This is a genomic window from Leclercia sp. CFBP8987 (assembly GCF_034044995.2).
In the GTDB taxonomy this organism is placed as follows: domain Bacteria; phylum Pseudomonadota; class Gammaproteobacteria; order Enterobacterales; family Enterobacteriaceae; genus Enterobacter; species Enterobacter tamurae.
Map to the genome: position 1 here is coordinate 3783232 of NZ_CM188255.1, position 112819 is coordinate 3896050.

At 57.0% G+C, this 112819-nt stretch carries 109 protein-coding genes, 5 tRNA genes and 1 pseudogene (2 of these 115 running past the window's edge); 53 read left to right on the forward strand and 62 right to left on the reverse strand.

Annotated features, from left to right (window positions below):
* A pseudogene (locus SOM40_RS18165) lies at positions 1-150 on the reverse strand (IS3 family transposase); its annotated part reaches 135 nt to the left of the window's first position; the annotation flags it as partial.
* A gap of 220 nt (positions 151-370) precedes the next feature.
* On the opposite strand from SOM40_RS18165, the gene SOM40_RS18170 reads away from it, so the two are divergent.
* Positions 371-706, forward strand: a complete 336-nt coding sequence (locus tag SOM40_RS18170; RefSeq protein ID WP_320530496.1) for a hypothetical protein — start codon at positions 371-373, stop codon at positions 704-706.
* Between the two features lie 189 nt (positions 707-895).
* Positions 896-1456 (forward strand): Ail/Lom family outer membrane beta-barrel protein, encoded by a 561-nt coding sequence (locus tag SOM40_RS18175; RefSeq protein ID WP_320530497.1) that lies wholly within the window; start codon positions 896-898, stop codon positions 1454-1456.
* An 87-nt stretch (positions 1457-1543) separates the two neighbouring features.
* Here the strand turns inward: SOM40_RS18175 and SOM40_RS18180 are convergent, their stop codons facing one another.
* Positions 1544-2425: a LysR substrate-binding domain-containing protein gene (locus SOM40_RS18180; protein ID WP_166183584.1), complete on the reverse strand. Its 882-nt coding sequence runs from the start codon at positions 2423-2425 to the stop codon at positions 1544-1546.
* Positions 2426-2522: 97 nt separating this feature from the next.
* On the opposite strand from SOM40_RS18180, the gene SOM40_RS18185 reads away from it, so the two are divergent.
* On the forward strand, positions 2523-3125 hold the full coding sequence (locus SOM40_RS18185) for a short chain dehydrogenase (RefSeq protein WP_320530498.1): 603 nt from the start codon (positions 2523-2525) through the stop codon (positions 3123-3125).
* A 37-nt stretch (positions 3126-3162) separates the two neighbouring features.
* Here the strand turns inward: SOM40_RS18185 and SOM40_RS18190 are convergent, their stop codons facing one another.
* From SOM40_RS18190 to SOM40_RS18205, 4 genes are read right to left on the reverse strand one after another with little or no spacing between them, the layout of a single operon-like run.
* Positions 3163-4161, reverse strand: a complete 999-nt coding sequence (locus SOM40_RS18190) for a transketolase family protein (protein ID WP_106994931.1) — start codon at positions 4159-4161, stop codon at positions 3163-3165.
* Positions 4161-5006 carry a transketolase gene (locus tag SOM40_RS18195; protein ID WP_166183590.1) on the reverse strand — a complete coding sequence of 282 codons (846 nt, stop codon included), beginning with the start codon at positions 5004-5006 and terminating at the stop codon, positions 4161-4163. Before SOM40_RS18195 ends, SOM40_RS18190 begins: the two co-directional genes overlap by 1 nt.
* A 12-nt stretch (positions 5007-5018) precedes the next feature.
* The gene (locus SOM40_RS18200; protein ID WP_106994929.1) at positions 5019-5768 is read right to left on the reverse strand and encodes an SDR family NAD(P)-dependent oxidoreductase; all 750 of its coding nucleotides are present in this window, start codon (positions 5766-5768) and stop codon (positions 5019-5021) included.
* A gap of 36 nt (positions 5769-5804) precedes the next feature.
* Positions 5805-7136 (reverse strand): MFS transporter, encoded by a 1332-nt coding sequence (locus SOM40_RS18205; RefSeq protein ID WP_262672586.1) that lies wholly within the window; start codon positions 7134-7136, stop codon positions 5805-5807.
* A gap of 215 nt (positions 7137-7351) precedes the next feature.
* Here SOM40_RS18205 and SOM40_RS18210 point away from each other — a divergent pair, with 215 nt between their 5' ends.
* On the forward strand, positions 7352-8272 hold the full coding sequence (locus SOM40_RS18210) for a LysR substrate-binding domain-containing protein (RefSeq protein WP_106994927.1): 921 nt from the start codon (positions 7352-7354) through the stop codon (positions 8270-8272).
* 100 nt (positions 8273-8372) lie between these two features.
* On the opposite strand, the gene SOM40_RS18215 is transcribed toward SOM40_RS18210, so the two are convergent.
* The 6 genes from SOM40_RS18215 to SOM40_RS18240 form a co-directional block, all read right to left on the reverse strand.
* Positions 8373-9761, reverse strand: a complete 1389-nt coding sequence (locus SOM40_RS18215; protein WP_320530499.1) for an amidohydrolase family protein — start codon at positions 9759-9761, stop codon at positions 8373-8375.
* Between the two features lie 47 nt (positions 9762-9808).
* Positions 9809-10756: a carbamate kinase family protein gene (locus tag SOM40_RS18220; RefSeq protein WP_320530500.1), complete on the reverse strand. Its 948-nt coding sequence runs from the start codon at positions 10754-10756 to the stop codon at positions 9809-9811.
* Positions 10753-12306, reverse strand: a complete 1554-nt coding sequence (locus tag SOM40_RS18225) for a xanthine permease (RefSeq protein WP_106994924.1) — start codon at positions 12304-12306, stop codon at positions 10753-10755. The genes SOM40_RS18220 and SOM40_RS18225 overlap by 4 nt, the downstream gene beginning before the upstream one ends.
* 11 nt (positions 12307-12317) lie before the next feature.
* A complete protein-coding gene (locus SOM40_RS18230) occupies positions 12318-13733 on the reverse strand; it encodes a YlbE family protein (RefSeq protein WP_262672589.1) in 1416 nt (471 codons plus the stop codon).
* Complete coding sequence (gene fdrA, locus SOM40_RS18235; protein ID WP_320530501.1) at positions 13733-15274, reverse strand: acyl-CoA synthetase FdrA; 1542 nt, start codon at positions 15272-15274, stop codon at positions 13733-13735. Before fdrA ends, SOM40_RS18230 begins: the two co-directional genes overlap by 1 nt.
* 104 nt (positions 15275-15378) lie before the next feature.
* Positions 15379-15984 (reverse strand): ankyrin repeat domain-containing protein, encoded by a 606-nt coding sequence (locus SOM40_RS18240; RefSeq protein WP_320530502.1) that lies wholly within the window; start codon positions 15982-15984, stop codon positions 15379-15381.
* 319 nt (positions 15985-16303) lie between these two features.
* Between SOM40_RS18240 and SOM40_RS18245 the strand changes: the two genes are divergently transcribed.
* A complete protein-coding gene (locus tag SOM40_RS18245; RefSeq protein ID WP_320530503.1) occupies positions 16304-17236 on the forward strand; it encodes a LysR substrate-binding domain-containing protein in 933 nt (310 codons plus the stop codon).
* Here SOM40_RS18245 and SOM40_RS18250 read toward each other — a convergent pair.
* On the reverse strand, positions 17233-17391 hold the full coding sequence (locus SOM40_RS18250) for a YqaE/Pmp3 family membrane protein (RefSeq protein WP_032613478.1): 159 nt from the start codon (positions 17389-17391) through the stop codon (positions 17233-17235). The genes SOM40_RS18245 and SOM40_RS18250 overlap by 4 nt on opposite strands.
* 222 nt (positions 17392-17613) lie before the next feature.
* On the opposite strand from SOM40_RS18250, the gene SOM40_RS18255 reads away from it, so the two are divergent.
* The gene (locus SOM40_RS18255; protein ID WP_106994919.1) at positions 17614-17793 is read left to right on the forward strand and encodes a GDFGVC terminal motif YodC-like protein; all 180 of its coding nucleotides are present in this window, start codon (positions 17614-17616) and stop codon (positions 17791-17793) included.
* 42 nt (positions 17794-17835) lie between these two features.
* Here the strand turns inward: SOM40_RS18255 and stpA are convergent, their stop codons facing one another.
* Positions 17836-18240: a DNA-binding protein StpA gene (gene stpA / locus SOM40_RS18260; RefSeq protein WP_106995043.1), complete on the reverse strand. Its 405-nt coding sequence runs from the start codon at positions 18238-18240 to the stop codon at positions 17836-17838.
* A gap of 504 nt (positions 18241-18744) precedes the next feature.
* Here stpA and alaE point away from each other — a divergent pair.
* Positions 18745-19194 (forward strand): L-alanine exporter AlaE, encoded by a 450-nt coding sequence (alaE, locus tag SOM40_RS18265; protein ID WP_320530504.1) that lies wholly within the window; start codon positions 18745-18747, stop codon positions 19192-19194.
* Between the two features lie 32 nt (positions 19195-19226).
* Here the strand turns inward: alaE and SOM40_RS18270 are convergent, their stop codons facing one another.
* The gene (locus tag SOM40_RS18270; protein WP_106994917.1) at positions 19227-19571 is read right to left on the reverse strand and encodes a DUF2002 family protein; all 345 of its coding nucleotides are present in this window, start codon (positions 19569-19571) and stop codon (positions 19227-19229) included.
* Between the two features lie 161 nt (positions 19572-19732).
* Here SOM40_RS18270 and SOM40_RS18275 point away from each other — a divergent pair, with 161 nt between their 5' ends.
* The 5 genes from SOM40_RS18275 (at position 19733) to nrdF (ending at position 24040) form a co-directional block, all read left to right on the forward strand.
* Positions 19733-20059 carry a DUF883 family protein gene (locus SOM40_RS18275; protein ID WP_106994916.1) on the forward strand — a complete coding sequence of 109 codons (327 nt, stop codon included), beginning with the start codon at positions 19733-19735 and terminating at the stop codon, positions 20057-20059.
* A gap of 242 nt (positions 20060-20301) precedes the next feature.
* Positions 20302-20547, forward strand: a complete 246-nt coding sequence (gene nrdH / locus SOM40_RS18280; protein WP_320530505.1) for a glutaredoxin-like protein NrdH — start codon at positions 20302-20304, stop codon at positions 20545-20547.
* Positions 20544-20954, forward strand: a complete 411-nt coding sequence (nrdI, locus tag SOM40_RS18285) for a class Ib ribonucleoside-diphosphate reductase assembly flavoprotein NrdI (protein WP_077226180.1) — start codon at positions 20544-20546, stop codon at positions 20952-20954. The genes nrdH and nrdI overlap by 4 nt, the downstream gene beginning before the upstream one ends.
* Positions 20927-23071 carry a class 1b ribonucleoside-diphosphate reductase subunit alpha gene (nrdE, locus tag SOM40_RS18290; RefSeq protein ID WP_320530506.1) on the forward strand — a complete coding sequence of 715 codons (2145 nt, stop codon included), beginning with the start codon at positions 20927-20929 and terminating at the stop codon, positions 23069-23071. The genes nrdI and nrdE overlap by 28 nt, the downstream gene beginning before the upstream one ends.
* A 9-nt stretch (positions 23072-23080) precedes the next feature.
* Positions 23081-24040, forward strand: coding sequence for a class 1b ribonucleoside-diphosphate reductase subunit beta (gene nrdF, locus SOM40_RS18295; RefSeq protein ID WP_262672595.1), 960 nt, complete (start codon positions 23081-23083; stop codon positions 24038-24040).
* A gap of 41 nt (positions 24041-24081) precedes the next feature.
* On the opposite strand, the gene SOM40_RS18300 is transcribed toward nrdF, so the two are convergent.
* Positions 24082-24951, reverse strand: a complete 870-nt coding sequence (locus SOM40_RS18300; RefSeq protein ID WP_320530507.1) for an aldo/keto reductase — start codon at positions 24949-24951, stop codon at positions 24082-24084.
* A gap of 162 nt (positions 24952-25113) precedes the next feature.
* On the opposite strand from SOM40_RS18300, the gene SOM40_RS18305 reads away from it, so the two are divergent.
* Complete coding sequence (locus SOM40_RS18305; RefSeq protein WP_106994910.1) at positions 25114-26013, forward strand: LysR family transcriptional regulator; 900 nt, start codon at positions 25114-25116, stop codon at positions 26011-26013.
* A gap of 48 nt (positions 26014-26061) precedes the next feature.
* On the opposite strand, the gene SOM40_RS18310 is transcribed toward SOM40_RS18305, so the two are convergent.
* Positions 26062-26853 (reverse strand): carboxymuconolactone decarboxylase family protein, encoded by a 792-nt coding sequence (locus tag SOM40_RS18310; RefSeq protein WP_414672283.1) that lies wholly within the window; start codon positions 26851-26853, stop codon positions 26062-26064.
* On the reverse strand, positions 26850-27344 hold the full coding sequence (locus SOM40_RS18315; protein ID WP_370635155.1) for a (R)-mandelonitrile lyase: 495 nt from the start codon (positions 27342-27344) through the stop codon (positions 26850-26852). Before SOM40_RS18315 ends, SOM40_RS18310 begins: the two co-directional genes overlap by 4 nt.
* 383 nt (positions 27345-27727) lie before the next feature.
* On the opposite strand from SOM40_RS18315, the gene SOM40_RS18320 reads away from it, so the two are divergent.
* The gene (locus tag SOM40_RS18320) at positions 27728-29977 is read left to right on the forward strand and encodes a sensor domain-containing phosphodiesterase (protein WP_320530509.1); all 2250 of its coding nucleotides are present in this window, start codon (positions 27728-27730) and stop codon (positions 29975-29977) included.
* Positions 29978-29983: 6 nt separating this feature from the next.
* Positions 29984-31435 carry a GGDEF domain-containing protein gene (locus SOM40_RS18325; RefSeq protein ID WP_320530510.1) on the forward strand — a complete coding sequence of 484 codons (1452 nt, stop codon included), beginning with the start codon at positions 29984-29986 and terminating at the stop codon, positions 31433-31435.
* A 121-nt stretch (positions 31436-31556) separates the two neighbouring features.
* Here the strand turns inward: SOM40_RS18325 and cspE are convergent, their stop codons facing one another.
* From cspE to SOM40_RS18365, 8 genes are all read right to left on the reverse strand, one after another.
* Complete coding sequence (cspE, locus tag SOM40_RS18330; protein ID WP_106994905.1) at positions 31557-31769, reverse strand: transcription antiterminator/RNA stability regulator CspE; 213 nt, start codon at positions 31767-31769, stop codon at positions 31557-31559.
* Positions 31770-32169: 400 nt separating this feature from the next.
* Positions 32170-34317 carry a formate dehydrogenase subunit alpha gene (gene fdhF / locus SOM40_RS18335; protein WP_320530511.1) on the reverse strand — a complete coding sequence of 716 codons (2148 nt, stop codon included), beginning with the start codon at positions 34315-34317 and terminating at the stop codon, positions 32170-32172.
* A 161-nt stretch (positions 34318-34478) separates the two neighbouring features.
* Positions 34479-35498 (reverse strand): HoxN/HupN/NixA family nickel/cobalt transporter, encoded by a 1020-nt coding sequence (locus SOM40_RS18340; protein WP_320530512.1) that lies wholly within the window; start codon positions 35496-35498, stop codon positions 34479-34481.
* Positions 35499-35512: 14 nt separating this feature from the next.
* A complete protein-coding gene (gene hypF / locus SOM40_RS18345; protein WP_320530513.1) occupies positions 35513-37738 on the reverse strand; it encodes a carbamoyltransferase HypF in 2226 nt (741 codons plus the stop codon).
* A 3-nt stretch (positions 37739-37741) separates the two neighbouring features.
* A complete protein-coding gene (gene fdhF / locus SOM40_RS18350; protein ID WP_320530514.1) occupies positions 37742-39892 on the reverse strand; it encodes a formate dehydrogenase subunit alpha in 2151 nt (716 codons plus the stop codon).
* A 40-nt stretch (positions 39893-39932) separates the two neighbouring features.
* Positions 39933-40478: an electron transport protein HydN gene (gene hydN, locus SOM40_RS18355; RefSeq protein WP_106994900.1), complete on the reverse strand. Its 546-nt coding sequence runs from the start codon at positions 40476-40478 to the stop codon at positions 39933-39935.
* Positions 40479-40748: 270 nt separating this feature from the next.
* Positions 40749-41228: an Hcp family type VI secretion system effector gene (locus tag SOM40_RS18360; protein ID WP_320530515.1), complete on the reverse strand. Its 480-nt coding sequence runs from the start codon at positions 41226-41228 to the stop codon at positions 40749-40751.
* Positions 41229-41446: 218 nt separating this feature from the next.
* A complete protein-coding gene (locus SOM40_RS18365) occupies positions 41447-42136 on the reverse strand; it encodes a hypothetical protein (RefSeq protein WP_320530516.1) in 690 nt (229 codons plus the stop codon).
* A 433-nt stretch (positions 42137-42569) separates the two neighbouring features.
* Between SOM40_RS18365 and SOM40_RS18370 the strand changes: the two genes are divergently transcribed.
* The 3 genes from SOM40_RS18370 (at position 42570) to SOM40_RS18380 (ending at position 44032) form a co-directional block, all read left to right on the forward strand.
* Positions 42570-42701 (forward strand): ash family protein, encoded by a 132-nt coding sequence (locus SOM40_RS18370; protein WP_414672284.1) that lies wholly within the window; start codon positions 42570-42572, stop codon positions 42699-42701.
* Between the two features lie 36 nt (positions 42702-42737).
* A complete protein-coding gene (locus SOM40_RS18375) occupies positions 42738-43193 on the forward strand; it encodes a hypothetical protein (protein WP_320530582.1) in 456 nt (151 codons plus the stop codon).
* Positions 43194-43459: 266 nt separating this feature from the next.
* Positions 43460-44032: a HEPN domain-containing protein gene (locus SOM40_RS18380; RefSeq protein ID WP_320530517.1), complete on the forward strand. Its 573-nt coding sequence runs from the start codon at positions 43460-43462 to the stop codon at positions 44030-44032.
* A gap of 238 nt (positions 44033-44270) precedes the next feature.
* Here the strand turns inward: SOM40_RS18380 and SOM40_RS18385 are convergent, their stop codons facing one another.
* From SOM40_RS18385 to SOM40_RS18435, 11 genes are all read right to left on the reverse strand, one after another.
* A complete protein-coding gene (locus tag SOM40_RS18385) occupies positions 44271-45050 on the reverse strand; it encodes a GIY-YIG nuclease family protein (RefSeq protein WP_320530518.1) in 780 nt (259 codons plus the stop codon).
* Between the two features lie 83 nt (positions 45051-45133).
* The gene (locus tag SOM40_RS18390) at positions 45134-45514 is read right to left on the reverse strand and encodes a cell envelope integrity TolA C-terminal domain-containing protein (RefSeq protein WP_320530519.1); all 381 of its coding nucleotides are present in this window, start codon (positions 45512-45514) and stop codon (positions 45134-45136) included.
* A 333-nt stretch (positions 45515-45847) separates the two neighbouring features.
* Entirely contained in the window at positions 45848-46303 is a 456-nt protein-coding gene (hycI, locus tag SOM40_RS18395; protein WP_320530520.1) for a hydrogenase maturation peptidase HycI, read from the reverse strand.
* Positions 46296-46706, reverse strand: a complete 411-nt coding sequence (locus SOM40_RS18400) for a formate hydrogenlyase maturation HycH family protein (RefSeq protein ID WP_285128438.1) — start codon at positions 46704-46706, stop codon at positions 46296-46298. The genes hycI and SOM40_RS18400 overlap by 8 nt, the downstream gene beginning before the upstream one ends.
* A complete protein-coding gene (locus SOM40_RS18405) occupies positions 46706-47470 on the reverse strand; it encodes an NADH-quinone oxidoreductase subunit B family protein (RefSeq protein ID WP_320530521.1) in 765 nt (254 codons plus the stop codon). Before SOM40_RS18405 ends, SOM40_RS18400 begins: the two co-directional genes overlap by 1 nt.
* A complete protein-coding gene (locus SOM40_RS18410; RefSeq protein WP_320530522.1) occupies positions 47467-48012 on the reverse strand; it encodes a formate hydrogenlyase complex iron-sulfur subunit in 546 nt (181 codons plus the stop codon). Before SOM40_RS18410 ends, SOM40_RS18405 begins: the two co-directional genes overlap by 4 nt.
* 12 nt (positions 48013-48024) lie before the next feature.
* Positions 48025-49734 (reverse strand): formate hydrogenlyase subunit HycE, encoded by a 1710-nt coding sequence (gene hycE, locus SOM40_RS18415; RefSeq protein WP_312190854.1) that lies wholly within the window; start codon positions 49732-49734, stop codon positions 48025-48027.
* Positions 49735-49749: 15 nt separating this feature from the next.
* Positions 49750-50673 (reverse strand): respiratory chain complex I subunit 1 family protein, encoded by a 924-nt coding sequence (locus SOM40_RS18420; protein WP_166183646.1) that lies wholly within the window; start codon positions 50671-50673, stop codon positions 49750-49752.
* 2 nt (positions 50674-50675) lie between these two features.
* The gene (gene hycC / locus SOM40_RS18425) at positions 50676-52499 is read right to left on the reverse strand and encodes a formate hydrogenlyase subunit 3 (RefSeq protein WP_320530523.1); all 1824 of its coding nucleotides are present in this window, start codon (positions 52497-52499) and stop codon (positions 50676-50678) included.
* Positions 52499-53104, reverse strand: coding sequence for a 4Fe-4S dicluster domain-containing protein (locus SOM40_RS18430; protein WP_166183651.1), 606 nt, complete (start codon positions 53102-53104; stop codon positions 52499-52501). The genes hycC and SOM40_RS18430 overlap by 1 nt, the downstream gene beginning before the upstream one ends.
* A 76-nt stretch (positions 53105-53180) precedes the next feature.
* A complete protein-coding gene (locus tag SOM40_RS18435) occupies positions 53181-53639 on the reverse strand; it encodes a transcriptional regulator (protein ID WP_262672613.1) in 459 nt (152 codons plus the stop codon).
* A 231-nt stretch (positions 53640-53870) separates the two neighbouring features.
* Between SOM40_RS18435 and hypA the strand changes: the two genes are divergently transcribed.
* From hypA to emrB, 13 genes are all read left to right on the forward strand, one after another.
* The gene (gene hypA / locus SOM40_RS18440) at positions 53871-54221 is read left to right on the forward strand and encodes a hydrogenase maturation nickel metallochaperone HypA (RefSeq protein WP_106994531.1); all 351 of its coding nucleotides are present in this window, start codon (positions 53871-53873) and stop codon (positions 54219-54221) included.
* 3 nt (positions 54222-54224) lie between these two features.
* Positions 54225-55097, forward strand: coding sequence for a hydrogenase nickel incorporation protein HypB (gene hypB, locus SOM40_RS18445; RefSeq protein ID WP_320530524.1), 873 nt, complete (start codon positions 54225-54227; stop codon positions 55095-55097).
* On the forward strand, positions 55088-55366 hold the full coding sequence (locus SOM40_RS18450; protein ID WP_261645212.1) for a HypC/HybG/HupF family hydrogenase formation chaperone: 279 nt from the start codon (positions 55088-55090) through the stop codon (positions 55364-55366). Before hypB ends, SOM40_RS18450 begins: the two co-directional genes overlap by 10 nt.
* Complete coding sequence (hypD, locus tag SOM40_RS18455; RefSeq protein ID WP_320530525.1) at positions 55366-56487, forward strand: hydrogenase formation protein HypD; 1122 nt, start codon at positions 55366-55368, stop codon at positions 56485-56487. Before SOM40_RS18450 ends, hypD begins: the two co-directional genes overlap by 1 nt.
* On the forward strand, positions 56484-57494 hold the full coding sequence (gene hypE, locus SOM40_RS18460) for a hydrogenase expression/formation protein HypE (protein ID WP_320530526.1): 1011 nt from the start codon (positions 56484-56486) through the stop codon (positions 57492-57494). The genes hypD and hypE overlap by 4 nt, the downstream gene beginning before the upstream one ends.
* A 43-nt stretch (positions 57495-57537) precedes the next feature.
* Entirely contained in the window at positions 57538-59625 is a 2088-nt protein-coding gene (gene flhA / locus SOM40_RS18465) for a formate hydrogenlyase transcriptional activator FlhA (RefSeq protein WP_320530527.1), read from the forward strand.
* A gap of 317 nt (positions 59626-59942) precedes the next feature.
* Positions 59943-61145: a glycine betaine/L-proline ABC transporter ATP-binding protein ProV gene (proV, locus tag SOM40_RS18470; RefSeq protein WP_320530528.1), complete on the forward strand. Its 1203-nt coding sequence runs from the start codon at positions 59943-59945 to the stop codon at positions 61143-61145.
* The gene (gene proW / locus SOM40_RS18475; protein WP_166183668.1) at positions 61138-62208 is read left to right on the forward strand and encodes a glycine betaine/L-proline ABC transporter permease ProW; all 1071 of its coding nucleotides are present in this window, start codon (positions 61138-61140) and stop codon (positions 62206-62208) included. The genes proV and proW overlap by 8 nt, the downstream gene beginning before the upstream one ends.
* Before the next feature lie 9 nt (positions 62209-62217).
* On the forward strand, positions 62218-63213 hold the full coding sequence (gene proX / locus SOM40_RS18480) for a glycine betaine/L-proline ABC transporter substrate-binding protein ProX (protein ID WP_262672617.1): 996 nt from the start codon (positions 62218-62220) through the stop codon (positions 63211-63213).
* Between the two features lie 141 nt (positions 63214-63354).
* The gene (locus SOM40_RS18485) at positions 63355-64539 is read left to right on the forward strand and encodes an MFS transporter (protein WP_320530529.1); all 1185 of its coding nucleotides are present in this window, start codon (positions 63355-63357) and stop codon (positions 64537-64539) included.
* A gap of 311 nt (positions 64540-64850) precedes the next feature.
* Positions 64851-65381: a transcriptional repressor MprA gene (gene mprA, locus SOM40_RS18490; RefSeq protein WP_106994521.1), complete on the forward strand. Its 531-nt coding sequence runs from the start codon at positions 64851-64853 to the stop codon at positions 65379-65381.
* Between the two features lie 125 nt (positions 65382-65506).
* A complete protein-coding gene (gene emrA / locus SOM40_RS18495; RefSeq protein WP_320530530.1) occupies positions 65507-66682 on the forward strand; it encodes a multidrug efflux MFS transporter periplasmic adaptor subunit EmrA in 1176 nt (391 codons plus the stop codon).
* A gap of 16 nt (positions 66683-66698) precedes the next feature.
* Positions 66699-68246 (forward strand): multidrug efflux MFS transporter permease subunit EmrB, encoded by a 1548-nt coding sequence (gene emrB / locus SOM40_RS18500; protein WP_106994519.1) that lies wholly within the window; start codon positions 66699-66701, stop codon positions 68244-68246.
* Between the two features lie 60 nt (positions 68247-68306).
* Here emrB and SOM40_RS18505 read toward each other — a convergent pair whose 3' ends face one another.
* From SOM40_RS18505 to mltB, 17 genes are all read right to left on the reverse strand, one after another.
* Positions 68307-70655 carry an FKBP-type peptidyl-prolyl cis-trans isomerase N-terminal domain-containing protein gene (locus SOM40_RS18505; RefSeq protein ID WP_320530531.1) on the reverse strand — a complete coding sequence of 783 codons (2349 nt, stop codon included), beginning with the start codon at positions 70653-70655 and terminating at the stop codon, positions 68307-68309.
* Positions 70656-70729: 74 nt separating this feature from the next.
* Positions 70730-71098, reverse strand: coding sequence for a YuaE family lipoprotein (locus tag SOM40_RS18510; RefSeq protein ID WP_106994517.1), 369 nt, complete (start codon positions 71096-71098; stop codon positions 70730-70732).
* 227 nt (positions 71099-71325) lie between these two features.
* On the reverse strand, positions 71326-71841 hold the full coding sequence (gene luxS, locus SOM40_RS18515; RefSeq protein WP_106994516.1) for an S-ribosylhomocysteine lyase: 516 nt from the start codon (positions 71839-71841) through the stop codon (positions 71326-71328).
* Positions 71842-71993: 152 nt separating this feature from the next.
* The gene (gene gshA, locus SOM40_RS18520) at positions 71994-73538 is read right to left on the reverse strand and encodes a glutamate--cysteine ligase (RefSeq protein ID WP_225758182.1); all 1545 of its coding nucleotides are present in this window, start codon (positions 73536-73538) and stop codon (positions 71994-71996) included.
* A 71-nt stretch (positions 73539-73609) separates the two neighbouring features.
* Positions 73610-74038, reverse strand: a complete 429-nt coding sequence (locus tag SOM40_RS18525; protein WP_106994514.1) for a YqaA family protein — start codon at positions 74036-74038, stop codon at positions 73610-73612.
* On the reverse strand, positions 74035-74601 hold the full coding sequence (yqaB, locus tag SOM40_RS18530; protein ID WP_106994513.1) for a fructose-1-phosphate/6-phosphogluconate phosphatase: 567 nt from the start codon (positions 74599-74601) through the stop codon (positions 74035-74037). Before yqaB ends, SOM40_RS18525 begins: the two co-directional genes overlap by 4 nt.
* A gap of 116 nt (positions 74602-74717) precedes the next feature.
* Positions 74718-74794: transfer RNA gene (locus SOM40_RS18535), tRNA-Arg, on the reverse strand.
* Between the two features lie 161 nt (positions 74795-74955).
* Positions 74956-75032 (reverse strand) — tRNA-Arg (locus tag SOM40_RS18540).
* A 65-nt stretch (positions 75033-75097) separates the two neighbouring features.
* Positions 75098-75174, reverse strand: a tRNA-Arg gene (locus SOM40_RS18545).
* A gap of 65 nt (positions 75175-75239) precedes the next feature.
* Positions 75240-75316 (reverse strand) — tRNA-Arg (locus tag SOM40_RS18550).
* A gap of 4 nt (positions 75317-75320) precedes the next feature.
* Positions 75321-75413, reverse strand: a tRNA-Ser gene (locus tag SOM40_RS18555).
* Between the two features lie 342 nt (positions 75414-75755).
* A complete protein-coding gene (gene csrA / locus SOM40_RS18560) occupies positions 75756-75941 on the reverse strand; it encodes a carbon storage regulator CsrA (protein WP_000906486.1) in 186 nt (61 codons plus the stop codon).
* 241 nt (positions 75942-76182) lie between these two features.
* A complete protein-coding gene (gene alaS, locus SOM40_RS18565) occupies positions 76183-78810 on the reverse strand; it encodes an alanine--tRNA ligase (protein WP_225758181.1) in 2628 nt (875 codons plus the stop codon).
* A gap of 131 nt (positions 78811-78941) precedes the next feature.
* Positions 78942-79442: a recombination regulator RecX gene (gene recX / locus SOM40_RS18570; RefSeq protein WP_320530532.1), complete on the reverse strand. Its 501-nt coding sequence runs from the start codon at positions 79440-79442 to the stop codon at positions 78942-78944.
* 94 nt (positions 79443-79536) lie between these two features.
* Entirely contained in the window at positions 79537-80595 is a 1059-nt protein-coding gene (gene recA / locus SOM40_RS18575) for a recombinase RecA (RefSeq protein WP_106994510.1), read from the reverse strand.
* A gap of 86 nt (positions 80596-80681) precedes the next feature.
* Entirely contained in the window at positions 80682-81179 is a 498-nt protein-coding gene (pncC, locus tag SOM40_RS18580) for a nicotinamide-nucleotide amidase (RefSeq protein WP_320530533.1), read from the reverse strand.
* A 173-nt stretch (positions 81180-81352) separates the two neighbouring features.
* On the reverse strand, positions 81353-82447 hold the full coding sequence (gene mltB, locus SOM40_RS18585; RefSeq protein WP_181247295.1) for a lytic murein transglycosylase B: 1095 nt from the start codon (positions 82445-82447) through the stop codon (positions 81353-81355).
* A 268-nt stretch (positions 82448-82715) separates the two neighbouring features.
* Between mltB and srlA the strand changes: the two genes are divergently transcribed.
* From srlA to gutQ, 7 genes are all read left to right on the forward strand, one after another.
* Complete coding sequence (gene srlA, locus SOM40_RS18590; protein ID WP_320530534.1) at positions 82716-83279, forward strand: PTS glucitol/sorbitol transporter subunit IIC; 564 nt, start codon at positions 82716-82718, stop codon at positions 83277-83279.
* Positions 83276-84235 (forward strand): PTS glucitol/sorbitol transporter subunit IIB, encoded by a 960-nt coding sequence (gene srlE / locus SOM40_RS18595; RefSeq protein WP_312190261.1) that lies wholly within the window; start codon positions 83276-83278, stop codon positions 84233-84235. Before srlA ends, srlE begins: the two co-directional genes overlap by 4 nt.
* Before the next feature lie 12 nt (positions 84236-84247).
* Positions 84248-84610 (forward strand): PTS glucitol/sorbitol transporter subunit IIA, encoded by a 363-nt coding sequence (gene srlB / locus SOM40_RS18600; protein WP_320530535.1) that lies wholly within the window; start codon positions 84248-84250, stop codon positions 84608-84610.
* Between the two features lie 15 nt (positions 84611-84625).
* Complete coding sequence (gene srlD / locus SOM40_RS18605; protein ID WP_262663190.1) at positions 84626-85405, forward strand: sorbitol-6-phosphate dehydrogenase; 780 nt, start codon at positions 84626-84628, stop codon at positions 85403-85405.
* 108 nt (positions 85406-85513) lie between these two features.
* Positions 85514-85873 carry a transcriptional regulator GutM gene (gene gutM, locus SOM40_RS18610; RefSeq protein WP_312079633.1) on the forward strand — a complete coding sequence of 120 codons (360 nt, stop codon included), beginning with the start codon at positions 85514-85516 and terminating at the stop codon, positions 85871-85873.
* A 63-nt stretch (positions 85874-85936) separates the two neighbouring features.
* Entirely contained in the window at positions 85937-86710 is a 774-nt protein-coding gene (gene srlR, locus SOM40_RS18615; RefSeq protein ID WP_262672627.1) for a glucitol operon DNA-binding transcriptional repressor SrlR, read from the forward strand.
* On the forward strand, positions 86703-87668 hold the full coding sequence (gene gutQ, locus SOM40_RS18620) for an arabinose-5-phosphate isomerase GutQ (RefSeq protein WP_106994500.1): 966 nt from the start codon (positions 86703-86705) through the stop codon (positions 87666-87668). The genes srlR and gutQ overlap by 8 nt, the downstream gene beginning before the upstream one ends.
* On the opposite strand, the gene norR is transcribed toward gutQ, so the two are convergent.
* Entirely contained in the window at positions 87665-89179 is a 1515-nt protein-coding gene (gene norR / locus SOM40_RS18625) for a nitric oxide reductase transcriptional regulator NorR (RefSeq protein WP_320530536.1), read from the reverse strand. The genes gutQ and norR overlap by 4 nt on opposite strands.
* Positions 89180-89368: 189 nt before the next feature.
* On the opposite strand from norR, the gene norV reads away from it, so the two are divergent.
* From norV to SOM40_RS18650, 5 genes are all read left to right on the forward strand, one after another.
* The gene (norV, locus tag SOM40_RS18630) at positions 89369-90817 is read left to right on the forward strand and encodes an anaerobic nitric oxide reductase flavorubredoxin (protein ID WP_106994498.1); all 1449 of its coding nucleotides are present in this window, start codon (positions 89369-89371) and stop codon (positions 90815-90817) included.
* Positions 90814-91947: an NADH:flavorubredoxin reductase NorW gene (norW, locus tag SOM40_RS18635; RefSeq protein WP_166183707.1), complete on the forward strand. Its 1134-nt coding sequence runs from the start codon at positions 90814-90816 to the stop codon at positions 91945-91947. Before norV ends, norW begins: the two co-directional genes overlap by 4 nt.
* Positions 91948-92139: 192 nt before the next feature.
* The gene (locus SOM40_RS18640) at positions 92140-92298 is read left to right on the forward strand and encodes a hypothetical protein (protein ID WP_181247294.1); all 159 of its coding nucleotides are present in this window, start codon (positions 92140-92142) and stop codon (positions 92296-92298) included.
* Between the two features lie 212 nt (positions 92299-92510).
* Positions 92511-94001: an N-acetylglucosamine-specific PTS transporter subunit IIBC gene (gene nagE / locus SOM40_RS18645; RefSeq protein WP_320530537.1), complete on the forward strand. Its 1491-nt coding sequence runs from the start codon at positions 92511-92513 to the stop codon at positions 93999-94001.
* Positions 94002-94133: 132 nt separating this feature from the next.
* Positions 94134-95786, forward strand: coding sequence for an SgrR family transcriptional regulator (locus SOM40_RS18650; RefSeq protein WP_320530538.1), 1653 nt, complete (start codon positions 94134-94136; stop codon positions 95784-95786).
* Here SOM40_RS18650 and SOM40_RS18655 read toward each other — a convergent pair whose 3' ends face one another.
* Positions 95787-96800 carry a LacI family DNA-binding transcriptional regulator gene (locus SOM40_RS18655; protein WP_106994494.1) on the reverse strand — a complete coding sequence of 338 codons (1014 nt, stop codon included), beginning with the start codon at positions 96798-96800 and terminating at the stop codon, positions 95787-95789. It abuts the gene before it with no gap.
* Positions 96801-97044: 244 nt separating this feature from the next.
* On the opposite strand from SOM40_RS18655, the gene ascF reads away from it, so the two are divergent.
* The 6 genes from ascF (at position 97045) to SOM40_RS18685 (ending at position 104175) form a co-directional block, all read left to right on the forward strand.
* Positions 97045-98496, forward strand: a complete 1452-nt coding sequence (gene ascF, locus SOM40_RS18660; RefSeq protein ID WP_262663200.1) for a PTS cellobiose/arbutin/salicin transporter subunit IIBC — start codon at positions 97045-97047, stop codon at positions 98494-98496.
* A gap of 18 nt (positions 98497-98514) precedes the next feature.
* Positions 98515-99939: a 6-phospho-beta-glucosidase gene (locus SOM40_RS18665; protein WP_225758171.1), complete on the forward strand. Its 1425-nt coding sequence runs from the start codon at positions 98515-98517 to the stop codon at positions 99937-99939.
* Between the two features lie 194 nt (positions 99940-100133).
* Entirely contained in the window at positions 100134-101132 is a 999-nt protein-coding gene (gene eitA / locus SOM40_RS18670; RefSeq protein ID WP_106994491.1) for a siderophore ABC transporter substrate-binding protein EitA, read from the forward strand.
* A complete protein-coding gene (locus SOM40_RS18675) occupies positions 101132-102169 on the forward strand; it encodes a FecCD family ABC transporter permease (RefSeq protein ID WP_106994490.1) in 1038 nt (345 codons plus the stop codon). The genes eitA and SOM40_RS18675 overlap by 1 nt, the downstream gene beginning before the upstream one ends.
* A complete protein-coding gene (eitC, locus tag SOM40_RS18680) occupies positions 102169-102930 on the forward strand; it encodes a siderophore ABC transporter ATP-binding protein EitC (RefSeq protein ID WP_106994489.1) in 762 nt (253 codons plus the stop codon). The genes SOM40_RS18675 and eitC overlap by 1 nt, the downstream gene beginning before the upstream one ends.
* Before the next feature lie 12 nt (positions 102931-102942).
* Positions 102943-104175, forward strand: a complete 1233-nt coding sequence (locus SOM40_RS18685) for an MFS transporter (protein ID WP_320530539.1) — start codon at positions 102943-102945, stop codon at positions 104173-104175.
* Between the two features lie 4 nt (positions 104176-104179).
* Here SOM40_RS18685 and SOM40_RS18690 read toward each other — a convergent pair whose 3' ends face one another.
* Positions 104180-104524 (reverse strand): nitrous oxide-stimulated promoter family protein, encoded by a 345-nt coding sequence (locus SOM40_RS18690; protein WP_207630127.1) that lies wholly within the window; start codon positions 104522-104524, stop codon positions 104180-104182.
* A gap of 189 nt (positions 104525-104713) precedes the next feature.
* Between SOM40_RS18690 and SOM40_RS18695 the strand changes: the two genes are divergently transcribed.
* Both SOM40_RS18695 and mutS read left to right on the forward strand, forming a co-directional pair.
* Positions 104714-104944, forward strand: coding sequence for a SymE family type I addiction module toxin (locus tag SOM40_RS18695; protein ID WP_106994486.1), 231 nt, complete (start codon positions 104714-104716; stop codon positions 104942-104944).
* Positions 104945-105057: 113 nt separating this feature from the next.
* Positions 105058-107619 (forward strand): DNA mismatch repair protein MutS, encoded by a 2562-nt coding sequence (mutS, locus tag SOM40_RS18700; protein WP_166183733.1) that lies wholly within the window; start codon positions 105058-105060, stop codon positions 107617-107619.
* A gap of 143 nt (positions 107620-107762) precedes the next feature.
* Here mutS and SOM40_RS18705 read toward each other — a convergent pair whose 3' ends face one another.
* The 3 genes from SOM40_RS18705 to SOM40_RS18715 are packed head-to-tail and all read right to left on the reverse strand — an operon-like array spanning position 107763 to position 110014.
* Positions 107763-107984, reverse strand: a complete 222-nt coding sequence (locus SOM40_RS18705; protein ID WP_014071539.1) for a non-oxidative hydroxyarylic acid decarboxylases subunit D — start codon at positions 107982-107984, stop codon at positions 107763-107765.
* 10 nt (positions 107985-107994) lie between these two features.
* On the reverse strand, positions 107995-109422 hold the full coding sequence (locus SOM40_RS18710; RefSeq protein WP_106994483.1) for a non-oxidative hydroxyarylic acid decarboxylases subunit C: 1428 nt from the start codon (positions 109420-109422) through the stop codon (positions 107995-107997).
* A complete protein-coding gene (locus tag SOM40_RS18715; protein ID WP_106994482.1) occupies positions 109412-110014 on the reverse strand; it encodes a non-oxidative hydroxyarylic acid decarboxylases subunit B in 603 nt (200 codons plus the stop codon). Before SOM40_RS18715 ends, SOM40_RS18710 begins: the two co-directional genes overlap by 11 nt.
* A gap of 172 nt (positions 110015-110186) precedes the next feature.
* On the opposite strand from SOM40_RS18715, the gene SOM40_RS18720 reads away from it, so the two are divergent.
* Both SOM40_RS18720 and SOM40_RS18725 read left to right on the forward strand, forming a co-directional pair.
* Complete coding sequence (locus tag SOM40_RS18720; RefSeq protein ID WP_320530540.1) at positions 110187-110603, forward strand: MarR family winged helix-turn-helix transcriptional regulator; 417 nt, start codon at positions 110187-110189, stop codon at positions 110601-110603.
* Positions 110600-110977 (forward strand): DUF4440 domain-containing protein, encoded by a 378-nt coding sequence (locus SOM40_RS18725; RefSeq protein WP_320530541.1) that lies wholly within the window; start codon positions 110600-110602, stop codon positions 110975-110977. The genes SOM40_RS18720 and SOM40_RS18725 overlap by 4 nt, the downstream gene beginning before the upstream one ends.
* A gap of 53 nt (positions 110978-111030) precedes the next feature.
* Here the strand turns inward: SOM40_RS18725 and rpoS are convergent, their stop codons facing one another.
* Together rpoS and nlpD are read right to left on the reverse strand one after the other, a co-directional pair.
* On the reverse strand, positions 111031-112023 hold the full coding sequence (rpoS, locus tag SOM40_RS18730; RefSeq protein ID WP_032613624.1) for an RNA polymerase sigma factor RpoS: 993 nt from the start codon (positions 112021-112023) through the stop codon (positions 111031-111033).
* A 60-nt stretch (positions 112024-112083) separates the two neighbouring features.
* Positions 112084-112819, reverse strand: partial view of a murein hydrolase activator NlpD gene (gene nlpD / locus SOM40_RS18735; protein WP_261645058.1) — the 3' portion only. 344 nt of this gene lie beyond the right edge of the window; the window shows 736 of its 1080 coding nt (coding positions 345-1080); its start codon lies off the right edge, out of view — the gene reads right to left on this strand; its stop codon occupies positions 112084-112086.

Sequence of the window (112819 nt, forward strand, 5' to 3'; positions counted from 1 at the left end):
TCCGTGGATACATTCCATCTTCAGTAAGTGGAAGAAGCTTTCCGCACAGCAACCACACCGCTTTTCCGTACTTCTGGACGCTCCTGAAGCCCGCAACAATAGGACATACCGATCGCATACAACGTAAAGCCGATCTCTACGCCTGCGGCGTCGATAAAAATATCGATGTGGGAAGTCCAGCTTGGGGCAGAGGTAATAGCTATCCGGGGGAGATCACAAAGCAATTTTTTGCCCGGGTAGAAAAAGTAGTAGCCTACATGCAAGATAAAGGATACGTGGTGCTGGGCTTCGACCAGTGCGGGCCACTCAAAGCGCCCACGGGAAAATGTAATTAAGTGCCCAACAATCACGGAATAAAGGATAGAAAAATATGCGCGATTCCCAAGCTATTTATAATGATATTGGCTCGGTCCTGGTGGGCGCAACGCCCGATAACGCCGCAACCATCATCGTGCGTGCTGAGCTGTCGCCCGAAGATGATCACTGCAAATGTGAGTTTGATTATGTGGACAGCACCTCAGGTGAGACAAACTGGTTTACTGCAGGCGCACAGGCCAGTGCTGATTTGCTGGACCTTCTGGTTGAGCTAAGGAGATTTTTTGTTGATAACATCTCATCACAACAGCCCTCTTTCTGGCACGCCTGTGAAATAACGGTCGATGTTGAAACGCTCAGGATCGTTATTAACTTTAAATATGCCGCTTAAGCGCAACCCCCTACCAATATAGGGGAGGCAAATTCCAGGACTATTCCGGCCTTTAAGATTATTCCCTATTTCATCCCCTGCCAAAAAAACCAACAATTTTATCGCTTTATTTGCGGTGGCATATCTCCGGCATGATGTGGGGATATATCCGGCTTCATCTATAAAAAATGACAACAAGGATTACGGAAAATGAACAAAATAGCTCTGGCGGTATGCGTTGCGGCGAGTCTGGCAAGTGGCGCTGCTCTGGCGTATAATCACACCGTTTCTGTGGGTTATGCGCAGAGTAATGTTGAAGACTTTAAAAATATCCGCGGCGTGAACGTTCAGTATCGCTATGAGTGGGATTCCCCGGTCAGCCTGATGGGCTCCTTCACCTATATGAGCGGTGATGAAGACGAGCATTATTATCTCTTCTCTGACTCCGTTAAAAACCACATCGAAGTGAAATATTACTCCCTGATGGCAGGCCCGGCATATCGCCTGAATGATTTCGTTTCCCTGTATGCGCTGGGCGGTGTTGCTCGCGTGAAAGCTGACGGCCACACCACCTGGGTAAACGGCGGCGACAATTATACTCAGCGCGACGGTATCTCTGATAAATCCACCTCTTTCGCTTACGGCGCGGGCGTGCAGTTTAACCCAACCCCTGAGCTGGCGATCCACGTCGGTTACGAAGGTACCACTGCTGACCTGGGTGACGATTACGGGATCGACGGCTGGAATGTGGGCGTAGGTTATCGCTTCTGACCCTCACCCTAACCCTCTCCCTGAAAGGGAGAGGGGACAGTTTTGTAGGCCCGGCAAGCGCAGCGCCGCCGGGCGTTACAGGCAGCACTATTCCCCGGCCTGCATAATATGGGCGATAAACTGGGTTAACTTCGGTAATGGACGTAAGTCCTGCCGCCATAAAAGATGCACCGGTCGGGGTTGTGGTGTGTAACCTTCCAAAACACGTATCAGCCGACCACTCGCAAGCTCGTCCGCCACCAGCACCTCCGGTTGTAACAGCAGTCCCGCGCCGGCAATCGCCGCCATCCGCAGCCCGTACCCGTCGTTACAGCGCAAAATCGCATCGCGCTTCCAGCGCACCTCCCCTTCCACGCCCGGCAGCCGCCACTCGTTGCGCGCGGTCCAGACGGTGTGGGACAGACAGAGGTGATCCACCAGGTCGTCCGGCGTTTGCGGTATGCCGTGGCGGGCTAAATAGTCCGGGGCGGCGCAGATCACCATCCGGTACGGGCAGAGATATTTCGCCACCAGATCCTCGGCGTGGATGTCGCCAATGCGGATTGCCAGGTCCACCCCCTCCTCCACCAGATCGACCATCCGGTTGGTGAGATCCAGCTCAACGCGTACCTCCGGGAAACGCTGCAGAAAGGTGGCGGTCAGCGGGGCGATCACGCAGCCGCCGAACGAGGTGGGCGCGGTTACCCGTAGCGTGCCCGCGGGGGCGGTACGTAATCGCTCCACCGAACGTTCGGCGATAGCCACCTGCTCGATGACCCGCTTTGCCTCTTCAAACCAGACCCGCCCGGCGTCGGTCAGGCTCTGGCGGCGGGTATTGCGCTCCAGCAGCCGGGTCCCCAGCTGCGTTTCCAGCTGCGCGATGTACTTCCCGACCATCACTGCCGACATCTCCAGTCGCGCGGCGGCTCCGGTGAAGCTGCCGCACTCCACCACCGCGATAAAGGTCTCCATGCCGCGAAACTTATCCATATTGCAAACCTCTGGTTAGTAATCTTCTAACTCTAGCCCAGTTTATCCCGCCTCCGGTTTATTAAACAATCAGGGCTCACAACAGAAGGAGTCGGCTATGAAAATCGTCATTATTGGTGCCAGCGGTACGGTCGGTCAGGCCGTCACAGAAGAACTGAGTCGTCGTCATGAGGTGATCCGCGTGGGTCGCACTCAGGGCGATCATCAGGTGGATATCACCTCGCAGGCCAGCGTCCAGACGCTGTTCGAGAAGATCGGCCCGGTGGATGCGATTGTCTCCGCCAGCGGCGGGCTGCACTTTGGCCCGCTCGCCACCATGACCGACAGCGAGTTCAATCAGGGGCTGCAGGACAAACTGCTGGGCCAGGTGCGGCTGGCGCTGACCGGGCAGCACTATTTGAACGAAGGCGGGTCGATTACCTTGATCAGCGGGATTGTCGCCCACGAGCCCATTGCCCAGGGGGTGAATGCCACCACGGTGAACGTCGCGCTGGAGGGCTTTGTCCGCGCGGCGGCGTGCGAGCTGCCGCGTGGGATCCGCATCAACCTGATTAGCCCAACGGTGCTCACCGAATCCGCCGAAGCCTATGACGGTTTCTTCCCGGGCTTTGAAAGCGTGCCCGCCGCGACCGTTGCCCTGGCCTATCGCCGCAGCGTGGAAGGAGTGCAAAGCGGGCGGGTGTATAAGGTGGGTTACTGATGATGTTCGGGGCGAGACAGCCTCGCCCCGGTTAAGGTCAGAGTCGGCGGCGGATTTTTTCCACCATCGCCGCGGTCGAAATCCCGTAACGGTCATGCAGGGTCGGCAGCGCTCCCGCGTCAAGGAAGGCGTCCGGCAGCGCGACGGTGTCAAAATCGACATGCACCCGATTGCGCATCAGCAGCGAGGCCACCGCCTCACACAGGCCGCCGACGCTGCTGTGGTTTTCCGCCACCACCACCAGCCTGCCCGGCTTCGCCGCCTGCGCCAGAATGGTCTCCTCATCCAGCGGCTTGATGGTCGGCGAGTGCAGCACCGCCACGCTGACGTTGTCCTTACGCAGCTGTTTTGCCGCCTCCAGCGCCCGCATGGTCATGATCCCCGAGGCGATAATCAGCACGTCGCTCCCCTCTTCCAGCAGTGCGGCTTTGCCGATCGTAAACTGGTAGTTGTACTGGTCCAGCACCACCGGCACCTTGCCGCGCAGCAGGCGCATATAGACCGGGCCGTTGTGCGCCGCAATAGCGGGCACCGCCTGCTCGGTATCAATGGCATCACAGGGGTCGATGATGGTCATGCCCGGAATGCCGCGCATAATGGCGATATCCTCCGTCGCCTGATGGCTCGGGCCGTAACCGGTGGTCAGCCCCGGCAGCGCCGCGCAGATCTTCACGTTGAGATGCTCTTCAGCAATCACCTGATGCATAAAGTCATAGGCACGGCGGGTGGCAAACACCGCATAAGTGGTGGCGAAGGGAATAAAGCCCTCTTTTGCCATCCCCCCTGCGGCCCCCATTAACAGCTGTTCCGCCATTCCCATCTGGTAGAAGCGCTCCGGGTAAGCCTGGGCAAAGATATGCAGATCGGTGTATTTCGACAGATCCGCCGACATGCCGACGATCTCCGGGCGCTGCTCCGCCAGCTTCACCAGCGCGTGGCCGAACGGCGCGGCGCGGGTCTCCTGCCCTTCGTCGGCAATAGAGGCGATCATGGCCGAAGTGGTTAAACGCGGTTTTTTCTCGCTGGTCTGGCTCATCACTGCACTCCTTCCGGTTTGTTCGCGTCCAGTACCGCGAGCGCTTTTTGCCACTCGTCAGCGTCCACGCGGATAAAATGGTTCTTGTCGCGCTGCTCAAGGAAGGGCACGCCCTTGCCCATCAGGGTGTCGCAGAGGATGACCCGCGGCTGGTTCTCCGGGTAGCGCTTCGCGTTATCAAACGCCGCCACCAGGGCCGGGACGTCATTACCGTTGACCCGCTGCACGTACCAGCCGAACGAGGTCCACTTATCTTCCAGCGGCTCAAAGCCGAGGATTTTGTGCGAGTTGCCGTCGGCCTGCTGGCGGTTGATATCCACCAGCACGATAAGGTTCGACAGGCCGTAATGGGCGGCAGACATCGCCGCCTCCCAGGTGGAGCCCTCGTCCAGCTCGCCGTCGGACATGGAGTTAATCACCCAGGCTGCGCTCTTCTTGTGCTTCAGCCCCAGGGCCATGCCCACGCCGATGCTTAAGCCCTGCCCCAGCGAGCCGCCGGAGATTTCCATGCCCGGGGTGTAGGTGGCCATGCCGGACATTGGCAGGCGGCTGTCGTCCGAGCCGTAGGTTTCCAGCTCCTCTTCAGGAATAATGCCCGCCTCGATCAGCGCCGCGTAACAGGCGATAGCGTAATGCCCATGAGAGAGCAGAAAGCGGTCGCGCCCTTCCCACTCCGGCTCGTCAGGTTTGATAGCCATGCCGTGGGCGAAGGCGGTGGCCAGCACATCCGCATAGCCCAGCGCCTGGCCGATATAGCCCTGGCCCTGCACTTCTCCCATCCGCAACGCATAGCGGCGAATGCGCCAGGCGGCAGCGGCGACCTGTTGTACTGTCGTATCAGTCATGATGATGTCTCCTCAGTGGATCAACATGCCGCCGTTCACGTCGAGCGTGATGCCGGTGGAGTAAGAAGCGAGATCGCTGCCCAGGAACAGCGCGGCACGGGCAATATCCTGCGCATCCCCAAGACGGTTAAGGGGAATACCCGCCAGAATGGACGTTTTCATCTCATCGGAGAGTTTGCCCGCGGTGATATCGGTCTGAATCAGACCCGGGGTGATGCAGTTCACGCGCACGTTATCCGGCCCCAGCTCGCGGGCCATGGCTTTGGCCAGCCCCAGCACGCCCGCTTTTGCCGCGCTGTAGTGCGGCCCGCCGAAGATGCCGCCGCCGCGCTGGGCCGACACCGAGGAGATGCAGACGATGCTGCCGGACTGCTGGGCGCGCATGGTAGGGATCACCGCCTGGGACATCAACAACGTGCCGCGCAGGCTCACGTCCAGCACCGCGTCATAGTTTTCGCGCTTAATATCCATCAGCCTGATGGGCTGGGTGATCCCGGCATTATTCACCAGAATATCAATACGCCCGTATTGCCCCAGCACCTGCTCGATGGCGGCGTTAACCTGCTGTTCATTGCTGACGTTTGCCGCCAGGCCCAGATGGGCTTCGCCGAGGCTCGCCGCCGCGGCCTTGCTGGCGTCAGCATCTAAATCAATAATGACAACCTTCGCACCCTGTTCGGCATATAACCTGGCGGTGGCGAAACCCAAGCCGCGTACAGAGGCCGCGCCGGTAATAACGGCGACTTTATCTTTCAGTAGCATATATTTACTCCATGATCGTGAGGGGTGTTTATTTTATTATTTCGGCTCTTCCAGCAAGAAAATCACCAATAATCCAATTGCCGCGCAAATACCGAAATAAATAAAGACAGAATTAAAACTTCCTGTTTTATCCAGCAGATAACCCGCCAGCATCGGTGAGACAAATCCGCCGAGATTGCCGCCGCTATTAATAATCGATGCGGCAATGGGATAGGTTTTATTATCCGCAACAGCCATGCCATAAGCCGTAAAGGCGGGCCAGCCAATATTCAGACAGAGGCCAACAAAAAAGAGACCGATGCAGACCGCAACGGTGCTTTGCGGAATATTGAGCATAATGATCATCATCACCACGGTGCTGATAGCGGTAAACATCATGGTCGGCTTACGTCGGCGTCCCAGTAGCTTGTCCGAGACGTAGCCGCCGAAGATAGCCCCAATGAACCCACCGATGCACGGCATGCTGGCAACCAGGCCCATGCTCATGAAGGTAAAGCCTTTCTCTTTCACCAGATAGAGCGGGATCCAGGTGAGCAGGCCGTACAGGACGCTCACCATCATGAAGTATGCCAGGCAGTCGCCGAGAATGTTCTTCGAGGTAAACAGCCCTTTTACCGTGCTGACCGGGGTGAGGTCGCGAACGCGGATCAGGCGGTCGAGCACGTTAAACCGCGGTTCGATAACAATGTTTTCCCGTCGGGACACGGTCGTATCTTGCCCTTCAGAGATAATGTCCAGCTCGGCTTTGGAGACGAATGCGCTTTCTCCGGGTTTGGTGCGCACCAGCAGATACCAGACCACAGCGATGACCAGCCCCGGGATGGCGAAGGAGAAAAAGACCCAGCGCCAGCCCCAGGTCATGGCGATCCACACCGCCAGGGGGGGAACAAAGATCGGCGCAAACATGGTGGCGGCGATATAGACCCCGGTCGCGGTGGCTTTCTCCTTCGGCGGGAACCAGTTGTTGATGGTCGAAGCGAGCCCAACCGGGCACGGCCCTTCCGTCAGCCCGAGGCCGAGGCGAATAAACTTGAGCCCCAGCACCGATGTTGCGGTACCCATCAGCCAGGTGAAGGCGGAGAAGCCAAAAATGGAGAGGGCCACCATACCGCGGATGCCTTTTTTGGCGATAAAAAAGCCCGCCGGGATCTGGCTCAGCGCATAGCCCAGAAAAAACATACTGGCGATGGCACCGGCCTCGAAATTATTAATATGGAACTCGTCGATGATAAAGGGAAGCACGGCCCCGATATTTGTTCTGTCAGCATAATTAATGGCATACACAATAAATATCAACGCCAGTACCACGAAGCGATAATTGGTTTTTTTAGTCGCTATGTAGGGGGTAACTTGTTCTATACGAGACATGTTTTACCTCATTATTCGAACAACGTGAGTCGTTTTAATTTCGCGTTCAACGTCAATATATCGGCTTAGGTTTGAAACACCATTCAATAAAACTCATTTATTGCTGAGATAAATTTGATTCGCGATACAGCTCAAAAAAATAAGATCATCATGAAATTGCCCGCTCCGCGGCTCAATGTTATGTTTTTTATCATTAAACACGAAAGGAGCAGATGATGACCGCCCAGGATCGCCAGACGTTAGCACTGCCTTCGCTCAGAAATCTTCAGGCTTTTGTCGCGGTGGCCAACGCGCTGAGCATCCATCAGGCGGCCGAGCAGCTCAATGTCACCCCCTCTGCGGTGAGCCATCAAATCGCGTCGCTGGAATCGTGGATGGGTAAGAAGTTGTTCATTCGCAGCGGCAAGGGCGTTCAGCTCACCCCTACGGGCGAAAAATATCTGCGGGAAGTGTCAGCAGCACTGAGCGCCATCGGGCGTGCCACCGATCAGATTATTAAAGAGAAAGATAACGCCGTGCTGCGGGTCCACTCCTCTCCGACCTTCGGTTTATCCTGGCTATTGCGCCGCCTGGGTAAGTTCCGCACCGAATATCCTGATATCACCGTGAACCTGACCTGCTCGTATGAAAATTTGCAGTTCGCCCGGGATAATATTGACATCGATATTCGTCACGGCATTCCGGACTGGGACGCCTATCGGGTGATGACCATTAAAAACGATGCCCTGGTGGTGCTGGCCTCGCCGGACTATCTGCGGGAGCACCCCCTACAGGCACCGCAGGATCTGCTGTCGCAGGCGCTGATTTCGTCCACCAGCACGCTGGTGAACTGGGAGAAGTGGTTCGCGTGGCACAACATTGACAGGCCGTGGCTCAACTTCAGTCTGAGCTTCGACCGTTCCTATATGAGCTTTGAAGCTGCCCGCATGGGGCTGGGTTTTATTCTGGAAAGTAAAATGATGGCCACCGACCACCTGAACGACGGCTCGCTGGTGGAGGTTTTTCCCGACGAGCCGGGTATCGCCATTAACGCCCATCATCTGGTGATGCCGCACATGAACGAGCGCAGCTGGAAGATCCAGCGGTTTGTCGAGTGGATAGACCGGGAGCTGCGGTTGTCGGGGTATCACCTTTAACGGACTACAATGCGGTCTGTTGCCCTCACCCCTCCCTCTCCCACAGGGAGAGGGCGCAAACACTAAAAACGGTAACTGGCGTTACCGTTTTGCTTTTACCTTAGCCCACCGTCCCCCACACGAGGTTCCCGTTATGGAAGGTGGCGGTGCGCGGGGAAATGCGCGCCACCGCTTCGGCGGAACAGGAGGCGTCCACCAGCACAAAGCTGGCGGCATCCTGGGCTTTGGGCCATACCCGCTCGCCTTTGTCGTTCAGCGGCAGCACGTCGCCGGTGGCAATACCCAATGCGCGGGAAAGCGTCTGCTCGTTCGGGCGGATATAGAGCTGGGCATACAGATTGGCTTTTTCCAGCATGTCCCCCAGACCATACGGCGACCAGTGGTCGATCACACTGTCGGTGCCGCTGATGACAAACACCCCCTTATCGCGCAGCTGCTTGAGCGGCATATGCAGCGTGCCAATCGGCACCGTCGAGGCGATGGTGATCTGCTGCGCCGCCATGCGCGGGGCCAGGGCGTCCACCTCCTGCTCGTTAAGCATCGCCAGAGCAAAGGCGTGGCTGATGGTCAGCTTGCCCTTCAGCTCGGGGGTTTTCTCCACGGTTTGCACCATGTAGTTCACCGCCGCCACCCCCGCCGGGCTGGTTTCATGCAGGTGGATATCCACCCCTTTATCGTAATCCAGCGCAATCTGGAACATCAGGTCGAGGGACTTCTCCATCGCGCCATCGACGCTGGTGGGGTCCAGGCCGCCAACGTAGTGCGCCCCGGCCTGCATCGCCTCGCGCATCAGCTTTTCCGCGTTCGACAGTAGCAGGCCGTGCTGCGGGAAAGCGACAATCTCGCAGTCGAATCCAGATTTGCGCCGCGCCAGCACCGCCTGTAAATTCTCCAGGTTTTTCAGCCCGGAGGTGGGCTCGATGTTGCAGTGGCTGCGGGCGATGGTGGAGCCCTTCGACTGGATCAGGTCGATCAGCTTTTCCGCCCGCTCCTGAGTGTAAGGTTGCAGCTCCGGAAGCAGCTTTTGCTCGAGGCGGATCATGTCCTGAATGGTGGTGCCTGCCGGGCGATTCAGCGAGCGCCACGGACCGCCGTAGAAGGTCTTATCCAGATGGATGTGCATGTCGCGCATCGCCGGGAGCAGCAGCTTGCCGCCGCCATCGTAGTGCGGCAGCGTGGCGTCGGCGTGGCTGTTGTTATCCAGCAGGGCGGCGATTTTGCCGTCCTTGATCTCCAGGGTTTTCAGCTCGGTGCGGGTGCTGACGGCCACGTCGCCGTCAAAGTTAAACCCGGCCTCCAGCAGCACGTTGTCCAGATAGTAGTGGGTCGCGGTGATGTTCATCGGTTTGCCCGTCTCGCAGGTCGGTTTTGCTGTGTCGGCAGCATACGCGACGGAGCCGGTAGCGCCAAACAGCGCACAGGCAGTTGCAGCGGTGGCGATTTTGCCGCTCTGGCTAAGAAACTCCCGGCGGCTTTTATTCTCACTCATTGTCTTATCCTTGTATTGTCTCGCGGCGGGCTGGAAGCCCGCCGGGGTTAAGCCACAATATGGGTACCCGTCTCGCCACGCAGCGCCGCAGGCAGACAGTCCGGCGAGGTGATGATCACCCGCGTGCCGCCATGGTGCAGGAATTCCAGGCTGGCAACGATTTTCGGCAGCATGCTGCCCGCCGGGAAGTGGCCCTCTCCCATGTAGCGCGTCATCTGCGCCACGTTCACCGTCTCCAGCGCCTGCTGGTTGGGCTTGCCGAAGTTGATGCACACTTGCTCGACGCCGGTGGTGATCACCAGCACGTTGGCGTGGATCTCCCGGGCCAGCAGCGCGGTGGAGAGATCTTTGTCGATCACCGCATCCACGCTCTGGTAGTCACCCTCTGCACTGCGGATCACCGGAATGCCGCCGCCGCCCGCGCCAATCACCACAAAGCCTTTTTGCGTCAGGGCCTTGATAGCGTCGGCTTCGACGATGCGCACCGGCTGCGGCGAAGCCACCACGCGGCGGTATCCCCGGCCGGAATCCTCGACGAAATGCCAGTCGGGATGGGCGCGCTGCAGCTCGTCACGCTGGGCTTCGCTGAAGAAGGCACCAATCGGTTTAGTCGGATGCGTAAAACCGGGGTCGTTTTTGTCGACCTCGACCTGGGTGACCACCGTCACCGCCTTTTGCTCGCCGCGGGCGGCAAGGCGGTTGTTCAGCGCCTGCTGGATCAGATAGCCGATCCCGCCCTGGGTATCGGCCACGCAGTTCGCCAGCGGGGTCAGCGGCAGCCCTTCGCGCTCGTGGGCGATTTCCGCCCGGCGCAGATCCAGCCCCACCTGCGGGCCGTTGCCGTGGGTGAGGACGATGTCATAGTCCGAGGCCAGCATCTCCAGTACCGATTCCGCGACCGCTTTCACCGCCTGCGCCTGGTGCTCAATCGACTGGCTGGCGTTATCTTTGATAATGCTGTTGCCGCCGATGGCGACGACCATAAGCTCTTTCATACGTTTTCCTTCGCAACAGGGACAGGTTCAACGCTCACTGCTTCACGGCTGTCGAGGAAATGCTTCAGCACAAACATGCCGCTCATCATCAGGTAGGCCAGCACGAAGGTCAGCGAACTGCCCTCGGCGAAGCCGACCACCGGAGCGTGGATCACCCCGAACAGGGCCAGCAGCGCACCGACGGCGGCGGCGATGGCACCGCGCAGCGGCTTGTTGATGATGGAGAAGATCGCAATGCAGCCCCAGAGCATACTGGCGAGTGGTGCGCCATTACCCAGATGCATCAGCCCTTCGTAGTAAATCCCTTTGCTGTGCAGCACGTCGGTGCCGATTTTCGCCGCGTTAGTCCCTGCCGCCCCCATCACGCTGTTCATCATGGTTAACGCCCAGTTGGCGATCCACGGGAACAGACAGATGAAGATGACGGGCACCTCTATTTTGGGCGTTTCCCTCACCACCTGGTTGGCGGTGACCACGCCGATAAACACCAGAATCGGCACGATGGCGGTCATCGGGATGATGGCGAGCATAAAGGCCCCCAGCCCGAACAGCGGCACGATGAACATGGTCACGCCGGAGGCCAGCGTGTAGCCGATGCTCGCCCCCATCGCTTTCCAGCCCGCGTGGCCGACGTAGACCGTCACCGGGAACGGGTTGCCCATCAGGCAGCCGAGCATCGAGGCCAGACCGTTGGCCAGCATCACCTTACGGGTCGGGTACTCATCCCCCGCCGCGTGGGCGCTTTCGATGTTCTCAAGGTCAAAGATGTAGTTCGCCAGCCCCAGCGGAACCGCAGACGCCAGGTACGGCAGCGCGTGCGGCAGACCCTGCATAAAGCTGTCGATATGCACCTCCGGCGGGTTAAAACCGAAGGAGGACATCGAAGCCTTGATCGCTTCCGGGCTCTGCATACCGGAGATCCACGCCAGCGCGGTCCCGGCCACCAGCAGCAGCAGACCGGTAGGAATACGGGCGAAGATCGGCTTTTTGCCAAACCAGTTGATAAAGATCAGCAGCAGCACGATGAAGGAGACCGTCGGCGCTTCGAAGGCCTGCAGCATCGGGTTCATCGCCAGCAGCAGCAGACCCAGACCGGAGAGGCACGACAGCAGCACGGTACGCGGGATCATCTTGCGGATGGTCTCCCCGAGGAAGGAGCCACCCGCGAGGATCATCGCCTCCACGAAGCACCACACCAGACCAATCTGGATGGCGAAATCCGCATCGCCGGTCTGCTGATAGACCGGCATCAGCACCAGAAACGTCACGGTAAAGATCGACGGGGCGCTCGGCCCCGACGGCAGTGCGGTCACATCCGTGCGCCCGGTCTGGCGCGCCATCTGTAAACCAAACCACGCGTAGCAGACGCTCGCCACCAGCACCGCCAGCCCGAAGGCCGGCGCAATACGTCCATAAACAATCTCTTTCGGGATGCCGACGACAAAAATGAGCAGCCCCATCATGGTCAGCAGGTTGGTCAGGTTGTTGGTCATCAACCCGAAGTACGCCGCCCAGTCACCTCTTTTCCATTCCAGTTTCATGCTTTTCATGGATGCTTACCTTATAAGAAGTAGCGATCGCGGAAGGTCAACAGCGCCTTTTCAAAACAGCTAAACGGCGGGTGAACGATGCCCGCCCCAATCATGCCGATCCCGGCGTCCTTGTGGGCGATAGCGGTGTTGATCACCGGCAGAATGCCGCTGCCCGCCACTTTCGTGATGTCGATAGCGGTGGGGATGCCCATAAACGACAGCAGCGGAATGGTGACGTTCGGGTTTTCCCCGAGGGTGATCTCGCGCATCTGGCGGGAGAAGTCGATGGCTTCTTCCACCGTACCGCCCACCAGAGCGACAATCGCCGGGGCCGTCGCCATCGCAAAGCCGCCGATGCCGTAGGTTTCGGTGATGGCGCTGTCGCCGATATCCAGCCCGGAGTCTTCCGGTTTGTAGCCCGCGAACATCGGGCCAATCACCTGCTGGGCCGGACCGGTGAACCACTGCCCCGGCAGGCCGGAGATGCGCAGGCCGAACTCGTAGCCGTTGCGCGCCATGGTGGTGACCACGGTGCTGTACTCGATGCCGTGGGCGGCATCCAGCGCGGCTTTACACATCGCCATCCACGTTGGGCCGGAGAAGTAGTCGCTGCTGGCGACAAACTCAAACACCTGGCGCTGCTGCTCCACCGGATAACCCGCCTGGATCAGCCCCGGGGTTAAGGCCTGGATCAGCAGCGTGGTGCCGGCGTTGTTGCGGTTGTGGCACTCGTCGCCCATGTGCAGGGCCTGAGCCAGCATCAGACGCAGGTCGATTTCGCCGATGATCTTCATGGCGTCGCGCAGCATCGGGCCGAGCACGTCGCGCATCCAGTTCAGACGGTCGATGACGCTCTGGTCGTTGGCGCCCATGCGCAGGATCTTCGCCATCTGCTCGCTGAGGTTAGTGAAGGCGCGGTTGCCGTAAGTTTTGTTCTCGACGATATGCATAAACATCGATGCCGAGGTGACGCCCGCCATCGAGCCCACGCAGTCGTGCTCATGGCACGGCGAGAAGGTAATGTCGCCAGAAGCCGCCAGCCGTGCCGCGTCTTCGAGGTCTTTGGCTAACCCTTCAAACACCAGCGCCCCGGTGACCGCCCCTTTCATCGCCCCGCACATGTTTTCCCAGGTAACTGGCGGACCGGCGTGCAGGATGGTGGTGCGGGTCATGCCCGGCACCACGTTGATGGCCTGATCGAAGCCCACCAGCACCGGGTGGGACTGGATAATGCGCTCCAGGGCAATCTTGTTGGCGGCGGCGATTTTCTCCGCCAGCGGTTTATCTGCCAGCTGATCGAGGGCCTCGACCACCTGCATATTGCCCTGCCCCGGCGGAGTCCAGTCGAGATGGGTGACCGGGACGTGCTGCTTTTTCAGGTCGTCGCTGAACATGGCGATGCCGACGTTAATGACGTTCAGCGGCTGGTTAAATAAGGTGGTCATCAGGCTTTCTCCCCTTTGCAGACAAATTCACGTGCCAGTAATCCGGTGTTGGTACTGCTGCTGGCCCAGATCACGCCCGCATCGGTCAGGAGCTGGCACTGCTGGGTCAGGGACGGAGAATCCTGGTCGGTGCCGAGCACGTAGCCGAGGATCTCCAGCGGACGGTTGTCGGCTCTGGCGATCGCCTGCGCCTCCTTGATCGCGTCGATCATCACCCCGACCGGATCCTCGTGCGATCCGAACCCGAGGACGAAGTCCATGACGATCACCCCCACTTCGGGATCGCGGGCCTCCTGCAGCAGCCGGCTGATGCGGTTGGTCGGGTCGATCATCGGGTGCGGCTTGCCGTTGGTGAAATCGTCATCGCCAAAGTCGAGGAAGGTATGGGCCTGGCTGACGTTGATATCCGCCAGACGTCTGGTTGGGTCCGGCTGAATATTGCTGTAGACGTCGTCATATTTTTCCAGCGCGGCGAACATCGCTTCGTCGCACAGGGTGCCGCCGCAGAACAGGCCGCGGATGTACTTCTGCTGCGGGGTCAGACGGGCGCGCACCTCTTCGATCAGCGGCCAGTTGAGCGGGTGCAGATCCAGCGACTCTTTTTTAATCCCGGTGAGCAGGACCGCCTTCAGCGCTGCCTCTTTGGTGCCGCGGGCAAACTCTAATCCCGCTTCATCGGCAGGCGGTTGGTTGCGACCGAGGAAACAGACCACCACCGGTTTACGGCAGGCGCGGGCGCGGGCCAGCACTTTCTCCGCCACCGCAGGCGCAGGGGGTTTGGAGATCAGGGCGATGACCTGGGTGGCGTCGTCCGCCTCCAGCATGGCGATGGCGTCGAGCATCATCAGCCCGCCGATCTTTTCGCTCAGATCGCGACCGCCGGTGCCGATCAGCTGGGAGATACCGCCGCCAAACTCGTGGATGCGCGCGCTCAGCTCCTGGCTACCGGTGCCGGACGCGCCGACGATACCAATCGGCCCGCGGCGTACCGCGTTGGCAAAGCAGAGCCCTGCCCCGTTAATGATGGCGGTCCCGCAGTCCGGCCCCATCAGCAGCAGCCCCTTCTCGTGGGCCAGCTGCTTGAGCGCCAGCTCGTCGTCGAGGGAGACATTGTCAGAGAACAGCATCACGTTAAGGTCGTTCTCCAGCGCCTGACGCGCCTCGCGGGCGGCAAAGGTGCCGTTGACCGAGATCACCGCCAGATTGGCGTCCGGGCGGTGAGTTTTGGCGCTGGCGAGGGTGGCGTAACGCGATTCGTGTGAGCCGCCGCTCTCTTTGCGGGTGAACAGGGCTTCGATGGCGGCCAGGGTTTCGTCGTTGGCGGCCTCGCCTTTAATGACGATCATCAGGTCGCCGTTTTTGGCGTCGGCTAATTCCGGCGTCAGCAGGCCGAGATTTTTTAATACGCCTTTATTCATTTCGGTGGCCATGGCGACAAAGGCCTGTTCCACGCCGGGTAATTTATTGGCTTTGGTGGAAACCGACATCAGCGATACGGAATCAAAATAAGTATTCTTTTTTATAACGATTTTGGTGGGCATTACGTCCTCCTGAATGCGGGCAAAAGGGGGCCACATCACGCCCGAAGGCATGATGGAAAAGGCTGTTTTTAGTGCAGGCCAGCCGGACATGGCTGGCCGGGGTATTACGCGCCGGCGGCGAGCAGCAGATCGGCGATCTCGTTGAAGCCTTTTTCCCGCGCCAGTTCGAGAGGGGATTTACCGTATTTGTCGGTCATGTGCGGGTTGGCGCCGTGGTCGAGCAGTAATTTCACAATCGCCTGCTGGCGGGCACCGCCGTCATTGAGGACGATGGCTTCGAGTAGCGGCGTCCAGCCCACGAAGTTGGTGTGATTGACGTTGATGTCGGTGTGGGTCAGCAGCGCCTGCACCACCTCCAGATGGCCTTTCTCGCTGGCCGGGGTGATGCCCACGCCGCCGAAGCGGGTCAGCCTGTCGAGATCCGGGTTGGCCGGCAGCACCAGGCGCAGCAGGGTGAGATCGTTGGTCAGGCAGCTAATCAGGAACGGGTTGAAACAGGTCTGATCCTGCTGGTCGATATTGGCCCCGGCGGCAATCAGTAATTCCACGCAGGGATAATGTTTATTCAGGCTGGCAATAATAATGGCGGTTCTTTTCTGACGGTTGGTGGCGTTAATATCCACCCCTTTTTCCAGACAGGCTTTTAATGCGTCACCATTTCCCTGTTCGGCGGCCAGCAGAAATTCAGTGACGAGCTCATTGTTGGACATATCCACACTCCTGGTTTTCCTTTCTGATGGACTGAGCATAGCAATGGCCTGGTCAGAAAAGAATCCGCTTAAAAATGATTCATCGACAGCCAATTCATTGTTGAGTTAAATTTAACAGTGGAGTCAAAATGTGCGTCTGTGCAACCTTTTCCTTATGTTTTACCGCTTTTTTAGCCCTTAAACTGCATTCTGCTTATGTTTAAGCAGCCCTTGCGCCGCGCGGCCTGCAGCAAATTAACAGAACTGTGACCGACATCAAGTGAGTTGTAACTGCGTTGTTAAAATATGTTCAAAACTGATGGGTGTCCGGAGCCATGATATGAATTCCATCTTTACCGAAGAGAACCTGCTGGCCTTCACCACCGCGGCGCGTTTTGGCAGCTTCAGCAAAGCCGCCACCGAGCTGGGGGTGACCACCTCGGCCATCAGCTACACCATCAAACGGATGGAGACCGGCCTCGACGTGGTGCTGTTTGTGCGTAACACCCGCAGCATCGAGCTGACCGAATCGGGGTTCTACTTCTACCGCAAAGCCATAGACCTGCTGAATGACTTCCACGCCATCAAGCGCGGGATCGACACCATCTCGCAGGGCATTGAGACCCGGGTGCGGATCTGCATCAATCAGCTGCTCTACACCCCACATCACACCGCCCGCCTGTTGCAGGTGCTGAAAAAGCAGTTCCCTACCTGCCAGATCACCGTCACCACCGAGGTGTACAACGGCGTCTGGGATTCGATCATCAATAACCAGGCGAATATCGCCATCGGTGCCCCGGATACTCTGCTGGACGGCGGCGGGATCGATTACACCGAGATTGGCGCCATCCGCTGGGTGTTTGCCATCGCCCCGGACCATCCGCTGGCACTGGCCCCGGAGCCGCTGGCCGAGAGCCAGCTGCGGCTGTACCCCAACATCATGGTGGAAGACACCGCCCACACCATCAACAAAAAAGTGGGCTGGCTGCTGCACGGTCAGGAGGCGATTCTGGTCCCGGATTTTAATACCAAGTGTCAGTGTCAGATTCTGGGGGAAGGGATTGGGTTTTTACCGGAGCATATGGCGAGAGAGGCGATGAAGGCGGGACTGCTGGTCACGCGACGGATTAATAACCCGCGCCAGGACTCGCGCATGCTGCTCGCCACGCAGCATGCGGCTACCGGCCAGGTCACCCGCTGGATCAAACAGCAGTTTGCGCCCCAGGGGGTGTTGACCGGGATCTACAGCGATTTACTGTGGCGAGATTATTAGCTGCGGCTCTGGACCCAGAACGCGTGGATCAGGCCCGGGATGTAGCCCAGCAGCGTCAGGATGATGTTCAGGATAAACGCCCAGCCAAAGCCTTTGCCCAGCAGCACGCCAAGGGGCGGTAAAATAATGGTAATTACGATACGCCAGAAACCCATAAATTCTCCATGCAAGCAGTCAGGCCATTGTATAAAAAGAGATTTTAACTCTAAGCGTAGTGAGTCTACGCAGACCTGCCAGCGTTCGCGTGCAGTTTTACCCTCTTTTACCCTCTTTACACAGGTTTAGGCTGGCGATTTAGGAGTAATCCGCGCGGGACGCTGTACCCCGGCCTGCGTGTGGGCTACTGTTAGGGTCGAAACAATCATGAGGAGATAACCATGTTTTCTGTTGGCGATTATGTACAACCGCGTATGGGCGGCCCGAAACTGAAAGTGATCGAAGTGCACGACGATCAGATTGTGGCGGTGCAGGCGAGTAACGAACAAGGTGAGAAATTCACCCTGAAGGCAGCGGACGTGACGCTGTATAAAGAAGAAGGTGATTTTGGCGTCTGCTAAGCAGACGCTGGCGGGCGGTGTTATTCCGCCCGCAGGCAGAGATTAAATCAGGAAATCATCCAGGGATTTGCCTTCTGCCAGTGCCGTGGCAATAGGCTTCGGCGTACGGCCCTGACCGGTCCAGGTTTTTTCCTGACCATCAACATCGGTAAAGCGATATTTTGCCGCACGCGCCTGGCGTTTTTTCGGCTGCGCCGGGGTGTTCAGCAGATCGGAACCCAGCAGATCTTCTGCTGAAATACCGTCGGCTTTCATTTTTTCCAGCAGGGCGTTAATTTTCTCACTCTGCGCGGCACGCTGCTGTTCAACTTCAGCCTGTTCATTACGTTTCTCTTCCGTGACGATGCGCAGCTTTTCGAGCATATCTTCCAGCACGTCCAGCGAGAATTCGCGCGCCGTTGCGCGCAGGGTACGAATATTATTAAGATTCTGTAACAGCGAAGTCATATTAAATGAAAACCTTTTCAAGTCGATAAAATAAGCAATAGCGGCCATGGTAATTCATTTGTTTATGAACATCCAGACAACAGCGCACGAAAATATAATTTATGTCAAATTAAATCAAATATAGAAAATATAAAGCGCGGTGCTTCTCTTTTTGTATGATTTATCCTGATAAACCGTTTGATGATTATTTAATTCCTGAACATTTCCAGGGAAATTTCCCGTAAATCCCCCCCTGAACACATCGCCTGTCAGACGCTGAGAAATAAAAACATAACCCGTTGTTTGTCATCAGGAAAGTCAAAGAGCGAAGAGAAAATGCCGCCGCGCTGGTAAAACCGATTCGTTTAGAGAATTTTAGGGACAAAACGCCATTAAATAAAAATTTATCACTAATTGTAGGTTTCAATGTAGAGAGATACGCTATACACGAAAAATAAAGCAAACTAAAGCACTAACCTAACCCGCTTTAGCCTCTCTGTTATACGACCTTCAAGGAGTCAGGACATGTTCTCTCGGCAGTCTCGCCTGCGCCACGCGGTAGCGGATACCTTTGCCATGGTGGTCTACTGTTCGGTGGTGAACATGCTGATTGAAATATTCCTCTCCGGAATGAGCTTCGAGCAGTCGCTTTCTTCCCGACTGGTGGCGGTCCCGGTGAATATCCTTATTGCATGGCCCTACGGTTTCTACCGTGATGCGGTGATGCGCATTGCCCGTCGCTACTCGCCTTCCGGCTGGATGAAAAACCTGGCGGACGTGGTGGCCTATGTCACCTTCCAGTCGCCGGTCTATGTCGCGATTCTGCTCACGGTAGGCGCCGACTGGCACCAGATCGCCGCGGCGGTAAGTTCGAATATCGTGGTGTCGATGCTGATGGGGGCGGTGTACGGCTATTTCCTCGATTACTGCCGACGACTGTTCAAAGTCAGCCAGTATCATCAGGTCAAAGCGTAAGGCACAGCGACTGGCGAAAGCCAGTCGCGTCGTTATTGCGAGTCGCCAAACAGGCCTTTCAGAAAACGTTCCAGCGCCATGCGGGAGCTGAAGCCGTGGGGAATACCATAATGCTCCTGGTTGTTGCCCCCTAAATAGAGCGGGAACTGCTGATAATGGTCGCTGGTTTTCATCTCTGACGCAGGATCCGCAAAGGTAAGACTTTTCTCTTTCAGCGTCGGGTGAATGATCAGCGCCGTGCGCCCCATACGGGCTTCCCGGTTCACATAAACATAATTATCGCCACGACGGTACCCGTATGCTTTTTGGGTTACCACATCCACGGTAAATCCCGCTTTTTCAAGTTCGCGCGCAACCTCATCGGGTCGTAAATACATATTCTTTCCTCGTTATCATTTCCTGCGGGGCAACCTTACCGTATTCAGCAATAGCAGCGCTTTCAGAAAAATCCATAAACGGCCTGATAAGCCGTGACCGGCTTCAGATATTAAAAAGGTGGTCTAAACTGTTAATTACCGCAAATTCAAGGGAGATGCATATGTTTAACCGTTCAAACCGAAACGATGTTAATGACGATGTTCAGGATATCCATAGCGATGTCAGTAAATTAGCGGATTCGCTGGAGAGCGTTTTGAAATCCTGGGGATCGGATGCGAAGGGCGAAGCGGATGACGCCAGACGTAAAGCTAAGTCGCTGCTGCGCGAAACCCGTGCGCGTCTGCAGGGTCGTTCCACCGGCAAGCAGGCTGCCTGCGATGCTATCGGCTGCGCGAACACCTTTATCCGTGAACGTCCGATGTGTGCGGTAGGTACCGTCGCCGCGGTAGGGATCTTTATCGGCGCGCTGCTCGCCCTGCGCAAATAATCCCCGATCCGGCTCAATCCTTCTCAGCCCCCATGCCCTGTGGTATGGGGGTTTTTCTTTTTTTTAGCCCGTGCGTTCCCTCTCCCGCTGAACCTGACAACGACAGTCAATCTGGCAAATTTTCCCATATCTTGTATGGTTGAAACTTAAGACAACTACATCTAGTATTCCTTTAAGAAAGACAGACTCTGGGTGACGCACTCACTGGCGTCGGACTCCTATTCTAGATGGAAACACGAATCATGCGCATTATTATTTACACTCGAAACGACTGTGTGCAGTGCCATGCCACCAAACGCGCCATGGAGAGCCGGGGCGTGACCTTTGAAATGGTGAATGTTGACCTGGTGCCTGACGCGGCAGAGACGCTCAAAGCCCAGGGGTTCCGTCAGCTGCCGGTGGTGATCGCCGGGGAGACCAGCTGGTCCGGCTTCCGCCCGGATCTGATTAACCGTCTCCCGCAGCCAGCCCAGGCCGCCCGGGCATGAGCCTGCTCGTCTACTTCTCCAGCAGCTCGGAGAACACGCACCGTTTTATCGAGCGTGTCGGGCTGCCCGCCGTACGTATTCCGCTCAACGAGCGGGAGCGGATCCAGGTAGACGAGCCTTTTATTCTGGTGGTGCCCAGCTACGGCGGGGGTGGAACGGCCGGGGCGGTGCCGCGGCAGGCGATCCGCTTTCTCAACGACCCGCATAACCGGGCGCTGATCCGTGGGGTGATTGCCGCCGGCAACCGTAATTTCGGTGAGGCGTTTGGCCGCGCCGGGGACGTCATCTCACAAAAATGCGGCGTGCCGTACCTCTATCGCTTCGAGCTGATGGGGACCCAGCAGGACGTCGACAATGTGCGTAAAGGAGTGAACGAATTTTGGCAACGACAACCGCAGAGCGCGTAATGCAGAGATCGACCGATTTCCATGCGCTGAACGCCATGCTGAACCTGTACGATCGGGACGGGAAGATCCAGTTCAGCAAAGATCATGAGGCGGTAGACGCCTTTTTTAACGCCCACGTCTACCCCAACAGCATGGCCTTTGCCAGCCCGCAGGCGCGTCTCGACTACCTGGTCAGCGAGCGCTATTACGACCCCCGGGTATTGTCGCGCTACGACAGCGACGTTGTGCTGAGCCTGTTCGCCCACGCGCACGCCAGCGGTTTTCGTTTCCAGACCTTCCTCGGCGCCTGGAAGTTTTACACCAGCTACACGCTGAAAACCTTTGACGGCAAGCAGTACCTCGAGCACTTCGAGGATCGGGTGGTGATGGTGGCTCTGACCCTCGCCCAGGGGGATGAGGCCCTCGCCCGCCAGCTCACTGACGAGATGCTCGCCGGACGCTTTCAGCCCGCGACGCCCACCTTCCTCAACTGCGGCAAAGCCCAGCGTGGGGAGCTGGTCTCCTGCTTCCTGCTGCGCATTGAGGACAATATGGAGTCAATTGGCCGGGCGGTGAACTCAGCGTTACAGCTCTCCAAACGCGGCGGCGGCGTGGCGTTTCTCCTCTCCAACCTGCGGGAAGCGGGGGCGCCAATCAAGCGCATTGAGAACCAGTCCTCGGGGGTGATTCCGGTGATGAAAATGCTGGAAGATGCCTTCTCCTACGCCAACCAGCTCGGCGCACGCCAGGGGGCCGGGGCGGTCTATCTTCACGCTCATCACCCGGATATCCTGCGTTTCCTCGATACCAAACGCGAAAACGCCGACGAAAAGATCCGCATCAAAACCCTGTCGCTAGGGGTGGTGATACCGGATATCACCTTCCGGCTGGCGAAGGAGAACGCCGACATGGCGCTGTTCTCCCCCTACGACGTGGAGCGCCTCTACGGCAAGCCGTTTGGCGATGTGGCGGTGAGCGAACTGTATGACGAAATGGTGGCGGACGCGCGGGTCCGGAAGACCTGGCTCAACGCCCGCGACTTCTTCCAGCGGCTGGCGGAGATCCAGTTTGAGTCCGGCTATCCATACATCATGTATGAAGACACGGTGAACCGCGCCAACCCCATTGCCGGGCGCATCAACATGAGCAACCTGTGCTCTGAGATTTTGCAGGTCAACAGCCCCTCGACCTACGATGAGGATCTGGACTACACCCGAGTCGGGCACGATATCTCCTGCAACCTGGGCTCGCTGAATATTGCCCACACCATGGATTCGCCGGACTTTGGCCGCACCGTCGAGACCGCGGTGCGCGGCCTGTCGGCGGTGTCGGACATGAGCCACATCCGCAGCGTGCCGTCGGTGGAGGCCGGGAATGCCGCCTCCCACGCCATCGGCCTCGGGCAGATGAACCTCCACGGTTATCTGGCAAGGGAGGGGATCGCCTACGGCAGCCCGGAGGGGCTGGACTTCACCAACCTCTACTTCTACACCATCACCTGGCACGCCCTGCATACCTCGATGATGCTGGCCCGGGAAAAGGGGCAGCGTTTCGCGGGCTTTGAACAATCGCGCTACGCCAGCGGGGAGTACTTTAATCAGTATCTGGAAAACGACTGGCAGCCGAAAACAGAGAAGGTGCGCGCCCTGTTCGCCCGGGCGGGTGTGACCCTGCCGACGCGGGAGATGTGGCAGCAGCTGCGGGACGACGTGATGCAGTACGGCATTTACAACCAGAACCTGCAGGCGGTGCCACCCACCGGGTCGATCTCGTACATCAACCATGCGACATCCAGCATTCACCCTATCGTGTCGAAAATCGAGATCCGCAAGGAGGGCAAAACCGGACGCGTTTACTACCCTGCCCCGTTTATGACCAACGAGAATCTGGCCCTGTATCAGGACGCCTACGAGATCGGCCCGGAAAAGATTATTGATACCTATGCCGAGGCGACGAAGCACGTCGACCAGGGGCTGTCGCTGACGCTGTTCTTCCCGGATACCGCTACCACCCGCGACATCAATAAAGCGCAGATTTACGCGTGGAAGAAAGGGATCAAAACCCTGTACTACATTCGCCTGCGCCAGCTTGCGCTGGAAGGCACAGAAACAGAAGGCTGCGTGTCCTGCGCGCTGTAAGGAGAGAGGATGAAACTGTCACGGGTACAGGCCGTTAACTGGAACAAGATTGAAGACGATAAGGATCTGGAGGTGTGGAACCGCCTGACCAGCAACTTCTGGCTGCCGGAAAAGGTGCCCCTGTCGAATGACGTCCAGGCCTGGGCCACCCTGAGCCACGCCGAGCAGCAGCTCACCATTCGCGTCTTTACCGGCCTGACCCTGCTCGACACGGTGCAGAACACGGTGGGCGCGCCGGGGCTGATTGCCGATGCGCTGACCCCGCATGAAGAGGCGGTGATGTCGAACATCAGCTTTATGGAGGCGGTTCATGCCCGCTCCTACAGCTCGATTTTCTCGACGCTCTGTCAGACCAAAGACGTAGATGCCGCCTACCGCTGGAGCGAAGAGAGCGACGCGTTGCAACGTAAAGCCCAGCGAGTACTGGAACAGTATCGCGCCGACGAGCCGTTAAAGAAGAAGATCGCCAGCGTGTTTCTGGAGTCGTTCCTGTTTTACTCCGGCTTCTGGCTGCCGATGTACTGGTCGAGCCGGGGCAAGCTGACCAACACCGCGGATCTGATCCGCCTCATCATCCGCGACGAGGCGGTACACGGGTATTACATCGGCTATAAGTACCAGAAAGGGCTGGAGAAGGTCAGCGAGGCGGAGCGGGAGGCGTTAAAAGGCTTTGCGCTGGATCTGCTGATGGATCTGTATGACAACGAGCTGGCCTATACCGAGGAGTTGTACGCCGGAACCGGCTGGGAGGAGGATGTGAAGGCCTTCCTCTGCTACAACGCCAACAAGGCGCTGATGAACCTCGGCTACGAGGCGCTGTTCCCGCCGGAGATGGCCGAGGTGAACCCGGCGATCCTCGCCGCGCTGTCACCGAACGCCGACGAAAATCACGATTTCTTCTCCGGATCGGGCTCGTCATACGTGATGGGTAAAGCGGTCGAGACCGAGGATGAGGACTGGAATTTCTGAGGGTTTCACCCCGACAAGGGGTGAAACAGGGGCGCAACGGCTCAGTCGTGAATTTTGACGCCCAGGCAACCGCGAACAAAGTCGGGATTAAAATGCTTCACGGACTCCCCGACGTAACCCAGGTCGAGGGCGTCGATCTGGGCCATTTCGCTCTCCGTCAGGGAGAAATCCCAGATGGCAAAATTCTCTTCAATGCGCTCCTGATGGGTCGATTTTGGAATCACCGTCACGCCGCGCTGGACGTTCCAGCGCAGGACCACCTGAGCAATGGTTTTGTTATGGGCGTCGGCAATGCCCTGCAGCATCTCATTGTCATACGGCTTGTGTCGCCCGCCGCCCAACGGGGCCCAGGCTTCAGGCTGCACGTTGTAATAGCGCATGGTGTCGAGGGCGGCAGGCTGGGCAAAGTACGGATGCAGTTCGACCTGATTGACCATCGGCCTGATTCGGACGGTTTCACAGAAGTTGGCTAATACATGGGCATAAAAATTGGACACCCCAATCGCTTTCAGTTTACCGGCTTCATAGGCCGCTTCCATCGCCCGCCATGCGCTGAAGTAGTCCCGCATGGCCTGATGCAGTAAGTAGAGGTCAAAATACTCTAGTCCCGATTTTTCTAACGACGCCTCGATACCGGCTCTGGCGGTCTCGTAGCTGGCCATGTCCTGTACCCACAGTTTTGAGGTGATGAACAATTCCTCGCGGGTGCACAGACCTTCGGCAATGGCTTCACGCACGGCGTCGCCCACGGCATCTTCATTGCCATAGACCGCAGCGGTATCGATCAGACGGTAGCCTGCACGGATCGCGCTCAACACGGACTGTTTACACTCTTCTTTGTCCGTGACTTGAAAAACACCAAAACCGGCCATCGGCATTTTCAGGCTGTTGCTTAATTCTGCATATTCCACGCTTGCGCTCCTCTGGACTGTCAAACGTCCATTCTAAAATGAAAAGACGACCGTGATTAGGCGGTGGAACCTGATATGACTTATGCAAATAATTCATGAATCACTTCCGTTTGACGTTGCGCTACACTGGCGTTTCATTTTTTCGGCAGTAAGGGGCAGAGCGTGGCGCGGGAAAACCTGAATGATTTGATGACGTTTATCGTTGTCGCACGGGAAAAGAGTTTTACCAAAGCGGCGGCCCAGTTAGGCATTTCACAGTCCGCCCTCAGTCACAGCATGCGAACCCTGGAATCCCGTCTGGGGATGAAGCTCCTGACGCGTACCACCCGCAGCATAGCGTTAACCGATATCGGCCAATCCATGCTGGACGATCTGGGTCCTTACATCGATGGCATCCAGGGACGGTTACAGTCGCTGAAGGATCTCAACAGCAAAGCCGCCGGCACCGTGCGCATCTCCACCTCGGATTATGCCATCAGCTCGGTCATCTGGCCGAAACTTGAACCGCTGCTCAGGGACTACCCGGATATTAATCTCGAGCTGATTGATGACTATGCCCTGACGGATATCGTTTCTGGCCGGTTCGATGCCGGAACCCGCCTGGGAGAGCAAATTTCCAACGGCATGATTTCGGTGCGCATTGGCCCGGATGTGCGCTTTGCCGTCGTCGGCTCGCCGGACTATTTTTCCCGCAACCCTTACCCGCAGCATCCTCACGACCTCATCGATCACAATTGCATCAATCTGCGCTTTCCCACCCACGGTAACCTGTACGTCTGGGAGTTCGAGAAAGAGGAAAAATGCCTGAATGTCAAAGTCAGCGGTCAGCTGGTATTCAGCCGTATTTACCAGAATCTCCAGGCGGCTGTGGAAGGGTATGGACTGGCGCATGTTCCGCGGGATATCGCCGAAAAGCACATCGCCCGCGGGGAACTGATTAGCGTGCTCGAAGACTGGTGTCCCTACTGGGAGGGGTATTACATCTACTACCCGGAAAATCGCAATCTGTCGAAAGCGTTCCAGCTGGTGGTGGACGCGCTACGCCATTACAAGCATCCCTGAAAAAACAGGCCCCGCACTGGGGCCTGGTTTATTGGTGCTGTTCCCTTCTCAGGCAGGGTTTCTGCCGGCAAACACCTCTTTAAACACCGGCAATGCTGAGAAGATATTTGGCCAGCCGGCAACAAACGCGAGCTGGGTCAGCACCTCTGAGGCCTGAGTCTGGGTCAAACCATTATCCATCGCGCGATTGAGATGATAAGGCACCTGCGCCACCTGCCCGGCGGTCACCAGGGCGCTGACGGTCACCAGACTTCTGTCCCGGGGCGCCAGGCCTGGCCTCAGCCACAGGTCGAGAAAGAGCGCCTCTGTGGTGTACTTCACGACACCTGGCGCAACCTTGCCAAAGTTTGATTCCACCAGCGTGGCGCGTTGGGTCTCTTTCTCTTGATCCAGAGGCAGCAAAACCACCTTTTCATCTGGCAATGACGCCGCAGCAATATGGCGCTGAGCAAATACGTGACGCGCGACCAGTGCCGCAGAGGTGGCATTTGGCCAACCGGCGTAAAATGCCAGATGGGTAATGGTCTCAGAGATCTCAGTTGGCGTGACCCCACTGTCCAGCGCCACGTTAAGGTAATGAGGAAGCTCGGCGGTATCGTTACGACTGATAAGCGCCGCAACCGTCACCAGACTGCGGTCGCGATGCGACAGTTCCGGGCGGTTCCAGAGATCCTTTTTAATAAAGCGTTCGGAATAGGCCGCCATTGCGGGCGCGACTTCCGCCACTGCGCCCTGCGCATCTTCTGATATCATTTTCGAACTCCTGTTTTGCGTGGTCTGGGAAACGCATCCGCTCATCAATAATAGAGAAACCGTGACCAGCACTGACTTCTTAATCATTCATGTGCTCCTGCCTGCAGATACTGTTCATCCGTGACTTTTTCAAGCCAGTTTACGTTTTCACCTTTCTCATTCGATTCTTGAATGGCGAGATGCACCATCGTGGTTTTATCTGTGGCGCCGTGCCAGTGTTTAACCCCGGGCGGGCATTGAATAACATCCCCTGCGTGGATAGTTTTTCGCTCCCCGCCCCACTGCTGAACCCAGCCCGTGCCCGAGGTAACGACCAGCGTTTGCCCGAGGGGATGGGTATGCCAGTCGGAACGCGCCCCGGGTACGAAGGTGACATACGCTCCTCCCGTCCTTTGCGGTGCGACAGCGGAGAAAAGAGGGTCAATGTAAGCACGCCCGGTAAAGTGCTCAGCGGGTTCGGCAATAGTTGTACGGCTGCCTGTTTCTGACAGTGTCATTTGAGCTGAAGTGGCGGTTTCGCCATGTGCAGACATGCCCGCGAATAACAACAGTGATGCAGCTACAGAGGTGAAACGGATCATCGTACTCTCCTGTTGTGAATGAAACGGTGGATCCGGTACCGGGGAATTTATTTGAACTATTGTTAACAGAATAAAACGACGTGTTAATAGCCATTATCAGAATAGAAAAATGAGACAATTTCATTAATCCCATCGGTCGGTGGTTTGTCGTCGGAAAATGAAGGCTGGCGGGGTTATATTTTTGGAAATATCGCTTTGCACGCTTTCAATTTATAAGGACTATATCTTTATTCGAAAGCGAATAGCGGAAAACCAGGGCAATCATTTTCATAAAAAACAAATTTGCGTTAAGATTAATCTGCATATGATATGCATGTTATCGAACCAGAAGGGATGCCGCACATTGCTTCAGGGTAACTCTAATCTGTAACGAACATTTTATGAAAATTATTGAATCTATAAAGTCTCACTATAATTTATACAAAAGCAGTAAAGTTCTTCACACAGTGATCACATTTATTACGGTATTGCTTTTTCTGCCTGTGTTGCGAGAATTTTCACCGCGCGTGGCGATAGATCATACTGTTATTTACGTGGCGTATCTGCCCATCAGTCTTTTTATCGCACTGGTAGGTATTTATGGTGCCAGCGTGTTGCCCGCGCTAACGCTGGCAACATATTGGTCCTTGCACCGGGAATTGCTCCTCAATGCCACCCAAACCTGGGCGGTGACGCTCAGCCTGATGATCCCCCTTGCGGTTGCCCAGTTTATATTACATAAAAGACTGGGGCGCTATGCCAGAATAGATATCACCAGCAGTACGGGCATTTTTTCCCGGCTGTGGTGTTATGGTTTTATTTATCCTATTCTCGCCCAGGCGGCAATGTATATTGTTGGCGCGCTAACCCTCATCCCGGACGATTTTCAATACTACTTTTCCGCCAGCGAAATTCGTCTATTGATCCTTAATCTGCAAAGCCTGATGATGCCCGCCGTGGTCTTTAGCTCCGGTTTGTACTATTTATTACGATTATTGACCTCATGGAATTACACCCGTAAGTTCTGCACAAAGAATATTCTGGATGCCAGCAATCGAAATGCATTAATCGTCTGGATGCTCGTTATTAGCGTGCTGATTTGTACCTATACGAGCGTCAGCCAGTACCCGGTTATCTCCAGCTATGCTATTCCGCTGGTATTTCTGGCTTTTGTGTACGGCGTCATTAATTTTAGCGCGGCGATCATCTCGCTGACATGGCCGCTTGCCATCTTTATACTTATCACCGGGAATCCTCAGTTTATTAAAACTGTCGAAAAGGGTCAGCTCTTAACCTCTTTCTCCGCCTTTTTTATCGTGTTCACTATCGCTAATGCCTATCTCGCGACGATGAAGCGAAACCTGAAGGAGGCGAACGTAAAAATAACCAGCGCCGCCCTCAGGGAGCCGCTGACCATGCTGCCGAACATGATGCTGTTGAATAAAGATCTGCAGCAGCTTACCCATCCAGCTATGCTCTGTTACGTAAAAATATTTTCTGCCGATAATCTTGATAAGCATCTTGGCTTTACCTTCCGGGTTAACGCCAAGGTCGCCGTTTATTATCTACTGAAAAAATTCCTGCCCAAAAAATGCAGCGTCTATTCCGTTCCGTATGGCGATTTGTTGGTTGTTCTGCCCGAGAAAGAGGGCCGCAGCGTCATGCAGGGGCTGCTGAAGAAACTGAATCAGGCAAAATCCTCTACCAGAGTGAGCGACGTGGACGTGGCGTTCGGCCTCTCCTGGATGACCTTTAACGCGCAGGTAGATTTAAGTAAGTCTATCTCTGAGCTTGATTATCTGGCGACAACCAAAGGCCAGGATCACATTAGTGCGCTGGATAAAAACCTCCATTTCATTGAGCAACATATGACGCTGGATATCGTGTTGTTGCAAAAACTGAAGCACGCCTTGCTTCATAACGACCTCGTGCTGTATGCACAAAAAATAGAACATACTCATTGCGACACCCAATATTATGAGATCCTCTGCAGGATGAAACTCGACGGGAAGATCGTGACGCCGGATAAATTTATTCCGACGATTACGGAGTTTGGTCTGTGCGGACTGCTCGACTTCAAGGTGCTGGAGGCCTTTATCGATTTTTATCATCAAAATGTGCTTACGTGCCAGCACATCCGTTTTTCACTGAATATCACGCCGGAAACACTGGCGGATGAAAATACGGCGGAAAGAATTATCTTCATGTTCGAGAAAAAGAATAAAAAACCGGACAACATTGTATTTGAAGTGACGGAAGAACAGTTGTTCTTAAATGAAAGAAATGTCATCAATAATATTAACAGCTTACGTCATTATGGCTTTGAAATTGCTATTGATGATTTTGGTACCGGGTATGCTAACTATGAAAGGCTGAAAAATCTTGATGCCGATATCGTTAAAATTGACGGGATGTTTATCAGAGAGATTATCAGTAACAGAGTGGATCAGCTGATTGTGAAGTCAATCATTGATATTGCCCGGGCCAGGGGGATGTCTGTCGTGGCTGAGTATGTGGAGACGCAGGAACACAAGGTGTTGTTATCGCAGCTTGGCGTTGATTATCTCCAGGGATATCACATCGCGAAACCGCTGCCGCTGGCGTGCATTATGAAAGAAAAAGCAGCATCCAGTGAAGATTATCCGGAGTAAATGGTTATGTATCTCTTTTCCAGAAAGAAAATCGCCAGCAAAGTCTATTCGATCTCCGCAGCAGTCTGCGTAATATTTTTAGCGATCATGATGGCGTTTATTTCCCTCCATCAAAAGAATGAAGCCATCAAGCTGACCAATGAGGTGCGGGCTAAACTGCTGAACATTTTTGATGAAAATGAAAATATAGCCGATGCGATTACGACCAAATATACCACCTCCCTGCAAAATGGCGGGTGTAAAATCCCGGCGCTGGTACAGGATAATGACCAGTGGCACTGGCAGAAAACCAGCGCCGCCGGGGATCATGGCAGCCTGTTCATGAATACCCAGCCCACTTTAAATGAGCGATGCCTGCTCTCGTCGGCGATTTTTGTGCGGGATAATATTGCGAAAAGCGATCTTTCCACTAAAGAGGGGTTTCGCTATATCATTTCCACACGGCAAAAAATGTTCTATTTTTTTAGTCGCATCGATACAGACAATTTTGCCATTGAAGATTCAATCATGTTCAATAATCTTCAATTCTATATTCCCACCATGCCGGATTACTATAAGCGCAAACTGACTCATAAACTGACGCAAAAGGGCACAGTCGCGACCCCCATTTATCACGACATGATCACTAAATCCAACGCCTACAGCGTGGTGAGTTTTATCTATGACCTGAACAGTAGCAATGTGCCGGTCGCCTACCTGCTCTACGATCACAATCTTGAAGAGCTTCACGGCCTGGCGAATACCCTGTTCCGCCATAATAAATGGGTGAGGATCACGCTGCGTGAGACGGGTAGCCTGAATGAATTGTGCATTTTTGGCTGCGATATCGATCATCATTTCCAGACTAACGTGGAATCAGGGCTGTCATCGCAGTTTAAGGTGATAACCCATATCGACATGTTCGGGTCTGTTTATCACAGCGTGATGTTTAAGCTGCTTATCCCGGTCACCCTGCTGCTGTTTATGCTGATGGTGAAACTGACATCACGCTATCTGACGCGTGTTGCACGACACACGTTAATCGACCACTTAACCGGTCTGTACAGCCGGAAAATCGAATCTGAACTGAAGCCCGCCACCCTTGAAAGACGCTTTTTTGCGCTGGTTGACTGTAATAAATTCAAAATCGTTAATGACAGGTACGGTCATGCCGTTGGCGACAAAGTGCTACAGATGGTCGCCGACGTGATTAAACAGACGATCCGTAAAGAAGATATCGCCATTCGTTATGGCGGGGATGAGTTTCTGATCATTATCAAAACCGAACAGAAAAGCGATGCGCTGCTGGTGATGGAGCGAATCGCTGAAGAGATTGCCCGGCGGTCGATTGGGGTGAATGACGACGTGATAACCAGCACCATTTCATATGGGGTGAGCAGGTTTAACCGGGACCTCAAAACCAGCATCTTATTGGCTGATAAAGAGATGTACAAAATGAAAAAGCGGCAGGCACAATAGTCAGCACATGAAGAAAATAAAAAACCCGCACAAGGCGGGTTTATTTTATTATCAGCGGAGATTAACTGCTCAGGCTATTACCTTCATCGCTATCGTAATAACTACTGATAATTAACGCAGATTACAGGACTGTGACGTTTCCGGCAGCAGGACCTTTCGCGCCATTTTCAATGGTGAAAGAGACTTTCTGGCCTTCTTCCAGCGTTTTGAAGCTGTCGCTCTGGATAGCAGAGAAGTGTACGAAGACATCTTTGCTGCCGTCATCAGGGGTGATAAAGCCGAAACCTTTATCTGCGTTAAACCATTTTACTAAACCAGTCATTTTATTAGACATAGATAATTCCTTAATGATGAGCCACTTAACCGCGGCGATGATGGCCTGTATTGCGAGAGTTACTTACCTGGCACTTAGGAGGAGACTCATGAAGAAGGGTATCTTTGGATAACACTTGAACTGAGGACTGCTTTACTAAAACTGCTTTCGTAAGGTCTGTTTTCCAAACCGATGGCGCTATTAAGACATAGATAAATTAACTGCGCAATGTTTATATTATTTATTTTACCCATGTAAACACCCGGATGGCTGAATGGCTGATGTGTCGCCTGCCCTTTTAATTTTAAGCTTTTCCGATCGAAGGAATATATTCCCAAATAAAGTATGAGCGCAAAAAAAAGCAGCCCCTGAGGGCTGCTGTGTATGATAACGCTCGCCTTTATGCCGGGTGGCGCTGCGCTTACCCTTTTGCCAGTTCCCGCAGGTGCTTTTTCAGCTTGTGATATTCATCAATCACATACTGTTCCGCCCTCTGCTGGTCGGCAATCGGCTCCACACGCACGGCGCAATACTTATACTCCGGCGTTTTGGTAATCGGGCTGAGGTTCTCGGTCACCAGCTCGTTACAGGCACCAATCCACCACTGGTAGGTCATGTACACCGCACCCATGTTCGGGCGATCGCTCACCTGGGCGCGGGTGATGACTTTACCTTTGCGCGACGTGACCCAGACCAGGGCTTCGTCTTCAATACCGAGGCGCTTCGCGTCGGCGGTATTGACCTGCGCATAACCCGGTTCATCCGCCAGCGCGGCCAGCGCCGCACAGTTACCGGTCATCGAGCGGCACGAGTAGTGGCCGACTTCACGCACCGTCGACAGTACCAGCGGGTACTCGTCGGTGAGCTTGTCGATCGGCGCAACCCAGTCGCAGGTATAGAGCTGCCCCAGCCCGTTCGGGGTGGAGAACGCTTTCTCGAACAGGTAATCCGTCCCCTGATCGGCCTCTGACTCGTCCCGGCACGGCCACTGGATATAGCCCAGCTCGCCCATCTTCTCGTAGGTGGCACCGAAGAAATCCGGGCACAGATGACGCAGTTCATCCCAGATCTGCTGGGTGTTGTCATAGTGCATTGGATAGCCCATCCGGGTGGCGATCTCGCTGATGATCTGCCAGTCGGTTTTCAGGTCCCACTTCGGCTCGACCGCTTTGAAGAAGCGCTGGAAACCGCGGTCGGCGGCGGTGTAGACCCCTTCGTGCTCACCCCATGAGGTGGACGGCAGGATCACATCAGCGGCAGCCGCGGTCTTGGTCATAAAGATATCCTGGACAATAACCAGTTCCAGCTCTTCAAAGGCCTTACGCACGGCGGACAGCTCAGCATCCGTCTGGAGCGGATCTTCCCCCATGATGTAGGCAGCACGAACTTCGCCATGCGCAACCCGGTGCGGCAGTTCGCTGATGCGATACCCGGTATGGGCAGGCAGAGCGTCCACGCCCCAGGCTTTGGCGAATTTCGCCCGGTTCTCCGGGTTGTTGATGTACTGATAGCCCGGATAGGTATCCGGCAGCGCACCCATGTCGCACGCGCCCTGAACGTTATTCTGACCGCGCACCGGGTTAACCCCCGCGTACGGCTTGCCGAGATTGCCGGTCAGCAGCGCCAGGCTGGTCAGGGAACGCACGGTTTCCACGCCCTGGTAGAACTGGGTCACGCCCATGCCCCACAGAATGGCGGCGTTTTCCGCTGCGGCATACATCCGTGCCGCCTGACGGATCTCCTGGGCGCTCACCCCGGTGATCGCTTCCACGGACTCCGGCGTATAGCCTTCGACAATTTTGCGATACTCTTCGAAGCCTTCGGTACGGGCCGCCACAAAGGCGCGGTCGTACAGCTGTTCTTCGATAATCACGTGCCCCATCGCATTAAGCAGCGCGATGTTGGAGCCGTTTTTCAAAGCGATATGCATATCGGCAATGCGCGCGGTTTCGATTTTGCGCGGATCGCAGACGATAATCTTCGCCCCTTTGCGTTTGGCTTTGATCACCCGGTTCGCCACGATAGGGTGCGAATCCGCCGGGTTATAGCCGAAAATAAAGACCATATCGGCATTCTCGATGCCAACAATAGAGTTACTCATTGCGCCGTTACCGACCGACTGGTGCAGACCTGCAACCGATGGGCCGTGTCAGACGCGCGCGCAGCAGTCGACGTTATTAGTGCCGACTGCCGCGCGGGCAAATTTTTGCATGATGTAGTTGGTTTCGTTTCCGGTGCCGCGGGATGACCCGGTGGTCATGATCGCATCCGGGCCGTGTGCCGCTTTGATGGCGCTGAGTTTAGTGGCAACGTAATCCAGCGCCTCGTCCCAGGAGACGGCCTCCAGCTTGCCGCCGCGCTCGCGACGGATCATCGGTGATTTCAGGCGCGGGGTCAGGATCTGCGTATCGTTGATAAAATCCCAGCCGTAATAACCTTTCAGGCAGAGATCGCCCTGATTGGTCTTACCCTGTGCCGCTTCAGCCTTGACGACTTTGCCGTTATCGACCACCAGGTTGATTTTGCAACCCGATGCGCAATAGGGGCAAACCGTGACGACTTTCTTCATCGGTAGTTACTCCGTTAGTAATATGTCCTCAGCGGTATGCATGAAGTGTGCCAGCCTGCATTTTGAGGTTAAGTGGCTGAAATACTGGAAAAATGCGGGAGAGGTTTTGCGAAGAGAAAGCCGTTCGTCATAAATGTCATGACGAACGGGCAGCGATGACGTTAGCGGACGACCAGCGCGTCGTAGCCTTTGAAGCGGTAGTTAATCAGCGAGGCGATCCAGCAGAGGATAAACAGCCCGACCACAACAAACCCGGCGTTACCAAGGTTGTCATTCAGCGCGGCCACGCCGTTCCACAGCCCGCCCGTCAGGCCAAACTTATCCGCCAGCAGACCCAGCGCTTCCAGCCCGCCGATAAACAGGGCTACCACCACTGAGGTGCCGGTGATGGTCATGTTGTAGTAGAGCTTGCGCTGCGGCTTGTTGAAGGCCCAGCCGTAAGCACCCACCATAATCAGGTTGTCGAGGGTGTCGATCAGCGCCATGCCGCTGGTAAACAGCAGCGGGAAGACCATGATCGCCCACACCGACATGCCGCTGGAGGCCCCGGCCGCAGAGATCCCCAGCACCCCGATCTCGGTGGCGGTATCAAACCCGAGACCAAACAGAAAGCCCACCAGATACATATGCCAGCTGCGGGTCACCAGGCGGAACGCCGAGCGGAACAGCCAGTTCATCACCCCGCCGCGGGCAAATGACACTTCTTCCGGCACCTTCTCGCCGCGCTTCATTTTGTTAAAGCTGCCCCAGACGTCGCGCAGGATCACCAGATTGACCAGCGCCATCGCCAGCAGGAAAAAGGCCGACACCGCCGTGCCGATCATGCCCCCGGTCTCATGGAACCACTCCATGTTGCGGCTGAAGGCGGTGGCGGTGGCGGCGATGGCGATCGAGGCCAGCACCACGATGGTGGAGTGGCCCAGCGAGAACCAGGCCCCTATCCCGCACGGGCGCTTGCCCTGCTGCATCATCTTGCGGGTGACGTTATCAATGGCGGCAATGTGGTCGGCATCCACCGCGTGACGCAGGCCGTAGCACCAGGCCAGCAGGCTGGCCGCCATCAGCGACGGGGTGGTGTGAAACAGATAAAACGCGGTTCCCCAGGCGACAACATTGGTGACGATCAAGGCCAGCATCAGCGCCATGGCTTTGGGTTGATTATTGAAGTATTTGATAAACATCGTGATATCCCAATTTAAGAAAGAGACGCAGCAGCAATCACTGCCTGTCCAAATGCAATCGCGCCGTCTCCGGCGGGCAAGCGCCCGGGAACCAGCACGGTAAAATCCCTCAGCCAGAACTGCAGGCGTTCCCGCAGGAGCCGGTTATGCATCACCCCACCGCTGCAGACGATGGTGTCGAGGTTACAGCGGCGGGCATGCTCTGCCGCCAGTGTCGCCAGCCCGTTAGCCAGCGCGTCGTGAAATGCCCAGGCGCGTTCCCCGGCAGCGGCCTGCCAGCCCAGCCACTGCTGCCAGAAGGTGGCCATATCCAGCTCGCCGTCGATGATCGGCAGCGTGACCGGGTGGCTGATCGGCCCGCTGCGCTGCGCCAGCGCTTCCAGCCGACAGGCGGCCTCCCCTTCGTAGCTGAGTTGCGCCGGGGCGCAGCCGGTTGCCGCGGCTACCGCGTCAAACAGCCGTCCGGCAGACGAGGCCAGCGGCGAATTGATCCCGCGGGCGATCGCCTGGGCCAGCGGCGACCAGGGTTTATCGGCCAGGTGACTTGCCTCCGGCAAGGTCTGCCACCCGGGGACAAAGGCCTGGAACTGGGCCAGCAGGTTGCGCCACGGCTGACGCGCTGCGAGGTCGCCGCCCGGCAGCGCCACTGCGGGCAGCCCACCGAGCCGGTCGCAGCTGCGGTAGTTGACCCGCAAACACTCCCCGCCCCACAGGGCACCATTTTCCCCCTGGCCCAGCCCGTCAAGCACCAGGGCGATGACATCCCCGCCGTTGCGCGGCCAGCCGTGTTCCGCCAGGCAGGCCGCGGCGTGGGCGTGGTGATGCAGCACCCGATGGTGCGGATACGGCATCTGCTCCCCCAGCCGGGTGGAGCGATAGCCGGGATGGGCGTCGGTCACCACGCCCTCGGGGGTAAACTGCCAGAGATCCTGCAGGGCAGTAAGGGCCTGCTGCCACTGGCCCAGGGCGTCGTCATCGTCCAGATCGCCCAGATGCTGGCTCAGGATCGCCTCCCCGCCGCGCACCAGGCAGAAGGTGTTTTTCAGATCCGCGCCGAGACACAACAGCGACGGCACATTATTAAAGCCGGGCGGCAACGGCAGCGCGTCCGGGACAAAGCCCCGGGAGCGGCGCAGCATGTCGCCGCTGGCACGCAGCACCGAGTCGTCCATGCGCTGAACGATATCGCGGTTGTGCAGCAGCCAGCCGTCGGCGATGCCGTCCAGATCCTGCCTGGCCCGGTCGTTGGTCAGCGCGGGCGGGCAGCCGTTAAGGTTGCCGGAGGTCATCACCAGCGGGCAGTCCAGATCCTGCATCAGCAGGTGCTGGAGCGGATTGGCCGCCAGCATCACCCCCACCTCGTTCAGCCCGGGGGCGATGGCTTCGCAGCAGGCCAGGTTGTGTTTTTCCACCAGCACAATGGGTGCCGCGGTTGAACGCAGCAGGGCCTGAGCTTCTGCCGGAAGCGCAACAGCTAATCGCTGCGGGATCATCACCGCCAGCGGTTTCGCCGGACGCCGCTTGCGCTCGCGCAGCCGGTTCACCGCCTGCTCATTGCGGGCATCGCAGGCCAGATGGAAGCCGCCGAGACCTTTCACCGCCACGATCCCGCCCTGCTTCAGGACGGCCACTGCGGCCTGCAAGGCGCTCTCCTTCTCTTTATGCTCCTCGCCGCACACCCAGCTCAGCTGCGGCCCGCAGTCCGGGCAGGCCACCGGCTGGGCGTGGAAGCGCCGGTCAGCCGGATCGCGATACTCCGCCGCGCAGGCCGGACAGAGCGCAAACTCCGCCATGGTGGTGGCCGGGCGGTCGTAAGGCATCGCCCGGATAATGGTGAAGCGCGGCCCGCAGTGGGTGCAGTTGATAAAGGGATAACGGTAGCGACGCTCGCGCGGATCGTTCATCTCCGCCAGACAGTGCGGGCAGGTGGCGGCATCCGGCACCACCTGGGTGGTCATCTGCCCCTGCCGGCTGGGCAGAATGGTGAAATCCAGCGGGAGCGGCGCCCAGTGCCACGGCTGTTCGCTGATGTCGTCAATTCGCGCCAGCGGCGGGCCTCCGGCGGCCAGCCGGGTGATGAAGTCCTGCGACTCGCCGGTGAGGCGCACCACCACCCCTGCCCCGTCGTTGCAGACGTCGCCCTTCAGCCCCAGCTGTCGGGCCAGTTGCCAGACCCAGGGACGAAACCCCACCCCCTGGACTTTGCCGCGAATGCGCAGCAGCGTGCCGTTTGTACACATGCGTTAACTCTCTACCGCCTCTCGCAGGCGTTGTTTCATCGCGCTGTAGGTGGTCTGGGCGTAATTTTCCGCCCAGTGTTGATCGGCAATAGGGTCGATCTTCACCGCGCAGTATTTGGTTTCCGGGGTTTTCGAGACCGGGTCGAGGTTGTCCTGGGTCAGCTCGTTGCAGGCCCCAATCCACCACTGATAGGTCATGTATACCGCCCCCTGGTTGATGCGTTCGTTGACGTCAGCGCGGCTGATCACCTTCCCGCGACGGGAGCTGACCCACACCAGCTGGCGATCGCGGATCCCGAGCCTCTGCGCATCCTGCGGATGCATCTGCACAAAGCCCGGCTCATCCGCCAGAGTCTGCAATGCGGCACAGTTACCGGTCATCGAACGGCAGGAGTAGTGCCCCACCTCGCGCACGGTGCAGAGCACCAGCGGATAGTCGGCGTCCGGCATCTCCGCCGGTTTGCGCCACGGGGCGGCAAACAGCTGGCCTTTGCCGCTCGGGGTGTCGAAGCGGTTGCCCGCGTAGAGCCACGGCGTGCCCGGATGGTCGAGGGTCGGGCACGGCCACTGGATGTGCCCCATGTCGCCCATTTTGTCGTACGTCACGCCGTAGAACAGCGGGCACAGCTCGCGCATTTCGTCCCAGATCTGCTGGTTATCGCGGTACGCCATCGGGTAGCCCATCGCGGTGGCGATCAGGCTGATGATCTCCCAGTCGCGCTTGACGTTGCCCTTGGGTTCAATGGCTTTTTCAAAGCGCTGGAAGCCGCGGTCGGCGCAGGTAAAGACCCCGCCGTGTTCGCCCCAGGAGGTGGCGGGCAGCAGCACGTCCGCCGCCTCGGCGGTTTTGGTCATAAAGATGTCCTGCACCACCACGAAGTCCAGCGCGTCAAACCCTTTGCGCACCAACCCTAAGTCGGCTTCGGTCTGAAGCGGATCTTCTCCCATGATGTAATAGGCTTTGACCTTGCCCTCCAGCGCGAGATGCGGCACTTCGGTGATCCGCACCCCGACCTGGTCATCCATCAGCGCGGGATCGACGCCCCACGCCCGGGCGAATTTCTCCCGCACCTGCGGGTCGGTGACGTCCTGATAGCCGGGGAACTGGTTGGGTATCACTCCCATGTCGCACGCCCCCTGGACGTTATTCTGCCCGCGCACCGGGCCGACGCCGCAATGTTCGCGCCCGAGGTTGCCGGTGAGCAGCGCCAGGGTGGAGAGGCCTTTCACCACGTCCACCGCCTGCCCGAACTGGGTCACGCCCATCCCCCACATCACGGTGGCAGACGGCGCGGCGGCGTAGATGCGCATCGCCTCGCGGATCTGCCGGGCGCTGACCCCGGTAATGCCTTCGACGTTTTCCGGGGCGTAATTGCTGACCGTTGCACGCAGCGCGTCCAGCCCTTCGGTGTAGCGGGCCACGTAGTCGGCGTTGTAGAGGCTCTCGTCCAGCAGGGTATAAATAAAGGCGTTCACCAGCGCCATGTTGCAGCCGTTGTTGATCTGCAGATGCCGGTCGGCAATGCGCGCGGTTTCAATTTTGCGCGGATCGCAGACGATCACCCGGGCACCGTTCTGTTTGGCTTTGATCACCCGGCGGGCGACGATCGGGTGCGAGTCGGCGCAGTTGTAGCCGAAGATCAGCAGGCATTTTGAGTTTTCGATATCGCTGATGGAGTTGCTCATCGCCCCGTTGCCCAGCGTCTCCTGCAGTCCGGCCACGCTCGGGCCGTGGCAGACCCGGGCGCAGCAGTCGACGTTGTTGGTATTGAGCACCCCGCGGGCAAACTTCTGCATCACGTAGTTGGTTTCATTCCCGGTGCCGCGGGACGATCCGGTGGTCATGATGGCGCGCGGGCCATAGTTAGCCTTGATTTCACTCAGGCGTTGGGCGGTGTAGCGAATGGCCTCGTCCCAGGAGACCGGCACAAACTTGCCGCCTTTCTGGTAGCGGATCATCGGCTGGGTGAGGCGCGGCGTCAGCAGCCGGGTATCGTTGAGAAAATCCCAGCCGTAATAGCCCTTCAGGCACAGCTGATTCTGGTTGGTGACGCCCTGCGCGCCCTCAGCACGAACGATTTTATTGTTATCGACGACGAGTTTTAACTTACAGCCCGCACCACAGTACGGGCAGACGCTGGTGATTTTTTTCATCAGTAACAGACCTGCTAAAAGTGAAAAGTAATGCTGACGCTTACAGCGCCAGCGAAGACATGTTGTCGAGCGCCGCGCGGCGACGTTTTTCCAGACTCAGCTGTTCCAGCTTCTGCCTGTCGATGCAGACAATGGCATTGGTCGGGCAGGCCTGAATGCACGCCGGACCGTCCGGCTGGTGGTAGCAGAGGTCGCACTTGTTGGCCTCGGCCTTCTCCGACATCACGTTCAGCCCGGCACCGATGCTGCGCACAACCGGACGCAGCACCACTTCCATCGCGCCATACGGGCAGGCGACCACGCAGGTTTTGCACCCGATGCAGCGCTCCTGGTGGACGTGAACAAAGTCGTTATCGCGGGTGATCGCCCCGTTCGGGCAGACGCTGGCGCACGGGGCGTCTTCGCACTGGCGGCACATGGTGGCCGTGGAGACGTTGACGCCTTTGATGACGTGAATGCGCGGCAGGAAGTTCTGCGGGGTCAGCGAGGCGCAGTCCTGGGTGTCATGGTGCGACACCACGCAGGCCACTTCACAGGTACGACAGCCGATGCATTTGCTGGCATCGGCAATGATGAAACGGTTCATCCTTAATCTCCGGGAATGATGGTTAGCTTGCCGGAGGTATGCATAAATTGGGCCAGATATTAAGGTATTGAAATTAAAGGGTTTTACTAGGATGTGTGGCTGTCATCGACATAAGTGACGATGACAGGTTTGACATTTTCGATTTGAATGATGAACACGCGTGAGTGGAATTTTTTTGCGAAGCGATAACATCAGCAGAAAGATAGAAACAGATTTTATTACGAGAGAGCACTGGAAACAGGCTGCTGGTGCAGCCTGTTACTCTTCCCTTTATGCACAACACCGATCATTCCATGAGTCACGGTAGATAATATTCCCATCCGTGTATTTCCAGGTGATCGCCTCATAACGTAACTCCAGCGTTTCAAGATGAGTGCTACTTATTCCATTCGGAGCCAGATAGGGTGCAACCGTAGTAAATTTCACATTCTCCAGAATAATATTGAAGTACTCAGCCTCTATACCTGTATCGAGGATCCGGTACATCTTAATGGTGGCTTTCTTCATCGTTCTTCCTTCACATACTGCACGATAAAGAAGAGGCGTGGTCCGGTCGAACTCTTTTACTATAGTGATGGGACGATGGACACGTGTCCCGGTAAGCTTTCCAAGGTTAGGATCCACCGGGATAGTGACACCATGAGAGAATGACTTAAGCTCAATTGAGCCTAACCGTAGCGGCATTATGCAGCCTCCTACAACTGGAGAACCATTTTCATCTTCAAGCCATAAATGTGCGGGTGTAGACATATAACGTCCTTATTATTTCACTAAAAAATCAAAGATTGGGTTACCATTTAATAAAAATCAAAACCACTAAAAAAAACACAGGAATAGGCCATAAAGGACCGTTTGGCAAAAAATGTAATAGCACGAATACGAATAATATTGTTAATATGGACGGACCGTAGTAAGAGAGTAAAGACTTGAATATCCGCCTGAATATCCTGTATATAATATTATTCATGTTATCTAATCATCTTAGTGATGATATCGGCTATAACGCTATCCGATGTTGAATGAGAGAATGCTCCGGCGCGTTCAAATAATGGCTCTACCAGAAAATACATCATTTCAAGCTCCCGTGAGTACAACGCTGCGTAATAGGCTGGATAGACATATTTCAGACGTTGCGCACTGTCAGCCGCTTTCTGAACGATGCCATATATACCCGCAACGGCAACAACCCCTCCGGCCCTATCCCCCACACGAGCCCTCATTTCGAGACGTAAGTTCATTCCAATAGCGACACAGTAAGCGACCCCTAGCGCGAATCCTGCGCTGGTAAGAGCATTTGCGGCAATATGAATGTTAACCGCCATTAACTTACGTTTGATATTCTCCAACTGTTCTGACGTTTTGTACTGAAATATCTGCTCGAAATAAATACGCAGCATTTCATAAGCAATATCATTGTTCTGAAAGACGTGAACAACGCCATTTGCAAAACGAATATCTTCATTCTTTTGGCTTCTACAAACATCCTGATAATCATCAGTAAAACAGGAGGTGTAATAAAGTGCACGTTTAGCACCTGCACCGATAGTTTCAACCTGCCTGGTAACCATTTCTCTAACGCCTGTTAGTGCACGTTCGAGTTTTAACGCGAGAATATTGTTTGCTTGTAAATAGCTAATAACGTCATTGTTATAGTTCATAGCCGCCCCTGGCAATTTAGCTTAAGTTATCCTTGAGAGTATAAGAACTAAAAATTGATGAGTAAATAAGCAAATGACAGTTTGCAAGCAATACGCTTATAAGAGAACCTTTAAACGATCAGCCTAATAGCTATAGCATTTATAGGTGCTGTCATCGACATAAGTAACGATGATAGCTCTGGTATTTTCGCCGTGGGTGCTAAAGGTGCGGGAAACATCATTTACATGAGAAGCAGCAGCGTTAGCATTCCAGGCCCGGCAAGCGAAGCGCCCCCGGCAGGGCCTTTCTGGAAAGCTCCTCGCAAACTTCAAAGTAACCTTATGTAATTCAGGGTTAAGGCTTTTATTCCCGTTATCAGCCTCGTAAAGTGACTGCGTTGCGGCACATCCGCAATCGGGTGTAGGAACCCGTATTCTACAGAGCGATATTTGTATGTCGCGACAGTGCATATCCCGTAAAATCACGGTGGCACTGGCGGAGCAGCCGAAAGGCTGGCCGTTTTCCTCTGTAGGCGGCATTCCTACCTCCGTCAGTGCTGCCTCCTTTGAGCGTAGGAACTCTTAGGATGGTTAAATCAATTAATACAGAGAGGATGTCATGATGACTACTATCCCAACCCTGCCTTACCCGCAATCTGACGAACAGGTTATTCCCGCTTCCCTGACAACGCCGCTTTCTGCTGCTGCGGATCTCTTTGAGGTCGCCGATCGCTGCGCCGCGCTGGTGAGTGTATTGATCGAAACTGACGACAGAGCATCCCGCACTGCGCTCTGCGAAGGTCTGCTGCACGCGCTGCGCCAGCTGCGTGAACGCTGTGATGCCGAACTCCCGCCGCACCTTATCGCCCAGTTGATCCAGGGGGAAACACTCACCTCCTGTATGCCGGACTGCTGGCAGGAGACCGCTCCCCAGGTGGAGTATGCGCTGGCTTTGGTACAGGCAATTTTGGGTGGAACGTTGCCCGCAAGTGTGGAGAAAGAACTGGCGGGGCTGCTGCATGACTTGGTCTGGCTGGTTAATGAGTTTGTGAAGGAGCCGTATATTACGGTGCATTGAGTGCGGCTGGAAATTGGTGAAGATTACTGATTTCAGGTTTGATAAGGGGCTGTGGTGGGCCCCTGAATACGTTTGAGGAGGGGGTTGGTGTTGGGTGTTTCTGGGGTTCGATTATTTCTAAACTGGCAACATCGGTTGTTGCATATGAGAAACGATGAATGACTATTAATAGCGAAAAGCAGACTATAGATTATGGAATGTTGAGCAAGAAGGAATTTTCAGATAAAGTTCAATAACACATAGCCAGTTATATTAAGGTATAGATTATGCTTCGTCTAACTAAAACCCCAGCGATGCTTTTTTCAAAAAAACTAAAAAACATTGCCATTATCCAACTAATTGAAAAAGATCTGGATAAGTTATGCTCAATTGAGGGCGGTGATATTAAGAATAACAACTCTAAAAAAAATTATTTATATCAGTCTTATGTTGTTCACTTGATGGCTGGTTGGCAAGAATTCCATAAAAGCTTGGTAGAATATGCTTTTTCTGCGTTAGAAAAGAAAAATGGTAGCAATACTATGACTGAGATAGCTAGATGGAGAATCAATGATTTGCTAAAAAAATTCAATACTCCAAATACTGAAAACATAAATAATCTTTATAAAAATTCATTTGGAATATTAAACATATCACAGAGTTGGGTTTTTGTAGATTTAAATAATAAAGCGGCCATGCAATTGTTAAATAAAGTATTATTGGCCAGGCATCAAATCGCTCACAAAGGTGTATCCATCGATAAATTAAGTTACAGCCTAAATTTTGAAAACATGGAAATTATTTACAAAATGGCATGTGCGACAGAGAAGCACGTATTTACATCTTTGAATATTGAATAATGATCAAAGAAGCTTTTTTTTGCGGCTACGCCATTTTATGTACATAATGTCCGCTTCTGGCATTCAATGGACAGCTTGACGTGCCACATAGTCTGCTTTGAGCGAGTATAGGAAGTTCACGGTTTATTACTACAAGATATGCTTTGTTAACCTTTTCTTATAATATGATTGACTATTAACAGATCACATCGCACATTTTTTCTGACTGGTCCGGTCGTAAGCAGGAGTAAACACTTTTTCATTTCAGCTTCAAAATATTTTGTGTGATCAATTCGAAAGGTGCAACATCACCAATTGTGTAGTTGAGTTGAAAATACTGTCTCAGCTCAATGCCACCCATAATGCGGGGCGAACCAGACTGATTGGCAGTTCGGTTAATCATTGCAGTGATGGAAGACATGCCATCACGAAGAACAATCTTGATATTTTCACCGTCTTTACCAAAGTTTTGAGAACTTGCTACCGGCACATTGAAGAACCCTCTATGCCAGTACGTATCTGTCATATTGAAAGTGAATAGTTTAATACTGCTATGAGTAATGATTTCAGCCTCAGTCGATACCACTTCCTTACTCTCCAGTACTGCTCTCTGAATTCCATTCCATTGAGGACTAATGACACTTATGATTGAATCCTCAAGACCAGCAGCAAGATTCAAGTGGAATTGTCCGTAGTGCATCAGTCCTGAATCTGGAAGTACTAAGATATCAACAGCAACATTGCCAGATAGCATCTCAATAATATTAGCATTATTTTTTATATTCGTAGATTGGGAAGGGCCAGGACGTGAATAATGGTACATCCTGTTACGTAATAGACGAGTGGTTTTACCTATATACTTTACTTCACCATCACAAACAAACGCATATAGGTTGTTCCTTACATCTGTGAATCTGTCATCGAGATGATACTTCAGACTGCCGTCTATAAGTTGCCAGAATCCTACCTTGATAAAGCCAATCTCAGTCAAACGATTCATGTTAGGATTCCATTTGGGAAGAGTAAAAGCATTATACATTGCGAACTCCTCACCGTAATTTAAATAAGTTTGATGTCAGTAACGAACTCATCTGGCACAAAGCGCCCCCAAGTCATTAGCATCTACCCCCGCATATCAAACCCAACCTTTTGAAAATCCCGATACACCTCCGGATTCCTAAACGCCGGAAACTTCGCTTTTTGAGCCGCCAACTTCACCGCCTCACAATACGCTTTGTTGCCCTTGCTGGTTGATATCTTCAACGCCCTACCATCCCGCGCAAATTCCATATGCAGCCTGCATTTTTTGCCCTTCCAGCGTTGTGGCTCAGCAATTTTATCCTCTATCGCCGCCCTAATCCCCCGCGCCTGAGCCCCCCATTCATCCTGATCGTCCCAGCGGCCAGAACTGCAACTCCCTATTGCTGAGGTTTTATGGCATCCCGAAGGCTGTAACGGCGCACAACTCACCGCCACGCTGACCACAACGGCAAGCATAAACATCTTCCCTACTCTTTCATGCGATCTCACGCCTTAAACTCCTGTGCTCATATACCCGTTAAAATTACTTTCGGTTTATCACTTCACGAAAATTAGAACTAATAAAAAACACAGGTATAGGTCCGGTACAACGTAAGCCGCCACCGGGCAATTCCAGAGAGGTACACGCAATCAGCAACCTGGTTCAAACATTGTGCTCGCTTCTGCCGGGCGGCGGCTGACGCCTTGCACGGCCTACAAAACCCAGGATATCAACAGATGACGCATTTTTCGTAGGCCCGGTAAGGCGCTAGCCGCCACCGGGTATTTCCAGAGAGTTACCTTCGTGATTACGCGCTACAACTCCCCAAACTCCAGCACCCCATCCCGGTCTACCAAACTTTCATAAACCCTCTCAACGGCAGCTTTAATCGCCTCCGTCATCGGATAATAAAACCCCACAATATCCGGCTGCACCCCAAGGAAAATCACCTCCCCCACATCCCCCCGCAGCTGATCCACAAGATAATTAAGAGGCATATTGTGCGTCGTCATCATAAACATCTCGGCGATGTCGTCCGGGTCGATGCGGCGGATCTCGCCGGGGTTGAGCCCCATATCCGTCGCATCGACAATCAGCAGGCGAGCCGGGCGCAGCTCGCGGATCGCGACCACGTCGTTTTCTGGGGCGCTGCCGCCGTCGAACACCATCCAGTCGCCGCGCGGTGTCTCGCGGCACATCTCGGCCAGCAGCGGACCGGCACCGTCGTCGCCCATCATGCTGTTGCCGACGCAGAGTAAAACATCAGTCACGTTGCCTCCGAACCATCAGATAGATGGCGTTTTCCTGGTGAATGGCGTGGAGCATGCCGAGCATCGCCCGGCTCCACGTCTGCTGCTGCGCCGTCTGCCGCGCCATCGCGGCGTCAAAGGCGCTGGCCAGCATCACAATATGATTCGCGTCGATCACAATCTCCCCGTAGCGCGGCACGCCCTCCATTTTGCGCCGCGCCTCGCTCCCCGTTTCCAGGGTGGCGATCCACGCCAGGTACTCCTCCCACGGACAGGTCAGCGCCGCCTCCAGGCAGTCGATGACTCCCAGATGGTGGCCGATGGCCAGCCCGTAGTAGATCACCTGCTGGGCGTCGTCGGGGGTGTTGTCATTTTCATCAATGAACTTGCGGCTGAGCTGGCTGAAGACCACGGTTTCGCTCATCAGATACGCTCCTGCCCGACCACCTGGATGAGGTTGCCAACGATCTCGTTCAGACGCGGATCGTTCTCCCGGGCCAGCCAGTCCGCCACGCTTTTATCCCCTTCCAGCAGATGGTGCATAAAGTCGTCGGCGATCTGGCGACCGTAGCGGTAGCCCGCCAGGCGGCGCGCGGCGCGGTCGATACGTACCCGCAGGGGCTGAACCATCTCCGGATGCAGCAGTTCCGCGGGCTGGTTGTCCAGCGCCCCCGGCTCGCGGGCGTGGATCTTCTGCTCCAGCAGCCCCAGCGCCATGGCAAAGCCGTACAGGGTGGCAGCAGGCGACGGCGGGCAGCCGGGGATGTAGACATCCACCGGGACGATTTTATCGGTGCCGCCCCAGACGCAGTACAGGTCGTGGAAGATGCCGCCGGAGTTGCCGCAGGCCCCGTAGGAGATACAGATTTTTGGATCCGGAGCCGATTCCCACGCGCGTAGCGCCGGGGAGCGCATCGCGCGGGTCACTGCCCCGGTAAACAGCAGAATGTCGGCGTGGCGTGGGGATGGCACCACCTTGATGCCGAAGCGCTCGGTGTCGAAGATCGGCGACAGGGTGGCGAAGATCTCAATCTCGCAGCCGTTGCAGCCGCCGCAGTCCACGCGGTAGACGTAGGCAGAGCGCTTAATTTTTTTCAGCAGCGAGGCCTTCATGCTGGCGATGGACTCATCCACCGTCACCGGCACCGGGATCCCCTGTTCGTTACGTGGCCCTAACAGTTCGCTCATTGTGTCGCGTCCTTCATCTCGCGGGTCAGATGGATTTTGTCCGAAGGGGTCAGCCCCTGCAGGCGCTTACAGTCCGGGCAGGTCTCAAAACTCTCCCGGTGACGTTCCGCGCGTTTGTCGCCGTTGTGGCGCAGCAGGTCGATGACGTAGTCGATCTCTTTCTGCACCGCGTACGGCCGCTCGCACACCCGGCAGTGGCAGATGTCGAAGCGCGACTGCTGGAGGAAATCGGCCTTGCTCCACACCGCCAGCTCATACTCCTGGGAGAGTTTGATGGCGGTGGTCGGGCAGACCTCTTCGCAGCGTCCGCAGAAGATGCAGCGCCCCAGATTGAACTGCCAGAACAGCTCCCCGTTCTTTAAATCGGTCTCCACCGTCAGGGCATTCGACGGGCAGGCGTTCACGCACGCCGCGCAGCCGATACACTGCTTAGGGTCGTGCTCCGGCTTGCCGCGCATATTTTTGTCGACCGCAATCGGTTCGAGCGGATAGGACGCCGTCACCGTGCCGGTTTTGATGACTTTTTTGATAAAGGTAAACATGGGTGCTCCGGGTTATTTCAGCGGCGAGTTCTTGCGTTCAATGCTGTAGCGTTCCAGCTCTTTGTACGGCACCACCTTGCTTTTCTTCTTACGCACATCCACCACCGTCATGCGGTCGGTGCAGGAGTAGCAAGGGTCGAGGCTGCCGATAATCAGCGGCGCGTCGGAGACGGTGTTCCCGCGCAACATGTAGCGCAGCGTCGGCCAGTTGGCGTAGGTGGCCGCACGGCAGCGCCAGCGCCATAACTTCTGGTTGTCGCCGGTCATGCTCCAGTGGATATCATCCCCGCGCGGTGCTTCGCTGAAGCCCAGCGCAAAGCGGTTCGGGATGTAGGTAAAGCCTTCCACCATCAGCTCGCCGCCCGGCAGGTTGTCGAGGCCGTAGTCGATCATGTTCAGGGCGGTGTAGACCTCGTTGATGCGCACTTTCAGGCGGGAAATCACGTCGCAGCCCTGCTCGGTGTGGACTTCCATCGGCAGCAGGCCGTAGCCGACAAACGGGTGATCGGCGCGGGTGTCGCGGGCGTGGCCGCTGGCGCGAACCATCGGGCCGACGTTGCTGAAATCGCGGGCGATCTGCGGGTCGAGGCGGCCCACGCCGACGGTGCGCTGGTCGATGTTCGGCGTGCTCAGGAGGATATCCACCAGGTCCTGCACCTCGCGGCGCATCTGCTGGGCCAGCAGGCGGGTGGCGATCATGTCCTCTTTCAGCAGATCGCGACGGATGCCGCCGATCAGGTTCAGACCGTAGGTTTTACGCGCCCCGGTGAGGATCTCCGCCATTTTCATGGAGGTCTCACGCACGCGGAAGAACTGCATAAAACCGGAGTCAAAGCCGACAAAGTGGCAGGCCAGGCCGAGGTTCAGCAGGTGCGAGTGCAGGCGTTCCACCTCCAGCAGGATGGCGCGGATCATCTGGGCGCGTTCCGGGACCACGATCCCCATCGCGTTCTCCACCGAGGTGGTGTAGGCCGTGCTGTGGGCAAAGCCGCAGATGCCGCAGACGCGATCCGACAGGAAGGTCACTTCGTTGTAGCCCATGCGGGTTTCGGCCAGCTTCTCCATCCCGCGATGGACGTAGAACAGGCGGTAGTCGGCGTCGATGATGTTCTCGCCGTCGACGAACAGGCGGAAGTGGCCCGGCTCATCGGAGGTGACGTGCAGGGGGCCAATCGGCACCACGTTGTTTTTCTTGTCGCCGAGTTCGTTGATGAACGCGTAGGTCTCTTTGTCGGTGGTCGGGGCCGGGCGCTGACGATAATCCATGCTGTCTTTACGCAGCGGATAGAGTTCGTCCGGCCAGTCATCCGGCAGCACCAGACGACGCTCGTCCGGCAGGCCAACCGGCACCAGGCCATACATGTCGCGCACTTCGCGCTCGCCCCACACCGCCGCGGGCACGCGCGGGGTGACGGACGGGAACTCCGGCTTGTCGGCGTCCACTTCCACGCGCACGGTGAGCCAGCAGCGGGTGCCCTGCTCCATCGACAGCACGTAGTAGACGGCGTAGCTGCCGCAGAGCTGGCGTTCATCGTTGCCAAAGAGCACCGACAGCCAGCCGCCCTGTTTGTAGTACAGGAACTCGACCACTTCCGGCAGGTAGTTAATTTTCACCGTCACGGTGATTTGATCTTTGGTCTGCCAGGCTTCATCCAGCACCACGCCCGGGAAGGCCTGGTGCAGTGCGGCGAGATAGTGTTGACCAACTTTTTCTTCAGACATGGTTATTCTCTACAGTCACGCCGCCAGCAAGGAGACGAAAGCTAAAAATGCCAGACCGAAACCGGTCCAGGTAATCCGTGAGGTGGCGTTAAAGCGCAGACGCGCCATGCTGTTCTCAAATAGGGCGATGACCAGCACGCCCACCACCAGCTTGACCACCGCAATGACCAGCGCCAGCAGCAGACCGCCTGCGGAGAACTGCGTCATCTGTCCCCAGGGGATAAACACCCCGACGAACATCTGCAGCACCACCAGCTGTTTCAGGCTGATACCCCACTTGAGGAGCGCAAAGCCCGCGCCGCTGTATTCCGACAGCGGGCCTTCCTGCAGCTCCTGCTCGGCTTCGGCGAGGTCAAACGGCAGCTTGCCCATCTCAATAAAGGTGGCGAAGGCGCAGGCGCACAGGGCAAGTACCAGCGTCACGGAGTGCGCCACCGGCCAGTGGTAGATCGTCGCGGTGACGGCGCTGATGTGGGTGGTGCCCGCTACCTGCGCGGCAACCCACAGACCGAGCAGCAGGATCGGCTCCACCAGCACGCCGAGCATCGCTTCACGACTCGCGCCAATCCCGGTGAACGGGCTGCCGGTATCAAGCCCGGCAATGGCGAAGAAGAAGCGGGCGATGGCGAAGAGGTAGATCAGGGTGATCAGATCCCCCAGCGCAGGCATCGGTGAAGCGATAGTGATCACCGGCAGCGCGGTGGCAATGGCAAACATCACCGCCACCATCACAAAGGGCATCAGACGGAAGACCCAGCCGGATGCCGCCGGGGCCACGCTCTGGCGACCCAGGAGTTTGATCAGATCCCGGTACTCCTGGAAGATATCCGGCCCGCGACGGGTGTGCAGACGGGCACGCGCCACACGGGTAATGCCCGCCAGCAGCGGCGCAGCGGCAAACAGCACCAGCGCCTGAATCAGTGCGAAGATGAGGGTCATGCTCAGGCTCCTCGGGAGATAACGACAACCACCAGCACCGCCAGCTCAATCAGGGCGATACGGTGGAACAACACGGCGGTGCAGTCGCGCTGCCAGCCGGGGATCAGGCGCACCGGGTTAAGCCATTTGCGCAGCTTCAGCACCGGGGCAAAGGACTCTTTTACCGGCATCGCAAAGCCGTGGGCGGTGATGACCATTGCGGCCTCGTGATCGTAGCCGCAGACCCAGGCGAAGCCGCGGGAGCGGTTCGGCAGGCGGTCGCCCTTGAACAGCACCAGCAGGATGAACGGCAGCAGCAGACCGGCAAGCAGCAGCAGGGTCATCATCGGTTGCGAGACGGTGGATATCTCCCCGCCGCTGACCGGGAACAGACCGCTGATAATCGGCAGGAACCAGGGCGCAGCCACGCCACCCGCCACGCAGCACAGCGCCGCCAGCGCGGTGCTGAAGGTCATCAGCCACGGCGCGCAGCAGGCGTTTTCCGCCTCTTCGGTGCGCGGTGCGCCGAGGAAGGTGACGCCATAAACTTTCGCCATACACATCACCGCCAGCGCGCCAGTGATCGCCAGGCCGGTCGCCAGCAGCGGCCCCAGCAGGCGGGCAACAAAGGCGTCGTGGGTGCCGAGATTAAAGAAGGACTGATAGATCACCCACTCGCCGGCAAAGCCGTTCAGTGGTGGCAGGGCCGCCATCGCCATCAACCCCACCAGCATCGCCAGCGAGATCAGCGGCATTTTTTTGCCGATGCCGCCGAGCTTCTCGATGTCGCGATGGCCGGTGCGATACCACACCGCGCCCGCGCCGAGGAACAGCGTGGTTTTAAACAGGCCGTGGCTGATCAGGTGGTAGAGCCCGCCAGTAAAGCCGAGCGCAATCAGCAGATTGCTGTGCAGCGCAATACCAGTGACGCCCGCCCCGAGGCCGAGCAGAATAATGCCGATGTTTTCCAGAGTGTGGTACGCCAGCAGGCGCTGAATGTTGTGCTCCATCAGGGCGTACAGCCCGCCGATAAAGGCGGTGAGCATCCCCATCACCAGCAGCAGTACCCCGAGCCACAGCGGCGGTAACGCCCCACTCAGGGCCACGGTGAGCATGCCGTAGAGACCGACCTTCATCACCACCGTGGAGAACAGCGCGGCAGCGGGCGCGCTGGCATTGGCATGGGCCTGCGGTGCCCAGCCGTGCAGCGGGATCACCCCGGCCAGCAGGCCAAAGCCCGCCAGCCCCGGTAGCCAGATGCTGGCCCCCGGTGCCTGGGCGGTAGCCAGGGCACTCATCGCCCCGAAGTTCAGGGTGCCGTAGTAGCTCCACGCCTGCCAGCAGGCGATGGCCAGCAGGAGGGTCCCCAGACGCCCCAGCACAAACCACAGCTTGCCGGACTGGACGCAGCCGGTGAGAAACGCGGCGCAAAGGGCCATCACTTCGGCCATCACCACCAGCCAGCCGAGGTTATCGACCATGATGGCGGCCACGGCGGCGGCCATCAGCAGGTTGGTCAGCAGGCCGTTGGCTTTCGCCTGCGGGTGGCGCTGCCAGGCAATGGTATACAGGCTGATCAGGCACATCGGCAGGCCGATAGCGATCAGCCAAATCGCCCGGATGCCGGACATCTGCATGCCGAGGTGCAGCCAGGTCAGCTCTGCGTGCTGAGGTTGCGAAGAGAGCAACGCGATCGCCCCTGCCCCCACCGCCATGGCGCTGGCAATCGCCCCGCCGATCCCGGCGATGGCGCCGCTGACTGATCGGTTAGCGCAAAAAATGAGGGCCAGCACCGCGCTGATGACATACCACGCTAGCGCCTGGTTAATTAACGATAAGGCGTTCATCAAAGCTCTCCTTGTTGCGACTGGAACAGCGACAGATCGCCCAGATCCGTATGCAGGGTGAGTTCGCGTTTGCGTTTGCTGGCGAGCGCAATGTCCTGGTTATCAATCAGACGCAGGGATTTGGTCGGACAGGTACGCACGCACGCCGGACCGTCCGGGTCGAAGTAGCAGAGGTCGCACTTCACGGCGATGGCGCGCACGCCGGGCACCCAGTCGAGGAACGGGCTGACGCGGGCGGGTGCCGGGGGGGCCATCGGTGCCTTGCTGGTATTACAGTTGGCAGGAATGGCCCGCGGGCGGCTGCCGGCAAACTCAACGGCGCCAAACGGGCAGGCAATACCGCACAGCTTGCAGCTGACGCACAGGCTTTCATTGAGCTGGATAGCGCCGTCGATGCGGGTGATGGCATTGACCGGGCACACCTGGGCGCAGGGGGCATCTTCGCAGTGATGGCACAGCTGCGGCGCAGAGTCGGTGTTGTTGCGCATCACTTTCAGTCGCGGCTGGCTTTGCAGGCCATGCTGGCGATGGTTTTCTGAGCAGGCCGCTTCGCAGGTGTGGCACCCGATACACAGCGTGGGATCAGCAATTACAAAACGATTCACCTGGAGTCCTCTGGTGATAGTCATTTTTGACGAAAAATGGCGGAAGTGTCATTTTCGACACCTGCCGACATCGAATTCAGACCGCAGCGTGGTGCTGCGCGAGTGTCGCCAGGGTCAGCGATTCGCCGCGTTCGGTGGCTTCATACAGCGCGGTATACACGCCGTTGATTTTGTCGAGGAAATGGTTGAACACCGCCTCGCGCTGGTCGATGTGAATAGTGCCGTCCAGCATCCCGTCATCGCTCAGTCGGGCACGACCAATCAGCACGCTCTGCTGGTCGTCCCGCGCTTCGATGGTGTAATTGAAGATATGCCCGTTGAACGCCTGCTCAGGCGTCACGCGGATCAGGAAGTGGTCAAACAGCCAGAAACCCAGCCCATTGTCGTTATTGCAACCCACGCTCAGGTGCAGACTGGCTCTGGAGAGGGTAATGGCCTGAACCAGTGAATTGCCGTAGTGATTCCAGTGGGCGCGGAGAACGCGCTGGTGCCCGGCAATAAAATTGGCTTTTTCGCTCAATTCGGAAAGTGTCATGGTGAAGTACCTGATGCGTCATATGTAAAGAGTTCGCTTCACTAAGCACGATTCATGCCATTTTTTAACTAACTGAATTTAATGATAAATATTTTTTAAAGCCCGCCCGATCACAAAAAATGACATGTCATTTCGTCATCTTTGTCAGGGCTCACGCTTTCCCGCCTTTCTCCTTTCTAAAAGCTGGCATCAATATTGCTTAACCCCCACGACTTCAACGGGAATAGCACAATGCACGAAATCACCCTCTGCCAGCAGGCGCTGGAATTGATCGAACAACAGGCCCATCAGCACCACGCGAAGCGGGTGACGGATGTCTGGCTGCGCGTCGGCGCCTTTTCCTGCGTCGAAAGCAGCGCGCTGGAATTTTGCTTTGAGCTGGTGTGCCGCGGCACCCTGGCCGAAGGCTGCGGGCTGCATCTCGAAGAGCAGCAGGCGGAATGCTGGTGTCAGGACTGTCAGGCTTATGTCCAGCTGCTTACCCATCGCGTACGACGCTGCCCCGACTGTGGCGGCGCGAGTCTGAATATCGTCGCCGACGACGGACTGCATATCACGCGTCTGGAAATTGAACAGGAGTAAATCATGTGTACCACCTGCGGTTGCGCCCAAGGCAACCTCTATATAGAAGGTGATGAGCGGAATGCCCATTCCGCTTTTCGCAGCGCCCCCTTCTCTCCGGCACCACGCCAGGCATTTAACGTCACGCGGATTGACGGCGGGGAGTTTGCCCCTTCAGAACACCAGCCGGGCCAGCTTGATTACGGCCAGGGCGCCGCAGGCACTCACGCGCCGGGCCTGAGCCAGCGCAAGATGGTTGAGATTGAGATCGACGTGCTGAGCAAAAATAATCAGCTCGCTAAGCTGAACCGCCAGCGGTTCCGCGCCCGGCAGCAGCTGGCGCTGAACCTGGTCTCCAGCCCCGGCTCCGGTAAAACCACCCTGCTCACCGAGACCTTAAAGCGCTTACAGCAGCGCGTGCCCTGCGCGGTGATCGAAGGCGATCAGCAGACCGTAAATGACGCCGAGCGGATCCGCGCTACCGGCACCCCGGCGATCCAGGTCAATACCGGCAAAGGCTGCCACCTCGACGCCCAGATGATTCACGACGCCATGCAGCGCCTGCCGCTGGATGAGGGCGGGATCATGTTTATCGAAAACGTCGGCAACCTGGTCTGCCCGGCGAGCTTCGATCTCGGGGAGCGTCACAAGGTGGCAGTGCTCTCCGTCACCGAGGGCGAGGACAAGCCGCTGAAGTACCCGCACATGTTCGCCGCGGCCTCCATCATGCTGCTCAATAAGGTCGATCTGCTGCCGTACCTGAATTTTGACGTGGAGAAATGCCTCGCCGCTGCCCGGGAAGTGAATCCGGATATTGCGATCCTGCTGGTTTCTGCCACGCGCGGGGACGGAATGGACGCCTGGCTTGACTGGCTGGAGGCGCAGCGATGTGCATAGGCGTTCCCGGAAAAATCAGCGCCATCGTGGAGGGTATGCAGGCCAAAGTTGAGGTCTGCGGCGTGCTGCGCGATGTGGATCTGACCCTGGTGGGTGCTCACGACGAAAACGGCACCAGCCGTCTCGGCCAGTGGGTGTTGGTCCACGTCGGCTTCGCCATGAGCGTGATTAATGAAGAGGAGGCGCTGGATACCCTCGCCGCCCTGCAGAATATGTTCGACGTCGAGCCGGACGTCGGCCCGCTGCTGTTTGGCGAGGAGTCCCGCTGATGCGCTTTGTTGATGAATACCGCGACCCGCAGAAGGTGATGCGCCTGATTGAGACGCTGAAAACCCGCGCCGAAGCCCTGCCTTATACCCCCCAGCGTCCGCTGCGGATTATGGAGGTGTGCGGCGGACATACCCACGCCATCTTTAAGTTCGGGCTCGATCAGCTCCTGCCGGAGAATATTGAGTTTATCCACGGCCCCGGCTGCCCGGTATGCGTCCTGCCGATGGGGCGGATCGACACCTGCATTGAGATCGCCAGCCACCCGGAGGTGATCTTCTGCACCTTCGGCGACGCGATGCGGGTCCCGGGTAAAAACAGCTCCCTGCTGGATGCCCGGATGCGCGGCGCGGACGTGCGGATTATCTACTCCCCCGCCGACGCCCTGAAGCTGGCCCAGCAGAACCCGGACCGCAAAGTGGTCTTCTTCGGCCTGGGGTTTGAAACCACCATGCCCGCCACCGCCCTGACCCTGCGTCAGGCGAAGGCCGCTAAGGTGGAGAACTTCTTCTTTTTCTGTCAGCACATCACCCTGATCCCGGTGCTGAAAAGCCTGCTGGAACAGCCGGAGAACGGCATCGACGCTTTTCTGGCCCCGGGGCACGTCAGCATGGTGATTGGCACCCACGCCTACGATTTCATCGCCGCTGAACATCAGCGCCCGCTGGCGGTGGCCGGTTTTGAACCGGTGGATCTGCTGCAGGGCGTATTGATGCTGGTGGAGCAGAAAATCGCTGGCGTCAGCCAGGTCGAAAATCAGTATCGCCGCATCGTGCCGGAAGCGGGTAATACCGTGGCGCAGGCCGCGATTGCCGAGGTGTTTGGCATTGAAGGCGACAGCGAATGGCGCGGGCTGGGGGTGATCGAACACTCTGGCGTACATCTCACCGAAGCGTATCGCCAGTTTGACGCCGAGCGCCACTTCAGCACCCGGGCGCAAGACATCTGCGACGATCCTGAGGCACGCTGCGGGGCTGTCCTGACCGGGCGCTGCAAACCGGCCCAGTGCCCGCTGTTTGGTAACAAGTGCACGCCGCAAAGCGCCTTTGGCGCGCTGATGGTGTCATCGGAAGGGGCGTGTAGCGCCTGGTATCAGTACCGTTCTCAGGAGTGTGAAAGTTGAAACAGATAACCCTCGCCCACGGGAGCGGCGGCCAGGCCATGCAGCAGCTGATCGGAGAGCTTTTTATGCGCGCCTTCGCCAACCCATTGCTGAACGAGCAGGAAGACCAGGCCCGTATTCCCCTGCATGAGCTTACCGCTCAGGGCGACAGGCTGGCCTTTTCCACCGACAGCTACGTGATTGACCCGCTGTTCTTCCCTGGGGGCGATATCGGCAAGCTGGCGATCTGCGGCACCGCCAACGACGTGGCGGTCAGCGGGGCGATCCCACGCTGGCTCTCCTGCGGCTTTATCCTTGAGGAGGGGCTGGAGATGGCGACGCTGGAACGCATCGTCACCAGCATGGCCACCGCCGCCTCTGAAGCAGGCATCACCATTGTGACCGGCGATACCAAAGTTGTCCCGCGCGGCGCGGCGGATAAGGTGTTTATTAACACCGCCGGTATCGGTTCGATTCCCGTGGGCGTAAACTGGGGCATGCGCCAGATTGCGGTCGGCGATGTGCTGCTGGTCAGCGGTACGCTGGGCGATCACGGTGCGACCATCCTGAATCTGCGTGAAGGTTTAGGCCTGGACGGCGATCTGCAAAGCGACTGCGCCGTTCTGACGCCGCTGATTCAGGCGCTGCGGGCGGAGCCGGGCATCAAAGCCCTGCGCGACGCTACCCGCGGCGGCGTGAATGCTGTCGCCCATGAGTTTGCCGCCAGCAGCGGCTGTGGGATCGAATTACAGGAGAACGCCCTGCCGGTGAAGCCCGCCGTGCGCGGCGCGTGCGAACTGCTGGGCCTGGATCCGCTCAACTTCGCCAACGAAGGCAAGCTGGTGATTGCGGTCGGACGCCATGAAGCGGAGCGCGTGCTAGGCTTATTACGCCAGCATCCTCTGGGCCAGGACGCGGCCATCATCGGCGAGGTGGTGGAACGCACAGGTGTCCGGCTCACCGGACTGTACGGCGTGAAGCGAACCCTGAACTTACCGCATGCCGAACCGCTACCGCGTATTTGCTGACCCCGGCAGCACCTATTAGCTTCTCATTTTCTGGATATAACGCATGTCGTATACACCCACGAACGATCCCGTCGATCAAGGATTATTCGATATTACCCGTACCCTGCTGCAACAGCCCGATCTCTGCGCCCTGGCGCGGTCGTTGACCTGGCATGCCCGGCAGATGAACCTGGCCGATCGCGCCCATATTCTGCTCTGGCAGTCAGAGCAGCGTCGCGTCTGTCTGTACGGTACTGACGAGCAGGATCGGGATATCCGCTATGAAGATGAGCCGCTGCTGGCGAACGGACCTTTCCGCCGCATGCTGTCGCGCCCGGACGTATTGCACTGTCAGGCGGACATCTTTAAAGAGACCTGGCCAGCGCTGGCCGGGCTGGATCTTTATGCCCCTTTTGCCCACTACTGCCTGACCCCGCTGGCGGCCGACGGACGGATCTTCGGCGGCTGCGAGTTTCTGCGCGACGACGATCTGCCCTGGTGCGACAGCGATCTCTCCCGGCTGCAAACCCTGACCCAGGCAGCTGGTCTGGCGGTCGAGCAGATCCTCGCCCGGCAGAATAACAGCGACAGCTACGATGTGCTGTGCCGGGAACGTAACGACTTTCGCCTGCTGGTCGCCATCACCAACGCGGTGCTGTCGAAACTCGACCTTGATGAGCTGGTGACGGAGGTCTCCCGGGAGATCCAGCGCAACTTCGGCATTGATTCCATCAGCATGGTGTTGCGCAGCGAGCGCAAGGGCAAGCTCCTCGTCTACTCCACCCATTACCTGGATAAAAACGCCCCGCTGTACGATCAGAGCGAGGTGGACGAGAAAGGCACGCTGTCCGAAAAAGTGATGCGTAACAAAAAGATGCTGATGCTTAACCTGCACAGTCGTGACCAGCACGCCCCTTACGAACGGATGCTGTTTGATATGTGGGGCGAACAGGATCAGACCCTGTGCCTGTTCCCGTTGATTTTCCGCGAGCGGATCCTCGGCACCCTGAAGCTGGCCCAGTGTAAAGCCCAGGTGTTTACCGCCTCGAATCTGGAGCTGCTGAACCAGATTGCCGAACGTATTGCCATTGCGGTGGATAACGCCCTCTCCTACCGCGAAATCAGCCATCTCAAGGAGCGGCTGATCGACGAGAACCTCGCTCTGACCGAGCAGATCAACAACGTCGCCACCGACTTTGGCGAAATCATTGGCCGCAGCTCGCCGATGATGACGGTGATGAAGCAGGTGGAGATGGTGGCCCACAGCAACAGTACGGTGCTGATCCTGGGGGAGACCGGGACCGGTAAGGAGCTGATTGCCCGCGCCATTCATAATCTCAGCGGACGCAGCGAGCGGCGGATGGTGAAGATGAACTGCGCGGCGATGCCTGCCGGGCTGCTGGAGAGCGACCTGTTCGGCCACGAGCGCGGGGCGTTTACCGGCGCCAGCGCCCAGCATATTGGCCGCTTTGAGCTGGCGGACAAGAGCACGCTGTTCCTCGATGAAGTGGGCGATATGCCCATTGAGCTGCAGCCCAAGCTGCTGCGCGTGCTCCAGGAGCAGGAGTTTGAGCGGCTCGGCAGCAATCGCACTATCCACACCGACGTGCGCCTGATTGCCGCAACTAACCGCGACTTAACGCAAATGGTCGCCGATCGTGAGTTCCGCAGCGACCTTTACTACCGGCTCAACGTGTTCCCGATCTTCCTCCCGCCGCTGCGGGAACGCCCGGAAGATATCCCCCTGCTGGTGAAGTCGTTCACCTTCAAGATCGCCCACCGGCTGGGACGCAATATCGACAGCATCCCGGCGGATACCCTGCGTCAGCTCAGCAAAATGGAGTGGCCGGGCAACGTGCGCGAGCTGGAAAACGTCATCGAGCGGGCGGTGCTCCTGACCCGTGGCAATGTCCTGCAACTGTCGCTCCCGGATATCGATTATCCTCGCTTCGCCAGTACCGCGACGCCGGAGGCGCCTGTCAGTCCGATCCGCGAAGGCGAGGAGGAATATCAACACATTATGCGGGTGCTGAAAGAGACCAACGGTGTGATCGCCGGACCCAAAGGGGCGGCAAAACGGCTGGGACTGAAGCGCACCACGCTCCTGTCGCGCATGAAGCGGCTGGGGATCGATAAGAACGCTATTTTGTAAGGCCCTGCAGGGAAATATCACCCGCATGAGTGGAATATAATTTCCATGATTTCGTGTTGCTATTTCCCTGTCATATTCGCCCGCATTTTTGTTTTCCCTCCGCGAATTTCACCACAATAAGACATTTCTCAAGAAAAATTCATACCGCGTTCAGCCCTTATCTCATGGGAAATTGCGCCGGTTCGCGCGCGGCAAAAATCATGCCACAAGCCGATCCAGGGTTGTCTCAGATTCTGAGTATGTTAGGGTATGGCCGGTTAATTATATTCACTGGTAATGATATCGACATAAATAAATAACGGGACATTCTTTATTGCATGGCAATTAAATTAGAAGTTAAGAATCTTTATAAAGTATTTGGCGAGCACCCGCAGCGCGCATTCAAATATATTGAAAAAGGCCTTTCAAAAGAAGTAATTCTGGAAAAAACCGGGCTGTCGCTTGGCGTTAAAGACGCCAGTCTGGCCATTGAAGAAGGCGAGATTTTTGTCATCATGGGGTTATCCGGTTCGGGTAAATCCACTATGGTTCGCCTTCTCAATCGCCTGATTGAACCCACCCGCGGACAGGTGCTGATTGATGGCGTTGATATTGCCAAAATATCGGACGCCGAGCTCCGCGAGGTGCGCAGAAAAAAGATTGCGATGGTGTTTCAGTCGTTCGCCCTGATGCCGCATATGACGGTATTAGACAACACCGCCTTTGGTATGGAATTAGCCGGCGTACCGGCCAATGAGCGCCAGGAAAAAGCGCTGGATGCGCTGCGTCAGGTAGGGCTGGAAAATTACGCCCACGCGTACCCGGATGAACTTTCCGGCGGGATGCGTCAGCGCGTCGGATTAGCCCGCGCATTAGCGATCAATCCCGATATATTATTAATGGATGAGGCCTTCTCGGCACTCGATCCCTTAATTCGTACCGAGATGCAGGATGAGCTGGTAAAACTGCAGTCGCGTCATCAACGTACCATTGTCTTTATTTCCCATGACCTCGATGAAGCCATGCGTATTGGCGACCGGATTGCCATTATGCAAAACGGCGAAGTGGTGCAGGTGGGAACCCCGGATGAAATTCTCAATAATCCGGCGAATGATTATGTGCGTACCTTCTTCCGCGGAGTGGATATTAGCCAGGTGTTCAGCGCCAAAGATATTGCCCGCCGAACCCCGAACGGCATTATCCGTAAAACGCCAGGTTTCGGTCCGCGCTCGGCGCTCAAACTGCTGCAGGATGAAGACCGCGAATACGGCTATCTGGTTGAACGCGGTAATAAATTTGTGGGTGTTGTCTCCATCGATTCTCTGAAAACCGCCCTTGGCGAAAATCAGGGTATCGATGCGGCGTTAATTGACGCTCCGCTTGCCGTGGACGCGGAAACGCCGCTCAGCGAGTTGCTCTCCCATGTCGGTCAGGCGCCTTGCGCGGTACCGGTAGTCGGAGAGGAACAACAGTACGTCGGCATCATCTCAAAACGCATGTTGCTGCAGGCTTTAGATCGCGAGGGGGCAAACAATGGCTGATCAATCAAACCCGTGGGGCACCACCGAGGCCGCGGACAGCGCGGCACAATCCGCTGACGCGTGGGGCTCTTCCACCGCAGCTCCTGCGCCAACCGATGGCGGCGCGGCAGACTGGCTGACCAGCGCACCGGCGCCGGCACCCGAGCATTTCAATATTATGGACCCGTTCCATAAGACGCTGATCCCGCTTGACAGCTGGGTTACCGAAGGGATCGACTGGGTGGTGACCCACTTCCGTCCGGTGTTCCAGGGCATTCGCGTGCCGGTGGATTACATCCTGAATGGCTTCCAGCAGATGCTGCTGGGGATGCCTGCTCCGGTGGCGATTGCGCTGTTCGCGCTGATTGCCTGGCAGTTTGGCAGCGCGGGAATGGGCGTGGCGACGCTGATCTCGCTGATCCTGATCGGCGCGATCGGGGCATGGTCGCAGGCGATGATCACCCTGGCGCTAGTGCTGACCGCCCTGCTCTTCTGCGTGGTGATAGGCCTGCCGATGGGGATCTGGCTGGCGCGCAGTCCGCGGGCAGCCAAAATTATCCGCCCGCTATTGGATGCGATGCAGACCACCCCGGCGTTTGTCTACCTGGTGCCGATCGTGATGCTGTTCGGTATCGGTAACGTGCCGGGCGTGGTCGTGACCATTATCTTCGCCCTGCCGCCGATTGTGCGTCTGACCATTCTGGGGATCAACCAGGTACCGGCGGATCTGATCGAAGCCTCGCGCTCGTTTGGTGCCAGCCCGCGCCAGATGCTGTTTAAGGTGCAACTCCCGCTGGCGATGCCGACCATTATGGCCGGTGTGAACCAGACCCTGATGCTGGCCCTGTCGATGGTGGTGATCGCCTCGATGATCGCCGTGGGCGGTCTGGGCCAGATGGTGCTGCGCGGGATCGGCCGTCTCGATATGGGACTGGCCACCGTAGGCGGCGTCGGGATCGTGATCCTCGCCATTATTCTTGACCGCCTGACCCAGGCTGTCGGTCGTGATTCACGCAGTCGCGGCAACCGTCGCTGGTACAACACCGGCCCTGTCGGGTTAATCACCCGCCCATTCGTAAAATAAGGAACAACGATGCGACATAGCGTAATTTTTGCCACAGCGTTTGCCACCCTTGCCTCCACCAGCGCATTTGCTGCCGATCTGCCGGGCAAAGGCATTACCGTGCAACCGGTACAGAGCACCATCTCCGAAGAGTCGTTCCAGACCGGGTTGGTGAGCCGGGCGCTGGAGAAGCTGGGTTATACCGTCAGCAAGCCCAGCGAAGTGGATTACAACGTAGGCTATACCTCGATTGCCTCCGGCGATGCCACCTTTACGGCCGTGAACTGGCAGCCGCTGCATGACGACATGTACAGCGCGGCGGGCGGCGATAAGAAGTTCTACCGTGAAGGGACCTTTGTCTCCGGCGCGGCGCAGGGTTACCTGATCGACAAGAAGACTGCCGATCAGTACCACATCACCAACATCGAACAGCTGAAAGATCCTAAGATCGCCAAACTGTTTGATACCAACGGTGACGGCAAAGCCGACATGATGGGCTGCTCCCCGGGCTGGGGCTGCGAAGCGGTGATTAACCACCAGAACAAAACCTTTGACCTGGCGAAAACCGTCGACGTCAGCCACGGCAACTACTCGGCGATGATGGCCGACACCATTGCCCGCTTTAAAGAAGGCAAGCCGGTCATCTATTACACCTGGACCCCGTACTGGGTGAGCGACGTGCTGAAGCCGGGTAAAGATGTGGTCTGGCTGCAGGTGCCATTCTCCTCCCTGCCGGGCGAGCAGAAGGATATCGACACCAAACTGCCTAACGGCATGAACTACGGTTTCCCGGTCAACACCATGCACATCGTGGCCAACAAAGCCTGGGCTGAGAAAAACCCGGCTGCGGCGAAGCTGTTCTCGGTAATGAAGCTGCCGCTGGCGGATATCAACGCCCAGAACGCGATGATGCACGCGGGCAAATCCTCTGAAGCCGATGTCCAGGGTCACGTTGACGGCTGGATCAAAGCCCACCAGCAGCAGTTTGATGCGTGGGTGAATGAGGCGCTGGCTGCGCAGAAGTAAGTACTTGCTGATTCCCCTCTCGTGAAGCGAGAGGGGAGACGACCGCACAATCCATCACTCAACAACTCCCCTCCTTTCTCCTTCATCCGTTATTATGGTTTCTGAAAAAATAATCACTCAACTAATGATTTCAAAAACCTGATGACAAAAAATAATCAAGGGCTTAGCCCTGCTCTCATTCTGCTGATGTCAGTGGCAACCGGTCTGGCAGTCGCCAGTAACTATTACGCTCAGCCGCTGCTGGAAACCATCGCTCGCAACTTTTCCCTGTCTGCCAGCTCGGCCGGTTTTATCGTGACCGCCGCTCAGCTGGGGTATGCCGTGGGCCTGCTGTTCCTCGTCCCGCTGGGAGATATGTTCGAGCGCCGGGCGATGATTGTCTCCATGACCCTGCTGGCCGCTTGCGGAATGCTGATCACCGCCTCCAGCCAGTCGCTGGCGATGATGATCGTTGGTACCGCCCTGACCGGGCTGTTCTCGGTGGTGGCGCAAATTTTAGTCCCGCTCGCCGCCACCCTCGCCTCGCCGGAAAAACGCGGCAAGGTGGTCGGAACCATCATGAGCGGCCTGCTGCTGGGGATTTTGCTGGCGCGTACCGTGGCGGGTCTGCTGGCGGGTATCGGCGGCTGGCGCACCGTGTACTGGGTGGCCTCAGTGCTGATGGTGGTGATGGCCCTCGCCCTGTGGCGCGGCCTGCCGAAGGTGAAGTCTGAGACGCATCTTAACTATCCCCAGCTGCTGGGGTCCGTTTTTAGCCTGTTCACCCGCGATAAACTGCTGCGTACCCGGGCGCTGCTGGGTTGTTTCACCTTCGCCAACTTCAGCATCTTCTGGACGTCGATGGCCTTCCTGCTGGCCTCTCCGCCATTCAACTATTCTGAAGGGATGATCGGCCTGTTCGGCCTGGCGGGTGCTGCCGGGGCACTGGGGGCGCGTCCTGCGGGCGGTCTGGCGGACAAGGGCAAATCGCATATCACTACTACCGTCGGGCTGGTGATGCTGCTCCTCTCCTGGGCGGCGATCTGGTACGGGCACATCTCGGTGCTGGCGCTGATTGTCGGCATCCTGGTGCTGGACCTCACCGTGCAGGGGGTGCATATCACCAACCAGACCGTGATCTACCGCGTCAAACCGGACGCCCGTAACCGCCTCACGGCCGGGTATATGACCAGCTACTTTATCGGCGGTGCCGCCGGGTCACTGATCTCCGCCTACGCGTGGCAGCATGGCGGCTGGACGGGCGTCTGTGTGGTCGGGACGGTGATGGCGATCCTGAACCTGCTGGTGTGGTGGCGCGGCTACCATCGTCAGGAAGCTATTCAATAAGGTTTACATAAGTTTGGGGCTCCTCAGGGTGTTAAGGAGCCCCTCAGTCTGATATGGTGGCGGAATCATTTATTCCGGAAATTTTTATGTGGGTAATATATTTGAATACCGCATGAATAGCTTACGCCCGAAGTCCCATCCCCGTTTTGCCAGTGCAATCCCCTCTTTTCTGTGCTTACCGGGTCACGGATCTACCCGGCTCTTGATGACGGTGAAATTTGTCTAATCGATTTTAGCCGCACAAATAATTCATTTACATTATTTGTCACCGTCGTTACTATATCGGCTGTAATTAATGAGGTTATGCCCAAATGGATAGTTCGTTTACGCCCATTGAACAAATGCTTAAATTTCGCGCCAGTCGCTATGCAGATTTCCCGTATCAGGAGATCCTGCTGACCCGTCTCTGCATGCACATGCAGGGCAAGCTGCTGGAAAATCGCAATAAAATGCTGAAAGCTCAAGGGATTAACGAGACGTTATTTATGGCGTTGATTACGCTGGAGTCTCAGGAGAATCACAGCATCCAGCCTTCCGAGCTGAGTTGCGCCCTGGGTTCGTCTCGTACCAATGCAACCCGTATTGCCGATGAGCTGGAAAAACGCGGCTGGATTGAACGCCGTGAAAGCGACAACGACCGCCGTTGTCTGCATCTGCAACTGACCGACAAAGGTCACGAATTCCTGCGTGAGGTGCTTCCACCTCAGCACAACTGCCTGCATCAACTCTGGTCGTCTTTAAGTGGTACCGAGAAAGAGCAGCTTGAGCATATCACCCGTAAGCTTCTCACCCGTCTGGACCAGATGGATGAAGACGGCGCTGTTCTTGAGGCGCTGCGCTAACGCGACGACACGCTACAAAAATCCAGATTCATAAGAAAACCGACAGGCCAGCACATAATAGTGCTGGCCTTTCTGATAACAGGTCGGCTCAGCCGATGTGAAATAATAAGATCGTGGAGAAAATCATGAGCGCAAATGCGGAGAACACAACCCCGCAGCAACCGGTCAACAAGAAGAAAGGCAAACGCAAGCGCGCCCTTCTGCTGCTGACCTTGCTCTTTATTATCATTGCCGTGGCATATGGGATCTATTGGTTTTTAGTACTGCGTCATAGTGAAGAGACGGATGACGCGTACGTGGCAGGGAACCAGGTTCAGATTATGGCGCAGGTGTCGGGCAGCGTGACGAAAGTCTGGGCTGACAATACCGACTTTGTGCAAAAAGGCGACGTGCTGGTGACGCTGGATCCAACCGACGCGCAGCAGGCGTTTGAAAAAGCGCAGACCGGGCTGGCCTCGAGCGTGCGTCAGACCCGTCAGCAGATGATCAACAGCAAGCAGCTGCAGGCCAACATCACCGTGCAGAAAACGGCTCTCGCCCAGGCGCAGAGCGACTTTAATCGCCGCGTTCCGCTCGGCACCGCCAACCTGATTGGTCGTGAAGAGCTGCAACACGCCCGCGATGCCGTCGCCAGCGCTCAGGCGCAGCTTGATGTCGCCATCCAGCAATACAACGCCAACCAGGCGGTGGTGCTGGACACGACTCTCGATCAACAGCCGGCAGTGAAACAGGCGGCGACTGAAGTGCGCAACGCCTGGCTGGCGCTGGAGCGAACCAAAATCGTCAGCCCGATGACCGGCTACGTTTCCCGTCGCTCGGTGCAGCCTGGCGCCCAGATCAGCACCTCAACCCCGCTGATGGCGGTCGTGCCGGCAACGAACCTGTGGGTGGATGCTAACTTCAAAGAGACGCAGCTGGCGCATATGCGTATTGGCCAGAGCGCCACGGTGGTCAGCGATATCTATGGCGACGAGGTGAAATACACCGGTAAAGTGGTCGGCCTGGATATGGGTACCGGCAGCGCCTTCTCCCTGCTGCCTGCGCAGAACGCCACCGGGAACTGGATCAAAGTGGTTCAGCGTCTGCCGGTGCGTATCGAGCTGGACGAGAAACAGCTGGTGGACCATCCGCTGCGCATTGGCCTCTCCACGCTGGTGACGGTCGATACCGCCAACCGCGACGGTCAGATGCTGGCGAACCAGGCGCGTTCTAACCCGGCTTACGAAAGTAATGCCCGCGAGATCAGCCTTGAGCCCGTGAATAAGCTGATCGATGAGATCGTGAAGGCGAACGCCGGTTAATCCAAAGGTGAGCGTTATGCAGCAGCAAAAACCGCAAAAACCGTTGGAAGGGGCGCAACTGGTCATCATGACCATTGCGCTGTCGCTGGCGACCTTTATGCAGGTGCTGGACTCCACCATCGCCAACGTGGCGATCCCGACCATCGCCGGGAACCTTGGCTCATCCCTGAGCCAGGGGACATGGGTCATCACCTCGTTCGGAGTGGCGAACGCTATCTCCATTCCGATCACCGGCTGGCTGGCAAAGCGCGTCGGGGAAGTGAAACTGTTCCTCTGGTCTACCATCGCCTTTGTGATTGCCTCCTGGGCGTGCGGGATGTCCAGCAGCCTCACCATGCTGATCTTCTTCCGCGTCATCCAGGGGATTGTTGCCGGGCCGCTGATCCCGCTGTCGCAGAGTCTGCTCCTTAACAACTATCCACCGGCCAAACGCTCTATCGCGCTGGCGCTGTGGTCAATGACGGTGATTGTCGCCCCGATCTGCGGCCCGATTCTGGGCGGCTATATCAGCGATAACTACCACTGGGGCTGGATCTTCTTTATCAACGTGCCGATTGGCGCGGTGGTGGTGTTGCTGACCCTGCAGTCGCTGCGCGGTCGCGAAACCCGCACCGAGCAACGACGCATTGATGGCGTGGGGCTGGCGCTGCTGGTGCTGGGCATCGGCAGCCTGCAGATCATGCTCGACCGCGGGAAAGAGCTGGACTGGTTTGCCTCGCAGGAGATCATCGTCCTGACGGTGGTGGCGGTGGTGGCGCTAAGCTTCCTGATTGTCTGGGAGCTGACGGATGACAACCCGATAGTCGATCTGTCGCTATTCAAGTCGCGCAACTTCACCATAGGCTGCTTGTGTATCAGCCTTGCCTACATGCTCTACTTCGGCGCCATTGTTCTGCTGCCGCAGCTATTGCAGGAGGTATATGGCTACACGGCCACCTGGGCGGGGCTGGCGTCGGCACCGGTCGGGGTGATCCCGGTCCTGCTGTCGCCGATCATTGGTCGCTTCGCCCATAAGCTCGATATGCGTCGGCTGGTCACCTTCAGCTTCATTATGTATGCGGTGTGCTTCTACTGGCGTGCCTATACCTTTGAACCGGGCATGGACTTTGGCGCCTCCGCGTGGCCGCAGTTTATTCAGGGCTTTGCGGTGGCGTGCTTCTTTATGCCACTGACCACCATCACCCTTTCCGGCCTGCCGCCGGAACGGATGGCGGCGGCCTCCAGTCTGTCGAACTTCATGCGTACCCTGGCGGGCTCCATCGGAACCTCGATGACCACCACCATGTGGAGCAACCGCGAGTCGTTGCACCATGCGCAGCTGACGGAGTCGGTGAACGTGTTCAATCCGCAGGCGCAGGAGGTGTACAGCCAGCTGCAGGGAATGGGCATGTCCGAGCAGCAGGCATCAGGCTGGATAGCACAGCAGATCACCGCGCAGGGGCTGATCATCTCGGCTAACGAGATCTTCTGGCTGTCGGCTGGCGTGTTCATCGTGCTACTGGGGCTGATCTGGTTAGCCAGACCGCCGTTCGGAGCGGGCGGTGGAGGCGGTGGCGCGCACTAAACGCCTGAAAAGAAAAACGGATCTGCATGCAGATCCGTTTTTTTATGGTCGCGATTACGATTATTTAATGCCGATAATTTTAATCGTGATGATCGAGACCGTGCCTGGCGGCACAAAGCCGGGCACGCCCGCTTCACCGTAAGCCTGCTTCGCCGGAATATGCAGTTTTGCCTCCCCGCCCAGACCCATCTTTTTCACCACCGTCTGGAACATTGGCGGGAGATCTTTCACCCGGCTGGCACGAACCTCTTTACTGGACATCACCTTACCGGTGCCCAGCACCTCGCTAAGCTCGGTCATGATCTCATTCTGGCCAGTAATAAGCGGGGTCTGGCCCTGCTGGATAATCCGGTAGATTGCCCCCTCCGGCAGTCGCTTGGCACCCTTCTCATTCGCCGCCTTAGCCATGATCGCTTTGCTCTGCTTTTCGTTTTCACTTTGCGTGGCGACAAACTGCTTTTTCTGAACCTGGTCCAGCGCGGTCAGCTCTTTCGACAGCACAGCTGGCGCCAGCTGCAGATTATTATTCACCTTATCGTTAAAGCCCTGCATAAAGGCGTTGAGATCGAGCTTTTTGTTCAGCCCGTCCAGCTTAGCTTTTTCACGCCCTGCCGCATCGCCATACCAACTGCCAATGGCGTAGCTGGTCAGCGTATCTTTTGCCGCAGCCTTATCGATCTTCATCCGCTGCTTATCTACACCCTCTTTTGCAGGTGCTGCCTGACTCGCCTTCAGCTTCTGGTTTTCGGCCGTCAGCGTTGCCAGAGAGGCGCTTTGCGTTTTTTGCTGCTCCTCAAGCGCTGCTTTTTGCGTTTGAAGCTGGGCCAGCTGCTTTTTCAGCTCCTCAGACGCTTTCCCGGCGGTAGCCAGCTGAGTGGCCAGCGCACCGTTTTTGTCTTTCTCGCTGCCAGCGTTATTTTTCTGCACAGCCAACAGGGATTCCTGTGAAGCGATGACTTTTTTGGCGTCTTCGAGCTGGTTCTGTGCAATCTCAGACTTCACCTTTTCGCTGCTGGCCTGTTTTTCCTGCTCGGCCAGCCGGGTTTCCAGAGTGGCTTTTTGCAGGTTTAACGCCGATAGCTGCGCTTTTAAGGCATCGACTTCCTTCACGGCGCCGGTGCTCTTGTCACTGCTGATTTTGAGGGTGGCGAGCTGTGCCTCCAGCGCTTTCTTCTGCGTCTGCAGGTCGGTAAGTTCTTTGGTCAGCGCGGCGCTTTTCTCATTGGCCGCTTTCAGCGCGGTTAGCTGAGTATCCAGAGCCTTTTTCTGCGCCTGAAGCTCGGTCAGCTCTTTAACCAGCTTCTCTTTATCGCTGTCGGCACTGCTCTTCTGTACGGCCAGCAGCGACTCCTTCGAGGCGATAACTTTTTTGGCGTCCTCAAGCTGGTTCTGCGCAATCTCAGACTTTGTCTTTTCGTTGCTGAACAATTTTTCCTGTTCGGCCAGCCGGGTTTCCAGAGTGGCTTTTTGCAGATTCAGCGTCGACAGCTGGGCTTTTAAGGCGTCGAGTTCTTTCGCTACGACGGTGCTCTTCTCGCTGCTCGTTTTCAGGGTAGCGAGCTGGGCATCCAGCGCCTTTTTCTGCACCTGTAGATCGGTAAGTTCTTTGACCAGCTTCTCTTTGTCGCTTCCGGCGTTGTTCTTCTGCTCGGCCAGCAGCGAATCCTGCGAGGCAATCACTTTTTTGGCGACCTCAAGCTGGCTCTGTGCAACCTCAGCCTTCGTCTTTTCGCTGCTGAACAATTTTTCCTGTTCGGCCAGCCGGCTCTCAAGGTTAGCTTTTTGCAGGTTCAGCGCCGACAGCTGGTTTTTAAGGGCGTCGAATTCTTTCGCTGCGACGATGCTCTTATCGCTGCTCGTTTTCAGCGTAGCGAGCTGGGTATCCAGCGCGTTCTTCTGTGCCTGCAGATCGTTTAACGCTTTAGTCAGGGCTGCGCGCTGTGCGTTGGCGTTATTCAGTTGCTCCGCCAGCTCGGCGTTTTTTTGTTGATCGACGCCAGTGGGTTTCGGCAGCGTCGCGATAAGACTTTCAACGGCAAGTTTTTGCGCACTGCCATCCGGCTGTGATTTAAGCCGGGCGAGTACCTGCTCTTTTTCCGCGACGCGCTCTTTCTCGTGGGCGACGGCTTGCTCCAGCTGCGCCTTTTCACGTTCTACCGTACTTAGCTGTTTGTCTAATCCGGTGATGGTGGCATTGGCCTGGCGAAGTGCCTCGGTGAGGCGGGAAAGTTTAGCCTGGTCCACGACGACGGCCTTGTCGTTTTTGCCGGGCACGGCACGGGCTGCCGGACGAACAGGCTTTTTAGTCTGCGGTGCCGCGTCCGGAGGATTAGGAGTGGTACTTGGGGCGGTAAAAGGATTGGTTGAATCGTTGCCGATAATCTTTTCGTTACTTAAACGTTCTAACAAATCCGTTCCGGCTGAAAACGCTTTTCCGCCCGATAATAATAATCCGCAGTACAATGCTGCGCTGAAGTATTTATTCATAACTGATTCATTTCATTGGCACGGTTCATCATATTGGTATAAACCGTATTACGAATCCTGACGCATACCAGCGACAGTTTTTTATTTATTTCGGTGAGCATAACTTCAGAAGCGTTACCATCAACCAGAGCTTTATTCGATTCGTAAATTTTATAGTTTTTATTAATATTATCGAACTGCTTACGATAGGACTCATAGGCCGCCGGGTCGAGCTTTTGCAGTGCAGAGAACTCCTGATAGCACTGCACCTCCTGCTTGCGTTCAGCCGGGGCTTTGGCGATAGGCGGTGTTACTGGCTTAGAGCTGCAGGCGGACAGGAGAAAAGCGGAAAAAAGAATCGCGGTGCCAGCAAAATAAACTTTCATAAATCCCTCTGAATTATTATCTATTCCATGAAATATTCGCGCATCAATAATTACAGTGAATGAGCGTCAATCTATCATCCATAGATATAATATATATAAATAACTACCATGCGTTGTTTGCATAATAAAGAGAAAGAGAGGGATTCACAACGAGAGATGGGCTTTTAGGAATTTATAAAGAAACTAATATTACCCGGCACACTTCTTGCGGAGGGCCGGGTAATTTGCTAGATGTGCAGTTCCTGCAGCTTATCTTTTGGCAGCGCCAGTTCTTCATTGCTGTTAACGCGAACGTCACGCTCAAGAATATGACGTGCAATCTCCTGGGCTTCTTCCAGAGAGTGCATCTGGTAAGTACCGCACTGGTAAACGTTCAGCTCCGGGATCTGGTTCTGCTCTTTTACTTTCAGTACGTCTTCCATTGCCGCTTTCCACGCATCTGCGACGCGTTTCTCTTCCGGCACGCCGATCAGGCTCATGTAGAAACCGGTACGGCAGCCCATTGGGGAGATATCGATGATCTCAACGCCATTACCGTTCAGGTGATCGCGCATGAAACCGGCAAACAGGTGCTCCAGAGTGTGGATGCCTTTTTCGGGCATCACTTCCTGGTTGGGTACGCAGAAACGCAGATCGAAGACAGTGATCGTGTCGCCGTGCGGGGTATGCATGGTCTTCGCAACGCGTACAGCAGGTGCTTCCATACGGGTATGGTCGACGGTAAAGCTATCTAATAACGGCATACGTCACCTCCGATAGTGATTTTTTTTTAAAAAAAATGAACTCTTCTTTTCAACGCGAGTCTGAATATATGAAAGACGCGCATTTGTTATCATCATCCCTGTTCTTCAGAGATGTTATTTTGGCCACAGAGATGTGGCCTTTTTCTTTTCTGTCAGGCCTGTTTCGCCAGAAACGCTGCAAACGACTCAGTGTCCGCCGCTTCAATCTCACTCTGACGCACCACAGACGCATCGCGCTCCGCAGCAAACTCGGCTTCGCTTAACACTTCCAGCGGCTCCTGCTGCAGCATATCGCGATACTCCGCCGCCAGCGCACGACCGGTGCCACCAATCCCCTGATCAATCATAGAACGCAGAATACGCGCCGAGAATGTCAGCTCTGGATTATCAAAGCTTTCGACCAGCTGGTCGCAAACCTGCTGATACGCTTCGCCACCGTACACGCTGTCCAGGGTGTGGGCAACGCGCTTCAGATCGCGGAACAGATCTTTACCCACCTGCTGCAACGGGAACTGCGCCGTCTGACAACCCATACCCAGCGTCAGGCCAGGCTTACGCCCTTCGAGGATCACCCGGTTCCAGTTGGTGCGGGTGCAAAGCAGTTCGTCAGCGCTCATCTCCGGCGCATCAGCCAGCACGCACCAGACCATAAACAGATCGAGGAAGCGTACCTGCTGCTCATCAACACCAATCGGTGAGAACGGGTTGATATCCAGAGAACGCACTTCGATGTACTCAATGCCGCCGCGCTGCAGGGCATCTGACGGCGTCTCGCCGCTGCGAGTAACACGTTTTGGACGGATCGGCGCATACAGTTCGTTTTCGATCTGTAAAACGTTGGTATTGATTTGCAGGCGTTTGCCGTCTTTCTCAAGCCCGATTTCGTCGTACGCTTCCGATGGCGTTTTGATCGCCCGCTTCAATCCTGCCACATACTCGTGCAATTCGTTAAACGTAATTCCGAGATTGCTTTGCGACTTATTGGTATAACCGAGATCGCTGAGACGCAGGGAGGTGGCGTACGGCAGGTAATACATCCCGCAGTCGGTCTTCTCAAACGGCAGCGTGGTCGGTTTGCCCTGCAGGAAAGAGGAGCAAATCGCTGGTGACGCACCGAACAGATATGGAATGACCCAGCCAAAGCGATAGTAGTTACGGATCAGGCGGAAATAGCCCGCCGAGATCGCCTCTTTATCCGTCTCGCCGCACTTCGCCTGCCAGAATGCCATCGGCAACGAGAAGTTATAGTGCACGCCAGAGATCGTCTGCATCAGCGCGCCGTAGCGGTTTTTCAGCCCTTCGCGATAAAGCGTTTTCAGACGACCAATGTTAGACGTGCCGTACTGCGCCAGTTCGATGTCCTGGCCCTGCTCGATGTAGCAAGGCATGCTGAGTGGCCACATACGCTCGTCACCCAGATTGCGGGCGCTGTAGCGGTGGATATCACGCATGACCTTCAGCATATGGTCAATATCGCCATCGACCGGCGTAATGAACTCAAGCAGCGCTTCAGCGAAATCAGTAGTGATCCACTTATGGGTCAGCGCCGAACCCAACGCCTGTGGATGGCCCGTCGTTGCAAGACTGCCATCCGCGTTTACGCGCAGCGTTTCGCGCTCAAGACCACGCTGAATACCCTTCAGAGCCTGAGGGTGGTTTTCCAGCCAGGCCAGTGCCTGTGATACGTCCGGGATCAATTCGACCTCCCGCCTGTCAAAATCATTTTATTTAGCATAATTGTAATGGTTCATGGTCACAAACAGTCCAATTAGTGCCACCACGTCATGCCCTGCAAAGTCACAACCGCTACCAGAACGTAGCGCAACGCCTTGCCAAGGCATAAAAAAAAGAGCACGGGCCCCCAGGAGATGCGCATCCATCCCGCCAGCAGGCACAGTAAATCACCGATTACCGGCATCCAGCTTAATAAAAGCGTGGCAGCGCCATAGCGTTTTAGCCAGCCGACTGCCTTTTCCTGCCAACGCGACGTTTTGCGTAGCGGAAAGAATCGCCCAAGAATAACGTTAGTCAGCCCTCCAAAGCTATTACCCATTGTTGCTATTAACACCAGCAACCAGGGCTGACTTACGCCGGACAAGAGCATCGCCACCAGCACCACTTCCGAATTTCCCGGCAAGAGCGTAGCGCTTAAAAAACTGCTGGCGAATAGTGAGGTCAGTGACAGCAGGTCACTCACAGTAAGCGAACGTCCACCGCGTCCATGCCGGCAGCATGTGCCGCCTGAATACCGAAGTCGGCATCTTCAAACACGACGCACTTCGCAGCGGGCACACCCATCAGCTCTGCACACAGCAGGAAGGTGTCCGGGGCGGGTTTGTGGTTTTTAACATGATCGGCGGCGACCACTGCAGAAAAATAGTGGCGCAGACCAAGGTGGTTGAGCAATGCTTCTGCGACCGCGCTCTCACTGCCCGTCCCGACCGACATCGGACGACGTCCGTGCCACTCTTTTACCACCTCAATTAATGGCAAAGGACGCACGGTATCTAACAGCATCGCTTTTACCGCATCGGTTTTTTCACGCGCGAGCAGATGGGGGTCGAGATCGGCCTGATTCAGTTCAATCACGGCCTGCGCAATTCGCCAGGTGGGGGATCCGTTGAGGGCAATCATGGCCTGTAAGTCGAAACGCATTCCGTAACGGCCGAGGACATCAGTCCAGGCTTTACGATGCGTTGGCTCGGTGTCCAGGATGGTGCCATCCATATCGAAGATCAAACCGTCATACTGTGCGTACATCGTGCTCTCGCAGAAGGATTACAAAACGTTACTTTAACGTAAACAAGGGGTTTTGTCGCTGACAGAGAAGATGATTGCTGACGGAACGTCGAAGGAATAAACAATGAGGGAGAAGATGGTGCATCCGGGAGGATTCGAACCTCCGACCGCTCGGTTCGTAGCCGAGTACTCTATCCAGCTGAGCTACGGATGCATCAGGGTACTTCTGTAGAAAATAGTAAATGGTGCATCCGGGAGGATTACTCGGCTGCGCCTCGCCCTACGGGGCGTTGCTAAAGCAACGCTATCCTCCCTGGTGCTCGCGATTATCTCGCAGAACATGAAACAACAGTTTAGCTGCTATCTCGGAGAATATGGTGCATCCGGGAGGATTCGAACCTCCGACCGCTCGGTTCGTAGCCGAGTACTCTATCCAGCTGAGCTACGGATGCATCGGGATTTACTACTGTTACTGCTGATACTTTGTATTGCTTCATAAGCAACACAAAGCAAAAGATGGTGCATCCGGGAGGATTCGAACCTCCGACCGCTCGGTTCGTAGCCGAGTACTCTATCCAGCTGAGCTACGGATGCATCAGGATTTACTGCTGTACTACTTGATACCCCATATCGTTTCGAAAGCGACATGAAGTAAAGGATGGTGCATCCGGGAGGATTCGAACCTCCGACCGCTCGGTTCGTAGCCGAGTACTCTATCCAGCTGAGCTACGGATGCAAAATGGCGGTGAGGCGGGGATTCGAACCCCGGATGCAGCTTTTGACCGCATACTCCCTTAGCAGGGGAGCGCCTTCAGCCTCTCGGCCACCTCACCACACAACGCCTCTTTCGAGTGCTTCGAGTAACTCGTTAAGAGCTTCTCGTCGCTGCGTGGCGCATATATTACTTTCTGGGACTTATAAGTCAAACCTTTTTCCACGCTCTTTTTTCGTTTGCACAAATCACAGTCAATTCGCATGTAAAACCCGCAAAGAGGGTGTTTTATAAACGGATTTTGCAGGCCTGCTGGCAGTTATGTGTAGGTATAAAGAGGATGTCGGACAGAGAAAGGGTGTGACAGGAGGTTAAAAAGGGAGCAGTTGAAATCGAACGGTAACTTTTGACAAGGAATATATCGGGAGGGTTGCGTCTCGCCAGACAGCGAGACGCGATAATATCAGTAACTGGACTGCTGGGATTTTTCAGCCTGGATACGCTGGTAGATCTCTTCACGATGAACAGAGACTTCTTTAGGGGCGTTCACACCAATACGTACCTGGTTGCCCTTTACCCCTAAAACTGTCACGGTGACCTCATCCCCAATCATGAGGGTCTCACCAACTCGACGAGTCAGAATCAGCATTCTTTGCTCCTTGAAAGATTAAAAGAGTCGGGTCTCTTGTATCCCGGCATTATCCATCATATAACGCCAAAAAGTAAGCGATGACAAACACGTAATGTGTCGGTAGTCATGGCATCACAATCTGTTAAACGTAAGTTTAGCCGATATACACAAACTCAACCTGACTTTATCATTATCGATAGCGTAGAGCGCAGTACGCCATAACGGTGTCGTTATGGCGTCTGTGTACGCTTTGTAATTATTACAGTTTCGAACTTACCCAGCTTTCAACACTGGCCAGTGCCGCTGGAAGGGCTGCTGCGTCTGTACCACCGGCTTGCGCCATGTCCGGACGACCACCGCCTTTACCGCCCACTTGCTGAGCGACCATACCAATCAGTTCCCCTGCTTTCACACGGTCGATCACGTCCTTAGATACGCCCGCAATCAGAGAAACCTTACCTTCCGCTACCGTCGCCAGAACGATGATGGTAGAACCGAGCTGGTTCTTCAGATCGTCGACCATGGTACGAAGCATTTTCGGCTCAACGCCCGTCAGCTCGCTGACCAGCAGTTTGACACCATTAATTTCAACCGCTTTGCTGGAGAGGTTGGCGCTCTCGGCAACGGCGGCCTGCTCTTTCAGCTGCTGCAGCTCTTTTTCCAGCTGGCGGGTACGTTCCATCACGCTACGCACTTTCTCGCCCAGGTTCTGGCTGTCGCCTTTCAGCAGTTGAGCGATGTCGTGCAGCTGATCGCTCTGCGCATGCAGAATCGCAATCGCGCCTTCACCGGTGACCGCTTCGATACGACGCACACCTGCCGCGGTACCGGACTCAGACACGATGCGGAACAGACCGATGTCGCCCGTACGGCTGGCGTGGGTACCGCCACACAGTTCGGTAGAGAAATCGCCCATACTCAGCACGCGTACGCGTTCGTCATACTTCTCACCGAACAGGGCCATTGCGCCTTTGTTCTTCGCCGCCTCGAGATCCATGATGTTGGTCTCGATCGGCAGGTTACGACGGATCTGGGCATTCACCAGATCTTCTACCGCACGGATTTCCGCCGGTTTCATCGCTTCGAAATGGGAGAAGTCAAAGCGCAGCACTTTGTCGTTTACCAGCGAGCCTTTCTGCGCAACGTGCGTGCCCAGAACCTGGCGCAGCGCGGCGTGCATCAGGTGCGTCGCGGAGTGGTTCAGACGGATACGTGCGCGGCGCGCTTCGTCAACGATAGCCTGAACGCCCTCGCCCACTTTCAGGGTACCGGATGCCAGCGTGCCCTGATGACCAATCGCCTGACCGTATTTCTGCGTATCGTTCACGGTAAAGCTGAAATCACTGCCCTTCAGCTCACCTTTATCGCCAACCTGACCGCCCGATTCTGCATAGAATGGGGTTTTGTCCAGCACTACTACCGCAGTCTGGCCCGCGCTGATGCTGTCCACGGCTTTACCGTCAACAAACAGCGCAGTCACTTTGCCATTGGTTTCGAGATGCTCGTAACCTTCGAATTCGCTGCTGCCATCAACACGGATCATCGCGTTGTAATCGGCACCAAAACCACTGGACTCACGCGCACGACGGCGCTGTTCTTCCATGGCCGCTTCGAAGCCTGCTTCGTCAACTTTAATGTTGCGCTCGCGGCAGACGTCAGCGGTCAGGTCAACCGGGAAGCCATAGGTGTCGTACAGACGGAAGGCGGTTTCGCCATCCAGGGTATCGCCTTTCAGCTTCGACAGTTCGTCGTCCAGCAGGGCCAGACCACGTTCCAGAGTACGGGCAAACTGCTCTTCTTCGGTTTTCAGAACCTGTTCAACCTGCGCCTGCTGACGTTTCAGTTCGTCGCCCGCTGCGCCCATCACGCCAACCAGTGGCCCAACGAGTTTGTAGAAGAAGGTGTCCTTCGCGCCCAGCATGTTGCCGTGACGGATAGCACGACGAATGATACGGCGCAGCACGTAGCCACGGTTTTCATTCGACGGGATCACGCCGTCAGCAATCAGGAAGGCACAGGAGCGAATGTGGTCGGCGATAACGCGCAGGGATTTGTTGCTCAGATCGGTTGCGCCAGTTACTTCGGCAACAGACTTAATCAGGGTGCTGAACAGGTCGATGTCGTAGTTGGAGTTAACGTGTTGCAGTACTGCGGCAATACGCTCCAGACCCATACCGGTATCCACGGATGGCTTCGGCAGCGGCTCCATGGTGCCGTCGATCTGACGGTTGAACTGCATGAAGACGATGTTCCAGATCTCGATATAACGGTCGCCATCTTCTTCTGCGCTACCCGGAGGGCCGCCCCAGATGTGATCGCCATGATCGTAGAAGATTTCGGTACACGGACCGCATGGGCCGGTATCGCCCATCTGCCAGAAGTTGTCAGACGCGTACGGTGCGCCTTTGTTATCGCCGATGCGAATAATGCGTTCGCGCGGGATACCCACTTCTTTTTCCCAGATTTCATAGGCTTCGTCATCGGTTTCGTAGACGGTAACCCACAGACGCTCTTTCGGCAGGTTGAACCAGTTTTCACCGGTCAGCAGTTCCCATGCGTACTGGATAGCGTCATGTTTGAAATAGTCGCCGAAGCTGAAGTTACCCAGCATTTCGAAGAAGGTGTGGTGACGTGCGGTGTAACCGACGTTTTCCAGATCGTTATGTTTACCGCCCGCACGCACGCAGCGCTGCGAGGTGGTTGCGCGAGAATAATTACGCTTGTCGAGACCAAGGAAAACATCCTTGAACTGGTTCATCCCGGCGTTGGTAAACAGTAAAGTTGGATCGTTGTTCGGTACCAGGGAGCTGCTGGCAACAACCTGGTGTCCCTTACTATGGAAAAAATCGAGAAACGCCTGACGGATCTCAGCGGTGCTCTTGCTCATAATTATCCTGAAATCAAGCTAACGAAATGTCACAGCCGGTCACTACACAACCGTTGTTGGACGGACCAGCTACTGAAAAAAGTGGGAATAAGATAAGTTTTCTTTAGAGGGAAGTAAAATCCCGCATGCGTTCAATCGGTAAAATTACGCCAGATCTCCTGAATATCTTCCATCAGAAATCCACGATAGAGCAAAAAGCGCTGGATTTTGACCTTTTCTGAAAACTCACGTGGCAAAGGTTCACCATACTTCCGCACGGCCTGCTCCCGCGCCAGTTCGCACCAGTCAATCTCGCATTCACGCATCGCCTTTTCGCTGGTTTCGCGGGCAATGCCTTTTTGATTAAGCTCCTGGCGGATGCGCGCCGGGCCGTAGCCTTTTCGGCTGCGGCTGGCGATGAAGCGTGCGACAAAACGGGTATCGTCCAGATAGCTGTGCTCATAGCACCAGGCGACCACCCGATCGTAATCTTCTGCCGTGGCATCAATGGCCTCAGGCCCATTTTTGCTCATCACCGGCGCCGCGAGTTTGCGGCGAAGCTCCTGCTCGCTGTGGTCGCGAACGGCAAGGATGCGCACCGCGCGATCTAACAGACGGTTATAAGCAGGACTACGCGTTGTGGATTCATTCATAGATAAACCTCCTGCTGCAGTCTAAAACCAAAAAGCAAAAACCAAAAAACAAAAAGGGCCGCATTAAGCGACCCTTATTTATGACATCCGATTATCAGAAATCTTCGTTGGTTTCTTCAGCGCTTTCGCCATCAACAGCGAACTGCGGTTTGGAATCCTGGTTGCTGAGCAGAAGCTCGCGCACCTTCTTCTCGATCTCTTTTGCTGCAGCCGGGTTCTCTTTCAGCCAGGAGATTGCATTCGCTTTACCCTGACCAATCTTGTCGCCGTTGTAGCTGTACCATGCGCCCGCTTTTTCAATCAGCTTCTCTTTCACGCCCAGGTCAACCAGTTCGCCGAAGAAGTTGATACCTTCGCCGTACATGATCTGGAACTCAGCCTGTTTAAACGGTGCCGCAATCTTGTTCTTCACCACCTTCACGCGGGTTTCGCTACCCACCACGTTCTCACCGTCTTTCACGGCACCGATACGGCGGATATCCAGACGCACGGAGGCGTAGAATTTCAGCGCGTTACCACCGGTGGTGGTTTCCGGGTTACCGAACATCACACCAATCTTCATACGGATCTGGTTGATGAAGATCAGCAGCGTGTTGGACTGCTTCAGGTTACCGGCCAGCTTACGCATCGCCTGGCTCATCATACGTGCCGCGAGGCCCATGTGAGAGTCACCGATTTCGCCTTCGATTTCTGCTTTTGGCGTCAGTGCTGCAACGGAGTCGACGATGATTACGTCTACTGCGCCAGAGCGCGCCAGTGCGTCACAGATTTCCAGTGCCTGCTCACCGGTATCCGGCTGGGAGCAGAGCAGGTTGTCGATATCAACACCCAGTTTACGTGCGTAGACTGGATCCAGCGCGTGCTCAGCATCGATAAAGGCACAGGTTTTGCCTTCGCGCTGCGCAGCCGCCACAACCTGTAAGGTCAGGGTGGTTTTACCGGAGGATTCTGGCCCGTAAATCTCTACGATACGACCCATAGGCAGGCCGCCAGCACCCAGTGCAATATCCAGAGAAAGCGAACCGGTGGAGATAGTTTCTACATCCATGGAACGATCTTCACCCAGGCGCATGATGGAACCTTTACCGAATTGCTTTTCGATCTGGCCCAGTGCTGCCGCCAACGCTTTCTGTTTGTTTTCGTCGATAGCCATTTTTTCCTCTCATGCCGGGTGAAACAACTGCGCTTCACCCTGGATTCTGTTCTGTTGCAGCAATTATACTGTATGCTCATACAGTATCAAGTGTTTTGTAGAAATTGTTGCCAGAGCGTTTTTAACGCATAAACGGTGGCCTGACGACGCACGCTTTCACGGTCGCCGCTGAAGCATTCCCGACGGGTAATCCCCTCGCCCTGCGCCGTGGCAAAGCCAAACCACACCGTTCCGACAGGCTTTTCATCGCTACCGCCGTCCGGCCCGGCGATGCCACTTATAGAGACAGCATAGTCCGCCCGGGCGGCACGCAGGGCGCCAATCGCCATCTCAATAACCACCGGCTCGCTGACCGCGCCATGCTCAATAAGCGTGGGTTCACGGACACCAATCATTTGCGCTTTCGCTTCATTACTGTAGGTGACAAATCCGCGCTCAAACCAGGCGGAACTACCGGCGATATCGGTAATGACTTTCGCCACCCAGCCGCCGGTACAGGATTCTGCCGTGGTGATCGTCGCACCGCGCTGTTTCAGCGCCTGCCCTACTCTCTCACCGAGCTGCATCAATTCATGGTCAGTCATCGCGTTTTGACTCCTTATAAACGTGCAGCACAAGATAGCACTTTAGTCGCCAGATATGAGGACGAGGTGGAGGTTTTACGAGGGGGCTTCAGAAAAATTAACCTGGCCGAGCGGTTAATAATGAAAAGGGAGTGGCGCAACGCCACTCCCTTTTTCGACGGACAGAAGCAGATTTAACTGAACGGCGAGGCCACACGCGCCTGCGCGACGGCCAGACCCAGCTGCCAGACCGCCATCGCATAGTGGGTGCTGTGGTTGTAGCGGGTAATGGTGTAGAAGTTCGGTAACCCGTACCAGTACTGATAGCCGGTACCGATATCCAGACGCAGCAGGCTGACCTGCTGATTACCGCTCATCGGCTGCTGCGGCGTTAACCCTGCAGCGGTGAGCTGTGCCGCGCTGTAGCGGGTTTTAAAGCCGTTCTCCAGCCCTGGCGCCTGGCCGTTAGCCATCACCGCCACCGGCTGACCTGGGGTCCAGCCATGCTCTTTGAAGTAGTTGGCGACGCTGCCAATCGCATCTTCCGGATCCCACAGGTTGATGTGCCCGTCCCCGTTGAAGTCGACCGCATACTGTTTATAGGAGGACGGCATAAACTGGCCGTAACCCATCGCCCCGGCAAAGGAGCCCTTCAGATCCAGCGGGTCGTCCTGCTCGTCGCGGGCCATCAGCAGGAAGGTTTCCAGCTCAGAGGAGAAGTACTCCGCCCGACGCGGGTAGTTAAAGGAGAGGGTCGCCAGGGCATCCAGAATGCGGGTCTTACCCATCACGCGGCCCCAACGGGTTTCCACCCCGATAATCCCGATGATAATTTCCGGCGGCACGCCGTACACCTGCTGGGCGCGGGTGAGCGCATCCTCATACTGGTTCCAGAAGGCCACGCCGTTTTGCACGTTGTCCGGGGTAATGAACTGCTTGCGATAGCGTAACCACGCCCCGTTCGGCCCGGCCGGTGGCTGGGTGGTCGGCGCCTGGCGATCCATCAGTCGCAGAACATAGTCCAGACGCTTGGCCTGGGAGAGGATCTCCTGCAGCTGGGTTTTATTAAACCCGTGCTTGCTCACCATTTTGTCGATGAACTGTTCCGCCGCGGGGTTGTTGGCAAAGTCGCCCCCCATCTGCATCACATTATGCTGGGGTTCCAGCAGGAAGCCACCGGACGGGGCGCCCGCCGTTTGTTGCTGGACCTCTTCGGTCTTCGGTTTGCTGCTGCAGGCAGAGAGCAGAATAAGCGCAGGCAGTAAGGCTGCGTAACGACGCTTGAGCATGAGACATCCATTCAACGAATTCGATAAGTGCCAAGTATGGTAAAGCATCCGGGACACCTCAAGGAAGAGATGCAAAGCCGCACGGCAAAATCTTTACGCGCCTGAAGACAAATTCGTCCTCTTCTCAATCACGTCGCCCCCGCCTCGCTCATTATCTTTCAAAATAATACATTTTTCTTTCATTGTGAGATCTGTTTAACACTTTAAAACCTTTCAAAGTGATTATTATTAGCCCGTCAGAGATGAACTCACCCTACAGGAGAAAACAATGATAGAAACCATCACCCATGGCGCCGAGTGGTTTATCGGGCTGTTTCAGAAAGGTGGCGAGGTCTTTACCAGCATGGTCACCGGGATCCTGCCGCTGCTGATCAGCCTGCTGGTGATCATGAATGCATTGATCAACTTTATTGGTCAGCACCGGATCGAAAAACTGGCCCAGCGCTGCGCCGGGAACCCCGTCTCCCGCTACCTGCTGCTGCCCTGCATCGGCACCTTCGTGTTCTGTAACCCCATGACCCTGAGCCTCGGGCGCTTTATGCCCGAGCGCTACAAGCCGAGCTACTACGCCGCGGCGTCCTACAGCTGTCATTCCATGAACGGTCTGTTTCCGCACATTAACCCCGGCGAGCTGTTCGTCTATCTGGGGATCGCCAGCGGCCTGACCACCCTCGGCCTGCCGCTCGGCCCGCTGGCGGTGAGTTACCTGCTGGTCGGCCTGTTGACCAACTTCTTCCGCGGCTGGGTGACCGATCTCACCACCGCCATTTTCGAAAAGAAAATGGGCATCCAGCTTGAACAGAAAGTCCAGCTTGCAGGAGCCACAGCATGACCCGTATCCGGATTGAAAAAGGCGTGGGCGGCTGGGGCGGCCCGCTGGAACTCGACGCCACAGCAAACAAAAAGATCGTCTATATCACCGCGGGCACCCGCCCGGCGATTGTCGACAAGCTGCGCGAACTCACCGGCTGGGAAGCGGTAGACGGCTTTAAAGAGGGCGAGCCGCCGGAAGCAGAGATCGGCGTGGCGGTGATCGACTGCGGCGGCACCCTGCGCTGCGGCATCTACCCGAAACGCCGTATTCCCACCGTCAATATCCATGCGACGGGTAAATCCGGCCCGCTGGCGCAGTACATCCTGGAGGACATCTACGTCTCCGGCGTGAAAGAAGAGAACATCACCCTGGCAGAAGGTACCGCCCCGGCAAAACAGAGCGCCCCGCGCGAGTACGACACCAGCAAGAAGATCACCGAGCAGAGCGACGGCCTGCTGGCAAAAGTCGGGATGGGGATGGGCTCCGCGGTGGCGGTGCTGTTCCAGTCCGGACGCGACACCATCGACACAGTGCTGAAAACCATCCTGCCGTTTATGGCCTTCGTCTCGGCGCTGATCGGCATCATCATGGCCTCCGGTCTGGGGGACTGGATCGCCCACGGCCTCGCCCCGCTGGCCAGCCATCCGCTCGGGCTGGTAACCCTGGCGCTGATCTGCTCTTTCCCGCTGCTGTCGCCATTCCTCGGCCCCGGGGCGGTGATTGCCCAGGTGATCGGCGTGCTGATTGGGGTGCAGATCGGGCTCGGCAATATTCCCCCGCACCTCGCCCTGCCCGCCCTGTTTGCCATTAATGCCCAGGCCGCCTGCGACTTTATCCCGGTGGGACTGTCGCTGGCCGAAGCGCGCCAGGACACCGTCCGCGTCGGGGTTCCTTCCGTGCTGGTGAGCCGCTTCCTGACCGGCGCGCCCACCGTCCTGATTGCCTGGTTCGTCTCTGGCTTTATCTATCAATAAGAGGAATTCGTCATGACCATAATTTACCAGACCACCATTACCCGCATCGGCCAGAGCGCCCCGGACGCGCTGAGCGACCAGATGCTGATCACCTTCCGTGAAGGGGCTCCGGCGGATATCGAGGAGTTCTGTTTTATCCACTGTCACGGCGAGCTGCAGGGTGAGCTGCGGCCTGGCAGCCAGCTCACCCTGGGCGATGCGCGTTATCCGGTGACGGCGGTGGGCGATGTCGCGGAGCAAAACCTGCGCGAGCTGGGGCATATCACCCTGCGTTTTGATGGCCAGACTGCGGCGGAATACCCGGGCACCGTGCACGTTGCCGGGCCGGTTCCGCAGGCGGTTGCAGCCGGTTGTGTATTGAAATTTGTGGCGTAATTAAAGGAGAGAAACATGGAACAGGTTGCAGTTGTCATTGGCGGGGGACAAACCTTAGGGGAATTTCTCTGCCGCGGGCTGGCCGCAGAAGGGTATCGCGTGGCGGTGGTGGATATTCAGAGCGAAAAAGCCGCCCGGGTCGCCAACGGGATCAATAAGGAATTTGGTGAAGGCAAGGCGTATGGTTTTGGCGCCGACGCCACCAGCGAGCAGAGCGTGATGGCGCTGTCGCACGGGGTGAATGAGATTTTTGGCCGGGTCGATCTGCTGGTCTACAGCGCCGGGATCGCCAAAGCAGCGTTTATCGGCGACGTGGAACTGGGAGATTTCGACCGTTCGTTGCAGGTGAACCTGGTGGGCTATTTCCTCTGCGCCAGGGAGTTCTCGCGCCTGATGATCCGCGACGGCATTGCCGGGCGCATTATTCAGATCAACTCCAAATCCGGCAAGGTGGGCAGCAAGCATAACTCCGGCTACAGCGCGGCCAAGTTCGGCGGCGTGGGGCTGACCCAGTCCCTGGCGCTGGATCTGGCGGAGTACGGCATTACCGTGCATTCGCTGATGCTCGGCAACCTGCTGAAATCGCCGATGTTCCAGTCCCTGCTGCCGCAGTATGCCACTAAGCTTGGCATCGAAGCGGATCAGGTGGAGCAGTATTACATCGATAAAGTGCCGCTCAAGCGCGGGTGCGACTATCAGGACGTGCTGAACATGCTGCTGTTTTATGCCAGCCCGAAAGCCTCCTACTGCACCGGGCAGTCGATCAATATCACCGGCGGGCAGGTGATGTTCTGATTGTGCGGGCTGATGCCCTCACCCCAACCCTCTCCCACAGGGAGAGGGAGATTATTCGTAGGCCGGGTAAGGCGCAGCCGCCACCCGGCAATTCCACAGGAGCTACACATGGTTACCGCATTAATCACCGTCGCCGTTATCGCCTGGCTGTGCCAGCTGGCCCTCGGGGGCTGGCAAATCCACCGCTTTAACCGCGCATTCGACGCTCTCTGCCAGAAAGGTCGTGTCGGCGTGGGTCGCTCCGGCGGACGTTTCAAACCACGGGTAATTGTCGCCGTTGCGCTGGACGATAATCACCGGGTCTGCGACTCGTTGATGATGCGCGGGCTGACGGTCTTTGCCCGACCGGTGAAAATTGCAGCGATTAACGGTCTCGCATTACAGGAATTAGAGCCTGATGTGATCTTTCCCAATGATTCGCTGTGTCAGGATGCACTATCATTAGCGCTTAAATTGAAACATGGATAATTTCGTTGTGAACGTTATAAGCTTGCGAAATTATCATTTCGCAACCTGAGGAACTCAACGCCTATGAAACCCCGTCAGCGGCAGGCGGCCATTCTCGACCATCTGCAAAAGCAGGGAAAATGTTCGGTTGAGGATCTGGCCCACTACTTTGACACCACCGGCACCACCATCCGCAAGGATCTGGTGATCCTGGAGAATTCCGGGGCGGTGATCCGCACCTATGGCGGCGTGGTGCTGAATAAGGACGAGGCCGATCCGCCCATCGATCACAAGACGCTGATCAACACCCACCAGAAGGCGTTAATCGCTGAGGCGGCGGTAAAATATATCCATGACGGCGACTCCATTATCCTCGACGCGGGCAGTACGGTGCTGCAGATGGTGCCGATGCTGAGTCGCTTCAATAACATCACCGTAATGACCAACAGCCTGCATATCGTCAACGCCCTGTCCGAATTCGACAACGAACAAACCATCCTGATGCCCGGCGGTACCTTCCGTAAAAAATCAGCCTCGTTTCACGGCCAGCTGGCGGAGAACGCCTTCGACCATTTCAGCTTTGACCGGCTGTTTATGGGCACCGACGGCATCGACCTTAATGCGGGCGTCACCACCTTCAACGAGGTGTTCAGCGTCAGTAAAGCGATGTGCAATGCCGCCCGGGAAGTGATCCTGATGGCCGACTCGTCGAAGTTTGGCCGTAAAAGCCCGAATATTGTCTGTAGCCTGGAGAGCGTTGATAAGCTGATCACCGACGCGGGTATCGATCCGGCGTTCAAACAAGCGCTGGAAGAGAAAGGAATCGAAGTGATTGTAACCGGAGAGAGAGATGAGTGATTTTCTGATCAACGCAGGTCGTCAAACCCTGATGCTGGAACTGCAGGAAGCCAGCCGCCTGCCGGATCGTCTGGGAGAGGATTTTGTTCTGGCCGCCAACACCATTATCCAGTGTGAAGGCAAAGTGATTGTCGCGGGCATCGGCAAATCCGGGCACATCGGCAAAAAGATTGCCGCCACCCTTGCCAGCACCGGCACCCCGGCCTTTTTCGTCCATCCGGCTGAAGCCCTGCACGGCGACCTGGGAATGATCGAGAGTCGCGACGTGCTGCTGTTTATCTCCTACTCCGGTTCGGCGAAAGAGCTGGATCTGATCCTGCCGCGCCTGCAGGAAAAATCGGTCGCGCTGCTGGCGATGACCGGTAAACCCCGATCGCCGCTGGCGCTGGCCGCCAAAGCCACGCTGGATATTTCGGTGGAACGCGAAGCCTGCCCGATGCACCTGGCCCCGACCTCCAGCACCGTCAACACCCTGATGATGGGCGATGCGCTGGCAATGGCGGTAATGCAGGCCCGCGGCTTTAATGAAGAAGATTTTGCCCGCTCCCACCCGGCAGGCGCGCTGGGCGCCCGTCTGCTGAACAAAGTGCATCACCTGATGCGTACCGACGACGCAACCCCGCAGGTGAAGCTGAACACCAGCGTGATGGACGCGATGCTTGAGCTGAGCCGCACCGGACTGGGGCTGGTGGCGGTCTGCGATGACGACAACCAGGTGAAAGGCGTCTTCACCGACGGCGACCTGCGTCGCTGGCTGGTGGGCGGCGGCCAACTGGAAGTTAACGTCAGCAGCGCCATGACCACTGGTGGCCTGACGCTGAAGGCAGAAAGCCGCGCCATCGAAGCCAAAGAGCTGCTGATGAAGCGCAAAATCACCGCCGCCCCGGTGGTGGACGAAAATGGCCGCCTGTGTGGTGCCATCAACCTGCAGGATTTCTACCAGGCAGGCATCATCTAACCTTTCAGACCCAGACGTTTCGCCAGCCGGTGCAGGTTGGCGACGTCGGTCTCCAGCGCCCTTGCGCTTGCCGCCCAGCTGCGGCTGTTCTGCTCCAGCGCGCGGGTAATCATCTGGCGTTGAAACGCTTCCGTTGCCTCACGCAGGTTCTGATTCACCACTAACGGGGTTTCCGGCGTCACCGCAGGGGTGCTCTCATCATGCAGGGCAAAATGCTGCGCGTGGATCACCACGTCATCCCCCAGCCGCGCCGCCCGGGCCAGCACCACCGCCCGGTGGATGGCATGTTCCAGCTCGCGCACGTTACCCGGCCAGCCGTAGCTCAGCAGATGCGCACGCGCCCCGGGGCTGAGTACCACCCGGGATAACCCCATCCGCAACCGGCACTGCTCGCAGAAATAGCCCGCCAGCAGCACCACGTCCTCGCCCCGCTCGCGCAGCGGCGGCACCGAAAGCGGGAACACGCTCAGGCGATGGAACAGGTCGGCGCGGAAGTTGCCTGCCAGCACCTCTTCGCGCAGATCGCGGTTGGTGGCTGCCAGCACCCGCACGTCAACCCGCAGGCTGCGGTCGTCGCCCACCCGCTGGATATCGCCATACTGCAGCACCCGCAGCAGCTTGGCCTGCAGCGCCAGCGACAGCTCGCCAATCTCATCAAGGAACAGGGTGCCGTTATCCGCCATCTCAAACTTGCCGCTGCGGTTGCTGATGGCCCCGGTAAAGGCCCCTTTGACGTGGCCGAACAGCTCGCTCTCCGCCACGCTCTCCGGCAATGCGGCGCAGTTGAGATAGACCAGCGGATTGACCGCCCGCGGCGAGGCCTCGTGGATGGCTTTCGCCACCAGCTCTTTGCCAGTGCCGGTTTCGCCCTCAATCAGCACATTCAGGTCGGAGGCGGCGACAATCTCAATCTCTTTTTTCAGGCTCATCATGCCCGGCGACAGGCCGATCATCTCGGTGTTTTTCACCTGCTCAAACACCGCCGGGCCCACGGGCAGGCTGTTCTGGCTCTCAAGCTGTTCAATCAGCAGGGCATTATTCAGGGCCCCGGCGGCGAGGGCAGCAATCAGCCTCAGCTCCTCGTCGCTGAAGGTGTCGAACTGGTCCGGCGACATGCCGTCCAGGGTCAGGGCGCCAATCAGGTTCTGCCCGGCAAACAGCGGCAGGCCGATACAGGCGTGCACCTTCAGGCTTTCCTGGCCAGGGATTAACCCGTCGTAGGGATCGGGCAGGTCGCTGTCGGCCGGGAAGCGCACCACATCCCCGGCGCGGGCGATGGTCTCCAGCCGCGGGTGGCCTTCCAGGGTAAAGCGCCGTCCCAGCACGTCCTGCGCCAGGCCGTCGATCGCCAGCGGGATAAACTGCCGCCCTTCATAGCGCAGCAGCGCCGAGGCGTCGCAATCCAGCACGTGACGCAGGGTGGAGATCAGCCGCTGAAAGCGATCCTGATGGCCGATACCGCGCTGTAACTCAATGGCGATTTTCGCCAGCACCTCTACAGAAAAACTCATTTTCGCCTCACTGTCATTTTGACAATGCATCTTGTCATATAGACTATATCAATGACAGTCAAATTGACTACCCATGAGGGGTTATTATTTTTAATTTATTTTAAAATCAATGATTTAAAAAGTTGGCACGCAACCTGCAATTACCATTACATCTTTCGTTTAATTTCGCTGTATTAAGTTGAGGTTGCTATGTCTATTCTGGTTAAAAACAATATTCATTGGGTTGGTCAACGTGACTGGGAAGTACGTGATTTTCACGGGACGGAGTACAAAACACTGCGCGGCAGCAGCTACAACAGCTATCTCATCCGGGAAGAAAAAAACGTCCTGATCGACACCGTCGATCATAAATTCAGCCGTGAGTTCGTGCAAAACCTGCGCAGTGAAATCGATCTGGCCGATATCGACTACATCATCATTAACCATGCTGAAGAAGATCACGCCGGTGCCCTGACCGAACTGATGTCCTGCATCCCGGACACCCCGATCTACTGCACCAACAACGCCATCGACTCCATCAATGGTCACCATCACCATCCGGAGTGGAATTTCAACGTGGTGAAAACCGGTGATTCACTGGACATCGGTAACGGCAAACAGCTGATCTTCGTTGAAACCCCGATGCTGCACTGGCCGGACAGCATGATGACCTACATGACCGGCGACGCCGTACTGTTCAGTAACGACGCCTTCGGCCAGCACTACTGCGACGAACGTCTGTTCAATGACGAAGTGGATCAGGCTGAACTGTACGAGCAGTGCCAGCGCTACTACGCCAACATCCTGACCCCGTTCAGCCGTCTGGTGACGCCAAAAATTACTGAAATCCTCGGCTTCAATCTGCCGGTGGATATGATTGCCACCTCCCACGGCGTGGTATGGCGTGAGAACCCAACCCAGATCGTCGAGCAGTACCTGAAATGGGCGGCAGACTATCAGGAAGACCGCATCACCATTTTCTACGACACCATGTCCAACAACACTCGCATGATGGCCGACGCGATTGCCCAGGGCATCAACGAAGTGGATCCGAACGTGGCGGTGAAGATCTTTAACGTGGCGCGCAGCGACAAAAACGACATTCTGACCAACGTCTTCCGCTCCAAAGGGGTGCTGGTGGGGACCTCCACCATGAACAACGTGATGATGCCGAAAATTGCTGGCCTGGTGGAAGAGATGACCGGCCTGCGCTTCCGCAACAAACGCGCCAGCGCCTTCGGCTCCCACGGCTGGAGCGGCGGCGCGGTTGACCGTCTCTCTACCCGACTGCAGGATGCGGGCTTTGAAATGTCGATGAGCCTGAAGGCGAAATGGCGTCCGGATCTGGATGCGCTGGAAATCTGCCGTCAGCACGGCCGCGACATTGCACGTCAGTGGGCGCTCGCTCCGCTGCCTGAAGCGACCGCTAAAGCCACACCAGAACAGGAAGCCTGCGCCTGTGCCGCCGCGGCGGCCGCCGACCTCGGCCCTTGCATGCAGTGCAGCGTCTGCCAGTGGATCTACGATCCAGCCCTCGGCGAACCGCTGCAGGATGTCGCCCCAGGCACACCGTGGAGCGACGTGCCGGATAACTTCCTCTGCCCGGAATGTTCCCTCGGTAAAGACGTCTTTGACGAACTGGCATCGGAGGCAAAATGAGCCACGGTATCGTGATTATCGGCTCGGGCTTCGCCGCCCGCCAGCTGGTGAAAAATATCCGTAAACAGGATGCGAACGTCCCGCTGACGCTGATCGCCGCGGACAGCATGGACGAGTACAACAAGCCTGACTTAAGCCACGTTATCAGCCAGAGTCAGCATGCCGATGACCTCACCCGCCAGACGGCGGGGGAGTTTGCCGAACAGTTTAACCTGCGCCTGTTCCCTTACACCTGGGTCGCCGACATTGATGCGGCGGCGCACGTGGTAAAAGGGAAAGAGACCCAGTGGTCATATGACAAACTGGTTCTGGCCACCGGAGCCGCGGCTTTTGTGCCGCCGGTTCCGGGCCGCGAACTGATGCTGACCCTCAACAGCCAGACGGAGTACCGGGCCTGTGAATCCTCGCTGCGTGACGCGCAGCGGGTGATGATTGTCGGCGCGGGGCTTATCGGCAGCGAACTGGCGATGGATTTTTGCCGGGCCGGGAAAGCGGTCACCCTGGTTGATCATTCCGCCAGTATTCTGTCAGCGCTGATGCCAGCCGAAGTGAGCAGTCGCTTACAACACCGGCTGACCGATATGGGCGTGCATTTGCAGCTGAAATCGCAGCTGCAAAGCCTGACTAAAACCGATACCGGGATCTGCGCCCTGCTGGATCGGGACCGCTGCATTGACGTGGATGTAGTCATTGCCGCCACCGGCCTGCGTCCGGAAATCGCGCTGGCCCAGCGTGCCGGGGCAGAAACCAACCGCGGGGTAAAAGTCGATAGCTATCTGCAAACCACGCAGCCGGATATCTATGCCCTCGGCGACTGCGCCGAAATCAACGGTCAGGTGCTGCCGTTCCTGCAGCCAATCCAGTTAAGCGCCATGTATCTGGCGAAGAACCTGCTCGGGGCCAACACCCCGCTGAAACTGCCTGCAATGCTGGTGAAGGTCAAAACGCCGGAACTGCCGCTGCATCTGGCAGGTGAAACCCAGCGCCAGGATTTGAACTGGCAGATCGCCATCGAACCTCAGGGGATGGTGGCGAAAGGTGCCGACAGCGAGGGCAATTTACGCGCCTTCGTAGTCAGTGAAGATCGGATGAAGGAGGCCTTTGCCCTGCTGAAATCACTACCTGTTTAACCCTCAAACTCTTGCTCTACTCGTTGTATGTTTGTCAGATTTTGCCTTTCGCAGCCCCGGTGCCCCGGGGCTTTTTTAATTACGCAACTAAAAAGATAAATAATAAAATGCGGAACAGCCGAAAAACATCACCCTGTTTTATTCCCTGATTTCTTTTTAATCTGAGAGGGTATTGATTAGCCGGAGATAAACATGGCGACCTTCAGGAAAGAAATTAACGACCTTGCTGACTATTTTAAAAAAGTACAGCCTGTCGAACGCATATTATTCCGCTGGCTTTACCTCAGCCCGGAGGCGCGAACCCAGCGCCTTAAAGAGCTGATGCTGCCTGTCAGCGACAAAAAGCATTAATAAAAAAGACGGCGCAATTGCCGTTTTTTTATTGCCCAAAAGCGGAAGCATTCATCGAAGATATCCTTGTTTATTTAAATATAAATAAACCAAAGGTGTCAGCGGAATATTAATTTAAAGTACATCACATTTTTACTTCCCGCCATTTTAACCCTTGCGAAAAGCTGTTATTTTTCGCCGTGAATTAAGCCCCTTTTTTGGACATGGATATTATGAACGCATTTAGCTATTTGCAACGCCTGGGCAAGGCGCTGATGTTGCCTATCGCGACCTTACCTGTTGCCGCGATTTTATTACGTCTGGGCCAGCCCGACGTGCTGAATATTCCCTTTATCGCCAGTGCAGGTGGCGGCATTTTTGACAGCCTGCCCCTGCTGTTTGCGCTCGGCATTGCTATTGGACTGGCGAAAGACAACGCTGGTGCCGCCGCGCTGGCGGGCGCGGTCGGTTTCCTGGTGCTGACCAAAGCCACGGCGGTCATTAACTCCTCCATTAACATGTCCTTCTTCGCCGGGATCATCGCGGGCGTGGTGGCGGGTCACTGTTACAACCGCTTCTCGGAGACGAAACTGCCCGACTTCCTGGCGTTCTTTGCCAGTAAGCGGCTGGTGCCGATCATGACCGGGCTGATCTGCCTGCTGCTGGCGTGGATTTGCGGCTACGTCTGGCCATCGGTGCAGCACGGGATTGATACCTTCAGCCTGCTGGTTTCCCGCAGCGGCGAGCCCGGCTGGTTTATTTACGGCATCCTTAACCGTGCGCTGATCCCCTTCGGCCTGCACTACATTCTGCACTCAGTATTCTGGTTCAGCCTCGGCGACTGCCTGAAAGTGACCTACGATGCGGCCAGCAGCATTCACAATATCTGCCTCGCGCCGGATGTGGTGAAAGGTTTAGTGGTGGGCGGCGCGGTACCGGGCATTGACGGTTCCAGCATTACCCAGATTGCCACCGATCTGACCCGCGGCGATCTCAACCGCTTCTTCGCCGGCGATCCGCATGCGGGGGTCTATATGGCGTGGGCATACCCGATCTTTATGGGCGGCCTGCCGGGTGCGGCGCTGGCCATGTACTTCGCCGCGCCAAAAGCGCGTCGCGCAGCGGTGGGCGGGATGCTGCTCTCCGTTGCCCTGACCGCGTTCCTTACCGGGATCACCGAACCGATTGAGTTCTCCTTCCTGTTCCTGGCCCCTGCCCTGTATGCCCTGCATGCGGTACTGGCTGGCGTGAGCATGGTCATCGCCAACAGCCTTGGGGTATTGCACGGGTTTGGTTTCTCCGCGGGACTGATCGACTTCGTGCTGAACTGGGGATTAGCCACTAAACCCTGGCTCCTGATCCCGCTGATTGCCCTGTTCTTTGTGATCTATTTTGTGGTCTTCAGTTTCGCGATCCGCTTCTTCAAGCTGAAAACACCGGGCCGGGAAGATGACGAGAGCGTAACGGGCGAGTCCGACGATCAGAATGAAGCTATCACGCACTATATCGCTGCGCTGGGCGGGGAACAGAACCTGAAGCTGGTGGACGCCTGCATCACTCGTCTGCGCTTAACCCTGGTTGATAACAGCGTCCTCGACGAACCGGCACTGAAAGCGCTCGGTGCCAAAGGCATTCTCAAGATGGGCACGCAGAATGCGCAGGTGATTCTGGGGCCACAGGCGGAGAGCATCGCGTTAAAAATCAGAGCGCGGCTTAACGCCTGATCCTATGACGCCCTCTTCATCGGAAGAGGGCATCATCGTCCGGCAAAACCGGAACAGTTGCTACATCTCTCCCTTATTTCTTCCGCAAAACCGCCTACACTCTGACCATTGCGACTCTTCCCCGGTAACTCTATGCGTCAGCTTCAGAAAATCCGCCAGTATCAGCGGCTCTCCGTGCATTACGGCTTTACGCCAAAACTGACTACCCTCGCTGAAGTGGCCGAAGTGGCGCTGTGCAGCGAACGCCATGCCCGGACGCTGTTACGCCAGCTGGCGGAAAGCGGCTGGTTAAGCTGGAAGGCACAGCCGGGGCGCGGGCATCGTGCCACCCTACACTGCCTGGTGACCACCAGCGAACTCAGCGCCCCGCTGATGCATGCCTGTCTGGAGAAGGGGGATTATCAGAGCGCCCTGCAGCTGGCGGACGGCGACCCCGCCAGCCTGCATCACATCATCACCCCGTTTCTCGGCGGGAAATGGCTCAAGCACCAGCCGACGTTGCGCATTCCCTGGTATCGCCCGCTCACCTCCCTGCACCCGGCACTGCATCGTCGACGCGCCGAACAGCACATTATCTGCGCGGTCCATGCCGGGTTAACCCGCTATGAACCCGGCCAGGCACAGCCGGTGGCGGATCTGGCGCACCACTGGGCCTGCTCTGACGACGGACTGCGCTGGCATTTTTACCTGCGCAGCGGGGCACACTGGCATAACGGTCAGCCACTGAGCGATGACGACATCCTGAGTGCGGTGCAGCAGCTGCTGAGCGATCCGGCCCGCAACAGCGGGCTGTTGCATATCGACGCGGTGACCCTCGTCGCCCCCTGGTGCCTGGCGGTGTATCTGCATGCCCCGGATGCCCTGCTGGCCCATCGTCTTGCCCATCCGGTCTGCCGCCTGCCCCATCCCCGGCAACCGGAGGTCGGCGCCGGGCCGTTCGCCATTGCCCGCCATCACTCGCATTTTTTGCGCCTCGAGCGCCAGCCCTGGTACTTTGCTACCCATCCCCTGCTGCATGCCATTGAGTTCTGGCGCACCGGCACGGTCGCCGATAAACCGGCATGGATTACGGTCGGGAAAGGCAGCGCCCCCCAGGACGCGGTGACCTCCACCAGCGGCGGGTTTGCGTGGCTGATGGTGAATGCAAAATTGCCCAAAGCGCTTGCAGCGTACCTGCGCCAGACCGTTCTGACGCTCAACCAGCAGTGCTTTGGTCGGCGGGAGGATCTGCAGATCCACACCGAAATCCTTCCCGGCCTGCGGGTGCCCGCCCTGCCCGCCGCCGCTGACAGCGACCTGCCGCCCCGGCTGAAACTGGTGTGCTACAACACCCCTGAGCTGCGCGAGCTGGCTGAAATTCTGCGGCTCCAGCTGCAGCCGCACGGCTGTGAGCTGCACACCGAGTGGAAAGATCGCGATGGCTGGTATGCCCCTGATACGCTGGCGGATGCCGATCTGCTGCTGGGGGATCATCTGGCGACCGGCATGGCGGAGTTTGCGCTGGCGGAGTGGTTTATCTATGAACCCGCCTGGGCCACGGCATTGGGCGAGGCGGGCTGGGAGGCGGCAAAACAGCAGCTAATGCAAAACAGCGACAGCGAAGCGCATTTTCACGCCCATCTGACGCCCTTTTTCCAGCGTCTGCTGGCGGAGGGGCGCTGCACGCCGCTGTTCCACTATCGCTACCGGATCAACGCCCTGGAAAACGTGCAGGATATGGTCCTGACCGCGGGGGGCTGGCTCGATTTTACCCGCGCCTGGCTGCCCCCGGCCGCCGAATTGTGATTAGCGGTGCGGGCCGGGGATCACCGAATCACGCAGGATCAGCTCTCCGGCGAAGGTCTGCTGGAAGGTGAACTCCCCGCCGTCGAGCATAAAGATCAGGCGGCTGATGGTCTCTTTCACCATCTCGGTCACCGGCACGCGCACGCTGGAGAGCGCGGGCACCACGTAGGGCGCCATCGCAATGTCATCGAAACCGACTACCGAAACCGCCCCCGGCGCGGCGATGCCGCTGTCGTGAAGCTGCTTAATGGCGCCGATCGCCATGTCGTCGTTGCTCGCCACCAGCGCGGTAAAATGCTCGCCGCGCGCCAGCAGCGTCGCCACCCCTGCCGCCCCGCTGGCCGGGTTCCATTTACCCTCGACAATCAGCGAGTCGCGCAGCGGGATCTGGTGCTGGGCCAGGGCATCTTTATAGCCGGAAAGACGTTCAATCCCGGTGGGGGAATCCAGCGATCCGGTGATAAAGGCGATATCGCGATGGCCCTGTTCGATGAGGGTTGATACCGCCGCCTGGCTGGAGGCTTTATGATCCGACCAGACGCAGTGGCTGCTGTTTTTGCGCAGCCGACGGTTAAGCACCATCACCGGCTGCTCGTGCTTCTGGATGATCTCGTCCATCTCATCGACGCTAAGAAAACGCGGGTAGATGATGATCGCGTCGCAGCGCATATCGAGCAGATACTGAATCGCCTCCCGCTCTTCATCGGCGCTGTGCTTGCCATCGGCGAGGATCAGCTGTCGGCCTCTCTCCTCGGTCATTCTGGCGGCATGGAACAGCAGCTCGCTGAAATAGACCCCGTGGTAGAGGGTGTTGGTCACCACCAGCCCGAGGGTTTGCGTGCGTTTGGTCGCCAGGTTGCGCGCCAGTAAATTGGGCCGGTAGCCGCTCTCTTCAATCGCCTGAAAGACCCTGTCTTTTGTCTCCTGGCTCACGTAGCCATTGCCCGAAAGCACCCGGGAAACCGTCGCCTTCGAGACCCCTGCCCGCTTCGCCACTTCCAGCATCGTGGTCATCAATCTGTTCCATCTGCATCTGATGAGCGGCAGTGTACTGTACCGCGTGAAAAATGTCGCAGCAGGACGATCACGCTTTTCGCCCCCTTAGGTGATCCTCATCACGGATCTAAAAAATGGTCAAAATGCGATCTTGTTTGATTCAGAGAAACTCTTCATGATTTTGTGGAACCGGTTTCCTATATAAGTTTCATCGTTACCCACGGTGAAGACGTACCTTACTGATAAAACAGGATATAACCCGATGGCCAAAAATTATGCTGCGCTGGCGAACGCCGTTGTCAGCGCGCTCGGCGGCAAAGACAACATCGTCGCCGTCACCCACTGTATGACCCGACTGCGCTTTGTGGCGAAAGACGAGAGCCTGATCGACAGCGCCACGCTGAAAAGCATCAGCGGCGTGCTGGGGGTAGTGCGCAACGACAACCAGTGCCAGGTGATCATCGGTAATACCGTTTCCCAGGCGTACCGCGAGGTGGTTAATCTGCTGCCTGCCGATATGCAGCCTGCTGCACCCCAGGGGCCGCAAAAGCTGACCCTGAAACGCATCGGCGCGGGGATCCTCGACGCGCTGATCGGCACCATGTCTCCGCTGATCCCGGCGATCATCGGCGGATCGATGGTCAAACTGCTGGCGATGATCCTTGAGATGACCGGCGTACTGACCAAAGGCGAGCCGACGCTGACCATTCTGACGGTGATCGGCGACGGAGCGTTCTTCTTCCTGCCACTGATGGTGGCCGCCTCTGCCGCGGTGAAGTTCAAGACCAACATGTCGCTGGCGATTGCTATTGCCGGCGTGCTGGTACACCCGAGCTTTATCGAGCTGATGGCCAAAGCGGCGCAGGGCGAGCACGTTGAGTTCGCCTTCGTTCCGGTGACGGCGGTGAAATACACCTACACGGTGATCCCGGCACTGGTGATGACCTGGTGCCTGTCATATATCGAACGCTGGGTGGACAGAATCACCCCGGCCGTGACCAAAAACTTCCTGAAGCCAATGCTGATCGTGCTGATTGCCGCCCCGCTCGCCATCGTCCTGATTGGGCCGCTGGGGATCTGGATCGGTAGCGGCATCTCTTCACTGGTGTACACCATTCACGGCTATCTGGGCTGGCTGTCCGTGGCCATTATGGGCGCGCTGTGGCCGCTGCTGGTGATGACCGGAATGCACCGCGTCTTTACTCCAACTATCATTCAGACCATCGCCGAAACCGGCAAAGAGGGGATGGTGATGCCGTCCGAAATCGGTGCCAACCTGTCGCTGGGCGGTTCGTCCCTGGCGGTAGCGTGGAAAACCAAAAACCCGGAACTGCGCCAGACGGCGCTGGCCGCCGCAGCCTCTGCCATCATGGCGGGGATCTCTGAACCGGCGCTGTATGGCGTGGCGGTTCGCCTGAAACGCCCGCTGATTGCGAGCCTGATCAGCGGCTTTATCTGCGGCGCGGTTGCCGGGATTGCCGGACTGGCCAGCCACTCAATGGCGGCGCCGGGCCTGTTTACCAGCGTCCAGTTCTTCGACCCGGCTAACCCGATGTCTATCGTCTGGGTCTTCGGGGTGATGGCCCTGGCCGTGGTGCTCTCTTTCGTGCTGACCCTGATTCTGGGCTTTGAAGATATCCCGGTAGAAGACGACGCGGAGAAAGCGCGCGCCCTGCAAACCGCACCGGTTCAGGCCAAAGCAGCACAAGCATAAATGTATAGCGAGGTAACAATGTCAGTTTTTCCACAAGGATTTTTATGGGGCGGCGCACTGGCCGCTAACCAGAGCGAAGGCGCATACCGCGAAGGCGGCAAGGGCCTGACCACCGTCGATATGATCCCCCACGGCGCTAATCGCCTGGCGGTAAAAGTCGGCAAGGAAAAACGCTTTTCGTTGCGTGATGACGAGTTCTATCCCAGCCACGACGCGATCGATTTTTACCATCGCTATAAAGAAGATATCGCCTTAATGGCCGAGATGGGCTTCACGGTATTCCGTACCTCGATTGCCTGGAGCCGTCTCTACCCGAATGGCGACGAGCCGCTGCCGAATCAGGAAGGGATAGCGTTTTACCGGGCGGTGTTCGAGGAGTGCAAAAAGTACAACATCGAGCCGCTGGTGACCCTGTGCCACTTCGACGTGCCGATGCATCTGGTGACCGAATACGGCTCCTGGCGCAACCGCAAGATGGTCGACTTCTTTGCCCGCTATGCACGCACCTGCTTCGAGGAGTTCAACGGGCTGGTGAAGTACTGGCTGACCTTCAACGAGATCAACATCATGCTGCACAGCCCGTTCTCCGGGGCCGGGCTGGTGTTTGAGGAAGGCGAAAACGAAGATCAGGTCAAGTACCAGGCGGCGCACCACGAGCTGGTGGCGAGCGCGCTGGCGACCAAAATTGCCCACGAGGTGAATCCGCAAAACCAGGTCGGCTGCATGCTGGCGGGCGGCAATTTTTACCCGTATTCCTGCAAACCGGAAGACGTGTGGATGGCGCTGGAGAAAGACCGGGAGAACCTGTTCTTTATCGACGTGCAGGCCCGGGGCAGCTACCCGGTCTACTCGGCCCGCGTGTTCCGCGAGAAAGGGGTGGTGATTGTCAAAGATCCGGGCGATGACGCGCTGCTGAAGAACACCGTCGATTTTGTGTCGTTCAGCTATTACGCTTCGCGCTGCGCCTCGGCGGATATGAATGCGGGAAACACCAGCGCGGCCAACATCGTCAAGTCCTTGCGCAACCCGCACATTGAGGTGAGCGAATGGGGCTGGGGCATCGACCCGCTGGGCCTGCGCATCACCATGAACATGATGTACGACCGCTACCAGAAGCCGCTGTTCCTGGTGGAGAACGGTCTCGGAGCGAAAGATGAGATTGACGCTAACGGCGAAATCAATGATGACTACCGCATCAGCTATCTGCGGGAGCATATCCGCGCCATGGGCGATGCCATTGAAGACGGCATCCCGCTGATCGGCTACACCAGCTGGGGCTGTATCGATCTGGTGGCCGCCTCTACCGGCGAGATGAGCAAGCGCTACGGCTTTATCTATGTCGATCGCGATGACGCCGGAAACGGCACCCTCGATCGCAAACGCAAGAAATCGTTCTGGTGGTACAAGAAAGTGATCGCCAGCAACGGTGCCGATTTAGATTAACCACCCCTTCGCCGGGCGGCGCTGCGCTTGCCCGGCCTACAAACGTCCTCACAAACCCAATAGTTTCATGGCGTTATTATCGTTCATTGACACCATGAATATATCATTGTATAAAACTCCGCCGAAATAAATGATATTCATTCTCAGCCAGACGCACGATCTGGCATCACTACATTAATGAAGGATAGCGTTCCATGAAAAAGGTCATCAGCGCATTAGGATTGCTGATCGCGACAGCCGGTTCCGCTTTTGCGACCACCTATCCTCTGACGATTGAGAATTGCGGATATAAAGAAACCTTCACCAAAGCGCCGGAGCGCGTCGTGGCGCTGGGACAAAACACTGTTGAAATTCTGCTGCTGTTGGGCCTTGAAGATAAGGTGGCCGCCAGCGCCTTCTGGCCGACCAAAGTGCTGCCGCAGCTGGCTGAACAGAACAAAAAAGTCAAAACGCTGACCGTCGAGATCCCAACCCTGGAATCCATTCTGGCGCAAAACCCGGACTTCGTTCCGGCGCAGCTGCCGTTGCTATTAGGGCCAGAGAGTAAAGTCGCCAAACGCGAAGATCTGGCCACCGTAGGCGTGAACAGCTATATGTCGCCGGGCATGTGCGCCACCAAAAAAGATATTGGCGATATGTACGGCAGCCGCCAGAAGCTGTGGGACATGACCTTCCTGTATAAAGAGATCGAAGATTTCGCCAAAATCTTTAACGTCGAAGATCGCGGTCAGGCGCTGATTGCCGATTTCAAAAAGCGCGAAGCCGACCTGCGCAGCGAATTCAGCAAAAACAAAAAAGACCTGTCGTTCGTCTTCTGGTTCTCCAGCTCTTCCCCTTCCTCTGACGCCTACGTTGGCGGGAAAAACAGCGCCTCCGGCTTTATCGCCAACGTGCTGGGCGGCCACAACGCCATCACCTCCGAAACCGAATGGCCGACCGTGGGCTGGGAAAGCATTATTGCCGCCAACCCGGACGTGATTGTGGTCTCCAGCCTCGACCGTAATCGCTGGGCGCTGGACGATGCTCAGGAAAAAATCAAATTCCTGAAAAGCGATCCGGCCGTCAGCCAGCTCGACGCCGTTAAAAAAGGTCACATTGTGATCATGGACGGCCAGGCGATGAACCCGACTATCCGCACCATCTATGGCGCGGAGCAGATTGGTGAACAGCTCAGAAAGATGGGACTGAATTAATGTCAGCAGTGGTTCAACAGACCCGACACAACTGGCTGCTGCCGGCGTCGGGTTTTATGGCGATAGTGGCGTTGCTGCTGGTGATCGCCATCGGCGTCAGCGTGGGGGAGCTGTCGATCCCCCTGCAGAGCGTGTTCTACGCTATCACCAATAAAATCGGCTTAACCGAGGTTCCGCTCAACCGCATCTACGAGAGCGTGATCTGGGACTTCCGCCTGAGCCGGGCGCTGGTGGCGGCCTGCTGCGGTGCGGGGCTGGCGATTTGCGGCGCGGTGCTGCAAAGCCTGCTGAAAAACGCCCTCGCCGAACCCTACGTGCTGGGCGTCTCTGCCGGGGCGTCAACCGGCGCGGTCGCCGTGGTGGTGCTGGGCATTGGCAGCGGCACCGTCACCCTCTCCGCCGGGGCCTTTGCCGGAGCCTTTGCCGCCTTTGCCTTTGTGGCCCTGCTGACCAACGGCGCACGCGGTGGCAGTGAACGCACCATTCTCGCCGGGGTTGCCGCCTCGCAGTTGTTTAACGCCATCACCGCCTGGACCGTCAGCACCTCGGCCAGCGCCCAGCAGGCGCGTGATGTGATGTTCTGGCTGCTGGGCAGCTTTAGCGGCGTGCGATGGCCGGAGTTCCAGCTGGTGCTGGTGGTAATGCTGGTGGGGCTGGCGATCTGCCTCTATTACGCCCGCGCGCTGGACGCCTTCACCTTTGGCGACGATGCCGCCGCTTCGCTTGGGATCGCCGTGCCCTGGGTGCGCCTGATCCTGTTTATCGTCACCGCCTTAATGACCGCGACCATCGTCAGCATGGCGGGCTCCATCGGCTTTGTCGGCCTGGTGGTGCCACACATGATGCGCTTCTTCTTCGGCCCCCTGCACCGCACGCTGCTCATCGCCAGCGCGCTGGCCGGGGCGATCCTGATGGTGCTGGCGGATATCGCCTCGCGGCTGCTGATCGCCCCGCAAAGCCTGCCGGTTGGCGTGGTGACCGCGCTGGTGGGCGTCCCGTTCTTTGCCATGATTATCTATCGTTCAAGGAATAAGTGATGAGCATCACTGCTGAAAATATCACCTGGAAGGTGGGTAAAAAGGTCATCGTCGACAATGTCTCTCTGGCGGTATCCCGGGGGCAGACCGTCGGCCTGCTGGGGCCAAACGGCTCCGGTAAATCGTCCCTGCTGCGGATCCTCGCCGGTTTGCGTCGCCCGCATAGCGGCACCGTCGCGCTGGATGGCGCCAGCATCCATGGGATCCCTAAAAAGCAGCTTGCCCGTCGGGTGGCCTTCGTGGAACAGCACGGCATGACCGACGCCAACATGCGCGTGCGGGACGTGGTGAAGCTGGGGCGTATTCCGCACCACTCCCCGTTTTCCGGCTGGACGGCGCAGGATGACGAGACCGTCAATTCGGCGCTAAAGACGGTGGATATGTTGCATAACAGCGATCAGGGCTGGCAGAGCCTCTCCGGCGGGGAACGCCAGCGGGTACATATCGCCCGCGCGCTGGCGCAGATGCCCACCGAGATCCTGCTGGATGAACCCACCAACCACCTGGATATCCACCATCAGATGCAGCTGATGCAGTTGATCAGCCAGCTACCGGTCACCAGCATCGTCGCCATTCACGATCTTAACCACGCTTCGATGTTCTGCGATGCGCTGATTGTGATGCAGAAAGGGCGCATTGTGGCCACCGGCACGCCGCAGGAGATCCTCACCGAGGAATTGCTGTGGGAGGTGTTCCGGGTGAAAACCCGCATTGAGCTGTCGCCTTACCATGGCAAAAAACACATCCACTACCTCGTCTGAGGCGAGGTTATCGTGACGCTGCTCCGCCCTGCAACACAGCTCTGGCCGCCCGTCTTACTGGGCAGCCAGTTTGTTTTCAACATCGGTTTTTATGCCGTTGTTCCCTTCCTGGCGATTTTTTTACGCGACGATATGCTGCTCTCCGGTGGACTTATCGGGCTGGTGCTTGGGCTGCGAACCTTCTCCCAGCAGGGGATGTTTATCGTCGGCGGCGCCCTCTCCGACCGCTACGGCGCGCGCGTCGTTATTCTCTGCGGCTGCGTGGTGCGGGTGGTGGGCTATCTGCTGCTGGCCTTTGGCTACAGCCTGCCCGTCATCATCGCCGGGGCGTGCCTCACCGGGATCGGCGGGGCACTCTTCTCGCCTTCCATCGAAGCCTTACTGGCAAAAGCCGGAACCCGCAGCGAGGCGCAGGGCAAACGCAGCCGCGCCGAGTGGTTCGCGCTGTTTGCGGTATGCGGCGAGCTGGGGGCGGTGCTTGGTCCGGTGGCGGGTGCCCTGCTCACCGGGATGGGTTTTCGCCAGGTGGCGCTGGCGGGAGCTGCGGTGTTTGTGGTGGCGTTGATTGTGCTGTTCTTCTGTCTGCCGGCCGGGTCGGCAAAAAACCAGCCGCTGCAGATCACCCCCTGGTGGACCACCTTTCGCCAGCCGCGGTTCGTGGCGTTCATCATCGCCTGGAGCAGCTGGCTGTTAAGCTATAACCAGCTTTATCTGGCGCTGCCGGTGGAGATCCAGCGTGCCGGGGGCAGCGAAAAAGATCTCGGCCCGCTGTTTATGCTGGCCTCGGGACTGGTGATCCTCTTTCAGCTGCCGCTGGCGCGCTTTGCCCGTCGGGTGGGCGCGGTGCGGATCCTGCCGGTGGGCTTTCTGCTGATTGCCGCGTCCTTCCTGAGCGTCGCACTCTTTGCGCCCTCAGAGCCAGCAACCGGCTGGCTGCGTCTGCTACCGGCGGCCTGCTTTGTGACGCTACTGACCACCGGGCAGATGCTGCTGGTGCCGGCGGGCAAAGATGTGGTGCCCTGGTTTGCGAGCGAATCGACGCTGGGCGCGCACTACGGTGCTCTGGCCACCGCAGGCGGTTGCGCGGTGCTGGCGGGGAATTTGTTGCTGGGCGATCTGCTCGACCAGGCGCTGAGGCCCTCCGTCGCGGCAATGTATCCCTGGCTGGTGCTGGCTGTGTTTCCGCTATGCAGCGCCTTCGCCATGGTGGTTATCTGCCGCCCGATGCGCAGGCCGCGCGCCTGACGGGTTACTTTTTCGGGCGGTACTTTTCCGGCAGCTCCGGGACCGGGCGGCGGTCGTCGATCAGATGGCGGATCGTCAGAATCGGATGACGCCACAGCATGCGCGGTCCTGCCCAACGCATCACCTGCTTCATCTCTTCCCGTTTAGCCGGCTGATAGCAGTGAACCGGACACTGCTTGCAGGCCGGTTTCTCCTCGCCAAACACGCATTTATCCAGCCGCTTGTCGGCGTACGCATTCAGCGCCGGATAGTGCCCCGCGGCTTTTGATGCCTCGGGACACTGCTTTTCATACAGCGCGATCATCTTGCGGATGGTCTCTTTTTCGCGCGCGATCCGTTTTCCTGACATGGCCTGATACCCACTGATAAGTTGCATCAATAATACCCTTTTCAAGCCGGATGTTCAGCCCGATTTCATATTTTACATTTCGTTTCCTGAAGGCGCTTCGCAGTTATACGTTTGTCTTCGCCTCATTTTACTGACATTTTATACAGGTGTTTGTTTCACCGGATCCTTCCCTGCGAACAAGGAGTTTCTATGTCGGATATGTGCATCTCCAGACCCAGCCGCCATCTCACCGTGGGCTATTTCAGAAAACGCCACGAGGATCGCAAGACCAAAATCCCGACGCGCTACAGCGTACATGCTGCGCTGAGCTTAAAAGGCGACTGGCTGGAAGAGGCCGGTTTTAAAACCCATTCCCGGGTGCGGGTGCTGGTGGAACAGGGGAAATTAGTGATTGAGCTGATTGCGGAAGAGGCCTCGTAAAGTCGCGACATTTTGCTGCGCCGGCTCTTTTTTTCATGCGACAATAGCGCCATTACACGACCCTAATGTCGCCTGAACAGCACTATTTTCAAAGAAATGGACATCATCACTCCATGACCACTACTGACAATTTCGACGCGCACACCCCCATGATGCAGCAGTACCTGAAGCTGAAAGCTCAGCATCCGGAAATCCTGCTGTTTTATCGGATGGGCGACTTTTACGAGCTATTTTATGACGATGCGAAACGCGCCTCACAGCTGCTCGACATCTCGCTGACCAAACGCGGCGCCTCCGCCGGGGAACCGATCCCGATGGCCGGGATCCCGCACCACGCGGTAGAGAACTACCTGGCGAAGCTGGTCAATCAGGGGGAATCGGTCGCCATCTGCGAACAGATTGGCGATCCGGCCACCTCGAAAGGCCCGGTTGAGCGCAAAGTAGTACGCATCGTCACCCCCGGCACCATCAGCGATGAAGCGCTGCTGCAGGAGCGCCAGGATAACCTGCTCGCCGCCATCTGGCAGGACAGCAAAGGTTTTGGCTATGCCACCCTGGATATCAGCTCCGGGCGTTTTCGCCTGAGCGAACCGGCCGACCAGGAAACCATGGCCGCCGAGCTGCAGCGCACCAATCCGGCGGAGCTGCTGTACGCCGAAGATTTTGCCGGGATGGGGCTGCTTGAAGGCCGTCGCGGCCTGCGTCGCCGTCCGCTGTGGGAGTTTGAGATCGACACCGCGCGCCAGCAGCTTAACCTGCAGTTTGGCACCCGGGATCTGACCGGCTTCGGCGTTGAAAATGCCCCGCGCGGTCTGTGCGCCGCGGGCTGTTTGCTGCAGTACGTGAAAGATACCCAACGCACCGCCCTGCCGCATATCCGCTCCATTACCATTGAGCGCCAGCAGGACAGCATCATTATGGATGCCGCTACCCGTCGCAATCTGGAGATCACCCAGAACCTGGCCGGGGGCGTGGAAAACACCCTCGCCTCGGTGCTCGACAGCACCGTCACCCCGATGGGTAGCCGGATGCTGAAACGCTGGCTGCATATGCCGGTTCGCGACATCGCCACCCTCACCGGCCGCCAGCAGACCATTGGCGCCCTGCAGGAGAGATACAGCGACCTGCAGCCGGTGTTACGCCAGGTAGGCGATCTGGAGCGTATTCTGGCGCGTCTGGCGCTGCGTACCGCGCGACCACGCGACTTAGCCCGGATGCGTCACGCGTTCCAGCAACTGCCAGAACTGCGCAGCCAGCTGGCAGAGATCGACAGCGCGCCGGTGCAGAAGCTGCGCGAGGCGATGGGCGAATTCAGCGAACTGCGCGAACTGCTGGAAAAGGCCATCATTGAAACGCCGCCGGTGCTGGTGCGTGACGGCGGCGTTATCGCCCCGGGCTATAACGAAGAGCTGGACGAGTGGCGCGCGCTGGCCGACGGCGCAACGGACTATCTCGATAAGCTGGAGATCCGCGAACGCGAGCGGCTCGGGCTGGACACCCTGAAGGTCGGTTACAACGCCGTACACGGCTACTTTATTCAGATCAGCCGCGGGCAGAGCCACCTGGCCCCTATCCACTACGTGCGCCGCCAGACGCTGAAAAACGCCGAGCGTTACATTATTCCTGAGCTGAAAGAGTACGAAGACAAGGTACTCACCTCGAAGGGCAAAGCCCTGGCGCTGGAAAAACAGCTGTATGACGCCCTGTTCGATATGCTGATGCCGCACCTGGGCGATCTGCAGCAGAGCGCCTCCGCCCTGGCCGAGCTGGATGTGCTGGTTAACCTGGCGGAACGTGCCGAGACCCTGAACTACTGCTGCCCGACCTTTAGCGATAAGCCCGGGGTACGTATTACCGAAGGCCGTCACCCGGTGGTGGAGCAGGTGCTGAACGAGCCGTTCATCGCTAACCCGCTCAACCTGTCGCCGCAGCGGCGAATGCTGATCATTACCGGACCGAACATGGGCGGTAAAAGTACCTATATGCGCCAGACGGCGCTGATTGCCCTGCTGGCCTATATCGGCAGCTACGTTCCGGCGCAAAAGGTGGAGATCGGCCCTGTCGATCGTATCTTTACCCGCGTGGGTGCGGCGGACGATCTGGCGAGCGGTCGTTCGACCTTTATGGTAGAGATGACCGAAACTGCCAACATTCTGCACAACGCCACCGAGTACAGTCTGGTGCTGATGGATGAGATTGGCCGCGGGACCTCGACCTATGACGGGCTCTCGCTGGCGTGGGCCTGTGCCGAAAGCCTGGCCAATAAAATCAAAGCCATGACCCTGTTTGCCACCCACTACTTCGAGCTGACCCAGCTGCCGGAGAAGATGGAGGGCGTAGCGAACGTGCATCTGGATGCGCTGGAGCACGGGGACACTATCGCCTTTATGCACAGCGTGCAGGATGGCGCGGCGAGCAAAAGCTACGGGCTGGCCGTGGCGGCGCTGGCGGGGGTGCCGAAAGAGGTAATCAAGCGCGCGCGTCAGAAGCTGCGTGAGCTGGAAAGCCTGGCGCCAAACGCGGCGGCGACCCAGGTTGACGGGACGCAGATGTCGTTGCTGGCGCCAGCCGAAGAGACCTCCCCGGCACTGGAAGCGCTGGAGAACCTCGACCCGGATTCTCTGTCGCCACGTCAGGCGCTGGAGTGGATCTATCGGTTGAAGAATCTGGTGTAGATCGGTGTGGTCTGTATTGCCCGGCGGCGCTACGCTTGCCGGGCCTACGGAATGTGCGGCCTGTATCGCCCGGCGGCGCTATGCTTGCCGGGCCTAAGGAATCGATGTAGGCCGGGTAAGGCGTAGCCGCCACCCGGCTTTTTTTACAGCAGCGGCGGAATGGTCGGTACCTGCGGGGCATCGTCGATATCTTTCTGCGTCATGCGAAACGCTTCAGGATAGTGCTCCCGGCTGGTTCGGCGCAGCGGCTCGGTATCTCGCCAGGTATACAGGCAGTGCTGGCACTGGTACACCGTCCAGACATCTTTCACCGGCGACGTCGCCATCACCTCAATATGTTCATCGGCACAACGTGGACAAATCATGTTCCCCTCCTTATTTACGTGCGGCCAGCATCGCGGTCAGTTTTTCAGCCCAGGCTTTGGTTTCAGGCAGATCCTGTACCGGCTGGCTGTAATGACCGCGGAGATCCGGGGCCACTGGCGTGGTGGCATCGATAATCAGTTTGTCGGTGATCCCCGCCGGGCTTGAACCCGGATCCAGCTCCAGCACCGACATATTCGGCAGCTGCACCAGATCCCCCGCCGCGTTCACTTTCGACGACAACGCCCACATCACCTGCGGCAGGTTGAACGGGTCGACATCCTCATCCACCATGATCACCATCTTCACGTAACCCAGACCGTGCGGCGTCGTCATTGCCCGAAGGCCAACGGCACGGGCAAAGCCGCCGTAACGTTTTTTGGTAGAGATAATCGCCAGCAGGCCGTGGGTATACATCGCATTCACCGCCTGCACTTCCGGGAACTCGGCTTTCAGCTGCTGGTAGAGCGGCACGCAGGTTGCCGGCCCCATCAGATAGTCGATTTCGGTCCACGGCATGCCGAGATAGAGCGATTCAAAAATCGGTTTGGTGCGGTACGAGACTTTGTCGATGCGCACCACGGTCATGTTGCGCCCTCCGGAGTAGTGCCCGGTAAACTCTCCGAACGGCCCTTCGATTTCGCGTTTACGCCCCTCAATCACCCCTTCGAGGATCACCTCCGACCCCCAGGGCACGTCAAAACCGGTCAGCGGTGCGGTGGCGATTGGATACGGGCTTTCCCGCAGCGCACCTGCCATCTCATATTCCGACTGATCGTATTTCAGCGGCGTCGCCCCCATCAGGGTGATAATCGGATCGTTACCGAGGGTGATCGCAATCGGCAGATCCTGGCCGCGCTCTTCAGCTTTATGCAGATGCAGGGCGATATCGTGCATCGGCACCGGCTGCAGGCCGAGTTTGCGTTTCCCCTTCACCTCCATGCGGTAGATGCCAACGTTCTGCTTGCCGAAGTGATCCGGATCGAGCGGATCCCGGGAGACCACGCAAGCTTTATCGAGATAGAACCCGCCATCACCGTCGTTCAGGCGAAACAGCGGCAGAATGTCGAACAGGTTAATCGCCTCGCCGTCGACGGTGTTCTCCGCCCATGCCGGACTGGCGCGGCGCTCCGGCGCTACCGGGAATTTATCCCAGCGGCGAATAAACTCGTCGATCTGCTTTTTGACCGGCGTATTCGGCGGCAGTCCCATCGAGATGGCGTGGTTCTGCCAGGAGCCGATAGTGTTCATGGTCACGCGGGCGTCGGTAAAGCCGCGAATATTGTCAAACCACAGCGCAGGCGCACCGTCACCAATGCGCCCGGTGGCGTTGGCTGCCGCCGCCAGATCCGGCTCCGCGTCGACCTGCTCCGTGATTTTCAGCAGTTGCCCTTGCTCATCGAGCGCCTGCAGGAAGCTTCTCAAATCATCAAATGCCATGTTCATTCTCCTGTGAAAAAATTCTGGCCGCCTGCAACCCCTTCCAGCGACGGGCTTTGGTATGCTCCAGACCAAACTGGTCGAGCACCCGGGTCACAATGTGTTGGGTAATGTCATCGGCGGTTTGCGGGTGGTTGTAGTACGCGGGCATGGGCGGCACCATCGCCACCCCCATGCGGGAAAGGGCCAGCATGTTCTCCAGATGGATAGTGCTGAGCGGCGTTTCCCGCGGGACCAGCACCAGCTTGCGCCCCTCTTTCAGCACCACGTCGGCAGCGCGCCCTACCAGCCCGTCGGCGTAGCCTGCGCGGATCCCCGCCAGCGTCTTCATGCTGCAGGGAATAACGATCATGCCGTCGGTACGAAAGGAGCCGGAGGAGATGGTGGCGGCCTGATCCGCCGGGCTGTGGACCACGTCGGCCAGGGCGGCAACGTCCTGAGCGGTGTACGGCGTTTCCAGCTCTATCGTCGTTTTGGCCCACTTCGACATCACCAGATGGGTCTCTACCTCCGGCATATCGCGCAGCGCCTGCAGCAGTGCCACCCCGAGCGGCGCGCCGGTCGCCCCTGTCATCCCAACAATCACTCTCATTCAGTACCTCATTTCATTTGTTCGTGTACGAACGTGTTGTTTACCCTACGCCCGGCGAGGTACGCTGACAAGATCGTTCGTATACGATCACACATAATGCTAAAACCGGTCGCGTTAAAATCCCGGTTGATAACGGCTATGATAGAGAAGTGATTTTTACGCCGGAGAGTTCATGGAACTGAGACAAGAAGCGTTCCATCTGTTACGTCAGCTTTTTCAGCAGCATACTGCGCACTGGCAACAGGCCTTGCCCGAGCTGACCAAGCCGCAATATGCGGTCCTGCGTTCTATCGCTGAACATCCCGGCATTGAGCAGGTGGCGCTGACCGAAGCTGCTGTCAGTACCAAAGCCACCCTCGCGGAAATGCTGAGCCGCATGGAATCTCGCGGGCTGGTGAAGCGCGAATCCGATCCGGCCGACAAGCGCCGACGGTTTGTTTTCCTAACCACGGAAGGTGAAGCGCTGCTCGGAAGCTGTAAGCCGGTGGGGAATGACGTCGATGAGGCTTTTCTGGGGCGTTTAAGCCCTGAGGAACGTCACCAGTTTACGGATCTGGTCCGCAAAATGATGGTAAAGGAGAAAGAATGACCTGCTATGAAACAGAAATTATTGATGCTCACGTCGCGTTAGAAAACTGGTTAGGCCAGGGGGAAGGCGATTTTGCTGCCCTGCTCGCCCGTTTTCGTCAGGACTTCCTGATGATTGCCCCCAGCGGCGCACATCTGGATCACCCGGCGCTGGCAAATTTCCTCGAGGCTCAACGCGGCAGCCGTCCGGGCCTGAAGATCGTGATTGATGAATTAACCACGTTGCAGACCTGGGATAACGGGGCGGTGCTTCACTATCGCGAGACACAAACCCGCCCCGATCAGCCGGTGAACGTGCGCTGGTCCAGCGCGGTACTCAATCAGGAAGGCAATACGATTACCTGGCGTCTGCTGCACGAAACCACGCAGCCTTAAGACAAAAGAAAAAGGCCCGTCTTTCGACGGGCCTTTTTTTGACGAAAAGTTGCTTACTCGCGGAACAGCGCTTCGATATTGAGCCCTTGACCCTGCAGGATTTCACGCAGGCGACGCAGACCTTCTACCTGAATCTGACGAACACGTTCACGGGTCAGGCCGATTTCACGACCGACATCTTCCAGTGTTGCAGCTTCATACCCCAGCAGACCGAAACGACGTGCCAGCACTTCACGCTGTTTGGCGTTCAGTTCGAACAGCCATTTGACGATGCTCTGTTTCATATCATCGTCCTGCGTGGTGTCTTCCGGGCCGTTGTCTTTTTCATCGGCCAGGATGTCCAGCAGCGCTTTCTCGGAATCGCCACCCAGTGGGGTGTCGACAGAGGTAATACGCTCGTTGAGACGCAGCATACGGCTAACATCATCAACCGGTTTATCAAGCTGCTCGGCAATCTCTTCCGCGCTTGGCTCGTGGTCCAGTTTATGGGACAACTCGCGTGCGGTACGCAGATAGACGTTCAGCTCTTTCACGATGTGAATCGGCAGGCGGATCGTACGGGTTTGGTTCATGATTGCCCGTTCGATGGTCTGTCGAATCCACCATGTCGCGTATGTTGAGAAACGGAACCCACGTTCAGGGTCAAATTTCTCTACCGCGCGGATGAGTCCCAGGTTGCCCTCTTCAATCAGATCCAGCAGAGCCAGACCACGATTGCTGTAACGACGGGCAATCTTGACCACCAGACGCAGGTTACTTTCAATCATACGACGGCGTGAGGCTACATCACCACGTAATGCCCGACGCGCAAAGTACACTTCCTCTTCTGCTGTTAACAGTGGAGAGTATCCAATCTCTCCAAGGTAAAGCTGAGTCGCGTCCAGCACACGTTGAGTGGCGCCCTGCGATAACAGCTCTTCTTCAGCTAAATCGTTATCACTGGGTTCCTCTTCTACTAAGGCTTTTTCGTCAAAAACCTCAGCTCCGTTCTCATCAAATTCCGCGTCTTCATTTAAATCATGAACTTTCAGCGTATTCTGACTCATAAAGGTGGCTCCTACCCGTGATCCCTGAACGAGACAACCGAAGTGGTATGTCCCGCCAAATTATCGCTGCGGTAAATACTGCAGCGGGTTTACGGATTTCCCCTTGTAACGAATTTCAAAATGCAAGCGTGTAGAACTGGTTCCGGTGCTACCCATGGTAGCTATTTTTTGCCCCGCCTTAACTTCTTGTTGTTCCCGGACCAGCATCGTATCGTTATGGGCGTAGGCACTCAGGTAATCATCGTTGTGTTTTATGATAATAAGATTACCGTAACCGCGCAGAGCGTTACCGGCATATACAACGCGTCCATCTGCGGTCGCGATAATAGCCTGTCCCTTACTTCCTGCGATATCGACCCCTTTATTTCCCCCCTCGGAGGAAGCGAAGTTCTCGATAACCTTGCCTTCAGTCGGCCAGCGCCACGAAGAGATCGGCGAACTGGAGGTCTGACTACTGGCAACGGGCACGGTAGAGCTAACCACAGGTGCCGTAACGGGCGCTGTGACGACAGTCGCAGACCCTTTATTATTCGGCAACATCTTGTTAGCACTCTGTTCACCTGAGTCCTCAGAATACGTAATTGTCGGTTGTGACGCAACCACTGTGCTTGATTTTTGCGCAGGCGTCACACTGTTATTTTGCGCCGTCACGTCAGCCGCTGAAACGGTATTGCCTGGCGTTAATGGTGCGCCGGTGGCGTTACCAACCTGCAGCGTCTGGCCGACATTCAGGCCATACGGGGCCGCAACGTTATTTCGCTCTGCCAAATCACGGAAATCGTTCCCGGTGATCCAG

Bases quoted from the DNA above. Each gene is read 5' to 3' on its own strand.
- SOM40_RS18725 (WP_320530541.1), top strand. From the start codon at position 110,600: ATGACCTGCTATGAAACAGAAATTATTGATGCTCACGTCGCGTTAGAA.
- SOM40_RS18255 (WP_106994919.1), top strand. From the start codon at position 17,614: ATGTTTTCTGTTGGCGATTATGTACAACCGCGTATGGGCGGCCCGAAA.
- nrdH (WP_320530505.1), top strand. From the start codon at position 20,302: ATGCGCATTATTATTTACACTCGAAACGACTGTGTGCAGTGCCATGCC.
- luxS (WP_106994516.1), bottom strand. From the start codon at position 71,841: ATGCCGTTATTAGATAGCTTTACCGTCGACCATACCCGTATGGAAGCA.
- SOM40_RS18675 (WP_106994490.1), top strand. From the start codon at position 101,132: ATGTCAGCAGTGGTTCAACAGACCCGACACAACTGGCTGCTGCCGGCG.
- SOM40_RS18485 (WP_320530529.1), top strand. From the start codon at position 63,355: ATGACAAAAAATAATCAAGGGCTTAGCCCTGCTCTCATTCTGCTGATG.
- hypF (WP_320530513.1), bottom strand. From the start codon at position 37,738: ATGTGTACAAACGGCACGCTGCTGCGCATTCGCGGCAAAGTCCAGGGG.
- mutS (WP_166183733.1), top strand. From the start codon at position 105,058: ATGACCACTACTGACAATTTCGACGCGCACACCCCCATGATGCAGCAG.
- SOM40_RS18370 (WP_414672284.1), top strand. From the start codon at position 42,570: ATGTCGCGACAGTGCATATCCCGTAAAATCACGGTGGCACTGGCGGAG.
- SOM40_RS18695 (WP_106994486.1), top strand. From the start codon at position 104,714: ATGTCGGATATGTGCATCTCCAGACCCAGCCGCCATCTCACCGTGGGC.
- SOM40_RS18195 (WP_166183590.1), bottom strand. From the start codon at position 5,006: ATGACTGATACGACAGTACAACAGGTCGCCGCTGCCGCCTGGCGCATT.
- SOM40_RS18705 (WP_014071539.1), bottom strand. From the start codon at position 107,984: ATGATTTGTCCACGTTGTGCCGATGAACATATTGAGGTGATGGCGACG.
- SOM40_RS18220 (WP_320530500.1), bottom strand. From the start codon at position 10,756: ATGAAAGAGCTTATGGTCGTCGCCATCGGCGGCAACAGCATTATCAAA.
- hypB (WP_320530524.1), top strand. From the start codon at position 54,225: ATGTGTACCACCTGCGGTTGCGCCCAAGGCAACCTCTATATAGAAGGT.
- SOM40_RS18655 (WP_106994494.1), bottom strand. From the start codon at position 96,800: ATGACCACGATGCTGGAAGTGGCGAAGCGGGCAGGGGTCTCGAAGGCG.
- SOM40_RS18375 (WP_320530582.1), top strand. From the start codon at position 42,738: ATGACTACTATCCCAACCCTGCCTTACCCGCAATCTGACGAACAGGTT.
- SOM40_RS18320 (WP_320530509.1), top strand. From the start codon at position 27,728: ATGAAAATTATTGAATCTATAAAGTCTCACTATAATTTATACAAAAGC.
- ascF (WP_262663200.1), top strand. From the start codon at position 97,045: ATGGCCAAAAATTATGCTGCGCTGGCGAACGCCGTTGTCAGCGCGCTC.
- SOM40_RS18225 (WP_106994924.1), bottom strand. From the start codon at position 12,306: ATGAAAAGCATGAAACTGGAATGGAAAAGAGGTGACTGGGCGGCGTAC.
- SOM40_RS18270 (WP_106994917.1), bottom strand. From the start codon at position 19,571: ATGTATTTACGACCCGATGAGGTTGCGCGCGAACTTGAAAAAGCGGGA.
- SOM40_RS18200 (WP_106994929.1), bottom strand. From the start codon at position 5,768: ATGCTACTGAAAGATAAAGTCGCCGTTATTACCGGCGCGGCCTCTGTA.
- fdhF (WP_320530514.1), bottom strand. From the start codon at position 39,892: ATGAAAAAAATCACCAGCGTCTGCCCGTACTGTGGTGCGGGCTGTAAG.
- SOM40_RS18180 (WP_166183584.1), bottom strand. From the start codon at position 2,425: ATGGATAAGTTTCGCGGCATGGAGACCTTTATCGCGGTGGTGGAGTGC.
- mltB (WP_181247295.1), bottom strand. From the start codon at position 82,447: ATGCTCAAGCGTCGTTACGCAGCCTTACTGCCTGCGCTTATTCTGCTC.
- srlD (WP_262663190.1), top strand. From the start codon at position 84,626: ATGGAACAGGTTGCAGTTGTCATTGGCGGGGGACAAACCTTAGGGGAA.
- proX (WP_262672617.1), top strand. From the start codon at position 62,218: ATGCGACATAGCGTAATTTTTGCCACAGCGTTTGCCACCCTTGCCTCC.
- eitA (WP_106994491.1), top strand. From the start codon at position 100,134: ATGAAAAAGGTCATCAGCGCATTAGGATTGCTGATCGCGACAGCCGGT.
- alaS (WP_225758181.1), bottom strand. From the start codon at position 78,810: ATGAGCAAGAGCACCGCTGAGATCCGTCAGGCGTTTCTCGATTTTTTC.
- SOM40_RS18190 (WP_106994931.1), bottom strand. From the start codon at position 4,161: ATGAGCCAGACCAGCGAGAAAAAACCGCGTTTAACCACTTCGGCCATG.
- alaE (WP_320530504.1), top strand. From the start codon at position 18,745: ATGTTCTCTCGGCAGTCTCGCCTGCGCCACGCGGTAGCGGATACCTTT.
- SOM40_RS18410 (WP_320530522.1), bottom strand. From the start codon at position 48,012: ATGTTTACCTTTATCAAAAAAGTCATCAAAACCGGCACGGTGACGGCG.
- pncC (WP_320530533.1), bottom strand. From the start codon at position 81,179: ATGACTGACCATGAATTGATGCAGCTCGGTGAGAGAGTAGGGCAGGCG.
- gutM (WP_312079633.1), top strand. From the start codon at position 85,514: ATGGTTACCGCATTAATCACCGTCGCCGTTATCGCCTGGCTGTGCCAG.
- proW (WP_166183668.1), top strand. From the start codon at position 61,138: ATGGCTGATCAATCAAACCCGTGGGGCACCACCGAGGCCGCGGACAGC.
- SOM40_RS18360 (WP_320530515.1), bottom strand. From the start codon at position 41,228: ATGTCTACACCCGCACATTTATGGCTTGAAGATGAAAATGGTTCTCCA.
- SOM40_RS18650 (WP_320530538.1), top strand. From the start codon at position 94,134: ATGCGTCAGCTTCAGAAAATCCGCCAGTATCAGCGGCTCTCCGTGCAT.
- SOM40_RS18240 (WP_320530502.1), bottom strand. From the start codon at position 15,984: ATGTCCAACAATGAGCTCGTCACTGAATTTCTGCTGGCCGCCGAACAG.
- stpA (WP_106995043.1), bottom strand. From the start codon at position 18,240: ATGACTTCGCTGTTACAGAATCTTAATAATATTCGTACCCTGCGCGCA.
- SOM40_RS18400 (WP_285128438.1), bottom strand. From the start codon at position 46,706: ATGAGCGAAACCGTGGTCTTCAGCCAGCTCAGCCGCAAGTTCATTGAT.
- recA (WP_106994510.1), bottom strand. From the start codon at position 80,595: ATGGCTATCGACGAAAACAAACAGAAAGCGTTGGCGGCAGCACTGGGC.
- SOM40_RS18175 (WP_320530497.1), top strand. From the start codon at position 896: ATGAACAAAATAGCTCTGGCGGTATGCGTTGCGGCGAGTCTGGCAAGT.
- SOM40_RS18250 (WP_032613478.1), bottom strand. From the start codon at position 17,391: ATGGGTTTCTGGCGTATCGTAATTACCATTATTTTACCGCCCCTTGGC.
- fdrA (WP_320530501.1), bottom strand. From the start codon at position 15,274: ATGCCCACCAAAATCGTTATAAAAAAGAATACTTATTTTGATTCCGTA.
- SOM40_RS18205 (WP_262672586.1), bottom strand. From the start codon at position 7,136: ATGTCTCGTATAGAACAAGTTACCCCCTACATAGCGACTAAAAAAACC.
- SOM40_RS18405 (WP_320530521.1), bottom strand. From the start codon at position 47,470: ATGAGCGAACTGTTAGGGCCACGTAACGAACAGGGGATCCCGGTGCCG.
- norW (WP_166183707.1), top strand. From the start codon at position 90,814: ATGAGCCACGGTATCGTGATTATCGGCTCGGGCTTCGCCGCCCGCCAG.
- yqaB (WP_106994513.1), bottom strand. From the start codon at position 74,601: ATGTACGCACAGTATGACGGTTTGATCTTCGATATGGATGGCACCATC.
- SOM40_RS18230 (WP_262672589.1), bottom strand. From the start codon at position 13,733: ATGACCACCTTATTTAACCAGCCGCTGAACGTCATTAACGTCGGCATC.
- SOM40_RS18170 (WP_320530496.1), top strand. From the start codon at position 371: ATGCGCGATTCCCAAGCTATTTATAATGATATTGGCTCGGTCCTGGTG.
- SOM40_RS18365 (WP_320530516.1), bottom strand. From the start codon at position 42,136: ATGAACTATAACAATGACGTTATTAGCTATTTACAAGCAAACAATATT.
- hypA (WP_106994531.1), top strand. From the start codon at position 53,871: ATGCACGAAATCACCCTCTGCCAGCAGGCGCTGGAATTGATCGAACAA.
- SOM40_RS18510 (WP_106994517.1), bottom strand. From the start codon at position 71,098: ATGAAAGTTTATTTTGCTGGCACCGCGATTCTTTTTTCCGCTTTTCTC.
- SOM40_RS18340 (WP_320530512.1), bottom strand. From the start codon at position 35,498: ATGTTTATCAAATACTTCAATAATCAACCCAAAGCCATGGCGCTGATG.
- SOM40_RS18690 (WP_207630127.1), bottom strand. From the start codon at position 104,524: ATGTCAGGAAAACGGATCGCGCGCGAAAAAGAGACCATCCGCAAGATG.
- SOM40_RS18715 (WP_106994482.1), bottom strand. From the start codon at position 110,014: ATGAGAGTGATTGTTGGGATGACAGGGGCGACCGGCGCGCCGCTCGGG.
- SOM40_RS18665 (WP_225758171.1), top strand. From the start codon at position 98,515: ATGTCAGTTTTTCCACAAGGATTTTTATGGGGCGGCGCACTGGCCGCT.
- SOM40_RS18720 (WP_320530540.1), top strand. From the start codon at position 110,187: ATGGAACTGAGACAAGAAGCGTTCCATCTGTTACGTCAGCTTTTTCAG.
- hycE (WP_312190854.1), bottom strand. From the start codon at position 49,734: ATGTCTGAAGAAAAAGTTGGTCAACACTATCTCGCCGCACTGCACCAG.
- srlR (WP_262672627.1), top strand. From the start codon at position 85,937: ATGAAACCCCGTCAGCGGCAGGCGGCCATTCTCGACCATCTGCAAAAG.
- SOM40_RS18450 (WP_261645212.1), top strand. From the start codon at position 55,088: ATGTGCATAGGCGTTCCCGGAAAAATCAGCGCCATCGTGGAGGGTATG.
- hycC (WP_320530523.1), bottom strand. From the start codon at position 52,499: ATGAACGCCTTATCGTTAATTAACCAGGCGCTAGCGTGGTATGTCATC.
- srlA (WP_320530534.1), top strand. From the start codon at position 82,716: ATGATAGAAACCATCACCCATGGCGCCGAGTGGTTTATCGGGCTGTTT.
- csrA (WP_000906486.1), bottom strand. From the start codon at position 75,941: ATGCTGATTCTGACTCGTCGAGTTGGTGAGACCCTCATGATTGGGGAT.
- hydN (WP_106994900.1), bottom strand. From the start codon at position 40,478: ATGAACCGTTTCATCATTGCCGATGCCAGCAAATGCATCGGCTGTCGT.
- proV (WP_320530528.1), top strand. From the start codon at position 59,943: ATGGCAATTAAATTAGAAGTTAAGAATCTTTATAAAGTATTTGGCGAG.
- norV (WP_106994498.1), top strand. From the start codon at position 89,369: ATGTCTATTCTGGTTAAAAACAATATTCATTGGGTTGGTCAACGTGAC.
- emrA (WP_320530530.1), top strand. From the start codon at position 65,507: ATGAGCGCAAATGCGGAGAACACAACCCCGCAGCAACCGGTCAACAAG.
- srlE (WP_312190261.1), top strand. From the start codon at position 83,276: ATGACCCGTATCCGGATTGAAAAAGGCGTGGGCGGCTGGGGCGGCCCG.
- SOM40_RS18185 (WP_320530498.1), top strand. From the start codon at position 2,523: ATGAAAATCGTCATTATTGGTGCCAGCGGTACGGTCGGTCAGGCCGTC.
- gutQ (WP_106994500.1), top strand. From the start codon at position 86,703: ATGAGTGATTTTCTGATCAACGCAGGTCGTCAAACCCTGATGCTGGAA.
- SOM40_RS18275 (WP_106994916.1), top strand. From the start codon at position 19,733: ATGTTTAACCGTTCAAACCGAAACGATGTTAATGACGATGTTCAGGAT.
- SOM40_RS18325 (WP_320530510.1), top strand. From the start codon at position 29,984: ATGTATCTCTTTTCCAGAAAGAAAATCGCCAGCAAAGTCTATTCGATC.
- SOM40_RS18380 (WP_320530517.1), top strand. From the start codon at position 43,460: ATGCTTCGTCTAACTAAAACCCCAGCGATGCTTTTTTCAAAAAAACTA.
- eitC (WP_106994489.1), top strand. From the start codon at position 102,169: ATGAGCATCACTGCTGAAAATATCACCTGGAAGGTGGGTAAAAAGGTC.
- recX (WP_320530532.1), bottom strand. From the start codon at position 79,442: ATGAATGAATCCACAACGCGTAGTCCTGCTTATAACCGTCTGTTAGAT.
- rpoS (WP_032613624.1), bottom strand. From the start codon at position 112,023: ATGAGTCAGAATACGCTGAAAGTTCATGATTTAAATGAAGACGCGGAA.
- SOM40_RS18435 (WP_262672613.1), bottom strand. From the start codon at position 53,639: ATGACACTTTCCGAATTGAGCGAAAAAGCCAATTTTATTGCCGGGCAC.
- SOM40_RS18245 (WP_320530503.1), top strand. From the start codon at position 16,304: ATGAATTCCATCTTTACCGAAGAGAACCTGCTGGCCTTCACCACCGCG.
- nrdF (WP_262672595.1), top strand. From the start codon at position 23,081: ATGAAACTGTCACGGGTACAGGCCGTTAACTGGAACAAGATTGAAGAC.
- srlB (WP_320530535.1), top strand. From the start codon at position 84,248: ATGACCATAATTTACCAGACCACCATTACCCGCATCGGCCAGAGCGCC.
- SOM40_RS18210 (WP_106994927.1), top strand. From the start codon at position 7,352: ATGACCGCCCAGGATCGCCAGACGTTAGCACTGCCTTCGCTCAGAAAT.
- flhA (WP_320530527.1), top strand. From the start codon at position 57,538: ATGTCGTATACACCCACGAACGATCCCGTCGATCAAGGATTATTCGAT.
- SOM40_RS18710 (WP_106994483.1), bottom strand. From the start codon at position 109,422: ATGGCATTTGATGATTTGAGAAGCTTCCTGCAGGCGCTCGATGAGCAA.
- SOM40_RS18385 (WP_320530518.1), bottom strand. From the start codon at position 45,050: ATGTATAATGCTTTTACTCTTCCCAAATGGAATCCTAACATGAATCGT.
- norR (WP_320530536.1), bottom strand. From the start codon at position 89,179: ATGAGTTTTTCTGTAGAGGTGCTGGCGAAAATCGCCATTGAGTTACAG.
- SOM40_RS18640 (WP_181247294.1), top strand. From the start codon at position 92,140: ATGGCGACCTTCAGGAAAGAAATTAACGACCTTGCTGACTATTTTAAA.
- emrB (WP_106994519.1), top strand. From the start codon at position 66,699: ATGCAGCAGCAAAAACCGCAAAAACCGTTGGAAGGGGCGCAACTGGTC.
- SOM40_RS18310 (WP_414672283.1), bottom strand. From the start codon at position 26,853: ATGATTAAGAAGTCAGTGCTGGTCACGGTTTCTCTATTATTGATGAGC.
- nagE (WP_320530537.1), top strand. From the start codon at position 92,511: ATGAACGCATTTAGCTATTTGCAACGCCTGGGCAAGGCGCTGATGTTG.
- nrdI (WP_077226180.1), top strand. From the start codon at position 20,544: ATGAGCCTGCTCGTCTACTTCTCCAGCAGCTCGGAGAACACGCACCGT.
- cspE (WP_106994905.1), bottom strand. From the start codon at position 31,769: ATGTCTAATAAAATGACTGGTTTAGTAAAATGGTTTAACGCAGATAAA.
- SOM40_RS18390 (WP_320530519.1), bottom strand. From the start codon at position 45,514: ATGTTTATGCTTGCCGTTGTGGTCAGCGTGGCGGTGAGTTGTGCGCCG.
- mprA (WP_106994521.1), top strand. From the start codon at position 64,851: ATGGATAGTTCGTTTACGCCCATTGAACAAATGCTTAAATTTCGCGCC.
- SOM40_RS18420 (WP_166183646.1), bottom strand. From the start codon at position 50,673: ATGACCCTCATCTTCGCACTGATTCAGGCGCTGGTGCTGTTTGCCGCT.
- SOM40_RS18215 (WP_320530499.1), bottom strand. From the start codon at position 9,761: ATGAGTGAGAATAAAAGCCGCCGGGAGTTTCTTAGCCAGAGCGGCAAA.
- hypD (WP_320530525.1), top strand. From the start codon at position 55,366: ATGCGCTTTGTTGATGAATACCGCGACCCGCAGAAGGTGATGCGCCTG.